The sequence below is a fragment of the Kribbella sp. NPDC031520 genome (assembly GCF_055580825.1).
Genome location: NZ_JBVIKS010000001.1, coordinates 1,210,497 through 1,323,327, shown reverse-complemented (window position 1 = coordinate 1,323,327; position 112,831 = coordinate 1,210,497). Strand labels below are relative to the sequence as shown.

Here is a 112,831-nt window from a genome sequence, read left to right as displayed (position 1 = left end):
GCCCCGAACACGACGCCTTCCTGAACTTCTGCAAGGCCGGCGTCGAGGTCGTGGACGGCTCCGGCGCCGAGGGCAGCCGGGCGCTCCGCGTCGCGGCCCGCGCGCGGCTCGTGGTGAAGACCGCGAAGACAGCCGCGAACGTGGTCCGCCTGCTGAGCGGCGACCCGTTCACCTTCTCCAGCGGCGCCGAGGAGGCCGCCGCGTGCAAGAAGGCGGGCATCGGGTTCAACGTCGTCCCGGGGGTCAGCGAGGTGAGCGCGGTTCCGACGTACGCCGGGATCCCGCTGACCATGAAGGGCGACCGTGAGGTCACAGTCATCGACCTCGCGGAGAACAAGCTCGACCTGACCCGCCTGCAGCCGAAGCAGACCCTGGTCCTGCTGAACGCGTCCGACGTGTTGAAGGAGACCGTCGCCGGGCTGATCGAGGCCGGCTTCGACGCCGCCACTCCGGTCGCCGTCACCGTCGGCGGTACGACCACCTCGCAGACCAGCGTCGTCGGCACGCTCGAGACGATCGTCGCCGACCTGCGTACCGCGAAGGTCACCGGCGAGGCCGTGGTCGTCGTCGGTGCCGTGGTCGAGCAGCGTGAGTCGCTGTCCTGGTTCGAGACCAAGCCGCTGTTCGGCTGGCGGATCCTGGTCCCGCGGACCAAGGACCAGGCCGGCCCGTTGATGGACCGGCTGCGCCGGTACGGCGCGATGCCGGAAGAGGTACCGACGATCTCCGTCGAGCCTCCGCGGAACCCGCAGCAGATGGACAAGGCGATCCGCGGTCTGGTCGAGGGCCGCTACGAATGGGTCGCGTTCACCTCGGTCAACGCGGTGAAGGCGGTCCGGGAGAAGTTCGACGAGTACGGGCTGGACGCGCGGGCGTTCTCCGGGCTGAAGATCGCCGCCGTCGGCGACAAGACCGCCGAGGCGATCGGTGCCTGGGGCATCCGTCCGGACCTGGTCCCGTCCGGTGAGCAGTCCGCCGCCGGACTGGTCGAGGACTGGCCGCCGTACGACGCGCTGCTGGACCCGATCAACCGGGTCTTCCTGCCGCGCGCCGACATCGCCACCGAGACCCTGGTCGCGGGCCTCACCGATCTGGGCTGGGAGGTCGACGACGTGACCGCGTACCGGACCGTCCGGGCCGCCCCGCCGCCCGCGCCGACCCGCGAGGCGATCAAGTCCGGCAAGTTCGACGCGGTCGTGTTCACCTCGTCGTCCACGGTCCGGAACCTGGTCGGCATCGCCGGCAAGCCGCACGCGTCGACGGTGATCGCGGTGATCGGCCCGGCCACGCTGAAGACCGCCGAGGAGCACGGCCTGCGGGTCGACGCGATGGCCGAGTCGCCGTCGGTCGAGGAGCTCGCCGACGCCCTGGCCCGGTTCGGTGCAGACCGTCGTGACACCATGGTGGAGGCCGGTGAGCCGGTCACCCGTCCGTCCGAGCGTCGCTCGGGATCTCGTCGGAAGAGCTGAGTTTCATGCCTGGTGGTTTCCCGGAGGTCAGGCCGCGGCGGCTTCGGTCGTCGGCGGCGGTACGCCGGCTGGTCGCGGAGACGACCATCGAGCCGCGGCAGCTGATCCTGCCGATGTTCGTCCGGGAGGACGCCCGGGAGCCGATCCCGATCCGGTCGATGCCGGGCGTCGTCCAGCACACCCGGGACACCGCGCGGAAGGCGGTCGCGGAGGCCGCTCAGCTCGGCCTCGGCGGCGTGATGCTGTTCGGCGTCCCCTCGTCCAAGGACGAGGTCGGGTCCGGTGCGCTGGATCCTGAGGGCATTCTCAACGTGGCGATCCGGGACGCGAGGTCCGAGGTCGGGGACTCGCTGCTGGTGATGTCGGACCTGTGCCTGGACGAGTTCACCTCGCACGGGCACTGCGGCGTACTCGACTCTTCTGGCCGCGTGGACAACGACGCCACGCTTGCGATCTACGCCGAGATGGGCGTTGCGCAGGCCACTGCCGGCGCCCATGTCGTCGGCCCGTCCGGGATGATGGACGGCCAGGTCGGTGTCGTACGAGCCGCGCTGGACAAGGCCGGGTTCGTCGACACGGTGATCCTGGCGTACGCCGTGAAGTACGCCTCCGCCTTCTTCGGCCCGTTCCGCGAGGCCGTCGACTCGTCGCTGACCGGCGACCGGAAGACGTACCAGCAGGACAACGCGAACTCCCGCGACGCGATCCGCGAGGTCGACCTCGACATCGCCGAGGGCGCCGACATCGTGATGGTGAAGCCGGCCCTCGCGTACCTCGACATCATCCGCCAGGTCCGCGACCACGTGAACGTCCCGGTCGCGGCGTACAACATCTCCGGCGAGTACGCGATGGTCGAAGCCGCCGCCGCGAACGGCTGGATCAACCGCGACGCCGCCATCCTCGAAACCCTCACCGCCATCCGCCGAGCCGGCGCCGACACGATCCTCACCTACTGGGCGAGCGAAGCAGTCCACCTGCTGAACCACCGCTGAGTGCCGCAGTAGTTCATCGCCCGGACGACTGAAGTACATCTGGCGAGGCCCGTGGACTGCCCCGGCGGGAATTAGTCTGACGCGAGTTCAGTCGCCGGAGAGGAACCGAACCGTGCCGGATCAGCCGTCGAACGATGCCCTGGAACTGCCGGACGAACTCGCGCCGGACCCGGACCTGCGGGCCGCGCGGCACGAGATCCGTGCCGTCGCCGCCGGGCTGCGCGCGGCACTGGCCGACGACGACCACGCAGCCGCTGCCACCGAGGATCTGCCGGTGACGGAGGACGGTCGATGAGCGAGGGGAACCGGGCCGCGGAGCTGGCCGACCAGGTCCTCAACGCGGTGGCCTCGGTCCGCACCAGACTGGGTCGCGCAGTCGGGGCCGCCGAACAACTCGACGCTCATCTGTGGGAGCTCGAGAAGGTGTTCGGCGAACGGCCGGAGTTGCCGAGCGATGAGCCCACCGCGGACGCCCGGCCCAACGAGGCTTCGATCCTGGCTGCGGCGACCAACTATTCGATTGGTGTCGGTCAGCACGCGAGACCCGCGCAGACGCAGGTAGCGAAAGTACGCGATGAACTCGCCGCCGCCGCGAACTCGCTCGCACAGGCCCACGAGTTCCTCGACCAACTCGAGGCGCTGCCCGCCACCTCCGACCAGCAGTCCGGCGAGCGCGGCGCGACGGCCGACGCCCTCGACAAGCAGTCCGGTGAGCGCGGTACGACGGTCGACGCCGGGCAAGCGGCGACGCCGGCGGACCTGCGGGCGCGGTTGACGCGCTTGGAGTCGGCGATCGCGACCGCCGCGTCCGGGGCCGAGCGCACGGCGCAGCGACTCGGCACCGCGCTGCGGAGCGCAGGGCGCATGCAGAAGACGTACGGCGAGCTGGACAGCCGGACTGTCCCGGGAGTCCACGATGCCGCGCAAGTCGTCAACCAGGCCCTCCCGGGGCTCCAGGCCGGCCTCGGCACAACCTCGGCCGCCCATGGACAGGCCGAGCAGGCCGCGACGCTTGCCGGCGACCTGGCGGCCACGATGCGCGCCGCGTCCAACCCGACACCCGCATGCGACCGGCAGGCACCCGCGACCTCCTCCGAGCAGGACCACCGCGACCGAGGCGGAAAAACCCCACGAGACCAGCAACTGAATCGCTAGCGCCGGAGAATTGGCTGGCTGGCTCTGCACCGGCGGCACCAACTTCACCGCGACGGGCCGCGTACCCGGGTAATCACGTGAACGCTGTTGCGGCGTCGCAGCGCGTGATTCGGGCACGATCGTGAGTGCGAGCTGGTTGGTCAAGCCGGTACGTCGTCTCCCCACTGGTCGGCTGGAACCAGCGGCGGACTGGTGCGCGCTGCGGGTACGTCGGCATCACCCCACGGGTCGAGCGGAACCAATGAGCGCGGGTTTGTGCTCGGAACGGGCGCCGCATCCTCGCCCCACGGGTCGAGTGGGACCAGCGACGGGCTGGTGCGAGGTGTGGGCAGGTCGGCGTCACCCCACGGGTCGGGTGAGGTCGGTGGTGGGCTGGTGCAGGGTGTGGGCGCGTCTTCGTCGCCCCCGACGTTGCGCGGGGCTGGTGGCGCGGGGCCTGCGTTCGGGGTGGACGCGTCCTCACCCCAGGGGTCGACCGAGGGGATGAGTGGCTTGTGGACGATGTCTGCGGCTGAGGGTTTGTATCTGCCGGGCGGGATGGACGTGGGGTTCATCCAATTGGGGCGGGTCACCTGGACGACGCCGTCGATGATGCGGATCCGCCAGTGGCCGTGGTGGAGGTCGACATGGTCGCGCTTGCAGAGCAGCGCGAGGTTGGTGATGGCCGTGGGGCCACCGTCGGCCCAGTGGATGATGTGATGGGCTTCCGTTTGGGCGGGTGGGGCTCCGCAGATCACGCAGCCCTTGTCTCGGGCGTTGAGGACGCGGCGCATATGGCGGGTGACGAGGCGTTGGGTGGTGCCGACGTCGAGGGGCTGTGATTTCGAGCCGAGGACGATGGGGAGTACTTCGGCGTCGCAGGCGAGGCGGCGTACGGTCGCGGCGGACAGGCCGTCACCGAAGACCAGCGCGCCGATTCCGTGGCTGTTCGCGTTGGTGGTCGCGGCGACGAGGTCGTCGTAGTCGATGGTGATGCTGATGTGCGGTTTCGGGCCGTGACCGGGAACGCGATCGGTCCCCGCGGGCCTGCGAGCATTCGCGCCGTCGCCTGCAGGCGAGTCGAGGCCGATGCGCGCCGGGGTCTCGGGTGCGCCGTCCTGGGCTGTGCGGTCCGACGGAAAAGGCAGGACGTCGCCATACCCGGAGGCGGGTGGAACGCCGCCGCCGACCGCGGCTTCAGTCCCGGCTTCGGTCTCGACTTCGGTTGGGGCTCGGCCTGCGGAGTTGGGTTGGTCTGTGGAGTTGAGGATGGTGCTGAGGGCGTCGGCTTGGCGTTTGCTCAGGGGGCGAGGGTCGAGTTCGCCGTCAACGGTCTTGCGCGGGCGGGCGAGTGCGTGGATCTGGGTGCGGAGGAGTTCGGCGTTCTCGTTGGCGAGGTATCCCTTGAAGGTGACGCCGTTGGCGGCGGTTTTCAGGGTGAGGGACTCGCGGTCGTAGGCCGCCTTCTCGTCGGGTTCGGGGCCGTCCGGGTCGAGGAGGTTGCGGATCGTGCGGCCTGCGCGGCGCAGTTGTTCCGGGGTGTGGGTGGCGGCCAGGCCGATCAGTTCGCGCTCCGCGACGGCGACGTCTTCTGCCGGGACGGTGTTCGGGACTTGGTCCAGGACCGAGACGATCGCGGCTGCCTGGGCAGGATTCACTCGCCAGCCGCCATCCGCACCGCTCCCGGCGGCAGCACCATCCGCTGCGGGCGCGCCGTCAGCCGCGTTGTCCATGTCGGCAGTTTGCGCAGTAGGAGTGGCCGCGGTAGGAGCGTCCGGCGCCGCGGCGGAAGCGTCGTCCGGTGTGGCGTGGACCGGGTTCTGGAACGGGATGGCCGGGTCCGGCAGGGCCGCGCTGGTGGCGGCGTAGGTCGCGAGGCGGTTGGCTAGATGGACGTCTCGGCGGGCGTCCTTCAGGTCTTGGCGGTAGCGCTCCGACAGCAGGCGGGCGGTGTCGCGGGCACCTAGGTCCTTGGCGTATCCGGATGCGTCCAGCCGTGCGGTCAGCTGCCACTTCAGGGTCTTGAGCCTGGCGCCCTCGGCGACGACCGCGTCGAGAGCCCACAGCGCCTCGCTGTCGCTCATCGACCAGACGGATCGTTCGCCGAGAATCTCCATGCCCACAACTCTAGACACGCCCTCCGACAGTTTCCAACGCCAGAACCCCTTATTTCCAAGGAGATCCAGAAGCGCCGGTTGTCCACAGGTCGCCAGGTCGGTGTGGCCGCACCGATTAGTTGCTCGCAGCAATAAATCTTCTACGCGACTGGTGGGGAGGACCGCAGAGCTGCTTGACTACCGGCATGACGAATTCTCTGGATGCGATCGATGCTCTTCGGGCGGCCGGTGAGGTGGGTGATGCGGAGGCGGTCGGGGCGGTGCTCGCGGACGACGTCGAGTTCCATTCACCGCTCACCGACCGGCTCACGTTCCGGGGCCGGGACGAGGTGGTCGCGTTGCATCGGGATATCTTCGCCGTACTCGAGGACGTCCGCACCGGCGAACCGCTGACGCACGGCGACACCCAGGCGTTCTCGTTCCGGGCGCGGGTCCGGGGCGTCGAGCTCGAGGCAATCAACCAGGTCCGCTGTAACGACCAGGGCAAGATCGCCGAGCTGACCGTCTTCATCCGCCCACTGCCCGCCGTCGCGACCCTGTTCGCAACCCTTCCGCCGCGCGTCTCGGCCCGCCGCCGCGGCCCACTGGTCGGCGCCCTGGTAGCCGGCCTGGCCACACCCCTTGCCCTCGCCTACCGAACCGCAGACCGCCTCGCCCCGCGCTTCCTTTAGAACCCTGGAGGCGAGTCGGAGGGTCGTCAGAGGCGTGACAGGCCGGAGGCTACGAATATGCGGTCTTGGCCTGTGCAGGGGACGGCGTGCGACGTCGACGAAGCCTCCTCCTACGGAGATCTCGTCGCCGACGTGGATCGATGCCGGCTCACTCGGTGCGTAGTTGCAGGAGTTGGCGGCCGGGGGTGCGGCCGGTCAGGTAGACCCGGAGGCCTTCGGGGGTGAGGTTGCCGCCCAGGTAGGTGTACTGCTCGCCCGGGTCCATGGGGACTCGGGTCGCGCCGTTGCCCGGGCCGAAGACGATGCGGTCGTTGCCGACGGTGTAGGTGCCGGTCCCGGACGCGAGCTGGTAGTTGCCTGAGGCATCCAACGACTCGACGCCGGTCAGCGTTCCGCCGGGGCGGAAGCAGAGTTCGACGGCGTACCGGGTTTCGTCGCCGGTGAACGCGAAGGAGACGTCGAAGCCGTTCGGCACTTCCTCGACCCGTACGCCGGTGCGCAGCGCGCGGTACTGCCGCGGTCGGTTCTCGAAGTCCATCGACGAGTAGAACCGCCCGTCCGGCGACAGGGGGTAGTTCCCGGCTGGTTGGCGGTGTTGCGGCGGCAGCGGGAGGTGGTACGGCGCCCGTACCTCCTGCTGGAGTTCGAACGTACTCGGGCCGGTGCGATGCAGTCCGTCGGCGCGGAAGTGGCCGGTGCCGAAGAACTGTGGCGACAACCGCACCGAGTCGAGGATCGCCGCGCCGTTGCGGAGCTTGAAGAAGGTCGGGTTGGTGGACAGTCCCGACGCGACCAGCGGTACGTCGTGGTAGTCCGTTCCGCCGAACACCGTCGCCGTCCGAGTCCCACGCCGTACCCGCGCCGACCCCTGCGACGCGAAGTGCCGCACGAAGTCGTCCGGTGCCGGCACAGCGGCAGGAAGTACCGCAGCCAGCTCAGGCCGCTCGAGGACCTCGGCCAGAAAGTCGCCGAGCCCGCCGGTACCGCGGGCTTCGATGTCCTTGGCCGCAGTCGTGAAGCGGCCGTCGCCCGTATGTACTGCGAGTTCGCGGAACTGCAGCAGATACCACCATGCGTCCCGCACGCCCTTCTGGTCCTGGCGGCGTGAGGCTGTTGTGTCGACCTCGCCGTTCGGCTCGAGCAGGTACAGCGTCGCGTCGAGGTTGCGTCGTACGTACTCGAGCAGCTCCGGCTCCCCGCGCACCCACGCGAGTGTCGACAAGCACGGGTTGGTGACTTCGGCGGCGTAGGTCGAGCTCCGCTCGCTGTATATCCCGTCCGGCGACGCGTCGATGCCCTCGGCCAGCCAGTCGTCGATCCGGGCCGCGTACCGCGGATCCGGAAACAGGTGATGCGCCCGAGTCAGCGCCGCGCACACCTCCCACCGGTGGTTCGGCGTGTGCACCCCACCCGACGCCAGCGCCGGCCCGGCCTTCGTCACCACCGCTGCGAGCGCGGCACGAAAACCAGCCGTTTCCGGCTGAGCATCCGCGGTGAGCAGCGCGTACGAGGTGCACACGTCCTGGATCACGAACGCGGTGTCCGGCGGCGAGTGCAGGTTGCCGATGTCGAACAGCCCGTCGTCGTGCTGCCGTACGGCTAGCTGCTCGACCAGTCTGCCCATCGGCCCGAGGAGCTCGGCGGCGTGCTGGTACGCCGACCGCTCGCAGACCCACCCGGAAACCAGCCGGCGGATGTTCCGCGCCACGCCCCGGGCAGTTTCGGAAACGTTCTGGGAGTTGCCGAGCAGTTTCGGAATCTGTTTCTGGTTGGCGGCGGCCAGCAGGTTCAGGAAGTCCTCGTCCACGGCCACCAGTCCACCACATCGCGTCCGCATCCGGACACCCGGGCCCGCCTGCGAACCCTTGCGTAAACCGGTTTCTCGGGCTAGTTTGCTCGGCCAAGGCAAGCGTTTTCCGAGGAGGTGGCCATGAGTGCGCTAGGCGAGCTGGGCAGTCTCCGGGGCAAGAAAGGCTTGGGCAGCAAGAAGGACAACCTGGCCGGATACCTCTTCCTGGCCCCCTGGCTGCTCGGTCTTTTCCTGATCACGATCGGCCCGATGCTGGCCTCGTTGTACCTGTCGTTCACGGACTACAACCTGATCCAGGCGCCGAAGTGGATCGGCCTCGAGAACTTCACCCGGATGCTCTCCGACCAGCGGCTGCACAACTCGCTGCGGGTGACGTTCACCTATGTGTTCGTCTCGGTACCGCTGCAGCTGGCGATCGCGCTGCTGCTGGCCGTCGTCCTGGACCGCGGCGTCCGCGGGATGGCGTTCTACCGGTCCATCTTCTACCTCCCGTCGCTGCTCGGCTCGAGTGTCGCGATCGCGATCCTCTGGCGGCAGGTGTTCGGTACCACCGGCCTGTTGAACCAGGTGCTAGAGGTTTTCGGAATTCACGGAAAAGGCTGGATCTCGGACCCGAGTACGGCGCTCGGCACGCTGGTCGTGCTGAACGTCTGGACGTTCGGCTCGCCGATGGTGATCTTCCTGGCCGGACTGAGACAGATCCCCGCGATGTACTACGAGGCTGCGGCGGTCGACGGCGCCGGGACGCTGCGCAGGTTCTTCAGCATCACGCTGCCGCTGCTCACACCGATCGTGTTCTTCAACCTGGTGCTGCAGATCATCCACGCGTTCCAGTCGTTCACCCAGGCGTTCGTCGTCTCGGGCGGTACCGGCGGACCGTCGGACTCGACGATGTTCTTCACGCTGTACCTCTACGACAAGGGCTTCGGGAACTTCGACATGGGCTACGCCTCCGCGATGGCGTGGTTCCTGCTCGTGGTCATCGGGGTCTTCACCGCGGCGAACTTCTTCGCCTCGAAGTACTGGGTGTTCTATGACGACTGAAACGCTCTCCCGTACCGTCGCCACCCGCCGCACCCCGGCGCTCACCTGGGCCCGGGTCCGGCCGCTGGTGATCCACGTACTGCTGGCCGGCTCCGCGCTGGTGATGCTGTACCCGGTGATCTGGATGGTGGTCAGCTCGCTGCGCCCCGGCAACGAGATCTTCCGCGACCCCGGGATCCTGGTGAAGGACCTGCGGATCGACAACTACCGGGTCGGCTGGAACGCGCTGACCGAGCCGTTCACCCGCTACCTGCTGAACTCGGCGATGGTCGTGCTCGGCTCGATCCTCGGCAACCTGGTGTCCTGCTCGATGGCCGCGTACGCGTTCGCCCGGCTGGAGTTCAGCGGCAAGAAGTTCTGGTTCGCGATCATGCTGCTGAGCATCATGCTGCCGATCCACGTGGTGATCGTGCCGCAGTACATCCTGTTCTCGCACCTGGGCTGGATCAACACCGTGCTGCCGCTGATCGTGCCGAAGCTGCTCGCCACCGACGCGTTCTTCGTCTTCCTGATGGTGCAGTTCATCCGCGGCATCCCGCGCGAACTGGACGAGGCCGCCCGGATCGACGGCTGCGGCAAGGCGTCGATCTTCCTCCGGATCATCCTGCCGCTGATGGTCCCGGCACTGGCCACCACGACGATCTTCACGTTCATCTGGACCTGGAACGACTTCTTCAGCCAGTTGATCTACCTGACCGATCCGCACAAGTACACCGTCCCGCTGGCGCTGCGGTCGTTCGTCGACGCGACCTCCAGCTCGTCCTGGGGCTCGATGTTCGCGATGTCGGTCGTGTCCCTCGTCCCGGTCTTCCTCGCCTTCCTGCTCGGCCAGCGGTTCCTGATCAAGGGCATCGCCACCACCGGCATCAAGTAACTCCCTGAAAGGTTCACCCACATGAGGCACATCCCACGCGCCCTGACGGCGCTGGCGCTGGCCACCACGTTGCTGGCGGCAAGCGCCTGCGGCGGCGACTCCGGTGGTGCGGCGTCGTCGTCGGATGGCGGCAAGGTCACGCTCCGATTCACCTGGTGGGGGTCGGACACCCGGACCAAGCTCACCCAGCAGGTGATCGACGCGTACCAGAAAGACCATCCGAACGTCACGATCAAAGGCGAGTTCGGCGACTGGTCCGGCTACTGGGACAAGCTCGCCACCACGGTCGCGGCGAACGACGCGCCGGACATCATTCAGATGGACGAGAAGTACCTGCGCGAGTACGCCGACCGCGGCGCGCTGCTCGACCTGAAGAAGGCGCAGGGCCTGGACACCGGCAAGTTCGAGCCGGACACTCTCGGCGCGGGCGAGTTCGACGGCGGCCTGTACGGGTTGAACGCCGGCATCAACTCGTTCGCGGTTGTCGTGAACCCGACCGCGTTCAAGACGGCCGGCGTACCGGTCCCGGACGACAAGACCTGGACCTGGGACGACTTCGCCACGACGGCCGCCGAGATCACCACCAAGACCGGCGGCAAGGTCACCGGCGCCGGACCCCTCGGCACGAACGAGGCCGGCCTCAACCTGTGGGCCCGGCAGCACGGCGAGTCGCTCTGGACGAAGGACGGCAAGCTGGGCGTCTCGCCGGAGACGACCACGGACTTCTTCAAGTACATCCTGAAGCTGCGCGACCAGAAGGCGATCCCGTCGGCCGAGGCCGTCTCGCAGGACATCAACGCGTCGCTCGACCAGTCCGCGTTCGCGACCGGCAAGCTCGCGATGACCTTCATCTGGAGCAACCAGCTGGTGGCCTTCAGCAAGGCGACCGGCCAGCAGTTGAAGCTGCTGCGGATCCCGAGCGCCGACGGCAAGGCCGCCGACAACGGCTCGTACTACAAGGGCTCGATGTTCTGGTCGATCTCGTCGCGGTCGAAGCACCAGAAGGAGGCCGCGGAGTTCGTCAACTACCTGGCGAACAACACGGCCGCCGGGAACATCCTGCTCGCCGAGCGGGGCGTGCCGCCGAACACGGACATCCGCGCCGAGGTGACACCGAAGCTGAAGCCGGCCGACGCCGCGACCGCGAAGTTCATCCAGGACATCAAGCCGGACCTCGGCGACCCCTCGCCGGCGCCGCCGGTCGGTGGTGGACAGGTGGAGAAGATCATCCAGCGGTACACGACCGACGTACTCTTCGGAAGGCAGGCGCCGGACGCGGCTGCCAAGGCGTTCCTGGACGAGGTCAAGGGTGGGCTCAAATAGTGTTGCTGATGGCAACTGATTGCCGATGACGGGAGTCCGCGTGGCCGTGGTGGGAATCCACGGCCACGGCGCCTCCCACGTTCGCAACGTCATCCGTTTGGACAACGCCGAGCTGGTCGCCGTCGCCGATCCACTCGGCGGCGGGGACCTGCCGGCGAGTGTCCGGGTCTTCGCCGGCCTGGAGGACCTGCTGGGCGCTACAGAGGTCGACGTGGTGGTGATCTGTACGCCGATCCAGACCCACGTCCCGCTGGCGGAGCTGGCGATGCGCGCGGGTGCCGACGTACTGCTGGAGAAACCGCCGACGGCGTCGCTGGCCGAGTTCGAGCAGCTGTCCGCGGTGGTGAAGGAAACCGGCCGCGCGCTCCAGGTCGGCTTCCAGGCGCAGGCGTCCGAGGCCACGCTGAAGCTGCGGTCGATGATCGCCGACGGCGAGCTCGGCGAGATCCACGGCATCAGCGCGACCGGCAAATGGGTGCGGACGGCGCGGTACTTCCAGCGCGCCCGCTGGTCCGGCCGCCGCCACCTCGACGGGGTCGACGTCGTCGACGGCGCGGTGACGAACCCGCTCGCGCACGCGACCGCCGCCGCCCTGTTGCTGGACGGGTCGACCGGCGTGGACGACGTACGGTCGATCGAGACCGAGCTGTACCGCGCGAACCCGATCGAGTCCGACGACACCTCGTCGGTCCGGATCACGACCACCCGCGGTACGCCGATCCTGATCGCGGTCACGCTCTGCGCGACCGAACACCTCGACGCCTCGGTCATCGTCCACGGCTCGAAGCGCCGCGCGGTACTGAGCTACCAGTCCGACCTGATCGACAACACGAAGTACGGCCGCGCCGACCTGCTCGAGAACCTCCTGGCGCACCGCGCCGACCCGGCCGTACCGCTCTACGTCCCACTGCAGGCGACAGGCGGCTTCACCCGCGTCGTCGAGGCGGTCCGCACCGCACCGGACCCGACCGAAATCAACCCCGATCTGATCGACTGGGAAGACGAAGGCCTGGACCGCCGGCCGATCGTCCGAGACGTCGAGGAATGGATCGACCGCGCCTCGGACGAGCTAGCGCTCTTCAGCGAGATCGGCGCTCCCTGGACGACCGATTGACATTTTCTGTGACCTTCCGGGGAATCCATTCGTTTGAACTGTGAGGTTAGAAGTGCGGTAAGACTGGGGACGTTCGAGACGTTTCCGGATTCGCCTCCCCTTTCGGGGCCGGGAACCGGTAGCCTCGTGCAGCGCGCTATGGGGGCCGCCGTACCACCCACCCGACGAACTGCCGGAGAGCCCAAACCGGTCAGGAGAGCACGTCTTGCAGGAGAACACCAGCACAACCAGTACTGGCGAACTGGTCAACGTACCCCTCACCGGTGCGGACAAAGTCGCCTACGCTTTCTACGCGACCGCGGCAGCCGCGGCGCTGGTCGGCCAAGTCTGGGCCGGCGTGACCCACATCCCCTGGCCGAGCGACGGCTTCTCGCCGTTGCTCAAGATCATCCTGGTCACCCCGGCGGTCGCGGTCCTCGAGCTCGGTGGCGTCGCCACCGCGGCGCTCGCCGACCTGCGCCGCCGCAAGGGTGAGCAGGCCTACGCGTACCGCGCGATGTCGTTCTTCGCGGCGCTCGTCGCGGTCGTCTTCAACGTGGTCGGGCACTGGCGTCCCGAGGAACGGTTCCTGGCCTTCGGCTTCGGTGGCCTGTCCGCGTTCGCCTACGTGCTCTGGCTGATCCACAGCTCGGCCCGCCGTCGTGATGCCTTGCGCCGTGCCGGGCAGATGCGCGAGACCGGTCCGGTCTACGGCCTCGTGCAGTGGGCCCGCGAACCGCGGGTCACCTGGCTCGCGCGGTCGCTCGCGATCGAGCACGGCTACGGCCTGTACGAGAGCCTGCGTGCGGCCCAGCACCAGATCCGCAACCGGAGTCGTCGCGAGGCGATCGCCGGCACCGTCGCGGAGTACATCCGTTCCGAGCACCAGGACGAGCGGCTGGCGAAGATCGCCGAGACGACGTACGACCCGGACCGGTTGGCCGGGATGCTCGAGGAGCGGATCAACTACGAGGTCATCACCAACAAGCTGACCAAGGCGATCTCGCCGCCGCCGGAGCCCGAGGAGCGTCCCGCCGTACCGGCCGCGGTCTGGGTGCTCGAAGGCGGTCAGCCGCGGCGGGCGGACGGCACCGGGGTAGGACTGCGGGACGACGACGCGTGGACCGGCGAGCTGATGGCGATCGTCGACCAGGACCCGGCCGACAGCGGGAACGTGTCCGAGGCGGTCGTCGTCGAGGACGAGAGCGAGCCGCAGCACGTCGTGAACGGTACGCCGAGCAGCCTGAAGCCGTTCGCCCCGCAGCCGAAGGCCGAGCCGCTGGTGGAGAAGCCGAAGCCGCCGTCGCCGTTCGCCGCACCCGCCGACCCGCAACCGCCGGCGCTGATCACCACCCCGAAGGTCGAGCCGGTGCTGCCCGACCCCGTCGTCGTACCGGCCGAGCCGGAGGAGGACAAGCCGGAGCCGACCGACCTGGAGAAGAGGCGCATGCGCGCTTGGAACATGCTGGCCGATTGGCCGGAGGGCCACGAGCGCACCGCCAAGAACCTGGCCATCGCCATCAACTGCAGTGAGCCGATGGCGACCCGGTTCATCGAGCAGTACGAAGCAGAGCACGGTCTGGTGTTCACGTCGCAGAACTGATTCACCCGGCTGCCGGTGGACCTCCAAGGTTCACCGGCAGTTCTGCGAGACCGCTGACCAGCACGGGACGCCATTCGAGTTCTTCGGCCGGCTTCGCGAGGCTCATCCGCGGGAACCGCCGGACCAACGCCAGCAGCGATTCCTGCAGTTCGATCCGCGCCAGTTGTGCCCCGAGGCAGAAGTGCGGTCCGAAACCGAAGGACAGGTGCTTGTTGTCCTTCCGGTCGATCCGCAGCTCGTCCGGTGCGTCGTACGCCCGCGGGTCCCGGTTCGCCGAGTTGAGCGCCGCCATCACCCCCTCACCGGCCTTGATCCGGACGCCGTGCAACTCGACGTCCTCGAGCGCGACCCGCAATTGGCCGACCTCGCTGAACCGGTTGAACCGCAGCAGCTCCTCGATCGCGGACGGGATCAGGTCCGGCTCGTCCACCAGCCGTGCCCAGTTGGCGGGCCAGCGCAAAAGGGTCGCGACGCAGCTGGAGATCTGGTTCGCCGACGTCTCGTGACCCGCGACCAGCAGGTTGACGCCGAAGGCAATCAACTCCTCCTGGCTGAGCCGGTCACCCTCCTCGCGGGCCCGGACCAGCTCGTCGAGCAGGTCCTCGGGCGGCGCCGCGGTGTTGGCGAGTTTGCGCGTGACCAGCTCCTCGATGTACGCGGTCAGGTTGGTCATCGCGTCCTCGACCAGATCCTTCTCGGCCATCTTCATGCTGTACCCGAGCTCGGTCCACTCCCGGAACTGCGCGCGGTCCGCGTACGGTACGCCGAGCAGCTGGCAGATCACCTGGATCGGCAACGGCAGCGCGACCAGCTGCCGGATGTCGGCGCCGTCGCCCGCTCGCGCGACGTCCTCGGCGAGCTGCGCGGACAGCTCCGCGACCCACGGCCGGGTGCGCTCGATCCTCCGGTGCGCGAACGTTGGTACGACCAACCGTCGCAGCCGGGTGTGCTCCGGCGGGTCGGTCGTGGTCAGGCTGTTCGGCATCGGCTTGGCCAGCGCCACCCGCGGCGCGCCCTGCTTGACCACCGCGGCCCGCGAGAACCTCGGGTCGGCCAGCACCAGCTTCACGTCGTCGTACCGCGTCACCAGCCAGACCTCGGCCCCCGCCAGAGTTCGAACCCGGGCGACCGGGCAGCCCTCCCTGAGCTCCGCGAACGTCGGCGACGGATCGAACCGAAACGCGTCCTCGAACGGAATCTCCAGCACCATGGCCCCAACCCTAGGCAGGTTAGGTGACCCTTGCTTGCGAGTCCGGCGCGTCGGGGGCGGACCGCCAGGCCATCACAATCGCGGCCGCGCGGCCGCGCCAGGCGGGGCCGGGCATCGGCGGAGCGATTGTGATGGCCTGGGCGTCCGGGCTACTTGGCGCCGAACGAGTAGATCGTGGTGCTCTGGTACGTCTCGCCGGGGCGGAGGACGGTGGACGGGAAGGTGTCGTGGTTCGGGGAGTCGGGGAAGTGCTGGGTCTCGAACGCGAACGCGTCGCCCTGGCGGTAGGCCTTCTTGCCGATGCCGAGGAACGTGCCGTCGAGGAAGTTGCCGCTGTAGAACTGCACGCCCGGCTGGTCGGTGTGTACCTCGATGGTGCGGCCGTGCTCGGGTTCCCAGAACCGGCCCGCAAGTCGCATGCCGTTGCTGTCCGGGTGCCCGCCGATGACGAAGTTGTGGTCGTACCCGCGGCCGAAGACCAACTGCTGGTGGTCGCCACGCAGCCGCAGGCCGATCGCGGTCGGCTTGCTGAAGTCGAACGGCGTACCGGCGACCGGGACGATCTCGCCGGTCGGGATCAGCTCCGCGTCGACCGGCGTGTACTTCGGCGTGTTCAGCTCGAGCACGTGGTCGTAGATCGTGCCGTTGCCCTCGCCGAGCAGGTTGAAGTACACGTGGTTGGTCAGGTTGACGATCGTCGCCTTGCCGGCCACGGTCGCGTGGTAGTCGATCCGCAGGTTGTCGTGCCGGTCCAGCGTGTACGTGACGGTGCTGGTGAGCTCACCGGGGAAGCCCATCTCGCCGTCCGGGCTGACGTAGGTGAACGCGACGCCGACCGACGTGTCGTCGTGTACGACCTTCGCCTTCCAGACCTTCTTGTCGAAGCCGATCGTGCCGCCGTGCAACGCGTTCTCGCCGTTGTTGACCGGGATCTGGTACGTCACCCCGTCGAGGGTGAACTTGCCCTTGGCGATCCGGTTGCCGTACCGGCCGATGGTGGCGCCGAAGTACGGGCTGAGCTTCGCGTAGTCCGGCAGGTTGTCGAAGCCGAGGCTGATGTTCTCGATGTGGCCGCGGCGGTCCGGCGTCTCGACCCGCTGGATCGTCGCGCCCCAGGTGAGCATCGAGATCGTCATCCGTCCGTTGGTGAACGTGTACACGTCCACCGCCTGGCCGTCCGGGGTGGTGCCGAACGGGTCCTTGCGGATCTCGAGCTTGCCGTGATGTGCGCCCATACCGTGCAACTTATCCGGCGCACCACTGCCGGTGCCGGATCGGGCGGCGGTTCGGGTGGCCGCTTCCGCGGTGCTGCTGAGAGCGCCCGCGGCGGCAGCACCGAGGCCCAGGGCGCCGGCGGTCCGGAGGACCTCGCGGCGGGGCAGGTGATCGGGCATCGCAATCCCCTCAATCGTTGTACAAGCCTGACCTCGGCACGATAAGCGCGCCATACCGGTGTTTGGAACAGTTCGGAACAGTGTGAATTCGTCCGATCTCTTGCCGGAATGTCGAGGCGTGACCAGATCGGTCCGCTCGCAGCCCCGATCGAGCCTTCAGCGGTACGGTCGTCCGCACGCAGGATGGAGGCATGAGCCGAACCGCACTGATCGTGATCGACGTCCAGGAATCGTTCCGGGTCCGCCCGAACTGGCAGCTGGTGAACCACCCGGACATCGCCTCGCGCGTGGACCGGCTGGTCCGCGCGGCCCGGGACATGGGCGACCTCGTCGTCTGGGTGCTGCACACCGAACCGGGTACCGGCGGTGCGTTCGATCCGGCCGAGGGACACGTCCGGCTGATCGACGGACTCGAACCGTTGCCGACGGAAACCGTCATCACGAAAACGTCGCACAACGCCTTCACCACAACGAATCTGCAGCAGTGTCTGACCCAGCACGGCGTGTCCGAAATCGTCGTCTGCGGTATCCGGACCGAGCAGTGCTGCGAGACCACCGCCCGCGTCGGATCCGACCTCGGGTACGACGTCGTGTTCGTCACCGAGGCGACCGCGACGATGGCGCTGGCGCACTGGTCGATCCGGGAGCAGGCGAGCGTCGAGGAGATCCTCGCCGACCCGCGGACGCTGACCGCCGACCAGGTCGCCGAGCGGACCGAGTACGTGCTCGCCGGCCGGTTCGCCACGATCCGTACCCTCGACGAGCTCACCGCCGTACCCGTGGCATCCTGACCGAATGCGCCCTACTCGCGTCGTCTTCGTACTGGTGCCCCGGCTCCACTTACTGGATCTGGCCGGGCCGGCGCAGGTGTTCAGTACGGCGAAGGACTTCGGGTACGGATACGACGTCTCGTACGTGGCCGAATCCGACGAGGTCGCGACGGCTCAGGGCGTGCCGTTGCGGGCGCAGTCGGTGTGGCCGGAGCTCGGTCCGGGCGACCTGATCGTCGTACCGGGCTGGCGGTCGCCGCGGTTGTCGCCGGAGCCGCCGATCGGTCCGGAGTTCCGGCAGCGGCTCCATGCGCATCACACCCGCGGCGGGACGGTGGCCAGCGTCTGCTCGGGCGCCGACGCGCTCGGCTGGGCCGGCCTGCTCGACGGGCGGCGGTTCACCACCCACCACGACCTGACCGACGAGCTGGCCGCCCGCTACCCGCGGGCGACCATGGTCCGGGACGTGCTGTACGTCGAGGACGACCGGGTGATCACCTCCGCCGGTATCGCGAGCGGGATCGACCTCGCGCTGCACCTGGTCGCGGCCGGTCGCGGCGCCGAGGCGGCCGCCCGGGTCGCGCGCGAGATGGTCGTCTACGCCCGGCGCAACGGCGACGAGCTGCAGGAGTCCGCGATGCTCCGGTACCGCGACCACCTGAGCGACCTGGCCCATCGGGTGCAGGACGTGATCGATGCCCGGTACGCCGACAAGCTGCCGCTCGGCGATCTCGCCGGCGAGGTCGGCGTCAGCGAACGTACCCTGACCCGCATCTTCAGCACCGCCACCGGGCTGACCCCGCTGAAGTACCAGCAACTGCTGCGCGTCGAACGCGCCGAGCACCTGATCGGCCACGGCAGCACCGTCGAGGCGGCCGCCCGGACCGTCGGGTTCGAGGACCCCCGGATGCTCCGCCGGCTGCGTTCCCGAACGGCTGTCTAGACCAGAGCAACTCTTCCGGCCGTTACTTTACGATCCGTGCTCTCCTGCCGGTAAGGACTGGACAGGTGACCGGTGGGTAGATGACTGTGGGTCGCGACCGCTCGGGGTGGGGGAGAGGACATCGGATGAAGCTTCGCTATGTGTTCAGTTCGGTGATGTTGGTGGTTCCGTTGGCTGTGGTGGCGGTGGTGCAGCCCGCCACCGCCGCGTCGCCGCCGGATATGGCTGGGAAGGTGCCGTCGTTGCTGCGGCAGGCGGCGAAGGTCGCTGGAGAGCAGCAGGCTCGATCGTTGGGTGTGCAGGGCAACGGTCGGCTAGGGGTGCAGGTTTATGCCGCGGCGCCGGTGGACGCTCAGCAGCAGAGCGAGCTCAGCGCACTTGGCGTGTCGGTGGAGTCGAACTCCGCGGACTTCAAGAGTGTGCCGGGCGTCGACCTGCCCAGTACCGGGCTTGTGTTGGCACAGGTGCCGTACGACAAGCTCGACGCCGTGGCGGCATTGCCCTGGGTGACCGCGTTGCGGCCGACGATCCGGCCGGCTGTGGATGTCGGGCCGGTGACGGCCGAAGGTGTGCAGCTGCACAAGGCGGACCAGGCTCAGGCTCGTGGCCTGACCGGGCGCGGCCAGAAGGTCGGCGCGATCTCCGGCGACGTGGACCATATCGCCGACGCGATCGCCGCCGGTGAGCTCCCGGCGGATGTGCAGGTTCTCCAGCAGGCCGCGTCGTACACCGACGACGAGGGCACCGCGATGCTGGAGATCATCCACGACATGGCGCCGGGCGCGAAGCTCGCGTTCGCCAGCGCGCAGGACACCACCGCGCAGTACGTCGAAGCGTTCCACACGCTCGCCAACGCCGGCGTGTCGATGATCGCCGAGGACATCGCGATCGACGACGAGCCGGCCTTCCAGCAGGGCATCACCGCCGCGACCGCGGAGGCGCTGGCCAAGCACGGGATCTTCATCAGCTCGTCGGCCGGCAACCTCGGTGCCCGGCACGCGCCGCGGGTGACGGCGATCGGTACCGGCAAGGGCGCCGACGGTGCGACCGGGCCGTACACGAATTGCCCGACGAATCCCGACAACGTCGTGAAGCTCCGCGGCGACGACACGTCGTACGACCTGAACCTGCTGCCCGGCGCGCGGATCATGCCGACGCTGCAGTGGAGCGAGCCGCGGGCGATCTACCCGACCGCGGGCCAGGGCGGTTTCACCGACCTGAACCTGTACCTGATGGACGAGACCGGCACCAAGTGCCTCGCGGTCAGCAACAACGTCCAGGCGAACGGCGTCGGCGACACTATCGAGCAGTTCGACTACACCAACAAGACGTCTGCGCCGCAGAAGGCGAAGCTCGTCGTCGACGTCCAGGGCACCTCGTCCGCTGTCCGGCCGCCGGTCCTGGACCTGCGCTGGCGGGCGCTGGCGGCGGGTGTGCAGACGCTCGACCCGCCGGACCGGGCCGGTTCGCTGAACCCGGACTCCAACTACACGTACTTCGCCACCAGCGCCGGCGCGGTGAACTCGAGCGTCTCGACCGACCCGGCAACCACCCCGGTGGAGACGTACAGCGCCGCCGGGCCGGTGCAGTTCCTGACCACGACCCGCTGCCCGGGCAACACGCCCGGCCCGTGCCGCGGCATCTCCGGCGGAGGCGGCCTGAGCTTCCCGGCACCGAACTGGCTCGCCGCGGACGGTGAATCGGTCAGCGGCGCCGGCGGCTTCGGCTCCGGTACCTGCCCGACCACGACCCAGGGCGCCTGCCGCTTCTTCGGTACGTCGGCCTCCGCGCCGACCGCGGCCGGTGTCGCCGCCTTGACCCGGCAGGAGTTCGGTGGCCACCTCGCCCCGATCGGGTTGACCACGATCCTCTCGGCCCGCGCCGTAGCGCGCACCGGCCCCGAAACCGGAGCGGGAGTCCTCAGTACCCAATGAATTAAGAAGTCGTAGTGGTCCGATTGAGAACGAATTCAGTACTCGGATTCATGGACCGATGCCGCCATCTGTCGAAAGGATGGCGGCATGACTTCACGTTTCGGGGTATTCGTACCGCAGGGCTGGAAGATGGATCTGGCCGGGATCGCCGATCCGATCGAGCAGTGGGAGGCGATGACGGACGTCGCCAAGAGGGCCGACGAGCAGTCCTGGGACTCGATCTGGCTGTTCGACCACTTCCACACGGTGCCGGAGCCGAGTGACAACACCACGTTCGAGTGCTGGAGCGCGACCGCCGCGCTGGCCCGCGACACTAAGCGGGTGAACATCGGCCAGATGGTCGGCTGCAACGGGTACCGCAACCCGGCGCTGTACGCGAAGATCGCGTCCACCGTCGACGTCGCCAGCCACGGCCGCCTGTACGCCGGGATCGGCGCGGGCTGGTACGAGCACGAGTGGAAGGCGTACGGCTACGAGTGGACCGACGTACCGGAGCGGATGGCGGCGTTCCGCGAGGCGACCGAGATCATCTACAAGATGTGGACCGAGGACAAGCCGGTCTACGACGGCAAGTACTACTCGATCGACGCGCCGATCAACGAGCCGAAGGGTGTCCGCAAGCCGCACCCGAGCTTCTGGATCGGCGGCGGCGGCCCGAAGGTGACGCTGAAGCTGGTCGCGCAGTACGCCGACGCGGCGAACATCGGCGGCGGCAACCCCGAGGTGATCAAGGAGAAGTGCGACATCCTCCGCGAGCACTGCCGCAAGATCGGTCGCGACTACGACGAGATCATCAAGTCGACTGGGCTGAACGTCTTCCCGATCGACAAGGGCGACGACCCGCAGAAGGCGACCGAGAAGGCGCTCGGCCCGATGAACCGGGAGAAGTTCGACCGGGACAACTTCATCGCCACCGAGGACGAGATCGCCGACAAGGTCGACGCGGCCCTCGAGGCGGGCGCCGACTACGTGATCTTCTACGTGCCGGGCGTCGCGTACGACCTGGACCTGCTGGAGCGGGTCGAGAACGTCGCGAAGCGCTTTGACTGACCCCGTCTGACCCAGCCTGACCAGAACCGGTCATGGCGGATGTAGGTCAGTGAGAGTGGTGGACTGGGGCCCAGGGCAACTGTGAGGCTCCTGCCGATGGCCTCGCGTGGGTCGAGGCATCGGGAGGTGCCTCGTGCCGCACGCAAAAGTAGCCGCCCGATTGTCCCGAGCCGCGACGGGTCTGTTCGCCGCGGTGGTCGCCAGTTCCCTGCTGCTGCCGGCCACCGCGGCGAACACGGTTCCACCCACCCAGCTCGCACCGGGCGTCCAGGCGACGCCCGGTGCGAGCACCAAACGCATCACCCTGGTCACCGGCGACGTCGCCGAGCTGACCACCAGCGCCAACGGCCAGTCCTCGGCCCGCCTGCTCGGCGACGAGCCGTACTACTTCGGTGCCTTCGACGGCGACCTGACCGTTGTCCCCGCTGACGCGTACGCGCTCCTGTCCGCAGGCCGCCTCGACAAGCGCCTGTTCAACCTGACGGAGCTCGCCGCCCAGGGATACGACGACGCGAGCAGCAGCCAGCTGCCCTTGCTCATCACGGGCTCCACGACGTTGCACAGCAGCGCCGCGACGCTCCGCCGTACCCTTCCCAGCGTCGGAAGCACCGCGGTGACCGTGAAGAAGGCAGATGCGAAGACCTTCTGGGCCGGCATCAGCGGACCGACCACGTTCAAGTCGAGCGAGGTCAGCAAGATCTGGCTCGACGGCCGCACCCACACCACCGACGAGCAGTCACTGCAGCAGATCGGCGCTCCGGCGGCCTGGAAGCAGGGGTACGACGGCCACGGTGTGAAGGTCGCCGTACTCGACACCGGCTACGACGCCGGGCACCCCGACCTGGCCAAGCAGGTCGTCGCGTCGCAGAGCTTCGTACCGGACGAGGCGGTGCAGGACCTGCACGGCCACGGTACGCACACCGCATCCATCGTCGCGGGCCTCGGTACGGCGTCCGACGGCAAACGGAAGGGTGTGGCGCCCGGGGCCGAACTGCTGATCGGCAAGGTGCTCGAGAACAGCGGCGGCGGGTACGACTCCGAGGCGATCGCCGGGATGGAGTGGGCCGTCCAGCAGGGCGCGAAGGTGATCAGTATGAGCCTCGGCGGGCTGCCGTCCGACGGTACCGACCCGATGAGCGAGGCCGTCGACCGGCTGGCGAAGTCGAGTGGCGCGCTGTTCGTGATCGCGGCCGGCAACTCGGGCGCCGAGGAGACCGTCGGCTCCCCAGGCGCCGCGTCCGAGGCGCTGACCGTCGGCGCCGTCGACCAGAACGACAACCTGGCGAACTTCTCCAGCCGCGGCCCGCGCCTCGGCGACGGCGCGCTGAAGCCCGAGGTGACCGCCCCTGGCGTGGAGATCGCCGCCGCCCGGGCGGCCGGTACCGAGCAGGGCCACGTCCTCGGCCAGTACTACACGGCGATGAGCGGTACCTCGATGGCGACGCCGCATGTTGCCGGTGCTGCCGCGATCCTCGCGCAACGCCACCCCGACTGGACCGGCCCGCAACTGAAGGCAGCGCTCGCGTCGACCGCCGTACCGTCGGCCGGCGCCCGGACCGACCAGCAAGGCCTCGGCCTGATCGACATCCCGGCCGCGCTCGACCCGAAGATCCTCCCGGACACCGCCAACCTGTTCTTCGGCGACCTGTCCTGGACCGGTCCGACCGCGCCCGCGCCGGTCAGCCGTACCGTTGCCTACCGCAACAACACGGACCGCCCGCAGACGCTCACGCTGTCGGTCGGTGCACAATCGCCGGCGGGGGTGCAGGCCGGGCTGACGGTGAGCCCAGCCCGGCTGACCATCCCCGCCGGTAGTACGGCGTCCGCGACCGTCACGCTCGACCTGGCGAAGACCTCGGCCGGGAAGTACGCGGGCGTCGTCACGGCCAAGTCCGGTAGTACGTCGTACCGAACAGGCCTCGGGTTCGCCGCCGGGGGCCGGCTGAACCAGGTGACCGTGAAGGCCATCGGCCGCGACGGCCTGCCCGCGACCACGGCCGCCGGTGCGAGCGGCGTACAGCTGTGGAACCAGGACACCGGCGACGTCAACGCGATCGCGTTCGACCAGAACGGCAGCCGGACCCTCGACGTACCGACCGGCCGCTACAGCGTGATGGCGTACGCGGTCGGTGGTGACGAGGCGAACTGGGCGAACTCGCTGACGCTGCTCGGCGACCCGGACGCGTGGATCGACGGCGACCGGACGTTCACGTTCGACGCCCGGACCGCGCACAAGGTGACGATCAGGACACCGCGGCCGGCCGACGCGCAGAGCATCGGGGTCGCGTGGCATCGCAAGGTCGGCAGCCGGGACGCGGTGTCCGGCTGGGGGTTCAACGGCCGGATCGCTGACGGCGTCTACGTACAGGACTTCGGAAAGGTTGCCAACGGCACCTTCCAGGTCGTGCAGCGCTGGGACCTGGCGCAGCCGCAACTGACGGTGAACCTGCCCGGCGGCGGCAAGCTTCCGACGCCAGGCTCCGGCTCCTTGAGGACCGTGTACGTCGGGAACGAGACGCTCCCGCTCTGCAACGGCGGGGACGGCACGGCCGCCGAGCTGGCCGGGGCAAAGGGCAAGATCGCGCTGATCCGGTGGGGCGGGTTCGACCGGACGAACGCACAGGTGCAGGCCGCGAAGGCGGCCGGAGCCAAGGTCGTGTTCCTCTACAACGAAGAGCCCGGCTATTGGTCCACCGGCACCGAACAAGGCATCCCGGTCTACACGCTGCGCTCGGATCAGGCGAAGCCGTTGCTGAACGGCCCGGCCTCGCTGCGGTTGAGCGGTGTCCGCGACAGCACCTACCGGTACGACGTCGCGATCGGCCCGTCCGTCGTCAAGGGCGGTCTGACGTACGACGTCGCGAGGATGAACCCGGCCGTGGTGACGACCGACTTCCAGCAGAACGACTCGTTCTGGCTGCACAGCGACCAGCGGATCGCGCACCTGCCGGGCATCTCGACCGGTCTGTCGGCGTCGCGGTCCATCGCGGCCGCGGTGAAGCGGACCGACTACCTGGTCACCGACGTCAAGGGCGTCACGTGGGACGAGAAGACGTCCGCGGGGGAGTGGAACGAGACCGGGTTCGAAGCGACGATCCCGCGGTCGTACAGGCCGGGCGAGCACGTCACGCGCGGGTGGTGGCAGTCCCTGACGCGTCCTGCCGTGCCAGGGTTGTCGGCTACGCCAGGCGACGTGGCCCAGGGCTGGCCACCGGCGCGGTTCGAGAACGCGCTGCGGATCGCGATTCCGCAGTACGTCGGCGGCGACCGGAGCGTGTTCGGCTGGGGTGACCGTGGCGACGTGACGAGCCTGAAGCTGAGCAGCAACGGGGTCGAGCTGGGGAGCAAGAACTGGTCGGTCGCGCAGTTCGCCGTACCGGCGAAGGCGGCCTGGTACGACCTGACGCTGGACCAGCGGCGCGGCCCGAACAGCTGGGCGAAGACCTCGACGTCGACGCGGACCCAGTGGCACTTCCTGTCGGTGCCGGCGAAGAGCCGCGCCGTACTGCCGCTGGTCCAGGTCGACTACAAGCACGCAGACGGGTGGCTTGAGCTGACGCCGCGCTACCAGCCCGGGGTACGTGGTGCGGAAGTCTTCCGCACGACGGCAGAGATTTCCTTCGACGGAAAGACGTGGCAGAAGCTCCCGCTGCGCGGTTTCGGAACGTTCCGCACACGTGTTCCGGCGGGTTCCTACCCGAGCCTCCGGGTGACGGCCACCGACCTGATCGGGAACAGCATCACCCAGAGGATCGACCGGGCCTGGGTCAGCTGAACGTTAAAAGGCGACGCCACGAAGCCGGGGGGAGGTGCTCCGTGGCGTCGCCAGGGGCGCGCCAAGGGAGGGGTGGGGGCAGGCGCGCCGGTCTGTGTTGTTGTCTGGGCGGGGTTGTCTGAGCGGGGTCAGCTCCCGAGGACGCCTCCGCCGAGAACGCCCAGCAGCCCGAGCAGGGACAGCAGGTTGCGGATCACCTGGTCGACAGCCGCCGTGCCACCGGTCTGGTAGGCGGTGACGCACTTCTGCAGCTGGTCCTGGGTCGGCTTGGTGATCGTCACCTTCGCCATCTCGGACTGGCAGTACGTCGTCGCGGTCTGCAGTTGCTGCAGCGTGCTGCCGACGGTGCCGACGATCAGGCCGGCCGCGGTCGTCAGCGTCGCCACACCGGGCGTCGTGGGGGTCGTCGTCGGCGTCGTCGGCTTGGTGGTCGGCTTCGTCGTCGTGGGCCGGGTGGTGGTCGGCTCCACCGTCGGCTTGGCGGTGGGCTTGTCCGCGGTCGGGCGCTGGGTCGGCTCGGTGGTCGGCCTGGTCACGCCCCGCTCGTCGGTCAGCGTCGCGGTCGGCCTGGTCGGCGGCGGCGTCGGGAAGCCGGTCGTCTCGGGCAGGTTCTTGTCGGCCGGCGGGTTGACGCCCGGGTCGGTGATCTGGTCGCCGGCCTCGTCCGTGTCGTCGCCCGACGAACCGTTGCCAACCGCGATCCAGCTGCCGCCGGCGTACGCCTTGGCGATGCTGAGCACGAGGTCGACGTACTGCTGCGAGTGGTTGTAGCGCAGCACGGCCGCGTTCAGGTCGCTCGCCTTGGACAGGTCGGTGTTGCCGGAGCACAGGTAGACCGCGGTGGACATCGCCGCGTCGTCGATGTCCTGCGGGTTCCGCACGCCGTCGCCGTCGCCGTCCACTCCCATGGCTCGCCAGGTGCCGGGGATGAACTGCATCGGGCCGACCGCGCGGTCGAACGCCCCGTCGCCGTCGAACGCACCCGCGTCGGTGTCGGCGATCCGGGCCGTGCCGGACCCGCCGTCCAGCCGCGGACCGTAGATACCCGGTACGGCGACACCCTTCGAGTTCAGCGAGTTGCCGCCGAAGCGGCCGTGGTTGGACTCCACCCGGCCGATCGCGGCCACCAGCGTCCACGGCAGGTGACAGCTCGGGTCCGCCTGGGCCAGCACCTGCTGGGCCCGGGAGTACGCCTTCAGCGCGGCGTTCGGGATGCCGTTGCGGGACAGGCCGGACACCACCTGGGTCGGCTGCTCACCCGGGTCGACACCCGGCCCGACCGTGCCCGGAACCGTAACGTTCGCCGGCACGGTGATCGGCTGCTTCGGTACGACGACCGGGTTGTTCCCGGACAGACCGTGGTCCAGCGACGCCGTGGCGATCGCCGGATTGTCCGTGGCGCTGACGGTGAACGCGCTCGCGAACAGCGCCAGCGGGATCAGCGGCGCCACCTGACGCCACCCGCCACCCGTGGCGCGGCGCTTGCCCTTCGCCATCGATGATTCCCCTCCGTGACTCAACGACTCGTCCGGCCCCACGCCGCGGACAGTCTTTGCGTCTTTGCCGGTTTACCGTCGTGATAGGTCTAACGTCCGCCCCGTTGCGTGGGTTACGCGCCGGACCCAGACCGTGCACAACCGGTCACCGGGTATCCATACTGGCGCGTAACAAAGCCCGTGTGAACCCCTCGGGAACGATCGGGACCCGAAATGTCTCCTGCCCCTGCCTTCGGGGCGTCCGGCCGGCAGGGGACAATGGCGGTCGTGCCCGACACCACAGAACAGTCCGCCAAGCTCTTCCAGAGGGCCTCCACTGTCACCCCGGGCGGGGTCAACTCTCCCGTACGGGCCTTCCGCGCCGTCGGCGGCGTACCGCGCTTCATGGCCTCCGGTGACGGATGTCACATGACCGACGTCGACGGCAACCGCTATCTCGACCTGGTCAGTTCCTGGGGCCCGCTGCTGCTCGGCCACGCGCACCCGGAGGTGATCGCCGCCGTCCAGGCCGCGGTCGCCCGCGGTACGTCGTACGGGACGCCGACCGAGACCGAGGTGCTGCTCGGCGAGGAGATCGTCGCCCGGACGCCGGTGGACAAGGTCCGGCTGGTTTCGTCCGGGACCGAGGCGACGATGTCCGCGCTCCGGCTGGCCCGCGGGTTCACCGGCCGGAACAAGATCATCAAGTTCGCCGGCTGCTACCACGGCCACGTGGACGCCCTGCTCGCGCAGGCCGGTTCCGGCGTACTGACGCTGGGCATCCCGGGGACGCCGGGTGTCACCGAGGCGACCACCGCGGACACGATCGTGCTGCCGTACAACGACCAGGCCGCCGTCTCGGCCGCCTTCGCGGAGTACGGCGACCAGATCGCGGCTCTGATCACGGAAGCGTCGCCGGGCAACATGGGCGTCGTACCGCCGCGGGACAACTTCAACGCGTTCCTTGCCCGTGTGTGCAAGGAGAACGGCGCACTGTTCATCTCCGACGAGGTGATGACCGGGTTCCGGATCACCAGGTCCGGTTGGTACGGCGTCGACGGCGTCCGGCCGGACCTGATGACGTTCGGCAAGGTGATGGGCGGCGGCTTCCCGGCCGCGGCGTTCGGCGGTCGCGCCGACGTGATGGCGCACCTCGCGCCGGAGGGCTCGGTCTACCAGGCCGGCACGCTGTCCGGGAACCCGATCGCGACCACCGCCGGGCTGACCACGCTCCGGCTGGCCACCGACGAGGTGTACGCCAAGCTCGACGAGACCTCGCTCACCATCCAGCGGCTGGTGTCGACCGCACTGGACAAGGAAGGTGTGCCGCACGTCATCTCCGCGGCCGGGAACCTCTTCAGCGTCTTCTTCGTGGAGTCCTCGGAGGGACCTGCCGAGATCCGGGACTTCACCCAGGCGAACGCCCAGGTGCTGCCCCGGTTCACGGCGTTCTTCCATGCCATGCTGGACGCCGGCGTCTACCTGCCGCCGAGCGCGTTCGAGGCCTGGTTCGTGAGTGCGGCGATCGACGACGACGCGCTCGCTTCGTTGGAGTCGGCCCTCGTACCGGCGGCCCGCGCGGCCGCCTCGGTGCAGCCCGGGACAGAACTGAAGGGACAGCGGTGACCGAAACGACGGTCGTACACCTGATGCGTCACGGCGAGGTGTACAACCCGGCCGGTGTGCTCTACGGCCGGATCCCGGACTACCACCTGTCCGAGCTCGGCCGGCAGATGGCCGACCGGGTCGCCGAGCACGTCAAGGGCCGCGACATCGTGCACCTGGTCAGCTCGCCGCTGGAGCGGGCCCAGGAGACGATGGAGCCGATCGCCAAGGTGTTCGGGCTGACGCCGGACATCGACGAGCGGGTGATCGAGGCCGCGAACCTGTTCGAGGGCAAGAAGTTCGGCGTCGGTGACGGCGCGCTGAAGAACCCGAGCGCCTGGTGGCTGCTGCGGAACCCGTTCAAGCCGTCCTGGGGCGAGCCGTACCAGCAACTCGTCCGCCGGATGCGGGACGCGATCGAGACCGCCCGGCAGAAGGCCGCCGGGCACGAGGCGCTGATCGTCTCGCACCAGCTGCCGATCTGGATCGTCCGGTCCGCGATCGAGGGCCGCCGGCTGGCGCACGACCCGCGCAAACGCCAGTGCAGCCTCGCGAGCCTGACGTCGTTCACCTTCCACGGCGACCAGATCGTCTCGGTCGGATACTCCGAGCCAGCGAAGGACCTGCTGCCGGTGAAGAACCCGAAGAAGTTCGTGGGCGGCGCGTGATGATGCGCCGTACGGCGGTCCTGGCAGCCGGAGTGTTCCTCGTCGCGGGGTGCAGCTCCGGTCAGCAGGCGGCGCAGAGCCGGCAGGGGCAGGCCGGTTTCGTCAGCGGCAACGGCAACGTGTCGGTGTTCGCGGCCGCTGACCGCAAGGCGGCGCCCGCGCTTACCGGCAAGACGCTCGACGGCAAGACCTGGACCTTGGCGGACCAGAAGGGCAAGGTCGTCGTACTGAACGTCTGGGGCTCCTGGTGCCCGCCTTGCCGTAAGGAAGCGCCTGACCTGGTTGCCGCCGCCAAGGAACTCGGGCCGTCGGTGCAGTTCGTCGGGCTGAACACCCGCGACCTCGACCCGGCCCCGGCGAAGAAGTTCGTCCAGGAGTTCGACGTACCGTATCCGAACCTCTACGACCCGGCCGGCAAGGCGCTGCTGCGGTTCCGCGGGCAGATCTCGCCGGCGGCGATCCCGACCACACTCGTGATCGACAAGACCGGCAAGGTCGCCGGGCGCGTTGTCGGCGAAGTGACCAAGCAGACCCTGCTGGGCATGGTGAAGGACGCCGGTTGAGCTGATGGGACAGTGGTTCGCCTCGTCGATGACGGGCTCGATGCTGGTCGCGCTGCCGATCGCGGTGCTGGCCGGCGCCATCTCGTTCTTCTCGCCGTGCGTCGTACCGCTGCTGCCCGGCTACCTGTCGTACGTCACCGGCCTGTCCGCGGCCGAGCTCGGCTCCGAGAAGCGCGGCCGGATGCTGGCCGGTACGGCGTTGTTCGTCGCCGGGTTCTCCACGGTGTTCATCCTCACCGGCGTGCTGTTCGGCAAGGCCGGTGACCTGCTGATCGACCACCAGACCGCGATCACCCGGGTACTCGGCGGGCTCACCGTCCTGCTCGGCGTGGTGTTCCTCGGCGGGTTCGGTTTCATGCAGCGGGACCTGCGCATGCACCGGGTGCCCGCGGTCGGGATCGCGGCCGCGCCACTGCTCGGCGTACTGTTCGGATTCGGGTGGACGCCCTGTATCGGGCCGACGCTCGGGACCGTGATGACGCTGGCCACCACCGAGGGCAGTACGGCGCGCGGCGCCACGCTGGCGCTGGTGTTCAGCCTCGGGCTGGGCATTCCGTTCATCGTCGCGGCGCTGGCGTTCCGGCGGATGCTGGGCGCGGTGGCGTGGGTCCGCAAGCACCAGCTGCTGGTGATCCGGATCGGCGGCGTACTGATGATCGCGGTGGGACTGCTGCTGCTGACGGGAGTGTGGGACTCGATGACCGCGGACCTTCGGCAGTGGGTCGCCAACTTCGGATCGGCGGTCTGAGGTGACTGATATCGATCACGGCGTCAAGGACCACATCACCGCACCGACCGGCAACTCCGGGAACGAGCCGCCGCCGGCGCTCGGCCTGGTCGGCTGGCTGCGCTGGACCTGGCGGCAGCTGACGTCGATGAAGACCGCGCTGGTGCTGCTGTTCCTGCTCGCGCTCGGCGCGGTGCCCGGATCGCTCGTCCCGCAGACGTCGATCGACCCGATCAAGGTGTCGGAGTTCCTCACCGCGCACCCGAAGCTCGGCCCGCTGTACGACAAGCTCGGGCTGTTCGACGTCTACAAGTCGGCGTGGTTCTCGGCGATCTACCTGCTGCTGTTCATCTCGCTGATCGGTTGCGTCGTCCCCAGGCTTTCCGTCTACTTCAAGGCGTTGCGGGCCCGTCCGCCGAAGCCGCCGCGGAACCTGAACCGGCTGCCCGGTTACCAGAGCTTCGAGGTCGACTCCCCGGGTGACGTGCTGGCGGTGGCGACGCGGGAGCTGAAGCGCCGCCGGTTCCGGGTCGAGTCGTACGACGGAGCGGTCGCGGCGGAGCGTGGTTACCTGCGCGAGGCCGGCAACCTGCTCTTCCACTTCTCGCTGATCCTCGCGCTGATCGGCGTCGCGTGGGGCTCGCTCTTCGGGTACCGCGGCACGGTGTTGGTTGTCGTCGGCAACAGTTTCTCGAACACGGTCGCGCAGTACGACGACTTCACGCCGGGCCGCGCGTTCAGCGGCGACGACGACCTGCCGCCGTTCTCGCTGACGGTCAAGGACTTCCAGGTGAAGTTCCAGCAGGACGGCCCGCAGAAGGGCGCGGCCCGCGAGTTCAAGGCGCAGCTGTCCTACCAGGAGACCCCGGACGCGCCGGAGCAGCCGTACCTGCTGCAGGTCAACCACCCGCTGAAGCTGGACGGCAGCAGCGTCTACCTGATCGGCCACGGGTACGCGCCGCGGGTGACGGTCCGCGACGGGCAGGGGAACGTGGCGTTCTCCGGGCCGGCGCCGTTCCTGCCGCAGGACAGCAACTTCTCGTCGTTCGGCGTGATCAAGGCACCGGACGCGCGGCCGCGGACGCTCGGTTTCGAAGGGTTCTTCCTGCCGACCGCGGTGATCGGCCAGCAGGGTCCGGTGTCGGTGTTCCCCGACGACCTGAACCCCGCGCTGGTGATGACCGGGTACTACGGCCGTCCGCAGGCGGAGACAGGCAAGCCCGAGTCCGTGTACCAGCTGGACAAGACCAAGCTGACGCAGTTCACCAAGGACGGCGACAAGTGGCGGTTCCAGCTCGCGCCGGGCCAGAGCGTCGCGCTGCCGGACAAGGCCGGGTCGATCACTTTCGACGGATACAGCCGCTGGGTGAAGCTCCAGGTCAGCCACACGCCCGGTACGGACCTCGCGCTGGCCGGCGTCCTGCTGGCGATCCTCGGGCTGATGGGTTCGCTGTTCGTGCATCCGCGGCGTACCTGGGTACGAGTCCGCGAGCAGGACGGGCGTACCGTTGTCGAGGTCGCCGGTCTGGACCGCGGCCCCGAGCGCGGCCTCGGTGACGAGATCCAGGCGATCACGAAGCATTTGAAACCTGCCGGCTCGAGCAACCAGGAGCAGCCATGAGCCCGGAGACCTACGCACACGTCTCCAACCTGCTGATCCCCACCGCCACGATCATCTATGCGCTGGCGATGGTTTCGCACGCGATGGAGTGGGCGCTCGGGCGCACGGCGGTCGTGAAGAAGGTCGCGGTCAGGGAACAAGTGCTGGTCGGTTCGGCCGGGGCTGTCTCCGAGACCGTTGAGACTGCTCAGACTGTTCAGGCTTCCGAGGAGCCCGCGTCGACCGAGCGGCTGGACGCGGCGAGCCGGATCGGGTTGCTGCTGACCTGGATGGGCTTCGTGTTCCACCTCGGCGGCGTGGTCACCCGCGGTCTCGCGGCGGGCCGGGTGCCGTGGGGCAACATGTACGAGTTCTCGATCACGGCGTCGCTCGCGGTCGCGATCGTGTACCTGATCTTCGTCCAGCGGTACAAGCTGCAGTGGCTCGGCCTCGGCGTGACGCTGGTGATCGCGAGCGTCCTGGGCCTCGCCTCGCTGGCGCTCTACACGCCGGCCGGCCCGCTCGTACCGGCCCTGCACTCGTACTGGCTGGTCCTGCACGTCTCCGCGGCCGCGACGTCCGGTGGTGGGTTCACTGTCGGCGGGCTGATCTCGGTGCTGTACCTGTTGAAAGCCCGCGCCGAGCGGAAGGTCCTCGAAGGCGGCACGATGTCCCCGGCGCTGCGCCGGCTGCCGAGCGCCGAGGCGATGGACGGTACGGCGTACAAGGTGCTGGCGTTCTCGTTCCCGCTGTGGACGTTCGCCGTACTGGTCGCCGGGCCGATCTGGGCCGAGTACGCCTGGGGCCGGTACTGGGGCTGGGACCCCAAGGAGGTCTGGTCGCTGGTGACGTGGGTGGTGTACGCCGCCTACCTGCACGCGCGGGCGACCGCGGGCTGGCGGGGCCGCCGGGCCGCGACGATCGCGATCGTGGGCTGGTTCGTCTTCCTGTTCAACTTCGTCGGCGTGAACCTGTTGGTCTCCGGCATGCACTCCTACGCTGGGGTGTGAAATGAAGGAGTTCGGGATCTACACCGGCCTGCGGGCCGCGCTGTTCGCGGTCTGCCTCGGCGTGCTGTGGGTCGTCCTGCACACCTGGCTGTCGATCTGGCCGATCGCGCTGCTGGCGCTGATCGTGTCCTCGATCCTGTCGATCTTCGTACTGCGGGCCGCCCGCGACCGGCTGGCCGGCAAGATCGACACCCGGGCCGCGAAGATCTCCTCGCGCCTCGAGCAGGCCCGCTCCGCCGAGGACGACGACTAGCGGGCAGTCCCGCCTGAAACCGCCGTACCAGTGGACGACTGGTACGGAGAGTGACCTATGCCACTCGTGAACTCCGGGCAAAATCATTTGTGCATTCCTTCACACGAGTCGTAACGTGGTGGATGAAACGAAACGGTTTCGTTCCATCGTGATGATGTAGCTACGCAGGGTGATGGGTGTGGAGACAGTACGGCAGCGGCCCCGGGTCGAAGGCGGGCGTGAGGAGGAGATCCTCGACGCGACCGTCGCGGTGGTGGCCGAGCTCGGCTACGACCGGTTGACGATGGACGCGGTGGCGACCGCGGCGAAGGCCAGCAAGGCCACGCTGTACCGGCGCTGGTCCACCAAGGCCGAGCTGGTCGTGGACGCGATCAGCAGGGCCAAGGGCTGCCCGATGCCGGAGGACGTCGACACCGGCAGCCTGCGCGGCGACCTGATCTCGATGTCCTGCGGCGAGGGTGGCTTCACCGACGAGCTGCCGATGTCGGTGGTGGCCGGCCTGCTGACCGCGCTGCACCGTGACGACGAACTGCAGACGGCCTTCCGGGAGCGCTTCCTGGCGCCGCGGCTGGACCTGACCAACAAGGTGTACGAGCGGGCCGTCGAGCGCGGCGAGATCGCGCCGGGCGTCGACATCGAGCTGCTGTCGGTGACGCTGCCCGCGGTGATCATCCACCACGCCTACATCCTCGGCGTCGAGCCGACCGACGAACTCATCCTCCGCGTGATCGACAACGTGATCCTGCCTGCGGCGCGGGGGTCGCAGGCGAGCTGACCGGTGAGGGGCCGGTTCGCAACCAAGACAGTCTGCCAAGAGGGGAATCTTGCTATGTCCGAAGAAGTCATCAACGCCGATCCGCCGGAAGGGCGGCCGGTCGACGCGGTGGGTGAGCCGGCCGCGCACGGCCATCGCAACCTGGGGATCGCGCTAGCACTGATCTGCATGGCGCAGCTGATGGTCGTGCTGGACGGGACGATCGTGAACATCGCGCTGCCGCACATCAAGGACGCGCTCAAGTTCACCGACGCCTCGCTGCCGTGGGTGGTGAACGCGTACGCGCTGGCGTTCGGTGGTCTGCTGTTGCTCGGCGGCCGGATCGGGGACATCCTCGGTCGCCGCAAGGTGTTCGTCGTCGGCGTCGTACTGTTCGGCCTGGCGTCGTTCGTCGGTGGTATCGCGCAGAGTGAAGGCGTGCTGCTGACCAGCCGCATCCTGCAGGGGCTCGCGGCCGCGATGGCCTCGCCGAACGCGCTGGCACTGATCACCACCACGTTCCCGGCCGGCAAGGAGCGCAACCGCGCGATGGGCGTGTACGCGGCGATGTCCGGGGCCGGTGCGGCCGTCGGACTGATCCTCGGTGGCGCACTGACCGAGGCGTCCTGGCGCTGGACGTTCTTCATCAACACGCCGATCGGCCTGCTGGTCGCCGTACTGGCCTTCCGCTTCCTGGGTGAGTCGGAGCGGCAGAGCGGCAAGTTCGACCTGCCGGGTGCGATCACCGGTACGGCGGGTCTCACCTCGCTGGTGTACGGCCTGACGCACGCGGCCACGAACGGCTGGGGCGACACCTGGACGCTGATCTTCATCGTCGGCGGCCTGGCGCTGATCGGGATCTTCCTCGGCATCGAGGCCCGGTCGCGGCACGCGCTGATGCCGTTCCGGATCCTGGCCAACCGAACCCGCGGTGTGAGCTTCTTCGTGATGCTGATCGTCGGCGCCGCGATGTTCTCGATGTTCTACTTCCTGGGCATCTTCGTGCAGTCGATCATGGGCTACAGCGCGCTGAAGACCGGTGTCTCGTTCCTGCCGTTCAGCGTCGGCATCGTGGTCGCGGCGCAGGTCGCCTCGACGCTGGTGGCGCGGATCGACCCGCGCTGGATCGCCGGTGCGGGTGGTGTGTTCGTCGCGGGCGGCATGTTCGGGTTCAGCCGGCTCCAGGTGGATTCGACGTACTTCACGCACCTGCTGCCGTACATCCTGGTGCTGTCGTTCGGGATGGGCCTGATCTTCGTACCGCTCACGCTGACCGCGGTCAGTGGGGTCGCGGCGGAGGACTCCGGCGTCGGTTCCGCCGTACTGAACACCGTGCAGCAGATCGGTGGTGCGATCGGCCTGGCGCTGCTCGGCACGATCTCCACCAACGCGATCAAGGACAAGTTCGCCGAGCTGGCCCCGGGCCTGCAGAAGGCGGCCGAGTCCGGGCAGTCGCCCGATCAGATCAAGCAGCTGCAGGGCCAGTTCACCGCGCTCGCCACGACGCACGGCTTCACCCGTGCGTTCGTGTGGTCGGCCTTCCTGGCCCTGGGCGCCGCCCTGATCACGCTGATCGGCCTGTCGATCAAGCACAAGGACCTGGCCAACGACGGCGAGACCGCAGTCCACATCGGCTGATCCGTTGTCTCGAAGGGCTCGCTTCCGGGAGGGGGAGGCGAGCCCTTCGTCTTTGTCTACAGGGCTTTGCGCATCACGAGTTCGCGGCGGATGCCGTCGGCCATCAGGTCGCCGGGTTCGTCGGTGTCGACGTACCCGTGCCGGAGGTACAGGTCGTGCGCCGGATCGTTGCCGGGGACAACGGAGAGCTCGAGGCTGGTGGCGCCGACGGACCGGGCCCAGTCCTCGATCGCCTGCATCAGCGCGTTGCCGACACCCTTGCCGCGGCCCTCCGGTGCGACCCACATCGAGACCAGCTCGGCGGTCCGGTCCTCGCTCGGGAACCCGCCGGCCATCCCGGCCGGCGTACCGTCGAGGCTCGCGATCACCTGATAGGCGCCGGGTTCGGAGAGTCGCTGCCGCCAGCTTTCCTCGGGCGCGTCGGCCCAGTCGGCGTACTGCGAGCCGAACGCGAACGCGGCCTCCTGCAGGGCGGCCAGGCGCAGCTCGCGCCAGGCCTTCCAGTCGTCCGGGCCGATTGCTTGGAGCTCGATCATGTCTTGATCCGTTGGGTCAGGGGCGGCAGCCAGTAGTACGGGATGAGCAGCGAGAACGCGACGATGCCGAGGATCGGGACGATCGCACCGAGAGCGGTGCCGATGCCGTACAGCAACGGCCCGAGGAGGAACCGCCGGCTCATCTTACGAGCCTCCTCCGGGCTGATCGTGTCGCCCAGGAGCCGATGACCGCGGCGCGCGTACTCCCAGATCGCGTTGAACGGCAGGCCGCCGGCGACGAGCACAGCGCCGTACAGGACGACGGCGGTCCGTTCGCCCTCGTGGTTGCGGAGTGCGGACGCCAGGACGCCGGCCGTGAACGGGATGAGGGCGACGAGCATCAGCAGGATCGTATTCAGGAAGAGCAGCACCCGGTCCGCGCTGGCGATGTGGTCGAACATCGCGTGATGGTTCGCCCACACCAGTCCGATCACCAGGAAGCTGATGACGTAGCCGAGGTACGACGGCCACAGGTGACCCAACTGGTCCAGCAGGTGCGCGGTGTCCTCGGGAACCTTGATCTCGATCACCAGCAGGGTGATCGCGATCGCGAAGACACCGTCGCTGAACGCCTCCAGGCGTGCGGTCTTCAGTACCTGTCCCGTCACCGCGGTGGGAACTTGGAGGAGACCCAGTCGCGGACGCCGCCGAGGCCGTCCCCGAGGTCGCGGAGCAGTTTGGCCAGCGGGTCCTGGGACCGGCTGAACGCGTCGGAGTACGACTTGGCGGCGTTCTTCGCCTCCTGGGAGATCGACGCGTCGCCGTCGTCCTGGCGCTTCGGGTACTCGCCGGAGACGATCGCGGTGTACTCGCCCTCGTCCACCCAGCGGCGCAGCTCGTGCGCGCGGATCACGGACAGCGGGTGCGACTGCGCCTCGAGCAGCAGCAGCTTCAGCACACTGTCGCGCAGGTCGCCGGCGCTCTCGTACTCCGTGCCCTGGGCAAGGAACGCGGTGGTGTCGAGCTCGTTCAGCTGACCGCCGCTGGCGAGCTTCATCTGCACCCGCAGCGCGACCGCGGGGTCCTGGGTGGCGAGCAGACCGGCCCGGTCGCCGGACAGCTCCGCCTTGCGGGACCACTCGTGCAGCGCGGCGATGATGGCCCGCAGTCCGAGCGCGCCGATCGGCATCCAGTTGAACGCGCCGGTCAGCCGCATCAGCCACATCAGCAGCGACTGGTACAGCGCGTGACCGCTCTGCGCGTGCCCGAGCTCGTGGCCGAGGACGAACCGCAGCTCCTCCTCGTCCAGCCCGGTCAGCAGGGAGCTGTTCACCACGATGAACGGCTTGTCCATGCCGATCGTGATCGCGTTCCAGAACGGGCTGTTGGTGACGAACAGCTCCGGCAGTTCACGGACGTCGAGCGTGCTCGCCGCCTCCGTGTACAGCCGGTGCACGGTCGGGAACTGCCGCTCGTCGACCCGGATCGCGCCGCCCAGGAACTGCAGCCGGAAGGCACGCTCGTTGATCAGGCCGGACATCTTCCGCAGTACGTAGTCGAACCCCTTCAGCTGCCGCAGCGCCACCAGCGCACCGCGGTCCGCCGGGTGCTCCCACGCCCGCGAACTGATATCCGTCAACGTCACCCGCTGCCTCGTCGGCCGATCACTGTTCTCGCTCATCGCTCCCCCTGCCCGGTCGTCATGAGTTCCGACACTAGCTCGCCCCCGGGTCGAGCGTGATACCTGCGCCGTCGGCAACCCACCGTTGTAAAGTGACCCGCCCGCCACAGATGGGAGTTGGAGAGTTGCCGATAGACCCCGAGCGCTTCGTGGCACACAACCGCGCTCTGCTCGAACTCGAGTTGAGACTCCGAGTGGCGAGGCAACTGGATCGGATACAGCGCCTGTGTCTGGTGTTCCTGCCGGTGGCGGTAGGTATTGTCTATGTCGCCGAGAACACCCCGGAATTCGGTGTCCAGAAGAAGGTCTTCGTCGCCCCTCTGGTCGCGATCGGAATTGCGTCCGCGATCTTCCTGGCGGTGTTCGCAATTTTGAAGCATGATTATCCGGACAAATATCGGTCTGGATTGATCGAGCTCGAGCTGGTTGTCGGCCGGCAGTCGAAAGCGATACTCGTCGCCGAGTCCGCGGAGTTGCCGCTCGCCGTGCGCCGCAACAACTATCGGGAGTCGATCGGGTCCGATCTGGGAACGCTCCGCTCGGGCGCCACCTATTACCGGCGGGTCAACAACGCTTTGCAGGCAGTGGTGATCGTCGGATCGCTGGCCGCGACCGCCGTCACGAGCCTGGCACTGACGGCAGTGGCGCTCCGGTGGATCAGTGTGGTCGTGACGTTCCTGGTCGGGCTTGCGGCCGGGTTCATGGGTTACTTCAAGTTCAAGGAGCGAAGCTTCTACCTGCAACAGACCGCGGATGCCATCGAGTCGGAATGGAACAACTACGATCTCGGTATCGGTCGATATCGCGGGAAGAACAAGGATGCCGCTCTGGCCGAGTTGGTTGAAGAGGTCGAGCGGCTCAGTGCCGAACAGAAGAAACGCGAGCAGAATCTCGATCAGCCGCCGGAGCGTTCGGACGGGTAATCATCGGCCACCGGCGTCCGGGGATTCAGGATCGCGGCGGCGACGAGCGTCGGCAGCCACCCCACCGGCACTGCCCACCAGCCGAGGCCCCTGCTGGTCGCGAAAGCGGTTGTGGCGAGGCTGATCGACGTACCCGTGAACCAGTACCAGAGTGCGTTCCAGCCGGGATGGTCGGTCGCACGGCGGTGGCCGACCCAGGCGAGGGTGAGGGTTGCCGGCAGGGCGAGCGCGGTCGCGCCCAGCGTGAGTACGGCCAGGATCAGGGCCACGTCCGCCGGGGAGAACTCGATCGGTCCGAGGGGGATCATGCCTGCGATGCTCCCGGCCGGAGGCCCGGTCACCGAGCGTAGGAATACTCAAATCGGGTTCTACGTCTTAGCCTGGCCCGCATGAGTGAGGTAGACGGGGTGTGCCGCGAGGTCGATCGGCGCGACGACAAGGACCGGGCCTGGGTGTCCGAGGCGATCCGGATCGTGGACGCCGACGCGAACCGGAGCGCGGACACGCACCTGCACGTGTTCCCGATGCCGGAAGGTACCGGTGTGGACCTGTACCTGAAGGATGAGTCCGTACACCCGACCGGCTCGCTCAAGCACCGGCTGGCCCGGTCGCTGTTCCTGTACGCGCTCTGCAACGGCTGGATCCACGAGGGCACCACCGTGATCGAGGCGTCCAGCGGCTCGACCGCGGTCAGCGAGGCGTACTTCGCCCGCCTACTCGGTCTCCCGTTCGTCGCCGTGATGCCGCGCTCGACCAGCCCCGAGAAGGTCGAGCTGATCGAGTTCTACGGCGGCCGCTGCCACTTCGTTGAACGCTCCGGCCAGATCTACGGCGAGGCCAAGCGCCTCGCCGAGGAGACCGGCGGGCACTACATGGACCAGTTCACGTACGCCGAACGCGCCACCGACTGGCGCGGCAACAACAACATCGCCGAGTCGATCTTCGGGCAACTGTCGCTGGAGCAGCACCCGATCCCGACCTGGATCGTGGTCGGCGCCGGCACCGGCGGTACGTCGGCCACCATCGGGCGGTACGTCCGCTACCAGCGCCACGAGACGTCGGTCGCCGTCGTCGACCCGGAGAACTCCGCGTTCTTCCCCGCCTTCGAAGCCGGCGACCACGACTTCTCCACCGGCCGCCCCTCCCGCATCGAAGGCATCGGCCGCCCCCGCGTCGAACCGTCGTTCGTCCTCGGCGTCGTCGACCGGATGATCTCCGTCCCCGACGCCGCCTCGATCGCCGCCATGCGCTTCTGCTCCCGCGTCACCGGCCGCCTCGTCGGCGGCTCCACCGGCACCAACCTCTGGGGCTCACTCCGCCTGGCCGCCGAAATGCGCCGCACCGGAGCCCGCGGCAGCATCGTCACCCTCCTCTGCGACAGCGGCGAACGCTACGGCAACACCTACTACGACGACACCTGGCTACGCACCGCCGGCATCGACATCACCCCCTACACCACCACCCTAGAAACCTTCGCCACCACCGGCCACTGGACCGAACCGGCATAGCCGTAGTCACGCGGTGCATGTGGTCCACCCCCGCGTGCTACACAGCCGCTAACTTCGTCGCCACGCTCCTCACCGCGCCTGCTCCGCCGGCGCACTGCGAGCTGCCACTCGCGGGTGAGAACTTGGCGCGAGTTCGTGGGCGAAGTCGGAGGTGGTGACCGGCTGCTTGTGATCGTCCGTCGTGGGCTCCACATCCACCTCCGCAAAGTGCGGACCGCCAGGCCATCACAATCGCAACCCGTGCAGCGGCCCACGCGGCAGGTCGTCCGCAACGCGCACATTGTGATGGCCTGGACGTCCGCACCCTGTCACAAACGACCAGAAGCAGTGCACGTGTGTACGCCGACCCAGTGGGCGCGTATGGGATCGTGGAGTGGTGGAAGGCCTTCGGTCGGTGGAGCTTCGGCTGCCTTCGCCTGTGCACGAGGTGCACGACGACCGTCTGGAGGCGGCCGGGGTTCGGGTTCTGCTGAAGCGGGATGATCTGATTCATCCCGAGTTCCCCGGCAACAAATGGCGCAAGTTGAAGTACAACCTCGCCGCGGCGCACGAGCTCGGCCTCAGGACCCTGCTGACGTTCGGCGGCGCGTACTCGAACCACATCCGCGCGACCGCCGCCGCGGGCCACTACGGCGGCTTCGAGACGATCGGCGTCATCCGAGGCGAGGAACATCTGCCGCTCAACCCGTCGCTCGCCTACGCAATCGACCGCGGCATGCGCCTCACCTATCTCGACCGGCCTTCCTACCGTGCGAAGACGTCGGACGCGGTGATCAGCCGTCTGAGCCGTGAGTTCGGCGAGTTCTACCTCCTGCCTGAAGGCGGCAGCAACAAAGAGGCCGTTCTGGGATGCGCAGAGCTTCCCGACGAACTGACCGAACCCTTCGACGTGATGTTCTGCGCGGTTGGCACGGGCGGAACCCTCGCGGGCGTTGCCGCGGGATTGGCCCCGGAGCAGGCGGCTGTCGGCGTACCCGTCCTGAAGGGTGGCGCGTACTTGGAGCAGGAGGTGGTCGATCTCCAGACCTCGGCGTACGGCAAGCGAACGGGCACCTGGCACCTCGAGTGCGACTACCACTTCGGCGGCTATGCGAAGCGATCGCAGGAACTGGACACCTTCATCCGCGACTTCGAGACCAGACACGGCCTTCTACTCGACTGGGTCTACGAAGCAAAGATGATGTACGCCCTGTTCGACCAGGTACACAGCGGAGCCTTCGGATCAGGCACAACAATCGTCGCATTGATCTGCGGCTCCAGTGAGGTCCCCGGCGGGTGACCTCACGCGCTCGCCCAGTCGAGGCGCCAGTCTCCGCTGTTGACGGTGAACTGCTTGCCGAAACCGAGCCAGCGGCCTGTCATGGAGTGTCCGTGGGGTCCGACGACGAGTTGGATGGCCCCGTGATAGACCGCACCTCGGTAGTAGCCGGCGGGTGACGTTCGTTCGGTCCAGGTTCCGGTCGCGATCGCTCCTCTGAGCGACAGATCGAGGGATAGCCTCGATTCCTGGTCGTCGCGCTCACTGGTTCCGACGATCCGTCCGCCGACGTGGCGCAGGCGGACCATGTGCTTGCCTTCGAGTTCTTCGCGGCGGCTTGACGAGTAGTACGTGTACGAGGAGCGCCATAGTCCGGTCAGGCTTCCTCCGGCCGTTTGGGCGGAGTCCATCTCGCGGAAGTCGGAGAGATCGACGACAAGGTCGGCAACCGAGCATTGGTACAGCTGAGCCATTCTGGACAGGACACCCAACGACGGTGCATATCCGCTCGCCGCCGGCCATTGCTCCCAGTACGAGAAGTTCTTGAAGGTCTTCGGATCGTCCGGCCACTGCCGGTTCCACTGTTCCGCAGCCTCGCGCTGACTCCAGCCGTGTGCCAGCCGGAACGCGACGCGCGGGTTCACGCCGTACCCGTCCGCGAACGTCGCAGCGATCTCGACCCAGGTCGAGCCCTGTGAGCGCAGGTCAGCCGACCACTTCTTTCGCGCCTGTCGCAGGCTCGGTCCATTGCTCGACCTGGGACCAACCCGAACACTCACAGTACTCATCATGCCACGAAACGTCCCCGCTGAACGGGGAACAGTGACGCCGATGATCACCGGTCGGCTCGGTGGTTCGGATGGATGGTCGGCGACAGGGTTGGAGTAGGTCAGGGCGGCGGGTGAGCCCCGAGAAGGTAGGCGGTACGTCGCTCTCCTGCCCTGTCGCCCTGACCGTTCCAATGACCTCTGCACGACGGGGATCGTGAATGACCGACCAGAACGTACTTGCCGACGTACGCCGGGTTCTCGACGAGGGGCGACCGGCCGAGCAGACCATCCGTGCGATCCGGCAATTGCTGGAGCCGTCCCGTGAGCCGACGCCGATCGAGCGCACCGAGCGTGGATGGCCGGTGCTGCGTCCGGCCGGTGTGCCGATGGTCGAGGCAATGGCCGATGCCCTTCAAGGAAAGGACGATTGACTCCGTGACTGACTGGACCGACGCCGCTCGCAAGCTTGCCGACGAAGTGGCGGCAGCTGCACCGGAGTGGCACGACTCGGTCAGCTTGACACCTCGGCATCAGTTGGTGCCGAGGTGGTGGGAGCCGATCCCCGACAGCTATCCGTTCGTCTGGGGGCTCCGCATGCCGCAGCCCGACCAGCCGTGGGCGGAGGTGTACGCCGACGAGACCCTCGTTACCCGCGTGGGGGCGCTGCACGCGGACCAGGCCGAGCTCGACGTCCGGCCAACTGGTCTCCCGACTTCGTCCTCGACCTTGCCTGGGTTGATCGTGCGCATGCTGCATCTGCTCGACGCGCACGAGCACGACCGGGTGCTGGACGTCGGCACTGGCTCCGGGTACTCCGCTGCGCTTCTGGCACATCGCCTCGGCGATCAGCAGGTGACCAGCATCGACGTAGATCCCTACCTCGTCGACGTTGCCCGCGAACGCCTCGCCGGCTTCGGCCGAGCACCGCGCCTCGAGGTCGCCGATGCTACCGGCTCGCTGCCGGACTCCGAGTACGACCGGATCATCGCGACCGTCTCCGTCCGTCCTGTCCCGCCGGCCTGGCTCAAGGCTCTCCGCCCTGGCGGGAAAATCGTCACTACCATCATCGGCACCTCGCTTCTGATCAAAGCCGAGAAAGATCCCGACGGAGTCGTTCGCGGTCGCGTCCAACCAGATCCGGCCAGCTTCATGCGCACCCGAGGCGAGAAGGACTACCCGGCCAGGCTCGATGATGTGTACGCCGCCGCGCGCGACCAGCCAGGCGCGGAGAGCCGCCAACTGACAGGCCCCATGCCTGATCTCTGGGAGGACTGGGAGCTGCGTTGCCTGTACGAGCTCGCGACCCCGGACGTCGAGAACCGTTCGGCAACATGCGAGGACGGCAGCCAACTTCTGTGGCTGCTGGCAACGGATGGTTCCTGGGCGCGCGCTGACAGCGCAACCATGACTGTTCACCAAAGTGGTCCACGACGACTCTGGGATGACCTGGAGTGCGTCCGTGAGCGATGGACGACGGCCGGCCAGTTCCCGCTCCACAGCATGACGGTCGAATTCACGGCCGATAGGAACACCCTCACGAGCCCCAACGACGACTGGACGCTTGCGCTCTGACCACCCGTCGTTGAGTGGACTGTCCGCGTCACCCGCTCGAAGGTGACGCCGAAGTCGAGTTGCCGACTAAGGGTGCGTGACGCTGAATGGACCGTATGGGGATCGGGAAGTCGGGTGTTCTCGGCAACGCTGTGCTTGGGCTTGTGGTTATGGGGCTGATGTTGGGGTTGCTTTGTTTGCTTACGGTTGTGGATCCGGTTGCTCGGTCGCGTCAAGGGTTGGGCGGGAAGATCGCGGGTGCTTGGTGTTCGTTCGCGCCGCTTGGTCTCGCGCGAGGTGCCATCGTCGGGGATCCGCTGGCGTTGTCCGCGTGGGCGGGTGCCGGTGTTTATCTGCTGGCGATTGTCGGGTCGTGGGGGCGGCCGTTGCTGATCGCGTGTGAGTTGGTGGAGCGGGAGCATGGGTATCAGGTGCTCAGCAACGGCGAGTACCGTCGAGCGCGGGTTGGTCAGGGTGTCCTGATCGTGGGTGTCGTGGGGATGGCCACACTTTCCGTGTGGTGACGGGTGGCCAGGAGCCAGGGGATCGTTGCTGTCGGCACTTGTTTGCTGGCAACGGGTCTTGTGATAACCGGCCTGGTTGTCAGTTGACGTTCGGGCGGGTTCGAGCAGGTGCGCGAGTTTGTGCGTCCGGTGCAGCGTCACACGGTGCGGTTCGAACTTACTAGCACGGCCGGGCGGTCTGAGTCGCTCCAGTTTCAGCTTGATCGCCTGCAGACAGGCGAGTTCTGGGAGGACATCTACTGCTGACCTGATCAGGGGAGTAGAGCCAGTTTTCCTGTTGTGGCTCGGGATTCTAGTTCGGTGAGGGCTTTGGGGCCGTCGGCAAGGTCGTAGGTGGTCGGTTCGGTTGGGGGTAGGACTCCGGTGGCTATGAGGGTGAAGAGTTCGCGCATTACTTCGCCGAAGGTTTCGGGGGCGTGTTGGATCAGGGCGCCGAGGTTCAGGCCTATGAGATGGAGTTGGTGTTTGTAGACGAGGTCCCAGTTGGTGATCGACGCGTTGCCGGCGGGGAGGCCGTAGACGACCACTCGGCCGGTCACTCGTTTGCTGACCGCGAGGCTGGTTTCGAGGGTGGGGCCGCCGACGGACTCCAGGACCAGGTCGACGCCTTTGGTGAGGGCCAGGATCTCGGCTGCCAGGTTGGGGTTGCGGGAGTTGAGGACGTGGTCGGCGCCCAGGCCGCGTACCGTCTCGTGCTTCTCGGGGGAGGCCGTCGCGATGACGGTGGCGCCGTAGAGCTTGGCCATCCGTACTGCCGCTTGCCCGGTCCCGCCTGCTGCGGCGTGGATCAGTACGGTCTGGCCAGCTGCGACCTCGCCGAGTCGTAGGGCGGCCTGGGCGGTTGGCCAGCTGACGGCCAGGCCCAGGGCTTGTTCGTCGTCCCAGCCGGGTGGGATCGGGATCGCCGCGGCTGCCGGCAGTACGCAGTACTCGGCGAAGGCTCCGCCGCCGATGGTCGCGCCGACGACATGCGTGCCGAGCGGGAGGTCGACGCCCTCGCCGACGGTGACCACCTCGCCGGCGGCTTCGATTCCGGCGGTGTACGGCGGCTGCGGGCCGCCTGCGAACGTGCCGTACGACTGCGAGATGTCGACGTAGTTGACGCCCGCCGCGGTCACGCGGAGAAGGACCTCACCAGGGCCGGGGCGGGGGATCGGTACGTCGGTCAGCTTCAGGTCCGGTGGTCCGTCGAGCGTCGTCTGCCGCAGTGCGCGCATGCCGTGCCTCATTTCTTGGTCGATCGACCAACAAAGGGTCCCACCGGCATCCGGAGGCCGTCAAGGTTAAACTTGGTCGATCGACCAACAAAGTGCGGAGGACCGGATGGCGACTCGCGGCAGGCCGCGGACGTTCGACCCGGACGTCGCGTTGCGGCAGGCGCTCGACGTGTTCTGGGAACGCGGGTACGAGGGCACGTCCCTCAGCGACCTTGCCGAGGCGATGGGGATCCGGTCCGCGAGCATCTACGCGTACTTCGGCAGCAAGGAAAACCTGTTCCGCCAGGTCATGGCGCTGTACGGCGCAACTGCCGGCGAACCGCCTCGCCGCGCCCTCCGCGAAGCGCCGACCGCCCGCGAGGCGATCCACGCGATGCTCCGGGCGACCGCGGACCAGATCACCCATCCCGAACACCCGCACTACTGCATGCTGATCCTGGCCGCCCCGACCGGCGCCGTGGAGAACCACGCCGTACGCCAGTTCCTCGCCGACGGCCGCCACGGCATGTACCTGGAGATCAGGGACCGCCTGGCCAAGGAGATCCCGCCCGCCGACCTCGACGCGATGGCCCGCTACTACACCACCGTCGTCCAAGGCCTCTCCATCCAAGCCCGCGACGGCGCCACCCGCCCCGAACTCGAAACCGTCATCACCTGCGCCATGGCCGCCTGGGAAACCCTCACGTCATGACCCGCATCCTGATCACCGGCATGTCCGGCACCGGCAAGACCACTGTGCTGGACGAGTTGGCCCGCCGAGGCCACCACACCGTCGACACGGATTACGACGGCTGGACCGAGGACGGCCTCTGGAACGAACCTCGCATGGCCGACCTGCTGACCCAACCCGACGTCATCGTCTCCGGCACCGTGGAGAACCAAGGAAGGTTCTACAACCGCTTCCACGACATCGTCCTACTGACGGCCCCACTGGACGTCCTCATCGACCGTGTAGTCCGCCGTACCAACAACCCGTACGGGAAAACCGCAACGGAACAAGCCGAGATCGCTCAGTACGTCCGAAGCGTCGAGCCCCTGCTCCGGCAAGGCGCCACCCTCGAACTCGACAGCCGCCAACCCGTGCCGGAGCTCGCCGACGCGATCGAGGACCTGGTCGCCCGGGCCCGCTAGCCCCCGAGGGCCAGGCCGATTGCGAGGCCGAGGGCGTAGAGGAGTTCGGTGAGGCCGGTGTTCTTCAGGACGGGGATCAGGGCGGGGCCTACTGCGTCGCTGAGGACTACTCGGGTGGACTTGATGGCCAGGGGGACGGCGATGAAGGCCAGGAGAGTCCATGGGGTTGCGATCGCGGAAACGGCGGCCAGGACGAACGCGAGGGCTACCAGGGCCGCGTACAGGCGGCGCGACCGGGAAGCGCCGAGGACAACGGCGAGGGTGCGCTTGCCGGTGACCGAGTCCGTGGGGATGTCGCGGAGGTTGTTCGCGACCAGCAGGGCGCAGGCGATCGAGCCGACCGAGACCGCGCCCGCGACGGCGGTCCAGTGCAGCGTCTCGGCCTGGACGTACGTCGTACCGAGGACGGCGACCAGTCCGAAAAAGAGGAAAACGCTGACCTCGCCGAGCGCGCGGTACCCGTACGGCTTCTTTCCGCCGGTGTAGAACCACGCGCCGAGAAGCGACGCCGCGCCGGCGACCAGCAGCCACCAGGTGGTCGTCGCGCACAGCACGATGCCCAGCGCGGCGCCGACGCCGAAGCAGGTGAAGGCGGCCGTCCTGACGGCGCCAGGTGTCGCGACCTTCGAACCGACCAGGCGGAGCGGGCCGACGCGGTTCTCGTCGGTACCGCGGATGCCGTCGCTGTAGTCGTTGGCGTAGTTGACGCCGATCTGCAGGGCGAGCGCGACGCCGAGGGCGAGCAGCGCCTTCCACCAGACGAAGCCGTCGAGGTACGCGGCCGCGCCGGTTCCGACGAGTACGGGGGAGATCGCGGCGGGCAACGTGCGGGGGCGGGCGCCTTCGATCCACTGGGCAGGGGTAGCCATGAATGTCGATTCTGTCAGCCCGGCGGGTGACCGGCAGAGGCGGGCCGGGGTGTGGCGTGGCTCTCGCCGGGGGTGACGCCGACCGCGGTGCGCGGGCCGTACGCTCGACTGTGACATGTCTACCTTGCGGCTGATCCCTGGTACGCCCGATGCGGTGCTGTCTGCGTTGAGCGGCGTACTCGACGGGAGCGGTACGCCGTTCGCGCCGGTGCCGGCGGATGCGGTCGGGGCCGCGCGGGTCCGCCAGGCGGCCGCGCCGGACGAGCCGGTCGAGGACGACTGCGCCGTCGTACTGACCACGTCGGGGTCGTCGGGTGAGCCGAAGGGCGTGCTGCTGTCGCGGGAGGCGCTGATCGCGTCGGCGACCGCCACCCACGACCGTCTCGGCGGCCCGGGGCAGTGGCTGCTACCGATGAAGCCGTACTTCGTGGGCGGTCTGCAGATCCTCACCCGTTCGCTCGTCGCCGGTACGACGCCGGTGCTGCTGAACGACAGCTTCACCAACGCGACCCAGCAACTGACCGGCGTACGGCGCTACACGGCGATGGTCCCGACGCAGCTGGCGCGCTACCTCGACACGGACCTGGAGGCGCTCCGGTCGTTCGACGCGATCATCATCGGCGGGGCGCCGACGCCGGAGCCACTCAAACAGCGCGCCCGGGAGGCCGGCGTCAACGCGATCCCGTCGTACGGGATGACCGAGACCGGAAGTGGCTGCGTGTACGGCGGCGTGCCGCTGGACGGTACGTCGATCGACCTGGACGAGGGCCGCATCCTGATCAAGGGGAACACGCTGTTCTCCGGGTACCGGCTGCGGCCCGAGCTCACCGCGGAGGTGCTGCGCGACGGCTGGTTCCGGACGCAGGACCGGGGCGAGCTCGTCGACGGCCGGCTGCGGGTCGTAGGCCGGGTGGACGACGTGGTGATCTCCGGTGGTGTGAACGTCACGCTGACGACGGTGCAGGCGCGGCTGCTGGAGCACCCGAAGCTCGAAGACGCTGTAGTACTGGGCGTTCCGGACGCCGAGTGGGGGACGCGGGTGGTCGCGTTCGTCGTGGGTGAGCCGTCGCGGGACGAGCTGCGCGACTGGGTCGGTGAGACGCTGCCGCGGACGTGGGCCCCGCAGGATGTCGTACGGCTGGAGGCGTTGCCGATGCTTGCCTCGGGCAAGGTTGATCGGCAGCGGTTGCTGGAGGGCGTGCGGTGATCACGTACTCGATCAGCCTCAAGAACAAGTTCCGCGGGATCACAGTGCGCGAGGGCATGCTGTACGAAGGCCCTGCGGGCTGGGCTGAGTGGAGTCCGTTCTTGGACTACGACGACGCCACCTGTGTCTCCTGGTTACGTGCGGCGCGTGAGGCGGCCGAGGACGGGTGGCCGGCACCAGTACGCGACCAGGTGCCCGTCAACTGCACTGTGCCCGCGGTGGGCCCTGAGAAGGCGGCGGAGATCGTCAGAGCGTCAGGGTGCAGTACGGCAAAGGTGAAGGTGGCCGAGCCGGGTCAGACACTTGCTGATGACCTGGAACGTGTTGAAGCAGTACGGGACGCCATCGGCAGCGGCAACGTCCGCATCGACGCTAACGGGCTGTGGTCTGTCGACCAGGCAGTGCAGAACCTCAAGCAGTTGCAGCGGTTCGACCTGGAGTACGTCGAGCAGCCTTGTGCGACTGTGGAGGAGTTGGCCGACGTCAGGCGACGTACGGACGTGCCTGTTGCGGCTGACGAGTCCATCCGCCGGGCGGAGGACCCGCTGCGGGTGAAGAAGCTCGACGCGGCTGACATCGCCGTACTGAAGGTGCAGCCGATCGGCGGCGTCCGTGCGTGCATGGAGATCGCAGAGCAGATCGGACTGCCCGTAGTGGTGTCCTCGGCGCTGGAGACCTCAGTAGGAATCGCTGCAGGTATAGCACTCGCCGCAGCCCTTCCGGAGCTCCCGTACGCGTGCGGCCTGGCCACGGTGTCGATGTTCACCCAGGAGGTCGTCGCAGAACCCCTCCTCCCCACCTACGGCTTTCTGCCGGTCAAACGCGTCGTACCGGATCCCCAGCTGCTGCAGGCCGCGCGCGCCGACGCAGAACGGACCAGGGTGTGGGAAGAGCGCCTCTCCCGAGTAAGGAGTGCCGGATGAACCCGTCCACAGCGTTTGCGACTGTGGTGGTCGACGAGCTGATCCGCAACGGTGTACGCGAGGCTGTGCTCTCACCTGGTTCTCGAAGCGCGCCCCTGGCGCTGGCACTCGCGGCGGCTGATCGTGAGGGGCGGCTGCGCCTGCATGTTCGTATCGACGAACGTACGGCGGGCTTCCTTGCTGTTGGGCTGATGCGCGGCAACGGGCTGCCTGTGCCTGTGGTTACTACCTCTGGCACTGCAGTGGCCAACCTGCATCCCGCAGTGTTGGAGGCCTCGCACAGTGGGCTGCCGTTGATCGTGCTGAGTGCTGACAGGCCGCCTGCGCTCAGAGGTAGCGGTGCGAACCAGACGACCGATCAGCTGAAGGTGTTCGGGTCCGCGGTGCGGTTGTTCCATGAGATGGGTACGCCGGTTCGTGAGGTCGGGCAGGTCGCGTACTGGCGGTCTCAGGTCGCTCGAGCCGTTGCGATCGCTACGGGGACACGGTCTGCTGATCCGGGGCCGGTGCAGCTCAACTGCCCGTTCAGTGAGCCGTTGGTGCCTACCGAGGGTCCTGAGTGGCCGGAGCCTCTGACAGGGCGCAGTACGGGGCCTTGGACTGCTGTGCATGCTGCGAACGGGCAACCTGCGGCGGTGTCGCCGGGTCCCAGAACTGTTGTAGTTGCTGGGGATGGGGCTTCTCAGGCGGCGCGGCTGATCGCAGAGGCGGGGCGGTGGCCGTTGTTCGCGGAGCCGTCGAGCCGGGCGCGGACGGGGCCGTCCACCATCACCCTGTACAGGTTGTTGCTGCAGGCAAGCAAGTTGGCCGGTGAGATCGAGCGGGTGCTGGTGTTCGGGCACCCGACGCTGTCGCGCCCGATCTCCAAGCTGCTGGCACGACCTGACGTCGAGGTGATCGTGGTGGCGCCGACCGGGCACTGGCCCGATCCGGCCCGCCGGGCAAAGTCTGTCGTCACCGGACTGACCGTCACCGCGGCCGACCCGACCGGCTGGCTGGAGCAGTGGCAGGACGCCGATCAGGCCGCCCGGCCGGCCGTCGACAAGGTACTCGCGGACGGGCTCAGCGGCCCACGTATCGCGGCACTCGTCGGTGCGGCGGCCGGTGCCGACGGCATGCTCGTCGTCGCCTCCTCGAACCCGGTCCGCGACCTCGACCTCGCCCCGGTCGTCCCGATCCGGACCATCGCCAACCGCGGCCTGGCCGGTATCGACGGCACGATCTCGACCGCCGTCGGCGCCGCGCTCGCGAACGCGGGCCCGACGTACGCGCTGATCGGCGACCTGGCGTTCCTGCACGACAGCAACGGCCTGATCATCGGGCCGGACGAGCCCCGCCCGGACCTGCGGATCGTGGTCGTCAACGACAACGGCGGCGGCATCTTCTCCACACTCGAGCAGGGCGACCCGAACCACGCCACGCATTTCGAGCGCGTCTTCGGTACGCCGCACAACGTCGACCTGTCCGCACTGTGCGCGGCCAGCGGTACGCCGTACACGCTGGTGCGGACCGTGGACGAACTACAAGCTGCCCTCAAGCCGACCGTGGCAGGGCTGGACGTGGTGGAGGTACAGGTCTCCCGTGACGACCACCGGCCGTTGAGCCAGTCGCTGGTGGACGCGATCAAGCAGCTGTAACAGGTACCTTCCGCGCCGGCTGCAACGTGCGGAGATGGTTGAGCAGCGGCAGGGCGATCGCGATGACCAGAGCGGTCGTCGTGAGGATCGGGATGGTCGCACCGCGCAGCGAGGAGTTGAGCGGTGCGGCGATCGTGAAGATCAGGCTGACCGCGGTGATGATCGTGGTCAGCCGCCGGCCGGGACGTGCGACAGCGAGGAACGGTAGGCACCATAAGAAGTACCAGTCGTGCGCGCTTGGACCTAGGACGACAACCGCGAGCAGTGCGACCCCTACAGCACGCGCCGCGTAGTGGATGGACGACCTGAGGCTCAGCCACGCGATCAGACCGAGCGCTGCGATCATGCCGATCAGCCGGACGATCTGCAACGCCTGCGCCGCCGCACTGTCCTCACCGAGCCAGCCGAGTACGCCGGACGCTGCCATGCCGATCAGGTTGGCGATGGAGAACGGCGAACGTACCAGCCCGGGTACGTCGAGTGCACCGAGCCAACCGGAGCCGACACCGGTCAGAGCGCCGACGGTGACCAGGGTCAGTACCGAGACGGCTCCTGCGATCAGGAGGCTTGCGAAACGGTGGAGGCGCCCTGCTGGCGGGCTCATCACCGCGGCGATCGCTATTGCGACAAGACCGCCCGGGAGCTTCACTGCGGCGGCAGTGCCGGCCACTACGGCCGCCGTACCCCAGTGGCCTGTCAGGGCGAGAGCGAACGCGCTACAGGCGAGTCCGAGCATCAGCATGTCGTTGTGGGCGGCGCCGATGCCGTGGGTGATCAGCATGGGGTTCAGTACGACCAGCCAGGTGGCGAAAGCCGGGTCCACGCGACAGGCGATCGCGAGGCGCGGTACGGCCCACGCTATGAGCACTACGCCCAGTACTGCGAGGAGGCGGTGCGCCAGCATCAGCAGGTACGGGTTCATGGTGAGGTGGGCGACCAGACCGCCGTACGCGAGCGGCAACGGGCCGTACGGGGCTGGGGTCTGCATCCACATCGGATCCACGGCCTCGACGATGTGGCCGGACAGTACGCCAGGACCCACCTCGTACGGGTTGTAGCCTTTCGCCACCAACGCGCCCTGCGCCGCGTAGCTCCAGGCGTCGCGGCTGAACAAGGGCGGAGCCAGCAGGAGCGGGATGCTCCAGTACACCGTCATCCGGAGCAGCGGAAGCTTCTCGCCGGCCATGACCCGTCGGCCCACGGTGAGCCAGGCCCAGGCCATCAAACCGAGCCCGGCCACCATGAACGTCAAGCCGACCATCCGGCCGGCGAGGGAGTCGCGCAGCGGGAACGAGGCGACCCAGGACGACTGGGGTACCACCGACGTCACCAGGCTGGCGACCGCGACTACGACTGAGCCGACGACCCCACGGACCATCGGCGAGCGCATGGCGGCACCGTAGCCCCGCCATGCAACACGTCGATGAACATCAAGCAGATTCCTTACGGAAGGTACGTGCGCCGACAGCCAGTCCGACGACGGTCAGCAGAACGACCCAGAACAGGCCCCACAGCGAGGCGGAGCTGCTGATGTCGCCGCGGAACAGGGCGCGGACGCCGTTCACCACGTGCTTCAGCGGGCTGATGTCGGACAACCGCTGCAGCCACGTCGGACCGATCTGCATCGGCAGGAGGATGCCGGACAGCAGCAGGAGCGGCATGGCGATGCCGTTCAGCAGCGGGGCCAGCGCGTCCTCGCTCTTGGTGATCAGGGCGACCGAGTACGACAGCGACGCGAAGGTGGCGCCAAGGAGCGCGACGATCACCAGCGACAGCAGCACGCCGTCCCACGGCGCCCGCAGACCCAGGGGGAGTGCGGCGAGCAGCAGGAGTACGGACTGTACGACGAGCACCACGACGTCCCGCAGGACCCGCCCGGCCATCAGCGCGATCCGGGAGGCCGGCGTGACCCGGTCGGCCTCGATGACGCCGGCCCGGTACTCCGCGATCAGGCCGAAGCCGACGAACATCGCGCCGAACATCCCGAGCTGCACGATCAGGCCCGGGATGAACACCTGGTAGGCGTTGGTGGCGTGGCCCTCGCTGATCTGCGCGGTGATCGGCTTCAGCAGCGGGCCGAACAGGAACAGGTACATCAGCGGCTGGCTCAGCATCAGGATCGACCACATCGGGTTCCGCAGCGACAGCCGCATCGCCCGGTGGAACACGATCCACGTCTCGCGAAGGACGGTCATGCTGCAGGCTCCTTCTCCTCGTCGGCGGCGGCAGGTGTGGTGTGCTCGTCGCGGAGGGAACGGCCGGTCATGGTGAGGAAGACGTCGTCGAGGGTCGGCCGGTGCACCTCGACCCCGTGCAACTCGATGCCCTGGGCATCGATCGAGCGGAGCAGCCCGGGCAGCACCGAACCACCACGCGGGATCCGGAACCCGACCACGTCGTCCTCGGTCTCGACCTCGACGGCGCCGTCGAGTTCGCGGACGATCTTCATCACCGCCGGCGCCTGCGCGGTGTCCGCGATGCTCAGCCGGACCGCGTCGCCGGAGACCTGCTGCTTGAGGTTGTCCGGGGTACCGGAGGCGACGATCCGGCCGTGGTCGATGACCAGGATCCGGTCGCAGAGCGCGTCCGCCTCGTCCAGGTAGTGCGTGGTCAGGAAGATCGTCGCGCCGCGGTCCCGGAGGCCGCGGATGTGCTCCCACAGGTTGGCCCGCGCCTGCGGGTCGAGGCCGGTGGTCGGCTCGTCCAGGAAGATCAGCTTCGGGTCGTGGATCAGGCCCATCACGATGTCCAGCCGCCGGCGCTGCCCGCCGGACAGCGTCTTGCACTGCCGGCGCCACAGCCCGGGCAGGTCGAGCTCCTCGAACAGCCGCTGCCCGTCCGCAGCCGCCTTCGCCTTCGGTACGCCGTACAGCCGGGCGTGGTCGACGACCTCGTCGCCGGCAACCGCCTCGGGCAGCGTGGAGCCGCTCTGCGGTACGTACCCGATCCCGCGGCGCACGCCGACGGGATCCTTCGCCAGGTCGCACCCGGCGACCGTCGCGGTCCCGCTGGTCGGCTTGATCAGCGTGGCGAGCATCCGCATCGTCGTGGTCTTGCCGGCCCCGTTGGGCCCGAGAAATCCGACGATCTCCCCGTCGGCCACATCCAGGTCAACTCCTTGGACGGCCTGGACCGCCCCTCGCTTGGTCTTGAACGTCCGCACCAGCCCGCGCGCTTCGATCATCATGCGAGCCAGTGTGGGTGATCAACATTGACTAGTCAATCTTGATTATGAGGGTGGAGAGCGAGATCAGGGGGTTCTCGGGGGCGGGTCAGGGATCTCGCCCCAGTGCGTGACCATGCCCGGGTACGGCGCCCAGTCGGCGGGCTCGCCGGCGAAGGCGTAGGCGCCGTCGCGGATCCGGTCCAGGAACTCCCGGGTCCACTGCAGCTCGCCGTTGTCGCGGGCAGTGGTGATCCGGAACATCTCGACCACGTGGTTCGGCGTGCCCGGGTCTTCGAGGATCTGGCGTTCGGAGAACGGCTCCGACTTGAGCCAGGACTCGAGCTGGCTGATCCGCGCCTCCAACGCCGCGACCACCTCGTCGCGGCGCAGCGACCACATGAAGCTGATCGTGGCCTGCATCTTGTCCGGGTGGAACCCGTCGACGGTCCAGAGCATGCCGCGCAGGAGCGAGAAGTACTCCGTCTCACCGTCCGCGGTCAGCTTGTACGACGTCCGCGCGGGGCGGTGCGCGCCGTCCTGCTCGAGCTCCTGCAGGTACCCGTGCTTGGCCAGCGTCCGCAGGCCGGTGTAGATCGAGCCGGGGTTGATGTTCGCCCAGTCCTGCACGTTCCAGGTCAGCAGCTCGCGGCGCAGCTGGTACCCGTACGCCGGCTGGAAGATCCGTACGACGCCGAGCAGCAACAACCGCGTGGTGGACATAGCCGCAGTGTAAATCCGGGCGACCGTCCGGGGTGGGCAGGCGTACGCTCCGGTGCATGGATGTCCGGGTGACGAGCGATCCGCAGGCGTTCGAGCAGACGGTTTTCCCTTTCCTGCAACAGGATCCGGTACTGCACACGATCATCATGAGCAACGTCCACGAACGGGCCGGCGGTACGGTGCCCGCCGAGGGCGAGCCGTCGTACTTCGTGTCCGTACACGACCCGGACGTCCTCGGCGTCGCGATGCGGACGCCCGGGCGCGGCGTGTACGTCGGCGCGCTGCGGGAGGATCTCGCGGAGCCGATCGCCGACGCGTATGCCGACGTACTGCCCGAGCTGAAAGGTGTCGCGGGTGACCGGCCGGCAGCGTTCCGCTTCGCCCGGCGCTGGTGCGAACTGCGTGGTGGTACGGCGACCGAGACGCGCGGCACCCGCCTGCACAAGCTCATCGAGCTCACCCCGCTGTCGGCGGAGGGTGGTCCGCGCCCGATGCGGGCCGACGACGTCGACCTGGTTGCCGCCTGGGGCGACGGCTTCGCCGCCGAAATCGCCGACGAGGTCGCGGCCGACAACCACGAGTGGGCCGAGCGGCGGCTCGAGGAGCAGACGCTGTGGATCTGGGAGGCCGACGGCGAACCGGTCAGCATGGTCGGCTACCACCTGCCGTTGTACGGCGTCTGCCGCGTCGGCCCGGTCTACACACCACCGGACCACCGCCGCCACGGCTACGCCGGTGCCCTCACCAGCCACGTCACCGCCAACATCCTTGCCACCGGCAACCAGGCCTGCCTCTACACCGACCTCGCCAACCCCACCTCCAACAAGATTTACCACCAGGCCGGCTACCGCCCAGTCGCCGACTTCATCGACGTGGAGTTCAGCTGAGCTCGGTGGACTGGCCCGGGGTCAGGCCGAGGTAGGGGCGGCCGCCGGTTTCGTTGAGCCAGCGTTGCATCATGCCGAGGCCGATGTCGCTGAGGAGGGCGTTGTGGATGCCTACGGTCTGCTCCGCCTTCACCGTGCGCACGTACTCGACGGCTGACGGCAGCGCGAACCACGGGCCGGAGATCGGTACCAGGTTGGTGTGCACCGCGCGGTCCGGCTGCGTGAACGAGTCGCCGGGGTGGTACACCGCGTCGTCGACCAGGTAGCCGATGTTCTCGCACGGTACGCCGAGCTCGGGCAGGATCACCGCGTGGTCCTTGCCGTAGGCACTGACCGAGAAGCCGGCCGCGTCGAACGACTGCCCGCCCTCGACCACGTGCACCCGGTCGCCCAGCGCGGCCAGCTGTGCCGCGACACCCGCGTTCGTGTAGACCGGTACGTCGAGCGCGGTGACCCGTTCGAGGTCGAGGTGGTCCGGGTGCTCGTGCGTGACCAGGATCGCGTCCGCCTTCTCGAAGGCCGCGCTCTCGCTGAACATGCCCGGGTCGATCAGCAGCACCCGCCCGTCCTTCTCCAGCCGGACACACGCATGGGCGAACTTCGTCAGCTTCATCAATCTCCTAGAGCGTCTCGCATCGGTACCAGCTTGGCGTTCGTCTCGGCCAGTTCGGCGTCCGGGTTGGAGCCCGCGACGATGCCGGCGCCGGCGAACAGCCGCATCCGGCGGGCGTCGTCGGGGTCGGCCTGGCCGCAGCGCAGCGCGATGCACCACTCGCCGTCGCCGGCCGCGTCCATCCAGCCGACCGGTCCGCTAAACCGGCCGCGCTGCATGCCCTCGATCTCACCGATCAGGTCCCGCGCGACCGGCGTCGGCGTACCGCAGACCGCGGCCGACGGATGCAGCGCGGCGGCCAGCCCGAGCGCGGAGGCGCCGTTGTTCGCGACGCCGGCGACGTCGGTGGCCAGATGCATCACGTTCGGCAGGTGCAGTACGAACGGGGTCTCCGGGACGTTCATCGACGAGCAGTGCGGCTCGAGTGCGTCGGCGACCGAGCGGACCGCGAACTCGTGCTCCTCGAGGTCCTTCGAGGACCGCGCCAGCGACGCGGCCAAGGCCAGGTCGTGCGCGTCGTCGCCGGTACGGCGGATCGTCCCGGCGAGCACCCGGGACGTGATCAGGCCCTTCTCCCGGCGGACGAGCAGCTCCGGCGTGGCACCGATCAGCCCGTCGACGGAGAACGTCCAGCAGTTCGGGTACGCCGTGGCGAGCCGGTGCAGCGGCCAGCGCAGGTCGATCGGCTGCTCGGCGATCGCGATCAGGTCGCGGGCCAGCACCACCTTGTCGAGGTCGCCCGCAGTGATCCGGCGGACCGCGTCGGCGACGATGCTCGACCAGTCCGTCCCGGTCCGGGCGCCGTCGGCGAACGTCACGTCGTACACCGGTGACGGCTCGTGCACCAGCAGCTCCGGCGGCGCGGCCAGCGAACTCGCCGGGGAGATCGTGGTCACCCAGGTGGTCCCGGCGCGGCGGCCGACGATCACCTCGGGTACGACCAGCTCACTCGGATCGGAGTCGGTGAAGCCGAACGATCCGAAGCAGACCAGGCCCGAGCCGGGTACGCCGATCTCGTCGCGGACCACGGCGGCCCCGACGAGCTCCTGCCACCAGCGCGCGGCCTTCTCGAACCGGTTGCTCCCGGCAACCTCCAGCCGGGCGGCGACGCCCCAGCCGACGTGACCGTCGCCACGCCGTACCCACGCGAGTCCGCCTTCGTCCGGCAGATGGTCGAGCAGGTGCGCCGACACGCCGTCCACCGGTTGACTGCGAACCACCAACTGCGGTGCGGGGCCTCGGGTCGCAAGGGCCGCACGGCTACCTGGAGATGCACTCACGAGATGCAAGCGTATGCCTCCCGTCCGTCCTGCCTGAGCCCGCGTGATGAACTAGACAAGTGACCCGCGCAGATCTGAGCAAACAACCGCACGACGTGGCGGCCATGTTCGACAACGTCGCCGAGGGCTACGACCGGACCAACGCGGTCGCGACGATGGGGCTGGAGAAGCTGTACTGGCGGCCCGCCACGCTGGCCGAGATCGCGCCGCGGAAGGGCCTGAAGATCCTCGACCTGGCCGCCGGAACCGGCGCGTCCAGCATCAAGCTCCGCGAGGCCGGCGCCGAGGTGGTGTCCTGCGACTTCTCGGTCGGCATGCTGACGGTCGGCAAGCGCCGGCACCCCGAGCTGGACCTGATCGCCGGCGACGCGCTCCGGCTGCCGTTCGCGGACGGCACGTTCGACGTGGTGACGATCTCCTGGGCGCTGCGGAACGTGAACGACGTACCGCTCGCGCTGCGCGAGATGCTCCGGGTCACCCGGCCGGGCGGCCGGCTCGTCGTACTCGAGCAGTCGCACCCGACCTGGAAACCGTTCCGGGTGGTGTACCTGGAGTACATGATGCGCGCCGTGCCGGCGGTGGCGAAGGTGGTGTCGACCAACCCGGAGGCCTACGAGTACCTGGCCGAGTCGACCCGCGCGTGGCTGCCGCAGGAACCGCTGGCCCGGGCGATCGAGGACGCCGGGTGGACGCGCGTGCAGTGGCGCAACCTGACTGGCGGTCTGGTCGCGATCCACCGGGCAGTCAAGCCCTCGGGCACGTCTCCCGCACCCTGTTAATTACGCAACGGAAATTATGCGTAATTGGCTTGTCTGCAAGGGGGTTGGGGCGAGTTTCGTGTCCGAGTCAGGCAGTCCTAGACTGTCGAGTGAAGAGGGCTCGTGAAGTCGTTCACGAGCGCACACGCCCCCCAAGAACATCCAGGCCGGAGAGATGAGCCAGAGCGTGCCGAGCGGGCAGCAGGCGGAGACCGCCGATGTGATCGTCGTCGGTGCCGGACCTGCCGGATCGGCGGCCGCGTACCACCTGGCGAACGCCGGTCTCGACGTGCTGCTGCTGGAGAAGACCGCGTTCCCGCGGGAGAAGGTGTGCGGTGACGGGCTGACCCCGCGCGGCACGAAGCAGCTGATCAACATGGGCATCGACATCTCCGAAGAGGCCGGCTGGATCCGCAACTACGGCCTCCGGATCCAGGGCGCCGGGCACCAGTTGCAGCTCGACTGGCCGGATCTGGCCAGCCACCCGAACTACGGCCTGACCCGGAACCGGATGGACTTCGACGACATGCTCGCCCGGCAGGCCGTGAAGGCCGGGGCGCGGCTGCGCGAACGGACCAACGTCAGCGGCCCGATCCTGGACGACCGCGGCCACATCGTCGGCGTCACCGCGAAACCGGTCGACGACAACGGCCGCCGGGCCGGCGACGACGTCGAGTTCCGGGCGCCACTGGTGATGGCGGCCGACGGCAACTCGTCCCGGCTGAGCATCGCGATGGGGCTGCACAAGCGCGACGACCGGCCGATGGGCGTCGCCGTACGGACGTACTTCACCAGCCCGCGGACCGACGACGACTACCTCGAGTCCTGGCTGGAGCTGTGGGCCGACGACCCGAAGCAGCCGGGCGGGAAGGTGCTGCTGCCCGGGTACGGCTGGATCTTCGGGATGGGCGACGGCACCGTCAACGTCGGCCTCGGCATCCTGAACACCTCCGAGGCGTTCGGCAAGGTCGACTACGCCGATCTGCTGAAGGCCTGGCTGAAGAACACCCCGGAGGAGTGGCAGTTCCGGGACGAGTTCCAGACCATTCCGATCCGCGGGGCCGCGCTGCCGATGGGCTTCAACCGGCAGCCGCACTACACCCGCGGGCTGATGCTGCTCGGCGACGCCGGTGGCATGGTCAACCCGTTCAACGGCGAGGGCATCCCGTACGCGATGGAGTCCGGGGCGTTCGCCGCCGAGGTCGCTGCCCAGGCGCTGCGCCGGCAGCCGAACCAGCGCGAGCGCGCGCTGTCGGCGTACCCGAAGGCGCTGAAGCAGGAGTACGGCGGCTACTACACGCTCGGCCGGATCTTCGTGAAGCTGATCGGAAATCCGGAGGTGATGCGGCTGTGCACCAAGTACGGTCTGCCGCGCACCACGTTGATGAAGTTCACCTTGAAGTTGCTGGCCAACCTCACCGACCCGCGCGACGGCGACGTGATGGACAAGATCATCAACGGGCTCACGAAGCTGGCTCCGGCGGCCTGACCGGCGGGGCGGGTGAGCCGAGCCACAGCGGTACTGATAACAACAGACAAGAACAGACACAGACAGACCACCGGCTGAAGGAGGGAGCACGCAGCGATGCACCCCTACACACCGATTCTTGCTCTTGGTGTGCTCGCGCTGCTCTTCGTGGCGGGCAGCATCACCGTGAGTGCGCTGGTCGGCCCGAAGCGGTACAACCGGGCCAGGCTGGACTCGTACGAGTGCGGCATCGAACCGACCCCGCAGCCGGTCGGCGGCGGCCGCTTCCCGGTGAAGTACTACATCACCGCGATGCTGTTCATCGTGTTCGACATCGAGATCATCTTCCTCTACCCCTGGGCGGTGGCCTTCGACCAGATGGCGCTGTTCGGGCTGGTCGAGATGGTCATCTTCATCGTCACCGTCTTCGTCGCGTACGCCTACGTGTGGCGCCGCGGCGGACTGGAGTGGGACTGACATGGGTCTTGAGGAACAGCTTCCGGCCGGCGTACTGCTGAGCACCGTCGAAGGACTGCTCGGCTACATGCGCAAGGCCTCGTTGTGGCCGGCAACCTTCGGGCTGGCCTGCTGCGCCATCGAGATGATGACCACCGGCGCGCCGCGGTACGACGCCGCGCGGTTCGGTATGGAGGTCTTCCGGGCCTCGCCGCGGCAGGCCGACCTGATGATCGTGGCCGGCCGGGTGAGCCAGAAGATGGCTCCGGTACTGCGCCAGATCTACGACCAGATGCCGGGCCCGAAGTGGGTGCTGGCGATGGGCGTCTGCGCGTCGTCGGGTGGCATGTTCAACAACTACGCGATCGTGCAGGGCGTGGACCACGTGGTCCCGGTCGACATGTACCTGCCGGGCTGCCCGCCGCGGCCGGAGATGCTGCTGGACGCGTTCCTGAAGATCCACGACCAGATCCAGCACATGAAGCTCGGCGCGCACAAGAAGGCGCTGCAGACCGAGCAGGAGGCCGCGGCGCTGGTGGCCGCGCCGACGATCGAGATGAAGGGGCTGCTGCGATGACCGAGCGCAGCGAGGGAACAAACAACACAGCGACCCCGTCGCGCAGCGACCACCGAGCGCAGCGAGGTGTTCGATGAGTGACTCCCAACCCGAGAACCTTCCGGCGACCTCTGCCGCCAGTGACGCGCAGACTCCGCAGGCCGAGGTCGTCGACCAGCGCGAGGGCATGTTCGGTGTTCGCGGTACCGGTGACACCTCCGGCTTCGGCGGCCTGCGCCGTCAGGTCGCGCTGCCCGGTGCGACCCCGCGGCCGTACGGCTCCTGGTTCGACGCCGCGGTGGACAAGCTGGAAGGCCTGACCGCCGACGGCTCGGTCGAGAAGGTCGTCGTCGACCGCGGCGAGCTGACCCTGCACATCAAGCGCGAGAATCTGGTCGAGGTGTGCAAGCACCTGCGTGACGACGAGGCGCTGCGGTTCGAGTTCTGCTCCGGGGTCAGCGGGGTCAACTACCCGCACGAGACCGGCCGCGAACTGCACGCGGTGTACCACTTCCTGTCGATCACCCACAACCGCCGGATCCGGCTGGAGGTGTCGGCGCCCGACGCCGACCCGCACATCCCGTCGATCGTCTCGGTCTACCCGGCCAACGACTGGCACGAGCGGGAGACCTGGGACATGTTCGGCATCGTCTTCGACGGTCACCCGGCGCTGACCCGGGTGCTGATGCCGGACGACTGGCCGGGCCACCCGCAGCGCAAGGACTACCCGCTCGGCGGCATCGACGTCGAGTACAAGGGCGCCGTCATCCCGCCGCCCGACACGCGGAGGTCGTACAACTGATGACCCAAACCAATTCCACGCCGTCAGACCCGTACGCGGCCACTCGGGACACGACCGAAGGTCGCGTCTTCACCGTCACCGGCCAGGACTGGGACTCGGTCGTCTCCGGTCTCGGCGACGAGCCGGAGGAGCGCGTCGTCGTCAACATGGGCCCGCAGCACCCGTCCACGCACGGCGTGCTCCGGCTCATCCTCGAGCTCGACGGTGAGAACGTGACCGAGGCCCGCTGCGGCATCGGCTACCTGCACACCGGCATCGAGAAGAACATGGAGTTCCGCTCCTGGGTGCAGGGCGTCACGTTCGTCACCCGGATGGACTACCTGTCGCCGTTCTACAACGAGGCGGCGTACTGCCTGTCGGTCGAGCGGCTGCTCGGGATCGAGGACCAGATCCCGGAGAAGGCCAACGTCATGCGGGTGCTCCTGATGGAGCTCAACCGGATCAGCAGCCACCTGGTCTGTATCGCCACCGGCGGTATGGAGATCGGCGCGCTGACCGTGATGACGATCGGCTTCCGCGAGCGGGAGAAGACCCTCGACCTGTTCGAGCTGATCACCGGGCTGCGGATGAACCACGCGTTCATCCGGCCGGGCGGCGTCGCGCAGGACCTGCCGCCGGGTGCGCTGGACAAGATCCGCGAGTACATCACCTGGATGAACCGGCACCTCAAGGAGTACGCCGAGCTCTGCAACGCCAACCCGATCTTCAAGGCCCGGCTGCAGAACGTCGGCTACCTGGATCTGGCCGGCTGCATGGCGCTCGGGATCTCCGGCCCGACGGTGCGCTCCACCGGGTACGCGCTGGACCTGCGCAAGACCCAGCCGTACTGCGGTTACGAGACGTACGACTTCGACGTGCCGACCTGGGACTCCTCCGACGCCTACGGACGCTTCCGGGTCCGGCTGCAGGAGATGCACGAGTCGCTGAAGATCGTCGAGCAGTGCGCGGACCGGCTGGAGAAGATGGACGGTCAGCCGGTGATGGTCGCCGACAAGAAGATCGGCTGGCCGAGCCAGCTGGCGGTCGGCGCCGACGGGATGGGCAACTCGCTCGACCACATCAAGCACATCATGGGCGAGTCGATGGAAGCCCTGATCCATCACTTCAAGCTGGTCACCGAGGGCTTCCGGGTCCCGGCCGGCCAGGCCTACGTGGCGATCGAGTCGCCGCGTGGCGAGATGGGTGCGCACGTCGTCTCCGACGGTGGCACCAAGCCGTTCCGGGTGCACTTCCGTGACCCGTCCTTCGCAAACCTGCAGGCGATGCCGATCATGTGCGAGGGCGGCCAGGTCGCCGACGTGATCGTCGCCGTCGCCAGCCTTGACCCGGTGATGGGTGGAGTGGACCGCTAAATGGCCGAGAACCACACGACTGCTACCGACAAGACGGTGCCGTACAGCACCGGCGACTCGAAGATCACCGAGACCACGATCGCGGAGATGCGCGAGCTCGCGGCCCGGTACCCCGAGGGCCGGTCCGCGCTGCTGCCGATGCTGCACCTGGTGCAGTCGGTCGAGGGCCGGGTCACCCCGGAGGGCATCGAGGCCTGCGCCGAGGTGCTCGGGCTGACCGGCGCCGAGGTGTCGGCGGTGGCCACCTTTTACACGATGTACAAGCGCCGCCCCGTCGGTGACTACCACGTCGGCGTCTGCACCAACACGCTGTGCGCGGTGATGGGCGGCGACCTGATCTTCGACCGGCTCAAGCAGCACCTCGACGTCGGCAACGACGAGACCACCGAGGACGGCAAGATCACCCTCGAGCACCTCGAGTGCAACGCGGCCTGCGACTACGCGCCGGTGATGATGGTCAACTGGGAGTTCTTCGACGACATGACGCCGGAGTCCGCGACCCAGCTGGTCGACGACCTGCGCGAGGGCAACGAGGTGAAGTCGCCGCGCGGCGCCACCATCTGCACCTGGCGTGAGGCCGAGCGCGTCCTCGCCGGGTACCCGGACGGCCGCGCCGACGAGGGCCCGACCGGTGGCAAGGCCACGCTGGCCGGCCTGCGGCTGGCCCGCGAGCGCAACTGGTCCGCCCCGAACGGCTCCGACACCCCGAAGGAGGCCTGACCATGACCGACGTGCTGACCCCGGTGCTCTCCGACAACTGGGACCAGATCAACGCCTGGCAGCTGGCCTCGTACCAGCGCACCGGTGGGTACGACGCCCTCCGCAAGGCGCTCGCGATGCAGCCGGCCGACGTGGTTGCCACGGTCAAGGACTCCGGTCTGCGCGGCCGTGGCGGCGCGGGCTTCCCGACCGGGATGAAGTGGTCCTTCATCCCGCAGGACAACCCGAAGCCCAAGTACCTGGTCGTCAACGCGGACGAGTCCGAGCCGGGCACCTGCAAGGACATCCCGCTGATGATGGCCTCGCCGCACACGCTCGTCGAGGGCGTCGTCATCGCGTCGTACGCGATCCGCGCGTCGGTCGCCTTCATCTACGTACGCGGTGAAGTGCTGCACGTGGTCCGCCGGCTGCAGCAGGCGGTCCAGGAGGCCAAGGACGCCGGCTACATCGGCACGAACATCCTCGGCAGCGGCTACGACCTGGACGTCGTCGTGCACGCCGGCGCCGGCGCCTACATCTGCGGCGAGGAGACGGCGCTGCTCGACTCGCTGGAAGGACGTCGCGGTCAACCTCGGCTGCGTCCTCCGTTCCCGGCCGTGGCCGGTCTGTACGGCTGCCCCACTGTCATCAACAACGTCGAGTCGATCGCTTCCGTTCCCGTGATCATCAAGAACGGTGCGGACTGGTTCTCCTCGATGGGCACCGAGAAGTCCAAGGGCATGACGCTGTACTCGCTGTCCGGGCACGTCACCCGCCCAGGTCAGTACGAGGCCCCGCTGGGCATCACGCTGCGCCAGCTGCTCGACCTGGCCGGCGGGGTCCGCGAGGGACACGAGCTGAAGTTCTGGACGCCGGGTGGTTCCTCGACGCCGCTGCTGACGGCCGAGCACCTCGACGTACCGCTCGACTACGAGGGCGTCGGCTCGGTCGGTTCGATGCTCGGTACCAAGGCGCTGCAGATCTTCGACGACTCCGTGTGTGTCGTCCGCGCCGTACTGCGCTGGACCGAGTTCTACAAGCACGAGTCCTGCGGCAAGTGCACCCCGTGCCGGGAAGGCACGTGGTGGCTGGTGCAGATCCTCGAGCGGCTGGAGAAGGGCCAGGGGTCGGAGGAGGATCTGGAGGTCCTGCTCGACCTGTCCGAGAACATCCTCGGCCGGTCGTTCTGTGCGCTCGGTGACGGTGCCACGGCGCCGATCACCAGCTCGATCGCGCACTTCAAGGACGAGTACCTGGCGCACTTCGAGAACGGCGGCTGCCCGTTCGACCCGATGGCAAGCACTGTCTTCGCGACTGCTGGAGCTAGCGCATGACGATCCAAGCGAACCCGCCCGCCGGGTCGGAGGTGGAGCGCACCGATCTGGTGACCGTGACCATCGACGACATCGAGGTCAAGGTTCCGAAGAACACGATGCTGATCCGGGCCGCGGAGCAGATCGGGGTCCAGATCCCGCGGTTCTGCGACCATCCGCTGCTGGACCCGGTCGGTGCCTGCCGGCAGTGCCTGGTCGAGATCACCGATGCCGGGAACGGCCGGGGTATGCCCAAGCCGCAGGCATCCTGCACGATCGCCGTCGCCGATGGCATGGTGGTCCGGACCCAGGTCTCCTCGCCCGTTGCCGACAAGGCGCAGCACGGGCAGATGGAGTTCCTGCTGATCAACCACCCGCTCGACTGCCCGGTCTGCGACAAGGGCGGCGAGTGCCCGCTGCAGAACCAGGCGATGAGCAACGGCGCCGGCGAGTCCCGCTTCCACACCAGCCACGGGGTGAAGCGGACGTACCCGAAGCCGATCAACATCTCCGCCGAGGTGCTGCTGGACCGCGAGCGCTGCATCCTGTGCGCGCGCTGCACCCGGTTCTCCGAGCAGATCGCCGGTGACCCGTTCATCGCGCTGATCGAGCGCGGCGCGCTGCAGCAGGTCGGCATCTACGAGAAGGAGCCCTTCGAGAGCTACTTCTCCGGCAACACGATCCAGATCTGCCCGGTCGGTGCGCTGACCAGTGCGGCGTACCGCTTCCGCTCCCGGCCGTTCGACCTGGTCTCGGTGCCGTCCGTGGCCGAGCACGACTCGTCCGGTGCGGCGATCCGGGTCGACTACCGGCGCGGCAAGGTGATGCGCAGGCTGTCCGGCGACGACCCGCAGGTCAACGAGGAGTGGATCTCCGACAAGGACCGGTTCGCGTTCCAGTACGCGACCACCGGCGACCGGCTGACCCACCCGCTGATCCGCGAGGACGGCGAGCTGCGCCCGGCGTCCTGGCCGGAGGCGCTGACCTTCGCGGCCGGGAAGCTGAACGCGGCGCGCGGCAACGCGGCGGTGCTGACCGGCGGCCGGCTGACCCTCGAGGACGCCTACGCGTACTCGAAGTTCGCCCGGGTCGCGCTGGGCAGCAACGACATCGACTTCCGGGCCCGGCCGCACTCCGCCGAGGAGGCCGACTTCCTGGCCGCCGCGGTGGCCGGCACCGGTCTCGGTACGACGTTCGCGGACCTGGAGAAGGCCGGCTCGGTGCTGTTCGTCGGGTTCGAGCCGGAAGAGGAAGCACCGTCGGTCTTCCTGCGCGTCCGCAAGGGCGTGAAGACGCACGGCACCAAGGTGTTCACGGTCGCGGCGTACGCGTCCCGTGGGATCGAGAAGCTCGACGGCGTCGTCGTACCGGCAGCGCCCGGCACCGAGTCCGCCGTACTGGCCGACCTCGGGAACGCCGGCGAGGCCGGGGCGGCTGCCCGGGCCGCGCTCGGTGCAGGCTCGATCATCGTCGTCGGCGAGCGGCTCGCTTCAGTACCGGGCGGGTACTCCGCGGCACTGCGGCTGGCGCTCGACACCGGTGCGGACCTGGCCTGGATCCCGCGTCGCGCGGGTGACCGGGCCGCGCTCGAGGCCGGCTGTCTGCCGGGCCTGCTGCCGGGTGGCCGGCTGGTCAGCGACCCGCAGGCGCGGGTCGACCTTCAGGCCGCCTGGGGTGTGGAGAACCTCCCGGGCGAGACCGGCAAGGACCTGACCGAGATCATCGCCGGCGCGGGCTCGCTGCAGGCCTTGGTCGTCGCGGGTGTCGAGATCGACGACCTGCCGGACCCGGCCGCGGCGCTGGCCGCACTCGAGGCGGCGCCGTTCGTGGTCAGCTTCGAGGTCCGCAACTCGCAGGTCACCGAGTACGCCGACGTCGTGTTCCCGGTCGTACCGCCGGTGGAGAAGTCCGGCACCTTCGTGAACTGGGAAGGCCGCGAGCGGCCGTTCCCGGTCGTACTGAAGGTACCGACCGCGATGCCGGACACCCGGGCGCTGGCCGCGCTGACGCAGGAGATGGGGCACTCGCTCGGCTTCAGCACGCCGGAGGGCGCGAAGCAGGAGTTCGACGAGCTCGGCCGCTGGGACGGCGGCCGCGCGCAGGAGCCGACGTACCAGGCCGGCCCGGCGCTCGGCGCGTTCGACTCGACCCGGCTGGCGACCTGGCGGATGCTGATCGACGACAGCCGGGCCTGCGACGGTGAGCCGCACCTGACCGCGACCGCGCGCCGGCCGGTCGCCCGGATCTCGGTCACCACCGCGCGCCGGATCGGGGTCGCCGACGGGGACGAGCTGGCGGTGAGCACCGACGCCGGGAGCATCCGGCTGCCGGTCGTGATCACGCCGATGACCGACAACGTGGTCTGGCTGCCGACCAACTCGGCCGACTCCCACGTGCGCCGTTCGTTGCACGCAGACCATGGCTCGATCGTGACGATCGCCGGAGGGAACGCATGAACATCCCGCTCGCGGTACCTGACGCGGGGGTCGGGCACGACCCGTGGTGGGTCATCCTGATCAAGGTCCTCTTCATCTTCGTCTTCCTCGTCGTGCTGACGCTGTTCAACATCTGGTGGGAGCGCCGGGTCGTTGCGCGGATGCAGCACCGGATCGGCCCGAACGTGCACGGCCCGCAGGGTCTGCTGCAGTCGCTGGCCGACGGCGTGAAGCTGATGCTGAAGGAAGACCTGATGCCCAAGGGCGTCGACAAGGTCGTCTTCGTGCTGGCGCCCGCGATCGTCGCCATCCCGGCCTTCCTCACCTTCGCGGTGATCCCGTTCGGGCCGACGGTGCGGATCCCCTGGACCGACACCTACACCCGGCTGCAGCTCACCGACCTGCCGGTCTCGGTGCTGTACGTGATGGCGATCGCCTCGATCGGCATCTACGGCATCGTGCTCGGCGGCTGGTCGTCGAACTCGACGTACTCGCTGCTCGGTGGTCTGCGCTCCAGCGCCCAGATGATCTCGTACGAGGTCGCGATGGGCCTCGCGCTGGTCACGGTGTTCCTGTTCGCCGGCTCGCTGTCCACCTCGGAGATCGTGGCCGCGCAGGGGCACCAGACCGTGCACTGGTTCGGGGCGTCGATCCCACTGCCCGGGTGGTACGGGTTCCTGCTGTTCCCGTCGTTCGTGATCTACGTGATCTCGATGATCGGCGAGACGAACCGGGCGCCGTTCGACCTCCCGGAGGCCGAGGGCGAGCTGGTCGCGGGCTTCCTGACCGAGTACTCCTCGATCAAGTACGCGATGTTCTTCCTGGCCGAGTACATCAACATGGCGACCGTGTCGGCGCTGGCCACCACGCTGTTCCTGGGCGGCTGGCGGGCGCCGTGGCCGATCTCGATCTGGGACGGCGCGAACTCCGGCTACTGGCCGGTGCTGTGGTTCATGGGCAAGCTGATGTGCTTCATCTTCTTCTACATCTGGCTGCGCGGAACGCTGCCGCGACTGCGCTACGACCAGTTCATGAAGCTCGGCTGGAAGGTCCTGATCCCGGTCTCGCTGGTCTGGATCCTGCTGGTCGCCACCGTCCGCGCGGTCGGCCGGGAGACGAACTTCAGCCGGACCACCCTGCTGGTCGCCGCGGCCGTGGTCCTGGTGATCGCGATCATCAGCATGTTCGTCCCGGCCAAGCCCAAGCCGGAAGAGCCCGAGGTTGCCGACGGCAAGGACTTCGACGCGTTCGCCGGCGGCTTCCCGGTGCCACCACCAATGGCCGTCAACACTCCGAGCCAAAGCAAGGAAGGCAGCCGTGGCTAGTGTCAAAGAGTCCCTCTGGGACCCGGTAGCCGGGTTCGGCGTCACCTTCCGGACGATGTTCCGCAAGGTGTTCACCGAGCAGTACCCGTTCGAGAAGAAGCCGACCGCCCCACGGTTCCACGGCCGGCACCAGCTGAACCGCTGGCCGGACGGGCTGGAGAAGTGCATCGGCTGTGAGCTGTGCGCGTGGGCCTGCCCCGCGGACGCGATCTACGTCGAGGGCGCCTCCAACACCGAGGGCGACCGGTTCTCGCCGGGCGAGCGGTACGGCCGGGTGTACCAGATCAACTACCTGCGCTGCATCCTCTGCGGTCTGTGCATCGAGGCCTGCCCGACCCGGGCGCTCACCATGACCAACGAGTACGAGCTGGCCGACACCACCCGCGAGTCCCTCATCTACGAGAAGAAGGACCTGCTGGCGCCGCTGCTCCCGGGCATGCAGGAGCCGCCGCACGAGATGCAGCTGGGCACGACCGAGAAGGACTACTACCTCGGTCTGACCGGTGCTGCCGCGCGCCCCGAGGGGAGTGAGACGAAGTGATCGGTCTCGTCACCGGCTCGCAGGTCGCGTTCTGGCTGCTGGCCCCAGTCATGATCCTGGCCGCGATCTGCATGGTGCTGGTCCGCAAGGCGGTGCACTCGGCGCTGCTGCTGGCGACGGTGATGATCTGCCTCGCGGTGCAGTACGCGGCGCAGGACGCGCCGTTCCTGTTCGCGGTCCAGATCATCGTCTACACCGGCGCGATCCTGATGCTGTTCCTGTTCGTCCTGATGCTGGTCGGCGTCGACGCCTCGGACTCGCTGGTCGAGACCATCCGCGGCCAGCGGCTGCTGGCCGGGCTGGCGTTCCTCGGCTTCGGCATCTTGCTGATCGCCGCGGTCGGCAACGCGATCTACGGGCACCCGACCGGACTCGCCGACGCGCAGCCGGACGGCAACCCGAAGGGCATCGCGCAGCTGCTGTTCGGTAAGTACGTGTTCGCGTTCGAGGTCACCTCGGCGCTGCTGATCACCGCGGCGATGGGCGCGATGATGCTGGCGCACCGCGAGCGGCTGACCAAGAAGAAGACGCAGCGCGACCACGCCGAGGAGCGGATCCGCAAGTACGCCGAGCAGGGCATCCACCCGGGCCCGCTGCCGACGCCCGGTGTGCTCGCGCGGCACAACGCCGTCGACACGCCGGCGCTGCTGCCGGACGGGTCGATCGCACCGACCTCGGTTTCGCGTGTGCTGCAGGCACGTGGCACCGTGTTCCCCGAAGCCGAGGAGCGCGCGGACGTCGAAGAGGTCCGCGAACTCGACCTCGGCGAGGCGTACCCGCGTGAGGCGGAGAGCACCGACACGACCGGCTTCGTCGGACAGGAGGAGGGCAAGTGAACACCGAGCCGTACATCGTGCTCGCCGCGATCCTGTTCAGCATCGGTGCGCTCGGCGTGCTGGTCCGCCGGAACGCGATCGTCGTCTTCATGTGCGTCGAGCTGATGCTGAACGCGACCAACCTCGCGTTCGTGAGCTTCGCCCGCCAGCACGGCAACCTCGACGGTCAGATCGCCGCCTTCTTCGTGATGGTGGTGGCCGCGGCCGAGGTCGTGATCGGGCTGGCGATCATCATGGCCATCTTCCGCACCCGTCGTTCGGCCTCGGTCGACGACGCCAACCTGCTCAAGTACTGAGGTAGCAACCGATGAGTCATGAGCTGACGTGGCTGCTGGTCGCCGTACCGGCCTTGTCCGCGGCGATCCTGCTGCTCGGTGGCAAGGCCACCAACGCGTGGGGTCACCTGCTGGGCACGCTGGCGCCGGTGATCTCGTTCGCCTTCGGCGTCGTGCTGTTCTTCCAGATGCAGGGCAAGTCGGGCGACGACCGGTCCACGACGGTCCGGCTGTTCGAGTGGTTCTCGGTCGGCCACATCAAGGTCGACTTCACGCTGCTGATCGACCCGCTGTCGATCCTGTTCGTGCTGCTGATCACTGGTGTCGGTTCGCTGATCCACATCTACTCGATCGGCTACATGGAGCACGACCCACGGCGGCGCCGGTTCTTCGGGTACCTGAACCTCTTCATCGCGTCGATGCTGCTGCTGGTGCTGGCCGCCGACTACCTGCTGGTCTTCGTCGGCTGGGAAGGCGTCGGTCTGGCGTCGTACCTGCTGATCGGCTTCTGGCAGCACAAGGACTCGGCCGCGGTCGCCGCGAAGAAGGCGTTCGTGGTGAACCGGGTCGGTGACATCGGTCTCTCGCTCGCGGTGATGAGCATGTGGGCGCTGTTCGGCTCGTCGGCCTTCTCCACGGTGGACGCCGGTGCCGGGCACCTGTCCAAGACGTGGGCCACGCTGCTCGGCCTGATGCTGCTGCTGGCCGCCTGCGGCAAGTCCGCACAGGTGCCGCTGCAGTCCTGGCTGCTGGACGCGATGGAGGGCCCGACCCCGGTGTCGGCGCTGATCCACGCGGCGACGATGGTCACCGCGGGCGTCTACCTGGTGGTCCGCTCGCACGCGATCTACGCGGTCACCGACGCGGCCTCGACCGCGGTGGTGATCGTCGGTACGGTCACCGCGCTTGCTGGTGCGATCATCGGTTGCGCCAAGGACGACATCAAGAAGGCGCTCGCCGGTTCGACGATGAGCCAGATCGGCTACATGATGCTCGCCGCGGGCCTCGGCCCGGTCGGGTACGTGTTCGCGATCTTCCACCTGCTCACCCACGGTTTCTTCAAGGCGAACATGTTCCTCGGCGCCGGATCCGTGATGCACGGTATGGACGACGACGTGAACATGCGCCACTACGGTGCCCTGCGGACGCCGATGAAGATCACCTTCGTCACGTTCGCGTTCGGTTACCTGGCGATCCTCGGCATCCCGCCGTTCGCGGGCTTCTTCAGCAAGGACAAGATCATCGAGGCCGCGTTCGCGGACAACACGGTGATCGGTCTGTGCGCGCTGCTCGGCGCCGGTATCACCGCGTTCTACATGTCGCGGGTGATGCTGATGACGTTCTTCGGCAAGAAGCGCTGGGCCGAGGAGGTGCACCCGCACGAGTCGCCCAAGGTGATGACGTGGCCGCTGATCATCCTCGCCGCGCTCTCGCTCGGCGGTGGTGCGCTGTACTTCGCCGGCCACTGGATCGTGAAGTGGCTCGAGCCGATCGTCGGGCACGAGGAGGCGCACGCGCCGCTGAACGCCACGGTGATGACGATCATCACGCTCGCGGTGGTCGCGGTGGGTATCGCGATCGCGGTGCTGATGTACCGCCGGGACATCCCGCGCGAGGCACCCGTCGGCTCCCCGATCACCCGGTTCGCCCGGCGTGACCTGTACGGCGACGCGCTCAACGAGGCGCTCTTCATGCGTCCCGGGCAGTACCTGACCCGGACGCTGGTCTGGCTCGACAACCGGGGCGTCGACGGCCTGGTCAACGGCCTGGCCGCACTCTTCGGCGGACTGTCCGGCCGGCTCCGCCGGTTCCAGACGGGCTTCGTCCGTTCGTACGCACTCAGCATGGTCTTCGGCGCCGCATTCGTGGTCGTCGCCCTCCTCGCGGTGAGGTTGTCGTGAACATCGGTTGGCTGACCCTGTTACTGCTCCTGCCGTTCGTCGGGGCGATCGCGACGATGCTGGTGCCGAAGGCGAAGGCGCTGACGGCCAAGCAGGTCGCGCTCGGGTTCTCGCTCGTGACGCTGGTCCTGACCGTGATCGTCGCGATCGGGTACCACCGCAACGGCGCCGCGGACTACGCCGAGACGCACACCTGGATCAAGGCGTTCGGCGCGCACTACGCGCTCGGCCTGGACGGTCTCGGCATCGTCATGGTGGTGCTGACCGCGCTGCTGTCGCCGATCGTGATCATCGCGTCCTGGAACGACGCCGCGCACGGACGCTGGTCGGAGAAGTCCTTCTTCGCCTGGATCCTCGGCCTGGAGGCGCTCTCGATCGGCGTCTTCTCCGCGACCGACGTGTTCCTGTTCTACGTGCTGTTCGAGGCCACGCTGATCCCGATGTACTTCCTGATCGGTGGCTTCGGCGGCCCGCAGCGTTCGTACGCCGCGGTGAAGTTCCTGCTCTACTCGCTGCTCGGCGGTCTGCTGATGCTGGCCTCGGTCGTCGGCCTGTACGTCGTCTCGGCCAAGCACGGCGCCCCGTCGTACCTGCTGTCCGACATGGTCAAGCTGGACATCAGCCAGAACACCGAGCGCTGGCTCTTCCTCGGGTTCTTCTTCGCGTTCGCGGTGAAGGCGCCGATGGTGCCGTTCCACACCTGGCTGCCGGACGCGGCCGGTGAGGCGACGCCGGGGACGTCGGTGCTGCTGGTCGGCATCCTGGACAAGATCGGCACCTTCGGGATGATCCGGTTCTGCCTGGGCCTGTTCCCGAACGCGTCCCAGTGGGCCACCCCGGTGATCCTGGTGCTGGCGCTGATCTCGGTGCTGTACGGCGCGCTGCTGGCGATCGGGCAGACCGACATCAAGCGGCTGATCGCGTACACGTCGATCTCGCACTTCGGCTTCATCGTGATGGGCATCTTCGCGCTGACGTCGCAGGGCCTGACCGGGTCGACGCTGTACATGTTCAACCACGGTCTCTCCACCGCGGCACTGTTCCTGGTCGCCGGGTACCTGATCTCCCGGCGCGGGTCCGCGCGGATCGCCGACTACGGCGGGGTCGAGAAGGTGGCGCCGGTTCTCGCCGGAACGTTCCTGTTCGCCGGCCTGTCCAGCCTGGCGCTGCCCGGCCTGTCGCCGTTCATCTCCGAGTTCATGGTGCTGGCCGGGACGTTCAGCCGGCACAAGGTGATCGCGGTGATCGCGGTCCTCGGGATCGTGCTGGCCGCGCTGTACATCCTGCTGATGTACCAACGCACGATGACCGGCCCGGTCCGCGAGGGGATCGAGAAGCTGAAGGACCTGAACCCGCGTGAGGTGCTGGCGATCGCACCGCTCGTGATCCTGATCATCGGCCTGGGCATCTTCCCGAAGCCGATCGTCGACATCATCAAACCCGCGGTCGACTCGACCATGCAGCGGGTGGGCGTGACCGACAAGGCACCGCAGATCCCCGTGACGGAGGGACAGAAGTGACCGCGATGTTGCTGCCGCTGGCGGACTTCACGAAGCCCAGCATCGAGTACGGCGAACTGCTTCCGCTGTTCATCGTCTTCGGTGCCGCGGCCGTGGGAGTCCTGGTCGAGGCGTTCGTGCCCCGGCCGCTGCGGCACCTGGTGCAGCTGACGATCACGGTGGTCGCCGTGATCGCGGCCGGCGTGCGGACCGGCATGCTGATGCACGGCAAGAAGGAGATCATCGCCGCCCAGGGTGCGATCTCGGTCGACGGCCCGGCGCTGTTCACCTGGATCATCCTGCTGGCGCTGACGCTGATCAGCGTGCTGCTGTTCGCCGAGCGCTCGATCGACGGCGGCCTGTCCGCGTTCGCCGGCCAGGCGGCCGCGGTGCCGGGCTCGGAGGCCGAGCGGGAGGGTACGGCGGCCCGCGTCGAGCACACCGAGATCTTCCCGCTGACGCTGTTCGCGGTCGGCGGCATGATGCTGTTCGCGGCGTCGAACGACCTGCTGATCCTGTTCGTCGCGCTCGAGGTCTTCTCGCTGCCGCTGTACCTGCTCTGTGGCCTGGCCCGCCGTCGCCGGCTGATCTCGCAGGAAGCCGCGATGAAGTACTTCCTGCTCGGGGCGTTCTCGTCGGCGTTCCTGCTGTTCGGCATCGCGCTGCTGTACGGGTACGCCGGCACCATGTCGCTCGGCGGCATCGCCGACGCGCTCGGTACGCAGACCGGTGGCGACACGATCCTGCTGGCCGGTACCGGTCTGCTCGGGGTCGGCATGCTGTTCAAGGTCGGCGCCGTACCGTTCCACTCCTGGACGCCGGACGTCTACCAGGGCGCCCCGACGCCGGTCACCGGCTTCATGGCGGCCTGCACCAAGATCGCGGCGTTCGTCGGCCTGATGCGGGTCTTCTACGTCGCGCTCGGCGGAACCCGCTGGGACTGGGCGCCGATGATGTGGATCATCGCGATCCTCACCATGGTGGTCGGTTCGATCGTCGCGATCACCCAGACCGACGTGAAGCGGATGCTGGCGTACTCGTCGATCGCGCACGCGGGCTTCCTGCTGACCGCGTTCGTCGGCCTCGCGCAGGCGGGCAACGGCGTCCACAACGGGATCACCTCGACCCAGGCGGTGCTGTTCTACCTGGTCTCGTACGGCTTCCCGACGATCGGCGCGTTCGCGGTCGTCACGCTGGTCCGGGACGCGGGCGGCGAGGCGACGCACCTGTCCCGCTGGGCGGGCCTGGGCAAGAAGTCGCCGCTGCTGGCCGGCATCTTCGCGTTCTTCCTGCTGTCCTTCGCCGGGATCCCGCTGACCGCGGGCTTCACCGGCAAGTGGGCGGTCTTCAGCGCGGCGTGGAGCGGCGGCGCCTGGCCGCTCGTAGTTGTCGCTGTCCTGTCGAGCCTCGTGGCCGCGTTCTTCTACGTTCGCGTGATCGTGCTGATGTTCTTCTCCGACCTGCCGGCCGACGCGCCGGACGTGGCGCTGCCGGGCTGGCAGACCACGTCGGCGGTCGCACTGGGTCTCGCCGCCACGGTGGTGCTCGGTCTGGTTCCCGGACCGGTGCTCGACCTGGCGGCCCGAGCTGGTGAGTTCATCCGTTGAGTCCGACCCCGCTGCCGGCCGAGAGCCTGGGATTCGAGTTCGCCGACGCGGCGCTCGAGTCCCGGGTTCGTGCTGGGCTCGAGCGTGTGGAGCAGGCGCTGCTCGACGCGACCGAGTCCGAGGCGCCGTTCGTCACCGCCGCCGCCCGGCACGTCATGGTTGCCGGTGGCAAGCGGTTCCGGCCGCTGCTGGTACTGCTGGGGGCAGAGTTCGGCGCTGACGCCGGATCCGATGACGTGGTGAAGTCTGCGGTCGTCGTCGAGTTGACGCATGTCGCGACGCTGCACCACGACGACGTGATGGACGAGGCCGCGCTGCGCCGCGGCTCGTCCACCGCGAACGCGCGCTGGGACAACTCGGTCGCGATCCTGTCCGGCGACTGGCTGTTCGCCCGCGCGTCGGACCTGGTCGCGGACCTCGGGCCGGAGGCGGTCCGGATCCAGGCGCGTACCTTCGGCCGGCTGGTCGAGGGGCAGATCCGCGAGACGATGGGCGTCGGCGAAGGCCAGGACCCGTTGAAGCACTACCTGTCGGTGGTCGCCGACAAGACCGGCTCGCTGATCGCGACGTCCGCCGTCTTCGGCGCTCGGTACGCCGGAGCCTCCGAGGAGATCCAGGAGGCGCTGCGCGCGTTCGGTGAGGAGATCGGCGTCGCGTTCCAGCTCGCCGACGACATCCTCGACATCGCCTCGGAGTCGGGTCAGTCGGGCAAGACGCCCGGTACGGACCTGCGCGAGGGTGTGCCGACGCTGCCGGTACTGATCTTCCGCGCCCAGGCCGATCCGACCGATCCGACGGACGCGCGGCTGCTCGAGCTGCTGGACTCGGACCTGTCCGACGACGCCCGCCTCTCCGAGGCTCTGGACCTGCTCCGCTCCCACCCGGCGTTCCACCAGGCCGAGGAGGACGTACGCCGCCGCGCGGCCGACGCCCGCAAACTCCTCGCCACCCTCCCCGACGGTCCCGGCCGCCAGGCCCTCGACACCCTCTGCGACCTGGTAGCAACCCGCTCGGTCTGAGGTCTGTGCCGTTCGGCGACGGTGTGCGATGCTGTGCCGACTATGGGTAGCGCTGTTGATCGGGCCGGGCTGACCGTGGAGTCGCTGGCGCAGAGTGTGCTGGGCAATCTGCCGGAGTTGACGGACGTCCTGGTGGCGACGATCTACGAGCAGAATCCGGTGTACGAGGAGCTGGATGCCGTGCCCCGGCAGGACTTGTGGCGGTCCTGTCATGACAACGTTGCCCGGGTTGTGCAGATGATTGCCGACAGCGACGACCACTTCGATGCGGCGCAGGCGACCGGGCGGCGGCGGGCGGAGCAGCGGATGCCGTTGGACGACGTACTGAAGTCGTTCCGGCTAGGCGGCCGGGTCGTCTGGGAGGCGTTGATCGACGAGGCGCGGGCGCAGGGGATGGCCGAGTCCGAGGTGTTGCTGGACGTCGCCGGCAAGGTCTGGGAGGTCGTTGACCGGACGTCGTCACAGGTCGCGACCGCGTACCACGCCGCCGAGCGCTACCTGGTCCGCGCCGACGAACAGCGCAGGTCGACGCTGTGGGAGGGGCTCCTGCAGGGCCGGGCGAATCGCGCCTTCGTCCAGGAAGCGGCCACCGTCCTGGACATCCCGGTGAACGGCCCGTACGTGGTGGTCGCGATCGACAACCTGATCGACGACGACTGTACGACGACCTCGTTCGCCCGGCGGTTGGCCGGCGTACGGGTCGCGTCCGCCTGGCAGGTGCGGCCGCAGACCGTCGTCGGATTGCTTGCCCTCGGCACCGAGTCCGCAGATACGGTACTCCGGCTGCTGCGCCGATTCGTAGACGCGCCTGCCGGACTCTCCGGGGTGGTCGCAGGTCTGGCCGAGGTGGACGTCGCGTACCGGCAGGCGATGCTGGCCCGCCGGACCCTGCCGCCCGGCCGGATCGAGGTCGCCGCGTTACCCGAACACCTTCCGGAGGCGTTGTTGCTCAGCGCACCCGAGCTGGCCGACCAGCTGATCCAGGCCTGGCTGATGCCGCTGACAACCACCTCGGCCCCGGAACGCGAGCTGTTACTGGACACCTTGGACAAGTGGGTCCTGGCCGCCGGATCGGTCCGCCGTACGGCGGAACTCGCGCACTGTCACCGGAACACGGTCATCAACCGCCTGCACCGGGTCGAGCAGATCACTGGCCGTGACATCACCGAGGACGGCGTCCAGTTGGAGCTCGGCCTTGCCCTGAAGGCTTTCCGGCTCTTCCCTGCGTGACCGAACGCCTGCCTGTGCGTTGTGCACAGTGAAACCGTTGGAAACCTAGGCATTGCGGCTATCCCGCAGCGACTCCGGCGGTGCCAGACTGCGTTCCCAGCATTGCTAGAGCTCGGAGGTCCCCAATGGTCGAACGCAGCGCCGGACACCGTCGATCGTTGGCGCCACCAAGCGACGAGAAGCCAGGTTTGCTCGGCCGGCGGCGCGTCCTCGGCTACCTGATCGCCGCCCCGACGCTGGCGGTCGGGGTGAGCTGGCTCGTCAACGATTCCGACCCGCGTCCGGCCGACGCCGCGGTCCCGTCGCTGCCGCAGCCGGTGGACGTCTTCGACCTCGGCGACCTGCAGAACCTCGCCGCGTCGCCGACGTCCGGCCTGATCACGGTCCAGCTGCGCACCGACGGTATGGCGTACTTCGCCGTACCGCGGGCCGAGGTCGGGCAGGGGATCACGACCGCGTTCGCGATGATCGTCGCCGAGGAGCTGGACCTGCCGATCGACAAGGTCGAGATCGGCCTCGCGGACGCCCGTCCCGAGCTGCTGATGAACCAGCTGACCGGCGGATCGAACTCGATGCGCAGCATGTACACCCCGGTCCGTACCGCCGCCGCGATCACCCGTCAGCGCCTGGTCGAGGTGGCTGCTCTGCAATGGGGTGTCGCGGTCGACAAGGTCACCGCGGCCGCCGGCGTGCTGAGCGGACCGAACGGTCTGACGGCGACGTACGGGTCATTGGCGACCGCGGCCGCTGTCACCAAGACTCTGGAGGTGACGGCGCAGCTCAAGCCCTCGTCGGAGTTCACGGTTCTCGGCAAGCCGCAGAACCGGGTCGACGCGTACGACATCGTCACCGGCCGCAAGCAGTTCGCGATGGACATGCACGTACCGGGTGCGAAGCCGACGATGGTGGCCCGGCCGCCGACGATCAACGGGACGTTGCGCCGGATCAACAACCTCTCGGCGATCCGGGCGATGCCGGGCGTCACCGATGTCGTTGGTATCGCCCACGGTGTGGCGATCCGCGCGGAGACCTTCGGTCAGTGCATCGACGCGATCCAGAAGGTCGACGCGACCTGGGGTCCGGGCACGGTCGACGAGGAGTCCGACGCGACCGTGCTGGCGAAACTGCGTGCGGCCCAGCTGCCGATGACGGTGCCGCCGCTGCTGACCCAGACGCTCGACGCGGAGTTCGTGTTCGCGTTCGCCAGCAACAGCCCGCTGGAGCCGGACTGCGCGATCGCGGACGTCGGCCCGGACAGCGCGGAGATCTGGGCCAGCCTCAAGGTGCCGATCGTGGCGCAGGAGGACATCGCGAAGCACCTCGGCCTGCCGATCGACGCGGTCAAGGTACACGTGGTGCAGGGCGGCGGCTCGTTCGGCCGGCACCTGTTCCACGACGTCGCGGCCGAGGCGGCGGAGATCTCGCAGAAGATGGGCAAGGCGGTCAAGCTGTCCTGGTCGCGGACCGACAACTTCCGCCAGGGCCGTACGCACCCGATGAGCACGTCGCGGGTCCGGGTGAACTACGCGGCCGGCAACGTGCTCAGCTACGAGCAACGGCATACCAGCGTCCAGACGGACTTCGGCCACGGTCTCGGCGAGATGCTCACCTCGTACGCGGCCCACCTGCCGATCGGGGGCAACCTGTCGTTCGCCGAGTCGATCTTCGAGCTCACCCAGTCCTCGCCGTACAACTTCGGCGTGACGACGCAGCTGCTGAACGAGATCCCGCTCGAGTTCAACACCGGCAGCATGCGCAACATCTACTCGCCGAACGTGGTCTGCGCCGAGGAACTGATGGTCGACCAGCTCGCCGCGAAGCTGGGCCAGGACCCGGTCCACTTCCGCCGGAGCTTCCTCAAGGACCAGCGGCTGCTCGCCGTCCTGAACAAGGCGGCCGAGGTCGGCAACTGGGGTAAGGCGATGCCGAAGGGTACGGCGCAGGGCATCGGCGTGCACTCCGAGTACCGGGCCGCGGTGGCGACGCTGGTCGAGATCGACTGCCGCCCCGGGACGGTGGACCGGCCGTTGCCCGTCGAGGGGGTGACGGGGCCGCGGGTCACCAAGGCGTTGATCGTCGTCGACCCGGGGTTCTGCATCAACCCACGCGGTCTGGAGGCGCAGATGTTCGGCGGCCTGCAGGACGCGATCGCGCTGGCGCTGACGTCCAGCCTGCACATCAAGGACGGCATCCCGCTCGAGGGCAGCTGGGACAACTACTTCTACACCCGGGAGTGGAACACGCCGCTGGACGTGCAGGTGGTGATCATGCCGAACACCAGCGACAGCCCCGGCGGTGCCGGTGAGCTCGCGGTGGCTCCTTCCTTCGCGGCGGTCGCGTGTGCGTACGCACGTGCGACCGGCACGCTGCCGAAGTACTTCCCGATCAACCACGGCACGCTCGGGTTCGAGCCGTTGCCGGTGCAGCCGTCCACCCCGCAGTCGCCGACCGACGGCCTCGACCACACGTTCTGAGGGATCATGCCTACGCACACTTTCAAGCTCAACGGCAAGCAGGTCAGCGTCGACGTCGAGGACAACGTGCGGCTGCTGTGGGTGCTGCGCGACCTGCTCGGCATCACCGGCCCGAAGTACGGGTGCGCGCTGAACGTCTGCAAGTCGTGCACCTCGCACATCAACGGCAAGGCGTTCAACCCGTGCTCGGTGCAGGTGAAGGACATCGAGCCGACCGACGAGGTGACCACGATCGAGGGGTTGCCGGCGACGGTCGGCAAGGACCTGCACCCGATGCAGGAGGCCTGGCTGAAGTACGACGTCGCCCAGTGCGGGTACTGCCAGCCCGGGCAGATCATGGCCGCCACCGCGCTCGTCCGGCAGGCGCACGAGGAGGGCCGGACGATCACCGACGCGGACCTCGACGAGCTGCGGAACATCTGCCGCTGCGGGACGTACTCGCGGATCCGCGAAGCGGTCAAGGCCGGCGCGGAGAACATGGGTGCGTGAGGTACTCGCGCACGTCCGGGACTGGTACGAGGCCGGCGAGCGGTTCGCGATTGCGACCGTGATCGACACGTTCCGTTCGGCGCCGCGGCAGCCGGGCGCGACGATGGCGGTGTCGTCCGCCGGTGTGGTGGTCGGGAGCGTGTCGGGCGGGTGCGTCGAGGCCGACGTGTACGCGGTGGCCGAGGAGGTCATCCGGACCGGGGTTCCGGTGGTACGGCGGTACGGGATCTCCGACGACGACGTGATCGCGATCGGGCTGACCTGCGGCGGCGTGCTCGACGTACTGGTCGAGCCGGTCGATCCGGCGTCGTACGTGGAGTTCGGCGCGGTCGCGGACGCGATCGAATCAGGCCGGCCGATGGCGGTGGCGACCGTGGTCACGGCGGGCGAGCGCCTCGGCCGGCGCCTCGTCATCGGCCCATCAATCAGCGGCAGCCTGGGCGATGCCGGGCTGGACAGTGCGGTGGTCGACGACGCGCTGGGGATGCTCGCCGGCGGCTCGACCGGGATCCGCTCGTACGGCGTCCATGGGGAATGTGAGCGCTCCGATGTGGCCGTGTTCGTGCAGGCGTTGACGCCGCCGCCGCGGATGTTCGTGTTCGGGGCGATCGACTTCGCGGCGGCCGTGGCGCGGGTCGGCAAGTTCCTCGGGTACCACGTCACGGTGTGCGACGCGCGTGCCGTCTTCGCCACCCGGGCGCGGTTCCCCGAGGCGGACGAGGTGGTGGTCGACTGGCCGCACCGGTTCCTCGCGGGCGTACTCGACACCTTCGACAGCCGGACGGCGTTGTGTGTGCTGACCCATGACCCGAAGTTCGACGTACCGCTGCTTCAGCTGGCGTTGCGGACCGATGCCGGCTACATCGGCGCGATGGGATCACGCCGTACCCACGAGGACCGGCTGATCCGCCTGCGCGCCGCGGGGCTCACCGAGGCAGAGCTAGCCCGGATGTCGTCGCCGACCGGCCTGGACCTCGGCGCGCGGACGCCCGAGGAGACGGCGATCTCGATCGCGGCCGAGATCATCGCCACCCGGACGGCGGCCAGTACCCGTCCGCTCTCCACGACCACGGGCCGTATCCACACGAATGGCGCGCTCGTTTAGACCAGACAGGACCTAGTCAGAAGGTGTTGTGGCGACGGGCCGCGTGTGGGCGGCCGTCCGGATCGTAGAGGTGGTGGGCGAGCCAGCCGGCCCAGACCGACTGGAACTGGCTGACGGCCTGCGGGCGGTGCGACCGGATCAGTCCGCGAGGTCGTGGCCCTCGGCAACCATCGGCGTACCACCGGTCGAGGGCGCCGGCCGTCGACCGCCACTGTTCGAAGCCGCTGACCGGCTCCAGCTCGGGCTCGGCCGTGCCGAGGTGTTCGGACCACAGCTCCGAGCGGAGCGACCGGGCGAACTCGGGCGAGTCGATCGCGCAGGTGAGCTCGCTGTCGCTGGTCCACGACCTGAGGTTGAAGTTGTCCGATCCGCAGGTCGTCCAGCGGTCGTCGACGATGCAGACCTTCGCGTGGACGTAGATCGGTACGCCGTCCACGTTCTCGAGGTCGTAGACGGCGACCCGGTCGGAGTCCAGGTGCCGCAACGCGTCCAGCTGCGCCCGTCGGGTCGGCGGTCCGCTGATCCGGCCGTCGTGGTCCGGGAACCGCGGTACCACCGCGATGATCCGCAGCGCCGGCGACCGGGCCAGCGCGTCCCGGAGAGCTTCGGCGACCGGGTCCGACCAGAGGTACTGGTCCTCCACGTAGATCAGGGACTCCGCCCGGGCGAACGCCTTCAGGTACGCCCGGGCGATGCTGTACTCACCGTGCGGCGCGAAGGGGAAGCCTGGATGCCTGTGCCCGTACGTCCGTAGCACCTGCACGGCGTGCGGACCGGCAGGCGGCGGATCCGGGAAGGCCTCCGGGAGTTGCTCGGGGTGGCGTGGCATCCGGGCCAGCCGCTGAACGACCATCCGGTACGGCGTCCGCCGGTCCAGCGGATGGCCGTCGTCCCACCGTTCGGCGAAGCAGCGCAACAGGTCGCCGACCGCCGGCCCGCGGACCTCGAGCGTCACGTCGTGCCACGGCGGCCGTGGTCCGTACCGCGGATCCATCGGCGCGGCCTGCGGATCGCCCTGGTGCCGGAGGTCGTCGCGCCGCCCGTGGCACAGGTCGATGCCGCCGACGAAGGCGACGTCGTGCGCTTCCGCGTCCCGGTGCCGGATGACGAACAGCTTCTGGTGGTGCGAGGCCAGCCGACGGACCCGCTGGTCCAGCAGGACCTCGCCGCCGGCCTCGTTCAGCTCGGTGCCGAAGTGCTGGTTCTCCTGCGAGCTGAAGGTCAGGTGGTCGGAATGCGAGCGCCAGAGCAGGGCGCGGACCTGCACCCCGGATCGGGCCAGGTCGCAGAGCGCCTCGCCGATCGACGGGCCTTCGTCGTCGAGCATTTCGTCCGGATCGCCGCGCCAGTCGGTGAAGTACACCTGGTCGCCAGGTCGCAGTACGCGCAGTTCGTCGTACAACCGCCGGAAGTACGTCGCACCGTGCACCAGCGGCCGGACCAGGTTGCCCTCGGTCCACGCACCGCCGGAATCGATACCGGTCGCCGGGTTACCCCGCTCGGCCGCTGTCAGGAACCAGTCGTGTGTCACCGACCCCCTGTGCCCCGGATCGCCCCAGCTCACGACTCGGCCGGTGCACCTCGACGTACCCGCCGTCCGGGCGCCGGAAGATCCGGCCGGTCTCGATGCCGTGTTCCGCGACCTCTGCCTCGCTCTGCTGCAGACCCAGGCAGATACGCCGCGTGACGAACAGCGCGGCGGGCGGGCCGAGGATCAGCAGCACCTGGAAGACGTGCAGGAGCGCGTTCATCGACAGGTGGAACTGGACGGCCATCGTGTCGGCACCGGCCGCGGCCCACAACACGGCGTAGAAGGTCATCCCGGCCACACCGATGCCGGTACGGGTCGGGTTGTCGCGCGGGCGCTCCAGGAGGTCGTGATCCTTCCGGTCACCGGTCAGCCGCTCCTCGATGAACGGGTAGCCGGCGACGAGCCCGAGGAACAGCGTGCAGGCCGCAACCGGTACGAGGACCGCGAAGCTGATCGTCTTGCCCCACCAGACCACCTCCCACCCCGGCGCCAGCCGCAGCGACCCGTCCAGGAACGCCAGGTACCAGGCCGGGCCGACCCCTGCCGAGGTGTCCGCCGGATCGGCAGGCCCGTACAGCCACACCGGGTTGATCGTCGCCGTCGCGCCCATCACCACCGACACCCCGGCCACGAAGGCGAACAGCCCGGCACCTTTCGCGACTGCGACCTTCGCCGACTTCGTACGCCCATTGGCGAACCGGGCGGGCTTCTGCCTCAGCCCGAGCACCGCCCAGGCGGCGAAGAGTACGAGCAGTACGACGGGCAGCACGATCACGTGCAACGGGTAGAACCGCGAGATCACATCCCCCGGGAACTCCCCGCCGAACAACACGTACGACAAGGCGGACCCGACGAACGGCGTCGCCTGCAGAACCCCGTCGAGTACGGCGAGACTCGTGCCCGACGCCATGTCGTCCGGCAGCGACGTACCGGTGAGGGCCGCTCCGAGCGTGACCACCAGCAGCCCGAACACCACGATCCACGCCAACCGCCGCGGCCGCCGGAACCCGGCCGTGAAGAACAACCGCAACAGGTGCAGGGTGATCGCGGCCACCATCAGCAAGGTCGACCAGTGATGGATCTGCCGCACCAGCAGCCCACCCCGTACCTCGAACGTGATCCGCAACGTGGAGTCCAACGCCCGCGACATCGGCAACCCACGGAGCGGCCCGTACGGCCCGTCGTACACGACGTGACCAACAGAAGGCTCGTAGTACACGGTGAGGACCACGCCACTCACCACGAGCATGACGAAGCTGTAGAAGGCGATCTGCCCGAACAACAACGACCAATCGTCCGGAAACACCCGCCCACGAAGATTGCCCCAGGGACCCCTCATACCCATACGACCCCACGGCCCCCACGATTGTGACGTCCCGTGTCGCAGCTCACGTGTGGCAGGTTGCGGTTGGCTGACGGACTGTGTCTGCAAGCCGACGGTGAGTGGCACCGAGGGCGGCTAAGGTCTCCGGGTGAACGAACGCAGCTTGGCCGGTGGCCGGTACGTCCTGGGCGAGCAGCCGCTCGGCGCGGGTGGTATGGGGACCGTTTGGAAGGCGTTCGACACGGTGCTTCATCGCGAGGTCGCGGTGAAGGAGCTCCGCATTCCTGACGGGTTGAATGCGCAGGAGCAGGACAAGCTGCGGCTGCGGGCGCTGCGTGAGGCGCGGGCGGCCGCGGGGCTGGATCATCCGGCGATCGTGACGATCCACGACGTCGTGGACGAGGGCGGCCGGCCGTGGATCGTGATGCAGTTGCTGCCCGGGCGTTCGCTGGACCAGGCGGTGCGTGCGAACGGTCCGCTCAGCCCACGCCGGGCGGCCGAGCTCGGCGTCCGGCTGCTCGATGCGTTGAGCGCGGCGCACGCGAACGGCGTACTGCACCGGGACGTGAAGCCGCAGAACGTCATGCTCGGCGGCGACGACCGCTGGATGCTCACCGATTTCGGAATCGCCTCGGTCGCGGGTGCGACGCGGACGCTGACGGGCACCGGGATCGTCACCGGGACCCTCGGGTACGTCGCCCCGGAACGGCTCGCGGGCGCCGAACCCGGAGCGCCGGCCGACCTGTGGGCCCTCGGCGCGACGCTGTACTTCGCTGTCGAAGGACGGAACGCGTACGACCACGACGACCTCCCGGCGATGATCGCCGCCGTCCTCACCCGCGAACCCGAGCCGATGCGCCTGGCCGGACCACTCGCGCCCGTCATCACCGCGCTGATGCAACGCGACCCGGCTCACCGGCCCGACGCGGCTGCGGCGCGCGAGCAGCTGATGGCCGTCGCGGGCGGCTATCCCACGTTCGAGAACCCGGTCGTCGACCCGGATCGTCGTACGGAGAAGATCGGCAGCGGTACGAAGGTGCTCCAGCCCGAGGCACCTGCACGGGTGATCGCGGCGCTGACGAGTCAGCTCGTCGTCATGACCGGCGCGGTCGCCGCGTTCTTCGGTCTGATGGCCTTCTCGTTGGTGGGCGGCATGCCGTACTGGATCGCTGTCGTGATGGTGGTCGCGATCGCGGGCGGCTTCGCGATCGGCGCCGTCCTGGCGCGACTTCTCGGAAGGTTGTTGGGGCTACCAACAGCATTGGCCGGAAGTGCCTTGCTGCTTGGGGAATCGTCGCTTGCCGGGGGCCTCGTGCTGGACACGAGCAGCCCGGTTCCGGCAGCCGTTCTGTGTGCGATCGCGTTGGTGTCCTTCACCGTCTGGCTCCGGCTGGCTTCGGCGTTCCGGCGACATATCGTGCCCGAGCCCGAGTACGCCCGAGCGGCCAAGGTCTATCGGCGCAACGGTGTCATCGCGGCCGTCGTGGGGTGTCCGCTCGCGGTCGCGTTCGTCGAGATCGTCCACGGGGCCGGGCTCCAGGCCGCCGTTCTGAACCTCGTCCTCATCGTCATCGGCGGCATCGTGACGCTCACCGTGTTGCTCACGTTGCCCGCGCTCCGCAAAGCACCCGTGCCGCGGGCGCCGCGGGCCGGCCTGGTCGTCACGGTGGTCGTGCTCCTGATCATCCCGCTCCTCGCCGGCATCCGCTCGACCGTGTACTACGTGCAGGGTCTGGACGACTTCACGTCCGTCCCCGACATCTGTACGTCGTCCGCGCTGTCGCAGCAGGCCGTCGCGGCGCTCATTCCGGATCCGCCGGAGGTGGACGCGTTCTCGGATCGCGACTATGTGCGTTGTACCTGGGAGCGGACCGGTGACGACCGTGCCAGGCTCGAGATCACCGCCTTCCAGTACAGCAACTCCCGCAACGCCGGTCGCGGGATGCGTTCGGAGCGGAAGTCGGCGGAAAGCGACGGCGACACGATCACCGAGTTCCAGGCCGGCGACGACGCGTTCCTGCACACCTTCGACAGCTACCTCAGCTCCGAGGACACCCTCGGCGTCGGCACCGAGATCCGGATCGACAACGTGGTGCTCGAAACCGAATTCGAACAGGCCGACGACAAGGGCACGCCGAGCGCATCCGCGGTACAGGCATTGGCCTCCGGCCTCGCACGCGAACTGGAAAGCCAAAAGCCCGCACGCTGACTCCAGCCTGAAGGCGCCACCGCCGGCGCTCGCACCAGCGGGTTGGCCGGTCGCCGGAGGTGGTCAGGCCACGGCTCCGCCGCCGGTCCGCGCAGCGTTGCGGGAATGATGGGGTCAGACTGTTGCGAACGTTGGTGGGCCGGTGCTCGGCTCCGTGGTCTCGCCCCACACTGCGAACCGTGCGGCGTCCGCGAGCTTCGCGCCATCGGCCTTCCAGCGACCAGAACGTGCCCTGGTCGCGCCGGCGGCGGGCAGACCTGTCCCACTCCACGGGTCGACAGGTGCTGGAGCCAGACGTGCCAGTTCCTCACCTGGTGGTACGGGTGACACGCGTGTGCCGTCGTACGGTCTGTGGAGTCGCAGCGGTGGTGGATCCGCCCATGACGGGCGGGCTACATGGACTTTGCCGTTGGTGATGGTGATGTGCCAGCGTTCGTGGTGGATGTCTACGTGGTCGCGACGGCAGACGAGGGCCAGGTTGCTGATGGCGGTCGCACCGCCGTCGATCCAGCTGACTACATGATGTGCGTCGCACATTACGGGCGGAGCTCCGCAGACTACGCAGCCGCGGTCGCGGGCGTTCAGGGCCTGTCGCATGGCTTTGGTGACGAGGCGTTCCCGGCGCCCGACGTCCAGGGGTTCGGAGTTGGAGCCGAGGACGAGAGGGATCACAGTCGCGTCGCAGGCCAGGCGGCGGATGGTGGCGGCGGAGAGGTTGTCGCTGTAGACGGTTTGGCCGACCGCCTTGGCGGTGGCGGCCTTGAGGTCTTCGAAGTCGATCGTCACCGTGATGTTCGCCTTCGCTCCGTGCCCCGGCACCCGGCGGCCACAGTCGCGGGCTGCCGTACCGCCAGATCCGGTCCCTGACCTGTCGCCATGTCCAGCGCCGGGTCCGTCGCCAGGTTCCGCCGTCGAATCCGGCGCTGAATCGCGAGCTGAGGTCGGGGTGTTGCCGTCCCAGGTGTTGGCGGCGAGGGTGAGAGCGGTGGTGAGGGCATCGGCTTGGCGTTTGTCGCGGGGGCGGGGGTCGTGTTCGCCGTCGGTGGTTTTGTGTGGACGGGCCCCGGCGTGGACGACGGAGCGGAGGAGTTCGGCGTTCTCGTTGGCGAGGAAGCCCTTGAACTTCACGCCGTTCTCGGCGGTGGTGAGGGTGAGAGTTTCGCGCTCGTAGGCCTTTTGCTCCGCGGGTTCGAGTCCGTCGGTGTCGAGGAGGTTGCAGATGTCTTTGGCGGCTGCGCGGAGTTCCTTCGGTGCGAGGTAGGCGGCCAGGTTGACCAGTTGTTCCTCGGCGACGTCCAGGTCTTCCACCGGGACGCGTGCGCGGACGCGTTCGAGTTCGGAGACGATCGCGGCTGCGTGGGCGGTACGCATCGGCCGCACCGCCCCGTCCGCCGACTGGTCGGGGAGCTCGATGCCGTTGGTGAGGGCGTTGCCGACAGCGGCGTACTTCGGCAAGGCTCGGGCGAGGCGCACGTCTCGCCAGGCTTCGGCGCGGTCCCGGCGGTGGCGGAAGGACAGCAGATCCACGGCGTCGCGGGCGCCGACCTCCTCGGCGTGGCCGGATTCCTCGACGCGGGCGACCAGTTGGAGGCGGATCCCTTCCAGGCGGTTGATCTCGGCGTCGACGTCGTCGAGGGCGGGCAGCAGTTCGTGGTTGCCCAACGCCACCACCGCCCGCCCGCTGAGAACGTCCATGCCTGCAACACTACAGACCGCCACCGACAGTTTTCAAAGCCAGAAACCCTTTATTTGAAGGGATTCTGTGTCAGCGGTCCTGCCAAGTAGGGCTCTCGACGTAGTGGTTGTCATAGAGGTCGCTGGTGGCGGCGACCTCTGCCCAGTCCGTTTCGCCTCGGTAGGCGCCTTCCAGTAGGCGGTAGTAGCCGAAGCGGGGCTTTGCTTGGGTGAGTACGAAGAGCACCTCGGCCGGCTCGTCACCCGCTGCCTCGAAGGCGTGGGGCGTGTTCGGTGGGACGTGCAGGAAGTCGCCCTGCTCGAGGGTGACGAGGTCTTCGCCGGTCAGTACTCGCAGGGAACCCTTGAGGACGAAGAACAGCTCGGCGGCTTCGCGGTGCAGGTGTGGTGGTGCGCCTTCCTTGCCTGGCTGGAAGATCGAGCGGTGGCTGGTGAGGTGTCCGTTGGTATCGGTCATGTCTGCGAGCAGCGTGACCCCACTCGCGGACAGCGTCTCGGCCTCGTCGGCGCGGATCAAGATGGTCATGAGTTTCTCCTTTTAGTTGCTGAGGGCAAGGGCTGGAGCGCGGCGGCCGGTGAGTGCCACTGCGGCGGTGAGGAGGACGCCTGCCGCGCTGACGAGGATGGTCAGGCGGAGGTCGGTGTTGTCGGCCACGGCTACCAGGACCGCCAGTCCGACGGCGTTGCCGATCTGCTGGCCGGTGGACGCGGTGCCGGAGCCGACGCCTTGGTGTTCGGCAGCGACGCCCGTGGAGACGGTGGCGTACATCGTGGTGAAGGCGCTGCCCTGGCCGAGGCCGAGGATCAGCAGTGCGGGGACGATCGCGGCGTACGACGCGTCGGCCGAGATCGTCAGGCCCAGCCAGGCGACTCCGGCGGCGGCAACGGCAAGCGCACCTGGTACGTCGAACCGCCGGCCGCTGAGCGCCGACCCGTCTGCCGGCAGCAGCACGTACGCGGCAACCACCCCGACCGCCGCGAGCGGTACGTTCACGAAGAAGATCGCGGGCCAGCCGAACGCCTGGGTCAGTACGCCCCCGAGCAGCGAACCGAGCGCCATCCCGCTGCCACCGAACCCCTGTACCGCGCGGGCAGCGGCGAGCAGCCCGGGGCTCGTCGCCAACCCGCCGGCCAGCGACGAGGCGCCGTACAGGAAGAGGCCGAGGATGAACATCCGGCGGCGCCCGAGCAGGTCGGACATCCGGCCGCCGAGCAGCAGGAATCCGCCGAACATCACGGCGTACCCGCTGACCACCCACTGCAGGTTGTGCGCCGCGAACCCGAGCTCGCGGCCGATGTCCGGTACGGCGACGAACACGATCGTGTAGTCGATCGCGATGATCAGCTGCGCGAACGCGAGCAGCGCGAGGATCATCGGCTTATTCAGGATATTCGACATCCAGAATTACCCCCAAAAAGAACGGCCGTCAGGCCTTCAGGTTTGCGAAATGGTTGCGGGTGTTCGCCGGCGCGTCCGGCGCCTGCTCGACCACCTGCGCGGCGATGTCCGCGATGCTCTGCCCGGCCAGCTCGCGCCGGTACGACAGCTCCGCCGACCGCATCGCCTGTGAGATCAAGCAGGCCTTCGTGTAGTCGACCTTCGCGTCCGCGCCCGGCCCGGCGCGAAGGATCTCGGTACACCGGAACGCCTCGTCCGGTCCGTCGATCGCGACCACGATGTCGAGCAGTGAGATGTTGCGCGGATCCCGGGCCAGTTGGAAGCCGCCCTTGGGTCCCGAGACCGACGTGAGGATCCCGGCCCGCGCCAGCGCCTGGAGCTGCTTGTTCAGGTACGCCGTCGGCAGGTCGTAGAAGGCCGCGAGCCGCTTGGCGGTAACCGCCGCGCCGGGCATCCAGCTGAGGTTCACGCAGCTGTGCATCGCCCACTCGACGCCCTCGTTCATCTTCATAATCTGGATACTAAATATCCAAGATAACGAAGGTCAAGCGGTCGCTGTGAGCGCGGCGCGTTCGAGGGCCATCGCGCGGCGGCGGGAGTGCATGCTGTCGAAGGTGAACAGGGCCAGGGCTACCCAGACCAGGCTGAACCCGAGCCAGCGCATGAGGGTCATTCGTTCGTGGAAGATCACCAGGCCGCAGATGAACTGCATGATCGGGGCGATGTAGTTCAGCAGCCCGAGGGTCGTCATCGAGACGCGGGTCGCGGCGGCACCGAAGAGCAACAGTGGTACGGCGGTGATCGGGCCGGTCAGCATCACCAGGATCAGGTAGGCCGTGCCGTGGTGCGTGACCGTGCTGTGGCCCTGCAGCCCGAGGACGACGATCGCGGCGACCGCCAGCGGTACGACGGTGCCCGACTCGACCGCCATGCCCTCGATAGCACCGGCGCCGGCCTGCTTCTTCGCCAGCCCGTAGCACCCGAACGAGAACGTCAGGATGATCGCGACCCACGGCGGCCGCCCGTTCTCGACGGTCAGGCCGACGACCGCGACGAACGCGATCCCGAGCGCGGTCCACTGCACCGGGCGGAGTTTCTCCTTCAGTACGAAGACGCCGAGCAGGACGGTGAACAGCGGGGTGATGAAGTACCCGAGCGAGGTCTCGACGACGTGGCCGTTGCCGACGCCCCAGATGTACGTACCCCAGTTCGCCGAGATCAGGAACGCCGCCGCGATCAACGGCCAGCGCCGGCGGGGCTCCGCCAGGAGTGCTTTCACCGCGCCGAACTTCCGCAGTACGGCGACCAGGATCACGATCGTGACCAGCGACCAGAGCACCCGGTGGGCCAGCAGTTCGATCGCGCCGGAGGAGTCGAGAAGCTTCCAGTACAGCGGGAACAGGCCCCAGATCAGGTAGGCGCTGAACCCGTAGGTGAACCCTTTTCGCTGTTCCGGCACGACGCTCAGCGTAAGCCCGCCCGACAGCCGCATCCAAACACTTTGCTCATGACGTGAGACGGTACGGCCCCTTGCCTGGTTACCGTGCAACTCCACACCTCAGGAGGTATCGAATGGCGCAGTCCCGCAGCGAACTGCTCGACCAACTGGCCGGCCAGGTCACCCACGACACCAAGGGGCTCGGTGCCGAGGAGCGGGTGCTCGCCAGGGAGCAGGTGGTGCAGGCGGCCCAACAGGCGCACCGTGACGTGATCGCGCTGGCGTACGGCGACAGTCGAGGAGCCGAGGCGGACCGGTTCTTCGACTACGTGAACAACTCCTACCGGGAGCAGCGGGACCGCGACCTGGCGCAACCGGACGCCGACCGGTCGCCGGCGCGCAAGCTGGGGGCCGAGATCGTCGCGTCCGACGACCGGCTGAACCGATCCATGGGCGAGCTGCAGAGGCGGGCCGAGTACTACATCGCCCACCAGGTCACGGCCGCCGCGGAGCGGGTGAGCCAGCGCCCCAAGGCGGCTGCCGCCGCTCCGGCGGTCGGCGTTGCGGTCGCCGGCGTGGTCAAGGGGACGCAGGCGGTCAACGAAGCACGTCTGCACGGCCGCGCAGGGCAGCCGCAGGGCAGGCCGGGTCAGAGCGGATCGTCCATCGGGTGACTTGCGGCGTGTGTCTGTTGGTGTGATGGGGTTGGATGGACGGGTGGACACCAGGAGGCGCGCGTGGGTGTGAGGACCGGTCTGGTCTCGGTGACGTTTCGCGAGTTGGCCGTCGACCAGGTGGTCGAGGTGGCGGCCGGGGCGGGGCTTATGGCGGTCGAGTGGGGTGGGGACATCCATGTCCCGCTCGGCAATCTCGTGAACGCGAAGCGGGTCCGGAACCTCACCGAGGTCCACGGCCTGCAGGTCGCGGCGTACGGCTCGTACCTGCGGGCGGGCAGCGTCGACCGGGAGGAGATGCGGTCGGCGATCGCCACCGCGGAGGCCCTCGGCGCGCCGCGGATCCGGGTCTGGGCAGGCAACGTCGGTACGGCGGACGCGGGCGTCGGTGACCGGATGGCGGTCACCCGGGGCCTCGGTGAACTCGCCGACATGGCCGCCGGCGCGGGCCTCGAGATCGCGCTGGAGTACCACCGGAACACGCTCACCGACGAGGTGGACTCGACGATCACGCTGCTGCTCGACGTCGGCGCTCCGAACCTCACGACGTACTGGCAGCCACCTGTCGACCTGGACGACGCCGAATGCCTGCGGCAGCTCGAGTCGCTGATGCCCTGGCTGAGTACGGTGCACGTGTTCTCGTGGTGGCCGTCGAACAACCGGCTCCCGCTGGCCGCGCGTGAGTCTCTGTGGCGCCCGGTCCTCGACCGCCTGGCCGCGGAGCCCCGGGAGATCAACGCACTGCTCGAGTTCGTCGCCGACGACTCCACCGAACAGTTCACCAAGGACGCCGCCGACCTGCACAGCTGGGTCTAGGCCACCGGTTCGTACAGCGCCACGATCAGCGTGCCCTTGGTCGGGATCCCGTTCGAGACGGTGAGCGTGGCGCGGCCGGCCGCTCCGGCGGCATGCGGATAGGTGCTGAGGCCAAGGGCTCCGGTGGTGTTCGGTCCGACGCTGAGCGTGCGCTCGATGTTGCCGAACCAGAGGCTGCCGGTGACCTCGCCCGGTACGCCGAGCGGTGAGCTGCCGTAGGCGATCACGTACGGGCGCCCGCCGGGTGTGCCGATGGCCAGCTTCTTGCCCGGGCCGGGCGCCGTCCGGACGTCGGCGAGGCGGTAGTCGTACCCGCCGGTCTCGATCCGCTCCGGGAGGTCGACCCCGTCGATCGTCCGCTGCTCGCCCTGGAAGTAGACGCCCAGCCCGAACCGGGTGTCCGGTGGTACCGGCGGCCCGTTCGGTTTCGCCGGTACGACCTCGGCGACGACGTCCACGCGCTGTCCGGCCGGGACCGGCGCCGGGAGGGTCACACTGTCGCCGGCACCCGCGTCCGTCGAGTTGCCGACGCAGGTCGAGATGTTCGGCTGTCCGGCGCCGACGCGGACGGAGACCGAGTACGGCCGTTCTTCGCTGTCGGAACCCGCGTTCGCCGTACAGAACTGGTGCAGGACCAAAGGCCTGCCCGTCGAGGTGAAGCTGAAGTGCACCTGGTTGCGGCCGGGGTCCACGACCTGGGCGCCGGCCAGGGTGTCGCCGCCGATGCGTTTCCGGTAGACCACGCCGTCCTTGGTGTAGTCGTCCGGTCCGGGCGGCACGGTCCGCGCCGGTGCGCCGTTGACCGCCGCCGACGGGTCGTACGGCGTCGAGTAGATGCCGAGCGAGATCCTGGCGTGCGGAGTGACCACGCGGCGGGTCGCGAGGTCGATCACGTCCGCGGTGACCTGGGCCGGTCTGCCGACCGGGGACACCAGCCAGAACGGCGAGTCCGGCCGCAGCGACACGCTGCTGCCCATCGCCCAGGCCTTGGGTCCGGTGAGGCAGCCGGCGTCGCCGACGTACCAACCGTTGATCCGGAACCGGATGCCGTACAGGCCGCCGTCCGCGTCGCAGTTGGCGTGGACGGTGATCGAGTCCGTGCTCGGGGTCCAGGAGAACGACAGCTTGTCCTGGCCGCGGTCGCCGATCCATGCCTTGAGCAACTTGTCGCTGCCGACCGTGCCCGGGACCGTCACGCCGTCGCGGGTGTAGTCCTCGGGCGGCCGGTCGGCCGGCGGCGTCGCCGAGTGCGTCCCGGGGAGGAATCCGGCGGCGACGGCCGCCAGTACGGCGAGCGTTCCGGCGGCGGTGAGGGTGCGGCGCTGCTTGGTGCGGCGGATCTTGTGGTGTACGCCGGCCAGCAGGTCGTTCTGGTGCTGGTCGGCCTCGGTGGCGCGGGTGCTGAGCTCGTCGCGGAGGTCTTGGAGGTTCATCGCGGGATCTCCTGATCTGCCGGAGTGGTCAGCGCGGGGTCGAGCCGGAGTTTCGTCAAGGCCTTGGCGGTCTGGCTCTTGACGGTGCCGACGCTCGTGCCCATCAGGCGCGCGGTCTCGGCCTCGCTGAGGTCTTCGTAGAAACGCAGTACGACGACTGCGCGTTGGCGGCGGGGGAGCCGGCCGATCGCGTTCCACAGGTCGAGGCGGTCCTCGCCGGGCGACTCCGGGGTCTCGGGGAGTTCCTCGGTCGGGATCTCGCCGGTCCACCGGCGCCGCCACCAGGACGCGTACGTCGTGACGAGGATCCGGCGGACGTACGGCTCGGGGTTGTCCTCGCGGATCCGGTTCCAGTGGAACCAGGCTTTCGCCAGCGCGGTCTGGACGAGATCCTCGGCCAGCGCGTGGTCGCGGGTCAGCAGGTAGGCGGTCCGGACCAGGGCCTGCGAGCGGGCCGCGACGAAGGCGTCGAAGCTCGCCGTACCGTCGGTCGGCACCGCTCTCACCCCCGTCACCACGCCGTCGTCGATGCTCACATCCTGCTGGACCGCCTGGGTCGCGCGGATGGTTGCCCCACCGGTTGTCCGATGACTCAGGCGGTGCGTTCGCCGGCGCCTCGCCCGGCGGGGGTGGCGACCCGGGGGCCGGTGGTGAGGCGCTCCGGCAGCGGGAGGTTTACGACGCGGTTCAGGTAGCCCATGTCGCGCAGGATCGTGTGCGCCGCCGCGGCCGCTGCCTCGCCGGGTTTGTACCCGACCGCGAAGCCGACCGCCTCGAACATGTCCACGTCGTTGCTGCCGTCCCCGACCGCGATCGTACGTTCCCGCGGGATGTTGAGCTTCTCGTTCCAGCCGCGGATCGCGGTCGCCTTCCCGGGACCGTCGATCAGGCCGCTGACGTTGCCGGTGAGTACGCCGTTCTCGATCTCGAGGTGCCCCGCGGCGTACAGTTCGACGCCGAGCCGCTTCGCGAGCGGTCCGACGATCGCGTCGAAGCCACCGCTGGCGATCGCGACCTTGTGACCGGCGGCCTTCAGGTCGCGGATCAGTTGCTCGGCGCCCTCGCTCAGCTGGAGGTTCTGCGCGACGGCCTCGACGAGGGTCGCCTCGACCCCGGCCAGCTGGTTGACCTTGGCACGGATCGACGTCTCGTAGTCGGGAGCGTGGACCGCGTTGATCTGGTCCAGCAGTCCGGCCCGGTCGGCGAGATCGTTCAGGGTGTCGTTCTGGCTCAGCGTCTGGTCGACGTCGAAGACGAAGAGGTGCTGCTGCATCGGCACGATCGGCTGGTGCGTACCCTCGACCGCCTGCAGAGTCATGGGGGTCATCGCGTGGTCCATCGTCGAGGCCACCTCGCTGCGGACCGACGGCCGCCACTGCCCGCGCGCCGGGTCCCAGACCCCGTTGGCCGGATCCGCGGCGCCGTCCAGGAAAGCGCCGATCGTCTCGGTCATCGTGTTGAAGTCCGGGTAGTCCTGGAGCTGCTCGAGGCCCTCGCGGTTCCGCAACTGCCGGAAACCCTGTTCCCACAGGATTTCCGTCTCGTGGTCCGGCGCCGGCTGCTGGCCGTAGAAACGGTACGGCTGCGGCGGCCCGGAACGGCCGGCCTCGCGCCAGTGCCAGTTTTCAGCCAACGCTTTCCGCAGCTTGTCACCGTCCACCGAGCAGGTCCGCGCGATGTAGTACAGGTCGGCGATGTCCTTGAAGCGGGGAGCCGCGATGCCGTCGCCGACGCCGGGCTGCAGGGCGAGCGCGGCCATCTTGTCGGCGGCCAGGTCCGCCACCGGCCGCAGCAGCGGCGTGATCGGCTTCAGGCCGTCGAGTTGTACGCCGACCACCGACCGGCGGGCCCGCTCCGACTCGCTGGACCGCTGGATCATCGCCGGCAGCTTGACGTCGATCTCGATCGAGAACCTGTCCCCGGCCGCGCGCAGACCGAGCGGCCCGCGGCTGTCGTCGACCGGCTGTACGTCGACCGTGAAGACGGCGTGCCCGCTGCCGGCGACCTTGACGCTCCGGGTCGAGTAGCGGACCAGCCCGCCGAGGCCCGGGGCGCCGTCGAGCGGGTTCTGCCGGATCGGCGCGACCTTCAGGAGGTCCGCGCGGACCCGGTCCACGTACTCCTCGGCCGTCAGGTGGCCGAGCGCGCCGTTGTAGATGTCCAGGTCGTTCGCGGTCCGGGCCATCTCGTAGACCGGGTCGATGCTGGACTCCGACGGACGGCTCCAGGCCTCGGCGTACGCACCGAGTGGGTCCGAGCCGGTCTTCTCGTAGTCGTCGCCGCCCTGGTTCAGCTGGCTGATCAGGTCGCCGCCGATCAGCTGCCGCTTCGCGCGATCGGCCGAGAACCGCGGCGTGCTGCTCTCCTCCAGCCGCCCCATCAGCCGGCTCCAGAGCGGGAACGCGCCGCGGAAGACCTTCAGATCGAGGTGGCCCGTGTACATGTCAGCCCTTCGCAGCGGCGTCGAGCGCGGACCGGAGCCAGACCGGACCGTCGTACGACGGCTCGCGGCCGGCGAACTGCTCCGTCAGCTCGGGACCGAGCTCGTCGGCGGTCGTCCAGCCCTGGGCGATCAACGAGCGGGCCAGCCGGCCGAGGTCGGACAGGTCGAAGCCCTGACCGTCGGCGAGGTCGGCCAGCGTACGCGCCGGACCGGTGACCGGCAGGCCCTCGATCACCGTGCACTGATCTTCCTGGACCGAGCGCGGATGCACTTCGACGTGGTCGGGCAGGGCGCTACGGGCGCGGCCGGAGAACTCGATCCGCGCCGCGCTCATGGTGCCGGCGCCGTACAGCTCGGCGGCCGACCGGTGCGAGACGACCAGGGTGTTGAGGGTACGTTCCCACGCCGGCGCGGCCTCGGCGAGCAGCCAGGTCGCGTACAGCGTCGGGTGCGGGTGGCTCGCGCCGGCGCGGACCCGGAGTACGCCGTCGATGACCGGCTCGACGATCTCCGCGTCCTGCAGCTGGGTCAGGACCTGGTCGGTCACCTCGCCGCGCAGCTGGGCGATCGCGACCAGACCGTGCTGGCCGTCGGCCAGCGTGCAGATCCGGACGAACGCGTCCAGCAGGTTCGGGCGCGAGAAGCCCTTCATCATCGACCCCACAACCGGTTGTCGGACAGTACCGCGAACATCATCCAGGGCCCGAGGTTCGGGAAGGTTAACAACTGGTTGTCGAAACGTTTTCTAGATCAGCTGGCTGGCGGTGTGGATCAGAAGGCCGACGAGGGCGCCCACCACGGTGCCGTTGATGCGGATGAACTGGAGGTCGCGGCCGACGTGGAGTTCGATCCGGGCGGCGGCCTCGCGGCCGTCCCAGCGTTCGATCGTGTCGGAAATTACCGAAACGATCTCCGTGCCGTACGTGCGGACGACGTAGCCGACGGCCTCCGCCGCGCGGGTGTCGACCTTGGTACGGAGGGTCTCGTCGTGCTGGAGGCGGTCGCCGAGGTCGTGCAGGACCTTGACGCCGCGGACGCGGAGCGTGCTGTCCGGGTCGTTGATCGAGTCGATCAGCGCGGTCCGCATCGCGTCCCAGACCGCGGTCAGGCTGTTGCCCATGTCCGGGTGCGTCAGCATCCGCGCCTTCCACGTCTCGAACCGTTCCATCGTCTCCGGGTCGTGCTGCAGGTCGTCGGCCAGCTGTGCGAGCAGCCGGTCGACGGCCCGGCGGGCGGCGTGCGTCTGGTTGTCCCGTACGTCGGCCAGCCAGGCCAGCGCCTCGCGGTGGATCCGGTCGATCACCAGCCGGTCCACCCACTGCGGTGACCACCGCGGCGCGCGCGGACCGACCACGTCGGCGAGCAGGTCGCGGTTGCTCGCCAGCCAGTCGTACGCCTCCACCATCAGCAGGTCGAACAGCGCGTGGTGCGCGCCGTCCTCGACCACCGACTGGACGAAGTGCCCGGCGATCGGGCTCAACGGCTCCTTCACGAACCGTGGCAGCAACGATCCGCGGACGAACGCCGCCACGTCGTCGTCGCCCAGCTTCGGCAGCGCCGCGCCGACCGTGCGGGCGCCCTCGGCGACGATCCGATCGGCATGGTTGCCGTCGGCAAGCCACTCACCGACCCGGCGGCTGATCTCCGCGGTCCGCATCTTCTCCGCAACGACTTCCTCGGAGAGGAAGTTCTCCGTCACGAACTGCTCGAGACTCTCCGCCAGGCTGTCCTTGCGGGTCGGCACGATCGCGGTGTGCGGGATCGGCAGCCCGAGCGGCCGCCGGAACAGCGCGGTCACCGCGAACCAGTCCGCCAGCGCACCCACCATCGCCGCCTCGGACGCCGCGTTCAGGTACGCCCATCCGCCGCCGCGGTGCAGGGTCGCCACGTAGATCACCGCGGCCAGCACCAGCAGCGACAACGCCACCGACCGCATCCGCCGCAGCCCACGCCGCCGTACCAGATCGGCGGCGCCCAACGTCAAGGTCGCCATACCTCCGATCTAACCAAGTCGGCGGTGAGGAAACCCTCAGGCAGGTACCTGATTCGACCCTCGACGTTCCATCAGGCCGGAGACCGCGGCCAGGATCAGGCCGGCCACGGCGAGGGCGGCGCCGAGGCGGCTGGGCCATTCGTAGCCGTAGCCGGCGGCCAGGACGACGCCGCCGAGCCAAGCGCCAAGGGCGTTCGCGATGTTCAGCGTGGAGTGGTTCAGCGAGGCGGCCAGCGACTGGCCCTCGTGGGCGACGTCCATGAGGCGGGTCTGCAGCGCCGGCACCAGGATGCTTGCGGAGCAGCCCATCGCGAACACCGCGACCAGCGCGCCGGGCCGGGTCTGCGCGAGCCACCCGAACGTTCCGAGGACGACGGCGACCGCGACCAGTCCGCCGTACACGCTGCCCATCAGCGAGCGGTCCGCCAGCCGCCCGCCGAGGACGGTGCCCACCGTCATGCCCACGCCGTACACGCCGAGCACGATCGTCACCGCGGACTCGGAGAAACCGGCCAGTTCGGTCATCGTCGGCGTGATGTAGGAGTACGTCGCGAACATCCCGCCGAAACCGACCATCCCGACCAGCAGCGCCATCCACACCTGCGGCCGGGCCAGCGCGCTCAGCTCGCTGCGGACGTTCACGTCGCTCCCGACCGGCTGCGGCGGGACCCAGAACCAGACCGCGACCAGCGTGAGCAGGCCCAGTACGCCGACCGCGAGGAACGGCACCTGCCACCCGAGCCGCTGCCCGAGCAGGGTGGTCAGCGGTACACCGATGATGTTCGCGACCGGAAGTCCCACCATCGTCATCGACACCGCCCGCGCCCGCCGCTCGGCCGGCACCATCGACGCGCCGGTCACCGCACCGATCCCGAAGAACGCACCGTGCGGCAGCCCGGACAGGAACCTGGCCGCCATCAGGAACTCGTAGCTCGAGGCAATCGACGACAGCACGTTGCCGACCACGAAGACCGCCATCAGGCCGAGCAGCAGGCGTTTTCTTCCGGTCCGTGCACCGAGCGCCGCGATCACCGGAGCGCCGACCACGACGCCCAGCGCGTACGCCGAGACCACATGGCCGGCGGCCGGGATCGAGATGCGTACGCCGTCCGCGATCTGCGGGAGCAGCCCCATCGTGACGAACTCGGTGGTCCCGATCGCGAAACCGCCGGTCGCCAGCGCGAACAATGCCAGACTGACGTGCCGCGAGGTCGTGTCAGGAGCGACTGAACTTGTCACACCTGATTGTCGCAGAGATCAGCAGGACCACCGCGAGCAGGGCGAAGACGCCGTTCCCGATCAGGTCGACCGCCATCGAGGCCCCGAACGTCGGGCTCTCCGGGAACGCGTGCCACGCGTAGGTGAGCATCGCGCCACCCGCCGCGGCCAGTGTGTGCATCCGGGTCCAGCTGGTCCGGCGGGACCAGGTGACGAACAGGACGATCGCGAGTACGTCGATCAGCAGCGACACCCCGGCGCACAGCCAGCCGTTCTTGATCTGATCGTTCACGAGCATCCAGCCGCTGCTGATCACCAGTCCGACGACGCCGACGATCCACGGCGACGGGACGTTCCCGGCGGTACTGCGAGGCGCACGGCGGCCGACCCGGACCGCGAGGGCGACCAGTACGACGACTGCGACGGCAACGCCGAGGTCCTGACCGACGGAGGCGCGGAACGGGTCCTGGGCGTACCCGAACAGGGTGGTCGCGACGACCCCGACGACGAAGAGGGCGGCGTACAGGCTGAAGCCGAGCTTGCCGAGCCACGGTTCGCGCGGGCGGCTGGACAGCGACTCCATCACCACGATCGGGACCGTGATGCTCCACAGCGTATGCAGGCCGAGCACCATCACGGTCCACGGTGCGCCCATACCGAGGAACGAGATGTGGCCGGGGTCGAGCAGTCGCAAATGTGCGTAGTTCGGGTTGAACAGCGACTGGGTGGTGACGCCTTCCTCGATCACGCCGTACGCCAGGGCCAGGATCAGGATGCTCGGGTAGCGCCAGCCGCGGCGGCGGGCCAGCTCGCGGATCAGGACGGCGCCGCCGCCGTACAGCGGGGCCAGCCCGAACAGGGCGAACAGGCCGCTGATCGGGATGTTCCCGAGCAGGAACTCGGCGACCATCGGGGACAGGAAGAACAGGCCGAGAGCCGGCAGGCCGCGCCGCACGCCGCTTCGCCGGGGAGTGGTCACCACGTTCGTGTTCGTCATGCTCCTCACTCTGGCCGCGCCGGGCCGCTGGTGCGGATGCGATCCGTCCGGATCCTGTGCTGACGGACGTCGGGCCCGGTACCTGACGGATGTCATGGCGTTGTGGGAGCATCCGGCATGGCCAACTTCGGGGACTACCAGTTGCAGATCTACCTGCAGGGGATGTTGCAGGGGACGACGCCGGAGATCACCACCGACCTGGCCCGGCTGGAGTCGCAGGCGGCCGGGAAGCTGCCGGTCGAGGCGATGGGGTACATCGTGCCGAGCGCGGGCAGCGGGTCGACCGCCCGCGCGAACCAGGCGGCGTTCGACCGCTGGCGTCTGGCGCCGCGGATGCTCCGCGGCAGCACCGACCGTGACCTGTCCTGCACGATCCTCGGTACGGCGATGCCGGCGCCGGTGCTGGTCGCGCCGATGGGCGTCCAGACCCTCGCGCACCCGGACGGCGAACTCGCGACCGCCCGGGCCGCCGACGCCCTCGGGCTGACGTACACGCACTCGACCCAGGCCAGCCACGCGATCGAGCAGATCGAGGCCGCGAACAAGTGGTTCCAGCTGTACTACCCGACCGACCGCGACGTCTGCCTGAGCTTCCTGCAGCGCGCGAAGGCCGCTGGGTACGCCGTACTCGTGGTCACGCTCGACACCGGGACGATCGGCTGGCGGCCGGCCGACCTGGACCGCGGGTTCCTGCCGTTCCTGAAGGGCGAGGGGCTGGCGAACTACTTCAGCGACCCCGCGTTCCAGGCGAAGCTGGCCAAACCGATCGCCGACGACCCGGGCGCGGCCGTGATGCAGTGGGCGCAGCTGTTCCCGAACGTCGGCCTGTCCTGGGACGACCTGTCGTTCCTGCGCGACAACTGGGACGGCCCGATCGTGCTCAAGGGCATCACCCACGTCGAGGACGCCAAGCTCGCGGCCGAGAACGGCGTCGACGGCATCGTGGTCTCGAACCACGGCGGCCGTCAGGTCGACGGCGCGGTCGCCGCACTCGACACCCTGCCGGCGATCGCGGACGCGGTCGGGGAGCAGCTCACGATTCTGTTCGATTCCGGCGTACGTACGGGTTCCGACGCCGCGAAGGCCCTTGCCCTGGGCGCCAAAGCGGTCCTGCTCGGACGGCCCTTGCTCTACGGACTCGCGCTGGCAGGACAGGCCGGGGTCGAGCACGTACTGCGGTGTTTCCTCGCAGAGCTCGACCTGACGCTGGCACTGTCCGGCTACGCGAACCACCGGGAGCTCAACCGCGACTCGGTCGTGCGCGCGTGAAGGCGGTCGTGTTCGACCTCGACAACACGCTGTTCGACCACACCGGGTCCGCTCAGCGCGCCCTTCGGGAGTGGGTCGCGGGGCTGGGGATCGAGCCGACCGACGAGCTGGTCGCGGAGTGGTTCGAGATCGAGGACCGGGTGTACGACGCGTACCTCCGGCGTGAGTTCACGCATCAAGGGCAGCGGCGGGCGCGGCTCCGCGAGTTCCTGCCGGTGCTCGGGCGGGAGGTGCCGCAGACGGATGCCGAGTTGGACGAGACGTTCGAGGGGTATCTGACGCTGTACCGCCGCGAGTGGGTGGCGTACCCGGACGCGCGCCCGGCGTTGGAAGTTGCCCGGGGCAACGGGTGGCGGATCGGGGTGCTGACCAACGGAAGCACCCTGCAGCAGAACGCGAAACTGGAGGCGATCGGGCTCGCGGGGTCCGTGGATGTGGTGTGCACGTCCGAATCACTCGGAGTCAGCAAACCCGATCCGTTGGTCTACCAACGTGTTTGTGAAGAGCTCGGCGTGGAGCCGGCCGATGCGCTGATGGTCGGGGACAACCTGGAGCTCGACGTGCTCGCGGCACGGCGGGCAGGGATGACCGCGCGGCACCTGGACCGCGCGGCCGGACGAACCCTGCTGGACCTGCTCTAGTTGATCGTCCAGGTGTCGGCGCCGGTGACGAGGGACTGGAGGTCGCCGGTGCCCTGGGTTTCCTGGGCGGTCTTGATCTGCTGGCGGACGAGGTCGTCGTACGCGGGACGGTCGACGTTGCGGAACACGCCGACCGGGGCGCGGTGCAGGACGCCGGCGTCGGTGAGGCGGGACAGGGCGAAGGCGTACGCCGGGTCCTCGATCTGGGCGTCGTGGACGACCAGGTCGGCCTCGCCGCCGGGCAGGTCGGCGACCTCCCGGACCGCGAGCGACGCGAACCCGTCCCGGACCACACCGAGACGCCCGTCCTTGCCGAACCGGATCGGCTCGCCGTGCACCAGCGGGATGATCGCGTCGTCCCGGGTGTCGGGGTCCTTGAACGCCTCGAACGCGTTGTCGTTGAAGATCGGGCAGTTCTGGTAGATCTCCACGAACGCCGTACCACGGTGCGCGGCGGCGGCCCGCAGTACCGAGGTCAGGTGCTTACGGTCGGAGTCGATGGTCCGGGCCACGAACGTCGCCTCCGCGCCGAGCGCCAGCGAGACCGGGTTGAACGGGTTGTCCACCGACCCCATCGGCGTCGACTTCGTCACCTTGCCCGGCTCCGACGTCGGCGAGTACTGCCCCTTGGTCAGGCCGTAGATCCGGTTGTTGAACAGCAGGATCTTCAGGTTCACGTTCCGCCGCAGCGTGTGGATCAGGTGGTTGCCGCCGATCGACAGCGCGTCGCCGTCACCGGTCACCACCCACACGCTGAGGTCCGGTCGGGCGGTCGCCAGCCCGGTCGCGATCGCCGGCGCGCGGCCGTGGATCGAGTGCATGCCGTACGTCGACAGGTAGTACGGGAAGCGGGACGAGCAGCCGATCCCGGAGACGATCGCGACGTTCTCGCGCTTGATCCCGAGCTCGGGCAGGAACCCCTGGAAGGCCGCGAGTACGGCGTAGTCACCGCAGCCGGGGCACCACCGGACCTCCTGGTCCGACACGTACTCCTTGCGGTTCTGCGGGTCGGTCGCGAGTGGGACTCCCGCCAGACCATGCTGACCCAGGCCCGGCATGCCGAGCTCGACCGTGCTCATCGTGCGCCCTCCTTGTTCAGGTGCCCGTTCTGGTCGGCGAGTGCTTCACCGTGCTTCAGCGCGGCCGCGGCCTCGCCGAGATGGCGGGCGTCGTCGTCGATGCCCTCGGTCTCCTCGACCAGGTTGCCGATCACCTCGGCCAGCTCCGCGGCGCCGAGCGGCATCCCGCGGACCTGCGCGTACGAGACCACGTCGACGAGGTACTTCGAGCGGAGCAGCATCGCCAGCTGGCCGAGGTTCATCTCCGGGACCAGGACCTTGTCGTAGCTGCGCAGCACATCCCCGAGGTTCGACGGGAACGGGTTCAGGTGCCGCAGGTGCGCCTGCGCGATCTTGCCGCCGACCGTGCGGACCCGGCGGACCGCGGCGCCGATCGGGCCGTACGTCGAACCCCACCCGAGCACCAGGACCTTCGCCGTACCGTCCGGGTCGTCGACCTGGATCGGCGGGATGCTCCGCGCGACCGCGTCCACCTTCGCCTGCCGGGTGCGGATCATCAGGTCGTGGTTGGCCGGGTCGTAGGAGATGTTCCCGGTCTTGTCCTCCTTCTCGAGGCCACCGATGCGGTGGTCGAGACCCGCCGTACCCGGGACGGCCCAGGCGCGGGCCAGCGTCTCCGGGTCACGCTCGTACGGGAGGTAGACCGGCTGACCCTTGTCATCGACCCCGTTCGGGGCCGTGGTGAAGTTCGGGTCGACGGTCGGCAGGTCCTCGACGACCGGGATCTGCCACGGCTCGGAGCCGTTCGCCAGGTAGCCGTCGGACAGCACGATCACCGGCGTGCGGTAGGTGACCGCGATCCGGGCCGCCTCGATCGCGATCGCGAAGCAGTCCGCGGGGGACTGGGCCGCGATCACCGGCAGCGGGGCCTCGCCGTTGCGGCCGAACATCACCTGCAGCAGGTCGGCCTGCTCGGTCTTGGTCGGCATCCCGGTCGAGGGACCGGCGCGCTGGATGTCGCAGACCACCAGCGGCAGCTCGAGCATCACGCCGAGGCCGATCGTCTCCGACTTCAGGCTGATGCCGGGGCCGGACGACGTGGTGACGCCGAGCGCGCCGCCGAACGACGCACCGAGCGCCGCGCCGACGCCGGCGATCTCGTCCTCGGCCTGGATCGTGGTGACGTTGAACCGCTTCAGCTTGGACAGCTCGTGCAGTACGTCGGACGCCGGGGTGATCGGGTACGCACCGAGGACCAGCGGCAGCCCGGCCCGCTGCGCGCCCACCACCAGGCCGTACGCCAGCGCGAGGTTGCCGGAGATGTTCCGGTACGTCCCGGAGGCCATCCGGGCCGGCTTCACCTCGTACCGGACCGAGAACTCCTCGGCGGTCTCGCCGAAGTTGTAACCGGCCCGGAAGGCGGCGATGTTGGCGTCCCGGATGTCCGGCTTCGACGCGAACTTGGTCTGCAGGAACTTGATCGTCGACTCGACCGGCCGCTGGAACAGCCAGGACACCAGGCCGAGCGCGTACATGTTCTTCGCCCGGGACGCGTCCTTGCGGGACAGGCCGAACTCCTTGACCGATTCCACCGTCATGCCGGTCAGGTTCAGCGGTACGACGTGGTAGCCGTCGAGCTCGCCGGTCTCCAGCGGGTTCTCGTCGTACCCGATCCGCTTCAGGTTGCGCGCGGTGAAGTCGGCGGTGTCGACGATCAGGGTCCGGCCGCGGGGCACGTCCTTGAGATTCGCCTTCAGGGCCGCCGGGTTCATAGCGATCAGCACATCGGGCGCATCACCCGGCGTGAGGATGTCGTGGTCGGCGAAGTGGAGCTGGAAGGAGCTGACTCCCGGCAGGGTCCCGGCTGGTGCCCGGATCTCGGCTGGGAAGTTGGGCAAGGTCGACAGATCATTGCCGAACGATGCCGTTTCCGCTGTGAACCTGTCCCCCGTGAGCTGCATCCCGTCGCCGGAGTCGCCGGCGAAGCGGATCACCACGCGGTCGAGCTGCTTGACCTCGATGGTCACTGTTCTGTTCATCTCCAAGTCGAAGCTTGGGTCGGTCTGCCGCTTCGTGGACGACAGGTCGATCCCCCCATCAGGGCGATAACCCCAATATTAGTTCGCCCTTAGAACGGAACCATGCGGAAGCCCCGGTGGTCCACAGCCTGGGACGTGGTGTTAGAAGGCGGACCGGTCAGGTAATGGAGGACCTGTCACCGTCCGCGAGCGCTCGCTTGCGATCCGCAGCGAGAACCGGCAGGGTGGCGGGCAACTGATTGCGACTTCAGGGAGTTGTGCGATGCGCCGACTGCTAGGGCACGTCCCCCAATCCCACGCCTACTGCGGGGCACTCGGCACGGCACCTCGCCGCACGGGTGCAAAGGCCACGATGCTCCGCATCGAGACCTTCGCCCCCGCACGCCGATGCACCGCACCGAGCACCTCCTCGCGACGGCGTGGGATTGGGGGACGTGCCCTGGCGGGACTGCTGATGCTGCTGATCCTCGGCTGCGCGGTCCCGAGCGCGTCCGCGGTCCCGTCGCCGGTGCGTACCGTGACGATCTCCAGCATCCGTACGACGGACGCGACCAAGGGGGTGATCACGGTCGTCGGCACGCTGACGCCGGCGCCCGCGAACGGGACCCGGATCCCGTTGCACCAGTGGATCCCGTCGCTGAAGCGCTGGCAGGAGATCGCCCACGGGTACTCGAACGGCACCAGCGTGACGATCACCACGGTCCAGCCCGGGTCGATCCGGACGTACCGGATCGCGGTCGGTGCGCAGGCGCCGTACGCTGCTGGGCTCTCGCCGATGATCAGCTTCAAGCACTACGTGTGGCGGGGCATGTTCAAGAAGGGCGTGGTCGCCGCGGGCGGGGCGGGTCAGCCGCAGTTCAACGTCGTACCGCCGAACGAAGGACCGAAACGAGCCGAGGCGGATCTGCTCGCGAACCAGGGCGGGTACGTGTGGGGCGAGGTCGACTCGACCGGCTGCCGGTACTCGCGCAACTGGCTCGGCAACCTGACCGACGGGCTGGCCCGGGTGTCGCTGCACAACCAGACGACGGCGATCACGTCGGTCCGGATGCAGCAGGAGACCGAGACCTGGCTGAACTACGACATCACCGGCGTGACGCGGCTGCGGCTGCAGGTCGCGGACGTCCGCTCCGGGTACGGCCCGTACGTCTCCGTCTACTCGCTACTACTCTGCACGAACTAGAGTATTGCCCGTGTCGGACAGCTATGGCGTCGTCGCCGCGGTGGTCGCGCTCGGCCTGGTCGGGCTGATCGGCGCGTTCGCGCTGAACAAGGCGCTGACCGTCACGTACCCGACCGAGGGCAAGCTCAAGACGTACGAGTCGGGCGTCGACCCGGTCGGCGAAGGCTGGGCCCAGGTCCACATCCGGTACTACCTGTTCGCCTACCTGTACGTGATCTTCGCCGTGGACGCGATCTACCTCTTCCCGTGGGCCACCATCTTCAACACCCTCGGCTTCGCCACCCTGATCGAGATGTTCGTCTTCCTCGCGTTCGTTGCAGTGGGCTTGCTGTACGCCTACCGCAAGGGCGTCTTGCGCTGGACCTGAGCCAACGCCGCGGCGATGGCCCAGTCCTGGCAGCCGATGCCTACTGATTTGAAGACGGTGCGACCGGTTGGGGCTGGTGGGTTCGAGAGGGCTGGGCCCAGCTCGACGAGGTCGGCTTTGGCGAGGGTGCCTGAGGTGACGGCGTCGATGATTTCGCCGGATTCTTCCAGGGCGGCTGCTCGTTGGTCGACGAGGACCGTGCTGTTGGTGAAGAGGTTGCGGGGGAGTTCGCGCATGGTGGGGCGGAAGGCGCCGATGGCGTTGACGTGGACTGTTTCGGGGAGTGTGTCCGCGTCGAAGAGTGGTGTGCTCGAGGACGTTGCGCAGCAGATGATGTCCGGGGTGGCGATCGCGGCTTCGACGGCTGTTGTCGGGGTGAAGCGGACCTCGGAGAACTCGGCGGCCAGGTTCTGAGCCAGGGTCGTCGCGCGGTCCGCGGAGCGGCCGGCGATGGTGACGTCGGTGATCGGGCGGACGGCGAGGACTGCGCGGACCTGGTCGGGGGCCTGGGCGCCGGTGCCGATGACCGTCAGGCGGGTGGAGCCGGCGGGCGCGAGCAGGTCGGTCGCGACGCCGACGACCGCGCCGGTCCGCAGCGTGGTGATCGAGGTGCCGTCGGCGACGAGTTGTTCGCCGCCGCCGGTCCAGATCACGGTCGCGCGGATCGCCGGGACCTGGTCGAGCGCGATGCCGATCTTCTTCACCACCGCGGTCCCGGTCGGGGAGTGGTACGCCGACATCACCAGCACCGCGCCGTCGCCGAAGATCTGCCGCGGCGGCAGTACGAAGTTCCCGGCGGCGAGTTCGACGAACGCGTCCCGGACGGCAGCGATCGCCGTACTCATCGGAACGGCTGCGCGGACGTCATCGGCGGAGAGCACCAACATCTGCCCGAGCATATGCGGCCGGTCGACGGTCGCGCAGCGTATCTGTTCGGTGCCGGTCGGCTTACGCCCCGGAGTAACTGAAAGTCTCTGCAATTTCCGTTGCCCTGGTCACCGTTTGTGCTTGCGCGGAGCAACAAACGGGAGTTTCAAGCGCTGTTCTTAACGGATTGCGTACAGCTGATCGCCAAGCGCTGACTTCGGGGTTATGGTGATTACTCGGGGGAACGGGGCGAGCACGTGGTGGTGAGGCTATGTCGTGGCACCTGTGGGTATTGATCACCCTCGCTGCGGCCGGGTTGGTGCTGTTGGCCGCGGCGCGGATGCGGCACGCCCGCAAGGTCTTCGACGACATCACCGAACTGAACCGCCCGGCTGAACGCCGCCGCTCGCCCGAGCCCGAGTCCGAGCAGGACGAACTGGCCCGCGCCCGAGCCCGCCACCTGGAAGCCGAACCCAAACGCGGCCACGGCTGACGGCGCCAGCCGCACGCTCTCGTCCGTCGGCGCCATCCCGCGGGCTCTTGTCCGCCGGCAGCACCCGGACGTCGGGCGCGCTCTAGGCCTCGTCCAGCAAGCCGTCGCGGCGGGCGACGGCGGCGGCTTCTGTCCGCGAGCGGACGCCGAGCTTCGCGAGGATGTTCGACACGTGCACGCTGACGGTCTTCTCGCTGATGTACAGCTCGCGCGCCAACTGCCGGTTCGTACGACCCTCGGCGAGCAACCGCAGTACCTCGGTCTCCCGTGACGTCAGCGCGCTCGCACCGTGCGCGTCCCCGCCACCCGCCTCCTCCAGCAACGGCCGCGCGCCCAGCTCACGCCCGACCTCGGCCGCCAGCGCGGTCTGCTCGTTCGCCTCGCCGACCCGGCCGGCCGCACGCAGCGCGTCCGACAACCGGACCCGCGACCACGCCTGCTCGAATATGTACCCGTACCCGAAGGCGTCGGTGGTCCGCTGCCACGACGCGACGTGGTCCTCAGGGGTCGGCGCGTCGACCCCGGTCAGCCAGCGCAACCGATCCCACTCCGACTCCAATCGCGCCAGCCAGGCGAGCCCTTCGACACCCATCAACCGCCCCGGCGGCAGGCCCTTCTCGGCCGTCCCCTGACCGATCGAGAGCAGTTCCGCCCCGCGCGCGACCAGATCCGCGGCGGCCGACGGCTCGCCGACCGCCCGGTGGCACAACACCTGCAACCCGAGCGTCACGAACCGGATCCGCCCGAGGAACCACTCGGTCTGGAACACGTCCGCGCACAGCGTGCTCACGTCGGAGATCAGCTTCTCCGCCTCGGCCGGCTTGTCGAGCGCCCGGTACGCGTCCACGGCCGGCTGCAGCCCGATGATCGGCAGCATGATGTCCAGGTCCCACCACTTGCGGGACATCTCGAACTCCTCCGCGACCGCGGTGTCACCACGCGCGCTGCGGACCGAGAACTCCACCGCCCGCAGCGCGGCCCCCGCAGCGGCCGGCGTCATCGAATCCGTCCGCGCGGTCGCCGACGCCTCGTCCCACTCGCCGAGCATGAACTGCGTCAGCGCCAGCATCCGCCGCGCGTCGAACCCGTACGCCGCCCACTGCCGCCCGAGCTCCCCGGCCCGCTTGGTCGCGAACGACAGCGCCGCCTTCGCGTTCAGCAGGTCGCCCTGCTCGTACCGCGTGGAGCCGAGCAGGAACCGGCTGCGCACCTCGGCGGCCGGGTCCCCGGTGAGCTGCGCCCGTACGGCGGCCTCCTCGAGCTGCTTCACCGCCGTCTCCGGATCGCCCGCGCGACGGCGGAGCTGGGCGAGCGTGATCCCGGCGTCGCTGGCCGCGGACTCCTGACCGGCCTCGCGGGCGATCTCGAGCGCCTTGTGCGCCCAGCGCTCCGCCTCCATCGGGCGGCCGAGCGCGTCCGAGACGCGTGCGTACAGCGACGCGACCTGCGCCTTGAACACGCTGGCCGGCTCGTCGTTGACCAGCTTCAGCGCCTGCGAAACGGCCTCGTTGGACTCCTGGTCCTGGTCGATCACCAGCGCGATGTCGGCCAGCGGCAGCAGCAGCCGCGCGCGCTCCAGCTTCGGGGCGTCCGCCGGGAGGTCGGCCAGCGCCTTGCGGAGGATCTTCACCGCCCGCAGGTGCTGCGACGACAGGGTCGCGGCGGTCGCGGTCTGGACGATCAGCCAGGTCTTGTCGATCGCGTGGTCGGGCGCCCGGTTCGGATACAGCTCCAGCGCCAGCTCGTAGTGCTTCAGCGCGTCCTGCGGGGCGGCGACCGAGATCGCCTCTTCGCCCGCGCGGACCCGCGCCTCGAACGCGACCGGCAGGTTGTGCGACCGCGTGGCATGCCCCGCGAGCTCGGCCGCCGTACCCGCGACGGTCTGGTCCTTGAGGGCCTTCACGTACGCCGCGTGCAGCCGGACGCGCTCACCCGGCAGCAGGTCGTCGTACACGGCCTCGGCCAGCAGGGCGTGGCGGAAGTAGTACCGATCGGTGGTCGGGATGTCGATGATGTGGGCGTCGATCAGCTCGCGCAGTGCCTCGTCGAGCTCACGGTCCGGAAGGTCGGCGACCGCGGTGAGCAGCGTGTGCGGGACGCGGTGACCGGCGACCGCGATCACCCGGGCCACCTGGCGGGCGTCGTCGGACAGTGGGTCGAGACGGACCAGCAGGAGATCGGCGAGGTCGGGCGGTACGCCGTCGTTGTCGCCCATCGACGCCGCGGCCGCGAGCTCCTCGGTGAAGAACGCGTTGCCGCCGGCCCGCTCGAGGATCCGGCGCTCCTCGACCGCGGGCAGCGGAGCGGGCAGCAGCGAATGCAGCAGCGTGCGCGCCTCCTCGGCGTCGAGCGGGAGCAGGTTCACCCGGCGGACCCGCGGGTTGCGGGACCACTCGGCGATCGGCCGGCGCAGCGGGTGCCGGCGGTGCAGGTCGTCGCTGCGGTACGACACCACGAGCGCGAGGCGCTGCGAGGTCAGGCGGGTGATCAGGAAACCGATCAGGTCCCGGGTCGAGTCGTCGGCCCAGTGCGCGTCCTCGATGATCACCAGTTGCGGCTCGCTGGTCGCGAGCGCGGTGAACGCGCCGAGGACCGCGTCGAACAGCGCGGCCCGGTCGAGCTGCGCCTCCTGCGGCACCGGCTGCGCGCCGAGCAGCCGGTGCGCCGGCAGCAGGCGGGCGATCGCCGGGAAGTTCGTCAGCACGCCCTCGACCAGGTCGGGGCGGTCACCGGCCAGCCGGCCGAAGATCTCCGAGAACGGCTGGTACGGCAGGCCGGCGTCGCCGAAGTCGGTGCAGTGCCCGACCAGTACTCCGAAACCGCGCTCGTGTGCACCGGTCGCGATCTCGTCGAGCATCCGGGTCTTGCCGACGCCGGCGTCGCCGGACAGCAGCACGGCGCCGGCGCGCCGGGTTCTGGCGTCGTCCACGGCGCTGAGCAGGGCGGCCATCTCGGACGAGCGGCCGACGAGAGGTGTCGAGTTCCAGGGCACGTCGTCCATCTTCGCCCCTGGAGCCGACACAAATCGACGGCATCCCGTTCCGTGGGTTCTCCCAGCCGCAGAACCGGCCGCTGAACCAGTCGCTGAACCGGCCGCTGGGCGGGTGACCGGACCGGGTGCAGAAACGCCGTCCCGGATCGGTGTTTCCCGATCGGGGACGGCGGTCCTGGCGGTCATGCGGCGGGGCGGGGTCGGAGGGCGTGGCGCGCCTCGGGCTGCCCGGGCTGCTCGCTCTGCGAGCCCTTCGCGGTCCGCTTGCGGCGGTTGGCGGCCCGGAAGTCACGCTTGGCGCGCTCCAGCCGGTACGCCGTCTCGGCCCGGACCGAGTCCGGTGTCAGTGGCAAGTAGGTCATGGTTTCCCTCCCTTCAGGCTTTCCGGCCGAACAGGTGGCTGATGGTCCGGCGGCTCCGGGTCTCCCGGTGCTGCCGGAAGTCGCGGCTGAGGCGCTCCCTGCGGTAGTCGACCTCTGCCTTGACCGATGCGTTGCTGAACATGTGTTCCTCCGTCGTTCTGTGCCGGCTCCCTGCCGACAACCACTAATCTGCACGTCTGAGGTGGGCCCCCACATCGGAACTCCTCCCTATCCCTGGCGGCGGTGACCACCTAGGCGCTCTTAGGGGGTCCTAGGGGCCGCCCTGTGCGCCTGTTCTTGCCCTGGAAAAGACGGTGGCGGGGGGGGGGGGGGGGGGGGGGGGGGGGGGGGGGGGGGGGGGGGGGGGGGGGGGGGGGGGGGGGGGGGGGGGGGGGGGGGGGGGAGAGGGGGGAGGGGGGGGGGGGGGGGGGGGGGGGGGCGGTGGGGGT

General features: G+C 68.7%; 103 protein-coding genes (1 of these 103 running past the window's edge). 65 read left to right on the top strand and 38 right to left on the bottom strand.

Features of this window, described 5'->3' with window-relative positions:
* From ACZ5BU_RS06615 to ACZ5BU_RS06600, 4 genes are all read left to right on the top strand, one after another.
* On the top strand, positions 1–1,469 hold the 3' portion of the coding sequence (locus ACZ5BU_RS06615) for a bifunctional uroporphyrinogen-III C-methyltransferase/uroporphyrinogen-III synthase (protein ID WP_465696068.1). 271 nt of this gene lie to the left of the window's left edge; the window shows 1,469 of its 1,740 coding nt (coding positions 272–1,740); its start codon lies off the left edge, out of view; the stop codon is at positions 1,467–1,469.
* A 5-nt stretch (positions 1,470–1,474) separates the two neighbouring features.
* Positions 1,475–2,461: a porphobilinogen synthase gene (gene hemB / locus ACZ5BU_RS06610; protein WP_465696067.1), complete on the top strand. Its 987-nt coding sequence runs from the start codon at positions 1,475–1,477 to the stop codon at positions 2,459–2,461.
* 112 nt (positions 2,462–2,573) lie between these two features.
* Positions 2,574–2,756 carry a hypothetical protein gene (locus tag ACZ5BU_RS06605; protein WP_465696065.1) on the top strand — a complete coding sequence of 61 codons (183 nt, stop codon included), beginning with the start codon at positions 2,574–2,576 and terminating at the stop codon, positions 2,754–2,756.
* Positions 2,753–3,616, top strand: a complete 864-nt coding sequence (locus ACZ5BU_RS06600; RefSeq protein ID WP_465696064.1) for a hypothetical protein — start codon at positions 2,753–2,755, stop codon at positions 3,614–3,616. The genes ACZ5BU_RS06605 and ACZ5BU_RS06600 overlap by 4 nt, the downstream gene beginning before the upstream one ends.
* Positions 3,617–3,756: 140 nt before the next feature.
* Here the strand turns inward: ACZ5BU_RS06600 and ACZ5BU_RS06595 are convergent, their stop codons facing one another.
* Positions 3,757–5,712: an HNH endonuclease signature motif containing protein gene (locus ACZ5BU_RS06595; protein ID WP_465696062.1), complete on the bottom strand. Its 1,956-nt coding sequence runs from the start codon at positions 5,710–5,712 to the stop codon at positions 3,757–3,759.
* A 185-nt stretch (positions 5,713–5,897) separates the two neighbouring features.
* Between ACZ5BU_RS06595 and ACZ5BU_RS06590 the strand changes: the two genes are divergently transcribed.
* Positions 5,898–6,383, top strand: a complete 486-nt coding sequence (locus ACZ5BU_RS06590; protein WP_465696060.1) for a nuclear transport factor 2 family protein — start codon at positions 5,898–5,900, stop codon at positions 6,381–6,383.
* 148 nt (positions 6,384–6,531) lie between these two features.
* Here the strand turns inward: ACZ5BU_RS06590 and ACZ5BU_RS06585 are convergent, their stop codons facing one another.
* Positions 6,532–8,196 (bottom strand): hypothetical protein, encoded by a 1,665-nt coding sequence (locus ACZ5BU_RS06585; protein ID WP_465696058.1) that lies wholly within the window; start codon positions 8,194–8,196, stop codon positions 6,532–6,534.
* A 117-nt stretch (positions 8,197–8,313) separates the two neighbouring features.
* Here ACZ5BU_RS06585 and ACZ5BU_RS06580 point away from each other — a divergent pair, with 117 nt between their 5' ends.
* From ACZ5BU_RS06580 to ACZ5BU_RS06560, 5 genes are all read left to right on the top strand, one after another.
* Complete coding sequence (locus ACZ5BU_RS06580; RefSeq protein WP_465696056.1) at positions 8,314–9,237, top strand: carbohydrate ABC transporter permease; 924 nt, start codon at positions 8,314–8,316, stop codon at positions 9,235–9,237.
* Positions 9,227–10,111, top strand: coding sequence for a carbohydrate ABC transporter permease (locus ACZ5BU_RS06575; protein WP_465696054.1), 885 nt, complete (start codon positions 9,227–9,229; stop codon positions 10,109–10,111). The genes ACZ5BU_RS06580 and ACZ5BU_RS06575 overlap by 11 nt, the downstream gene beginning before the upstream one ends.
* A 21-nt stretch (positions 10,112–10,132) precedes the next feature.
* Positions 10,133–11,434, top strand: coding sequence for an ABC transporter substrate-binding protein (locus tag ACZ5BU_RS06570; RefSeq protein WP_465696053.1), 1,302 nt, complete (start codon positions 10,133–10,135; stop codon positions 11,432–11,434).
* 40 nt (positions 11,435–11,474) lie between these two features.
* Positions 11,475–12,548 (top strand): Gfo/Idh/MocA family protein, encoded by a 1,074-nt coding sequence (locus ACZ5BU_RS06565; protein ID WP_465696051.1) that lies wholly within the window; start codon positions 11,475–11,477, stop codon positions 12,546–12,548.
* Between the two features lie 205 nt (positions 12,549–12,753).
* Positions 12,754–14,130, top strand: a complete 1,377-nt coding sequence (locus ACZ5BU_RS06560; protein ID WP_465696050.1) for a hypothetical protein — start codon at positions 12,754–12,756, stop codon at positions 14,128–14,130.
* Between the two features lies 1 nt (position 14,131).
* Here the strand turns inward: ACZ5BU_RS06560 and ACZ5BU_RS06555 are convergent, their stop codons facing one another.
* Positions 14,132–15,340 (bottom strand): cytochrome P450, encoded by a 1,209-nt coding sequence (locus tag ACZ5BU_RS06555; RefSeq protein ID WP_465696048.1) that lies wholly within the window; start codon positions 15,338–15,340, stop codon positions 14,132–14,134.
* A 149-nt stretch (positions 15,341–15,489) separates the two neighbouring features.
* Positions 15,490–16,734, bottom strand: coding sequence for an aldose epimerase family protein (locus ACZ5BU_RS06550; protein ID WP_465696047.1), 1,245 nt, complete (start codon positions 16,732–16,734; stop codon positions 15,490–15,492).
* A 191-nt stretch (positions 16,735–16,925) separates the two neighbouring features.
* Here ACZ5BU_RS06550 and ACZ5BU_RS06545 point away from each other — a divergent pair, with 191 nt between their 5' ends.
* From ACZ5BU_RS06545 to ACZ5BU_RS06525, 5 genes are all read left to right on the top strand, one after another.
* Positions 16,926–17,525, top strand: a complete 600-nt coding sequence (locus tag ACZ5BU_RS06545) for an isochorismatase family protein (protein ID WP_465696046.1) — start codon at positions 16,926–16,928, stop codon at positions 17,523–17,525.
* A gap of 4 nt (positions 17,526–17,529) precedes the next feature.
* Entirely contained in the window at positions 17,530–18,447 is a 918-nt protein-coding gene (locus ACZ5BU_RS06540; RefSeq protein WP_465696044.1) for a GlxA family transcriptional regulator, read from the top strand.
* A 125-nt stretch (positions 18,448–18,572) separates the two neighbouring features.
* The gene (locus ACZ5BU_RS06535; protein WP_465696042.1) at positions 18,573–20,381 is read left to right on the top strand and encodes a S8/S53 family peptidase; all 1,809 of its coding nucleotides are present in this window, start codon (positions 18,573–18,575) and stop codon (positions 20,379–20,381) included.
* Positions 20,382–20,468: 87 nt separating this feature from the next.
* On the top strand, positions 20,469–21,431 hold the full coding sequence (locus ACZ5BU_RS06530; RefSeq protein WP_465696041.1) for an LLM class F420-dependent oxidoreductase: 963 nt from the start codon (positions 20,469–20,471) through the stop codon (positions 21,429–21,431).
* A gap of 133 nt (positions 21,432–21,564) precedes the next feature.
* Complete coding sequence (locus tag ACZ5BU_RS06525; RefSeq protein ID WP_465696039.1) at positions 21,565–25,206, top strand: S8 family peptidase; 3,642 nt, start codon at positions 21,565–21,567, stop codon at positions 25,204–25,206.
* Between the two features lie 128 nt (positions 25,207–25,334).
* On the opposite strand, the gene ACZ5BU_RS06520 is transcribed toward ACZ5BU_RS06525, so the two are convergent.
* Positions 25,335–26,702 (bottom strand): lytic transglycosylase domain-containing protein, encoded by a 1,368-nt coding sequence (locus ACZ5BU_RS06520; protein ID WP_465696037.1) that lies wholly within the window; start codon positions 26,700–26,702, stop codon positions 25,335–25,337.
* 258 nt (positions 26,703–26,960) lie between these two features.
* Between ACZ5BU_RS06520 and hemL the strand changes: the two genes are divergently transcribed.
* The 9 genes from hemL (at position 26,961) to ACZ5BU_RS06475 (ending at position 35,499) form a co-directional block, all read left to right on the top strand.
* Complete coding sequence (gene hemL, locus ACZ5BU_RS06515; protein ID WP_465696035.1) at positions 26,961–28,307, top strand: glutamate-1-semialdehyde 2,1-aminomutase; 1,347 nt, start codon at positions 26,961–26,963, stop codon at positions 28,305–28,307.
* Positions 28,304–28,954 (top strand): histidine phosphatase family protein, encoded by a 651-nt coding sequence (locus ACZ5BU_RS06510; RefSeq protein WP_465696033.1) that lies wholly within the window; start codon positions 28,304–28,306, stop codon positions 28,952–28,954. The genes hemL and ACZ5BU_RS06510 overlap by 4 nt, the downstream gene beginning before the upstream one ends.
* Entirely contained in the window at positions 28,954–29,517 is a 564-nt protein-coding gene (locus tag ACZ5BU_RS06505) for a TlpA family protein disulfide reductase (RefSeq protein ID WP_465696031.1), read from the top strand. Before ACZ5BU_RS06510 ends, ACZ5BU_RS06505 begins: the two co-directional genes overlap by 1 nt.
* 4 nt (positions 29,518–29,521) lie before the next feature.
* Positions 29,522–30,265: a cytochrome c biogenesis CcdA family protein gene (locus ACZ5BU_RS06500; protein WP_465696030.1), complete on the top strand. Its 744-nt coding sequence runs from the start codon at positions 29,522–29,524 to the stop codon at positions 30,263–30,265.
* Between the two features lies 1 nt (position 30,266).
* Positions 30,267–31,865, top strand: a complete 1,599-nt coding sequence (gene resB / locus ACZ5BU_RS06495) for a cytochrome c biogenesis protein ResB (RefSeq protein ID WP_465696028.1) — start codon at positions 30,267–30,269, stop codon at positions 31,863–31,865.
* Positions 31,862–32,854 (top strand): c-type cytochrome biogenesis protein CcsB, encoded by a 993-nt coding sequence (gene ccsB, locus ACZ5BU_RS06490; RefSeq protein ID WP_465696026.1) that lies wholly within the window; start codon positions 31,862–31,864, stop codon positions 32,852–32,854. Before resB ends, ccsB begins: the two co-directional genes overlap by 4 nt.
* Position 32,855: 1 nt before the next feature.
* Complete coding sequence (locus ACZ5BU_RS06485) at positions 32,856–33,107, top strand: DUF4229 domain-containing protein (RefSeq protein WP_465696024.1); 252 nt, start codon at positions 32,856–32,858, stop codon at positions 33,105–33,107.
* A gap of 172 nt (positions 33,108–33,279) precedes the next feature.
* The gene (locus ACZ5BU_RS06480; RefSeq protein ID WP_465696023.1) at positions 33,280–33,882 is read left to right on the top strand and encodes a TetR-like C-terminal domain-containing protein; all 603 of its coding nucleotides are present in this window, start codon (positions 33,280–33,282) and stop codon (positions 33,880–33,882) included.
* Positions 33,883–33,936: 54 nt separating this feature from the next.
* On the top strand, positions 33,937–35,499 hold the full coding sequence (locus ACZ5BU_RS06475) for an MFS transporter (protein ID WP_465696020.1): 1,563 nt from the start codon (positions 33,937–33,939) through the stop codon (positions 35,497–35,499).
* 56 nt (positions 35,500–35,555) lie between these two features.
* Here the strand turns inward: ACZ5BU_RS06475 and ACZ5BU_RS06470 are convergent, their stop codons facing one another.
* From ACZ5BU_RS06470 to ACZ5BU_RS06460, 3 genes are read right to left on the bottom strand one after another with little or no spacing between them, the layout of a single operon-like run.
* On the bottom strand, positions 35,556–36,035 hold the full coding sequence (locus ACZ5BU_RS06470; protein WP_465696015.1) for a GNAT family N-acetyltransferase: 480 nt from the start codon (positions 36,033–36,035) through the stop codon (positions 35,556–35,558).
* Complete coding sequence (locus ACZ5BU_RS06465; RefSeq protein ID WP_465696014.1) at positions 36,032–36,643, bottom strand: TMEM175 family protein; 612 nt, start codon at positions 36,641–36,643, stop codon at positions 36,032–36,034. The genes ACZ5BU_RS06470 and ACZ5BU_RS06465 overlap by 4 nt, the downstream gene beginning before the upstream one ends.
* Entirely contained in the window at positions 36,640–37,656 is a 1,017-nt protein-coding gene (locus ACZ5BU_RS06460; protein WP_465696012.1) for a M48 family metallopeptidase, read from the bottom strand. Before ACZ5BU_RS06460 ends, ACZ5BU_RS06465 begins: the two co-directional genes overlap by 4 nt.
* Positions 37,657–37,748: 92 nt before the next feature.
* Between ACZ5BU_RS06460 and ACZ5BU_RS06455 the strand changes: the two genes are divergently transcribed.
* Positions 37,749–38,579, top strand: a complete 831-nt coding sequence (locus ACZ5BU_RS06455; protein WP_465696010.1) for an SLATT domain-containing protein — start codon at positions 37,749–37,751, stop codon at positions 38,577–38,579.
* On the opposite strand, the gene ACZ5BU_RS06450 is transcribed toward ACZ5BU_RS06455, so the two are convergent.
* On the bottom strand, positions 38,552–38,887 hold the full coding sequence (locus ACZ5BU_RS06450; protein ID WP_465696009.1) for a hypothetical protein: 336 nt from the start codon (positions 38,885–38,887) through the stop codon (positions 38,552–38,554). The genes ACZ5BU_RS06455 and ACZ5BU_RS06450 overlap by 28 nt on opposite strands.
* A gap of 81 nt (positions 38,888–38,968) precedes the next feature.
* Here ACZ5BU_RS06450 and cds1 point away from each other — a divergent pair, with 81 nt between their 5' ends.
* Positions 38,969–40,087, top strand: coding sequence for an L-cysteine desulfhydrase Cds1 (gene cds1, locus ACZ5BU_RS06445; RefSeq protein ID WP_465696007.1), 1,119 nt, complete (start codon positions 38,969–38,971; stop codon positions 40,085–40,087).
* A 394-nt stretch (positions 40,088–40,481) separates the two neighbouring features.
* Positions 40,482–41,366, top strand: coding sequence for a 1-aminocyclopropane-1-carboxylate deaminase/D-cysteine desulfhydrase (locus ACZ5BU_RS06440; RefSeq protein ID WP_465696005.1), 885 nt, complete (start codon positions 40,482–40,484; stop codon positions 41,364–41,366).
* A gap of 2 nt (positions 41,367–41,368) precedes the next feature.
* Here ACZ5BU_RS06440 and ACZ5BU_RS06435 read toward each other — a convergent pair whose 3' ends face one another.
* Positions 41,369–42,184, bottom strand: a complete 816-nt coding sequence (locus ACZ5BU_RS06435; protein WP_465696004.1) for a hypothetical protein — start codon at positions 42,182–42,184, stop codon at positions 41,369–41,371.
* Between the two features lie 149 nt (positions 42,185–42,333).
* Between ACZ5BU_RS06435 and ACZ5BU_RS06430 the strand changes: the two genes are divergently transcribed.
* The 3 genes from ACZ5BU_RS06430 (at position 42,334) to ACZ5BU_RS06420 (ending at position 44,190) form a co-directional block, all read left to right on the top strand.
* The gene (locus ACZ5BU_RS06430) at positions 42,334–42,546 is read left to right on the top strand and encodes a hypothetical protein (protein ID WP_465696003.1); all 213 of its coding nucleotides are present in this window, start codon (positions 42,334–42,336) and stop codon (positions 42,544–42,546) included.
* 4 nt (positions 42,547–42,550) lie between these two features.
* On the top strand, positions 42,551–43,687 hold the full coding sequence (locus tag ACZ5BU_RS06425) for a methyltransferase domain-containing protein (RefSeq protein ID WP_465696001.1): 1,137 nt from the start codon (positions 42,551–42,553) through the stop codon (positions 43,685–43,687).
* A gap of 95 nt (positions 43,688–43,782) precedes the next feature.
* A complete protein-coding gene (locus ACZ5BU_RS06420) occupies positions 43,783–44,190 on the top strand; it encodes a hypothetical protein (RefSeq protein WP_465696000.1) in 408 nt (135 codons plus the stop codon).
* A 251-nt stretch (positions 44,191–44,441) separates the two neighbouring features.
* On the opposite strand, the gene ACZ5BU_RS06415 is transcribed toward ACZ5BU_RS06420, so the two are convergent.
* On the bottom strand, positions 44,442–45,407 hold the full coding sequence (locus ACZ5BU_RS06415; protein WP_465695999.1) for an NADPH:quinone oxidoreductase family protein: 966 nt from the start codon (positions 45,405–45,407) through the stop codon (positions 44,442–44,444).
* Between the two features lie 106 nt (positions 45,408–45,513).
* Between ACZ5BU_RS06415 and ACZ5BU_RS06410 the strand changes: the two genes are divergently transcribed.
* A complete protein-coding gene (locus tag ACZ5BU_RS06410) occupies positions 45,514–46,098 on the top strand; it encodes a TetR/AcrR family transcriptional regulator (protein ID WP_465695997.1) in 585 nt (194 codons plus the stop codon).
* The gene (locus ACZ5BU_RS06405; protein ID WP_465695996.1) at positions 46,095–46,538 is read left to right on the top strand and encodes an AAA family ATPase; all 444 of its coding nucleotides are present in this window, start codon (positions 46,095–46,097) and stop codon (positions 46,536–46,538) included. Before ACZ5BU_RS06410 ends, ACZ5BU_RS06405 begins: the two co-directional genes overlap by 4 nt.
* Here ACZ5BU_RS06405 and ACZ5BU_RS06400 read toward each other — a convergent pair.
* Positions 46,535–47,407, bottom strand: a complete 873-nt coding sequence (locus tag ACZ5BU_RS06400; RefSeq protein WP_465695995.1) for a 1,4-dihydroxy-2-naphthoate polyprenyltransferase — start codon at positions 47,405–47,407, stop codon at positions 46,535–46,537. The genes ACZ5BU_RS06405 and ACZ5BU_RS06400 overlap by 4 nt on opposite strands.
* 115 nt (positions 47,408–47,522) lie before the next feature.
* On the opposite strand from ACZ5BU_RS06400, the gene menE reads away from it, so the two are divergent.
* The 3 genes from menE to menD are packed head-to-tail and all read left to right on the top strand — an operon-like array spanning position 47,523 to position 51,174.
* Positions 47,523–48,614, top strand: coding sequence for an o-succinylbenzoate--CoA ligase (menE, locus tag ACZ5BU_RS06395; RefSeq protein WP_465695993.1), 1,092 nt, complete (start codon positions 47,523–47,525; stop codon positions 48,612–48,614).
* A complete protein-coding gene (locus tag ACZ5BU_RS06390) occupies positions 48,611–49,537 on the top strand; it encodes an o-succinylbenzoate synthase (protein ID WP_465695992.1) in 927 nt (308 codons plus the stop codon). The genes menE and ACZ5BU_RS06390 overlap by 4 nt, the downstream gene beginning before the upstream one ends.
* Complete coding sequence (menD, locus tag ACZ5BU_RS06385) at positions 49,534–51,174, top strand: 2-succinyl-5-enolpyruvyl-6-hydroxy-3-cyclohexene-1-carboxylic-acid synthase (protein ID WP_465695991.1); 1,641 nt, start codon at positions 49,534–49,536, stop codon at positions 51,172–51,174. The genes ACZ5BU_RS06390 and menD overlap by 4 nt, the downstream gene beginning before the upstream one ends.
* On the opposite strand, the gene mptB is transcribed toward menD, so the two are convergent.
* The 4 genes from mptB to ACZ5BU_RS06365 form a co-directional block, all read right to left on the bottom strand.
* A complete protein-coding gene (gene mptB / locus ACZ5BU_RS06380) occupies positions 51,161–52,564 on the bottom strand; it encodes a polyprenol phosphomannose-dependent alpha 1,6 mannosyltransferase MptB (protein WP_465695990.1) in 1,404 nt (467 codons plus the stop codon). The genes menD and mptB overlap by 14 nt on opposite strands.
* Positions 52,565–52,604: 40 nt before the next feature.
* The gene (locus ACZ5BU_RS06375; RefSeq protein WP_465695989.1) at positions 52,605–53,369 is read right to left on the bottom strand and encodes an ABC transporter permease; all 765 of its coding nucleotides are present in this window, start codon (positions 53,367–53,369) and stop codon (positions 52,605–52,607) included.
* The gene (locus tag ACZ5BU_RS06370) at positions 53,366–54,361 is read right to left on the bottom strand and encodes an ABC transporter ATP-binding protein (protein WP_465695987.1); all 996 of its coding nucleotides are present in this window, start codon (positions 54,359–54,361) and stop codon (positions 53,366–53,368) included. The genes ACZ5BU_RS06375 and ACZ5BU_RS06370 overlap by 4 nt, the downstream gene beginning before the upstream one ends.
* Positions 54,362–54,424: 63 nt before the next feature.
* Positions 54,425–55,060 (bottom strand): PadR family transcriptional regulator, encoded by a 636-nt coding sequence (locus ACZ5BU_RS06365; protein ID WP_465695986.1) that lies wholly within the window; start codon positions 55,058–55,060, stop codon positions 54,425–54,427.
* A 56-nt stretch (positions 55,061–55,116) separates the two neighbouring features.
* On the opposite strand from ACZ5BU_RS06365, the gene ACZ5BU_RS06360 reads away from it, so the two are divergent.
* The gene (locus ACZ5BU_RS06360) at positions 55,117–55,947 is read left to right on the top strand and encodes a GNAT family N-acetyltransferase (protein WP_465695985.1); all 831 of its coding nucleotides are present in this window, start codon (positions 55,117–55,119) and stop codon (positions 55,945–55,947) included.
* On the opposite strand, the gene ACZ5BU_RS06355 is transcribed toward ACZ5BU_RS06360, so the two are convergent.
* Together ACZ5BU_RS06355 and ACZ5BU_RS06350 are read right to left on the bottom strand one after the other, a co-directional pair.
* Positions 55,940–56,560 (bottom strand): MBL fold metallo-hydrolase, encoded by a 621-nt coding sequence (locus ACZ5BU_RS06355; protein ID WP_465695983.1) that lies wholly within the window; start codon positions 56,558–56,560, stop codon positions 55,940–55,942. The two genes, ACZ5BU_RS06360 and ACZ5BU_RS06355, sit on opposite strands and share 8 nt — an antisense overlap.
* The gene (locus ACZ5BU_RS06350; RefSeq protein ID WP_465695982.1) at positions 56,560–57,840 is read right to left on the bottom strand and encodes an isochorismate synthase; all 1,281 of its coding nucleotides are present in this window, start codon (positions 57,838–57,840) and stop codon (positions 56,560–56,562) included. Before ACZ5BU_RS06350 ends, ACZ5BU_RS06355 begins: the two co-directional genes overlap by 1 nt.
* A 59-nt stretch (positions 57,841–57,899) precedes the next feature.
* Between ACZ5BU_RS06350 and ACZ5BU_RS06345 the strand changes: the two genes are divergently transcribed.
* From ACZ5BU_RS06345 to ACZ5BU_RS06245, 21 genes are all read left to right on the top strand, one after another.
* The gene (locus ACZ5BU_RS06345) at positions 57,900–58,619 is read left to right on the top strand and encodes a demethylmenaquinone methyltransferase (RefSeq protein WP_465695981.1); all 720 of its coding nucleotides are present in this window, start codon (positions 57,900–57,902) and stop codon (positions 58,617–58,619) included.
* A gap of 154 nt (positions 58,620–58,773) precedes the next feature.
* A complete protein-coding gene (locus tag ACZ5BU_RS06340; protein ID WP_465695979.1) occupies positions 58,774–60,087 on the top strand; it encodes a geranylgeranyl reductase family protein in 1,314 nt (437 codons plus the stop codon).
* Positions 60,088–60,183: 96 nt separating this feature from the next.
* Complete coding sequence (locus ACZ5BU_RS06335; RefSeq protein WP_209692643.1) at positions 60,184–60,543, top strand: NADH-quinone oxidoreductase subunit A; 360 nt, start codon at positions 60,184–60,186, stop codon at positions 60,541–60,543.
* Position 60,544: 1 nt separating this feature from the next.
* Positions 60,545–61,099 carry a NuoB/complex I 20 kDa subunit family protein gene (locus ACZ5BU_RS06330; protein WP_344238780.1) on the top strand — a complete coding sequence of 185 codons (555 nt, stop codon included), beginning with the start codon at positions 60,545–60,547 and terminating at the stop codon, positions 61,097–61,099.
* A 73-nt stretch (positions 61,100–61,172) separates the two neighbouring features.
* Positions 61,173–61,880, top strand: a complete 708-nt coding sequence (locus ACZ5BU_RS06325) for an NADH-quinone oxidoreductase subunit C (protein ID WP_465695978.1) — start codon at positions 61,173–61,175, stop codon at positions 61,878–61,880.
* A complete protein-coding gene (locus ACZ5BU_RS06320) occupies positions 61,880–63,232 on the top strand; it encodes an NADH-quinone oxidoreductase subunit D (RefSeq protein WP_465695976.1) in 1,353 nt (450 codons plus the stop codon). Before ACZ5BU_RS06325 ends, ACZ5BU_RS06320 begins: the two co-directional genes overlap by 1 nt.
* A complete protein-coding gene (gene nuoE, locus ACZ5BU_RS06315; RefSeq protein ID WP_465695975.1) occupies positions 63,233–63,952 on the top strand; it encodes an NADH-quinone oxidoreductase subunit NuoE in 720 nt (239 codons plus the stop codon).
* Positions 63,953–63,954: 2 nt separating this feature from the next.
* Positions 63,955–65,265 carry an NADH-quinone oxidoreductase subunit NuoF gene (gene nuoF / locus ACZ5BU_RS06310; RefSeq protein WP_465695973.1) on the top strand — a complete coding sequence of 437 codons (1,311 nt, stop codon included), beginning with the start codon at positions 63,955–63,957 and terminating at the stop codon, positions 65,263–65,265.
* Positions 65,262–67,700, top strand: a complete 2,439-nt coding sequence (locus tag ACZ5BU_RS06305) for an NADH-quinone oxidoreductase subunit G (protein WP_465695972.1) — start codon at positions 65,262–65,264, stop codon at positions 67,698–67,700. The genes nuoF and ACZ5BU_RS06305 overlap by 4 nt, the downstream gene beginning before the upstream one ends.
* Positions 67,697–69,004, top strand: coding sequence for an NADH-quinone oxidoreductase subunit NuoH (nuoH, locus tag ACZ5BU_RS06300; RefSeq protein ID WP_465695971.1), 1,308 nt, complete (start codon positions 67,697–67,699; stop codon positions 69,002–69,004). The genes ACZ5BU_RS06305 and nuoH overlap by 4 nt, the downstream gene beginning before the upstream one ends.
* A complete protein-coding gene (gene nuoI, locus ACZ5BU_RS06295; protein ID WP_465695969.1) occupies positions 68,997–69,545 on the top strand; it encodes an NADH-quinone oxidoreductase subunit NuoI in 549 nt (182 codons plus the stop codon). The genes nuoH and nuoI overlap by 8 nt, the downstream gene beginning before the upstream one ends.
* Positions 69,542–70,381 (top strand): NADH-quinone oxidoreductase subunit J, encoded by an 840-nt coding sequence (locus ACZ5BU_RS06290; RefSeq protein ID WP_465695968.1) that lies wholly within the window; start codon positions 69,542–69,544, stop codon positions 70,379–70,381. Before nuoI ends, ACZ5BU_RS06290 begins: the two co-directional genes overlap by 4 nt.
* Positions 70,378–70,677 (top strand): NADH-quinone oxidoreductase subunit NuoK, encoded by a 300-nt coding sequence (gene nuoK, locus ACZ5BU_RS06285; RefSeq protein WP_465695967.1) that lies wholly within the window; start codon positions 70,378–70,380, stop codon positions 70,675–70,677. Before ACZ5BU_RS06290 ends, nuoK begins: the two co-directional genes overlap by 4 nt.
* Before the next feature lie 11 nt (positions 70,678–70,688).
* Positions 70,689–72,557 (top strand): NADH-quinone oxidoreductase subunit L, encoded by a 1,869-nt coding sequence (gene nuoL, locus ACZ5BU_RS06280; protein ID WP_465695966.1) that lies wholly within the window; start codon positions 70,689–70,691, stop codon positions 72,555–72,557.
* On the top strand, positions 72,554–74,077 hold the full coding sequence (locus ACZ5BU_RS06275) for an NADH-quinone oxidoreductase subunit M (protein ID WP_465695964.1): 1,524 nt from the start codon (positions 72,554–72,556) through the stop codon (positions 74,075–74,077). The genes nuoL and ACZ5BU_RS06275 overlap by 4 nt, the downstream gene beginning before the upstream one ends.
* A gap of 5 nt (positions 74,078–74,082) precedes the next feature.
* Complete coding sequence (gene nuoN / locus ACZ5BU_RS06270; RefSeq protein ID WP_465696720.1) at positions 74,083–75,663, top strand: NADH-quinone oxidoreductase subunit NuoN; 1,581 nt, start codon at positions 74,083–74,085, stop codon at positions 75,661–75,663.
* Positions 75,660–76,682: a polyprenyl synthetase family protein gene (locus ACZ5BU_RS06265; RefSeq protein WP_465695963.1), complete on the top strand. Its 1,023-nt coding sequence runs from the start codon at positions 75,660–75,662 to the stop codon at positions 76,680–76,682. Before nuoN ends, ACZ5BU_RS06265 begins: the two co-directional genes overlap by 4 nt.
* Positions 76,683–76,724: 42 nt before the next feature.
* A complete protein-coding gene (locus tag ACZ5BU_RS06260; protein ID WP_465695962.1) occupies positions 76,725–77,912 on the top strand; it encodes a PucR family transcriptional regulator in 1,188 nt (395 codons plus the stop codon).
* Positions 77,913–78,070: 158 nt separating this feature from the next.
* Positions 78,071–80,386: a molybdopterin cofactor-binding domain-containing protein gene (locus tag ACZ5BU_RS06255; protein WP_465695960.1), complete on the top strand. Its 2,316-nt coding sequence runs from the start codon at positions 78,071–78,073 to the stop codon at positions 80,384–80,386.
* Between the two features lie 6 nt (positions 80,387–80,392).
* On the top strand, positions 80,393–80,875 hold the full coding sequence (locus tag ACZ5BU_RS06250) for a (2Fe-2S)-binding protein (RefSeq protein ID WP_465695959.1): 483 nt from the start codon (positions 80,393–80,395) through the stop codon (positions 80,873–80,875).
* A complete protein-coding gene (locus ACZ5BU_RS06245) occupies positions 80,868–81,980 on the top strand; it encodes an XdhC family protein (RefSeq protein ID WP_465695957.1) in 1,113 nt (370 codons plus the stop codon). Before ACZ5BU_RS06250 ends, ACZ5BU_RS06245 begins: the two co-directional genes overlap by 8 nt.
* Positions 81,981–81,996: 16 nt before the next feature.
* Here ACZ5BU_RS06245 and ACZ5BU_RS06240 read toward each other — a convergent pair whose 3' ends face one another.
* Both ACZ5BU_RS06240 and qcrB read right to left on the bottom strand, forming a co-directional pair.
* A complete protein-coding gene (locus ACZ5BU_RS06240; protein WP_465695956.1) occupies positions 81,997–83,511 on the bottom strand; it encodes a phospholipase D-like domain-containing protein in 1,515 nt (504 codons plus the stop codon).
* Positions 83,471–84,850: a cytochrome bc1 complex cytochrome b subunit gene (qcrB, locus tag ACZ5BU_RS06235; protein WP_465695954.1), complete on the bottom strand. Its 1,380-nt coding sequence runs from the start codon at positions 84,848–84,850 to the stop codon at positions 83,471–83,473. Before qcrB ends, ACZ5BU_RS06240 begins: the two co-directional genes overlap by 41 nt.
* A 133-nt stretch (positions 84,851–84,983) precedes the next feature.
* Between qcrB and ACZ5BU_RS06230 the strand changes: the two genes are divergently transcribed.
* Entirely contained in the window at positions 84,984–87,044 is a 2,061-nt protein-coding gene (locus ACZ5BU_RS06230; protein ID WP_465695953.1) for a serine/threonine-protein kinase, read from the top strand.
* 114 nt (positions 87,045–87,158) lie between these two features.
* Here ACZ5BU_RS06230 and ACZ5BU_RS06225 read toward each other — a convergent pair whose 3' ends face one another.
* The 5 genes from ACZ5BU_RS06225 to rarD all read right to left on the bottom strand — a co-directional run bounded on the left by ACZ5BU_RS06225 (position 87,159) and on the right by rarD (position 91,597).
* On the bottom strand, positions 87,159–88,739 hold the full coding sequence (locus ACZ5BU_RS06225; protein ID WP_465695952.1) for an HNH endonuclease signature motif containing protein: 1,581 nt from the start codon (positions 88,737–88,739) through the stop codon (positions 87,159–87,161).
* A gap of 70 nt (positions 88,740–88,809) precedes the next feature.
* Entirely contained in the window at positions 88,810–89,265 is a 456-nt protein-coding gene (locus tag ACZ5BU_RS06220) for a cupin domain-containing protein (protein ID WP_465695950.1), read from the bottom strand.
* 12 nt (positions 89,266–89,277) lie between these two features.
* Positions 89,278–90,114 (bottom strand): MFS transporter, encoded by an 837-nt coding sequence (locus ACZ5BU_RS06215; RefSeq protein ID WP_465695949.1) that lies wholly within the window; start codon positions 90,112–90,114, stop codon positions 89,278–89,280.
* Between the two features lie 52 nt (positions 90,115–90,166).
* Positions 90,167–90,649, bottom strand: a complete 483-nt coding sequence (locus ACZ5BU_RS06210; protein ID WP_465695948.1) for an RrF2 family transcriptional regulator — start codon at positions 90,647–90,649, stop codon at positions 90,167–90,169.
* 33 nt (positions 90,650–90,682) lie between these two features.
* Positions 90,683–91,597, bottom strand: a complete 915-nt coding sequence (rarD, locus tag ACZ5BU_RS06205; RefSeq protein WP_465695946.1) for an EamA family transporter RarD — start codon at positions 91,595–91,597, stop codon at positions 90,683–90,685.
* 113 nt (positions 91,598–91,710) lie between these two features.
* Here rarD and ACZ5BU_RS06200 point away from each other — a divergent pair, with 113 nt between their 5' ends.
* Together ACZ5BU_RS06200 and ACZ5BU_RS06195 are read left to right on the top strand one after the other, a co-directional pair.
* The gene (locus ACZ5BU_RS06200; protein WP_465695945.1) at positions 91,711–92,250 is read left to right on the top strand and encodes a hypothetical protein; all 540 of its coding nucleotides are present in this window, start codon (positions 91,711–91,713) and stop codon (positions 92,248–92,250) included.
* A 63-nt stretch (positions 92,251–92,313) separates the two neighbouring features.
* Positions 92,314–93,066 carry a sugar phosphate isomerase/epimerase family protein gene (locus ACZ5BU_RS06195; RefSeq protein WP_465695944.1) on the top strand — a complete coding sequence of 251 codons (753 nt, stop codon included), beginning with the start codon at positions 92,314–92,316 and terminating at the stop codon, positions 93,064–93,066.
* Here the strand turns inward: ACZ5BU_RS06195 and ACZ5BU_RS06190 are convergent.
* From ACZ5BU_RS06190 to ACZ5BU_RS06160, 7 genes are all read right to left on the bottom strand, one after another.
* Entirely contained in the window at positions 93,063–94,499 is a 1,437-nt protein-coding gene (locus tag ACZ5BU_RS06190) for a hypothetical protein (RefSeq protein WP_465695942.1), read from the bottom strand. The two genes, ACZ5BU_RS06195 and ACZ5BU_RS06190, sit on opposite strands and share 4 nt — an antisense overlap.
* The gene (locus ACZ5BU_RS06185) at positions 94,496–95,035 is read right to left on the bottom strand and encodes a SigE family RNA polymerase sigma factor (RefSeq protein ID WP_465695941.1); all 540 of its coding nucleotides are present in this window, start codon (positions 95,033–95,035) and stop codon (positions 94,496–94,498) included. Before ACZ5BU_RS06185 ends, ACZ5BU_RS06190 begins: the two co-directional genes overlap by 4 nt.
* A gap of 56 nt (positions 95,036–95,091) precedes the next feature.
* Positions 95,092–96,942 (bottom strand): HAD-IB family phosphatase, encoded by a 1,851-nt coding sequence (locus ACZ5BU_RS06180; RefSeq protein WP_465695940.1) that lies wholly within the window; start codon positions 96,940–96,942, stop codon positions 95,092–95,094.
* 1 nt (position 96,943) lies between these two features.
* Positions 96,944–97,597 carry a hypothetical protein gene (locus ACZ5BU_RS06175; RefSeq protein WP_465695938.1) on the bottom strand — a complete coding sequence of 218 codons (654 nt, stop codon included), beginning with the start codon at positions 97,595–97,597 and terminating at the stop codon, positions 96,944–96,946.
* Between the two features lie 90 nt (positions 97,598–97,687).
* Entirely contained in the window at positions 97,688–98,935 is a 1,248-nt protein-coding gene (locus ACZ5BU_RS06170; protein ID WP_465695936.1) for a DUF445 domain-containing protein, read from the bottom strand.
* Positions 98,936–98,971: 36 nt separating this feature from the next.
* Entirely contained in the window at positions 98,972–100,174 is a 1,203-nt protein-coding gene (locus ACZ5BU_RS06165; protein WP_465695934.1) for an MFS transporter, read from the bottom strand.
* A complete protein-coding gene (locus ACZ5BU_RS06160; protein WP_465695932.1) occupies positions 100,152–101,150 on the bottom strand; it encodes a hypothetical protein in 999 nt (332 codons plus the stop codon). The genes ACZ5BU_RS06165 and ACZ5BU_RS06160 overlap by 23 nt, the downstream gene beginning before the upstream one ends.
* A 117-nt stretch (positions 101,151–101,267) precedes the next feature.
* On the opposite strand from ACZ5BU_RS06160, the gene ACZ5BU_RS06155 reads away from it, so the two are divergent.
* Entirely contained in the window at positions 101,268–102,419 is a 1,152-nt protein-coding gene (locus ACZ5BU_RS06155; protein ID WP_465695930.1) for an alpha-hydroxy-acid oxidizing protein, read from the top strand.
* Positions 102,416–103,060, top strand: coding sequence for an HAD family hydrolase (locus ACZ5BU_RS06150; RefSeq protein WP_465695928.1), 645 nt, complete (start codon positions 102,416–102,418; stop codon positions 103,058–103,060). Before ACZ5BU_RS06155 ends, ACZ5BU_RS06150 begins: the two co-directional genes overlap by 4 nt.
* Here ACZ5BU_RS06150 and ACZ5BU_RS06145 read toward each other — a convergent pair.
* Both ACZ5BU_RS06145 and ACZ5BU_RS06140 read right to left on the bottom strand, forming a co-directional pair.
* Positions 103,057–104,139, bottom strand: coding sequence for a 2-oxoacid:ferredoxin oxidoreductase subunit beta (locus ACZ5BU_RS06145; protein ID WP_465695927.1), 1,083 nt, complete (start codon positions 104,137–104,139; stop codon positions 103,057–103,059). The genes ACZ5BU_RS06150 and ACZ5BU_RS06145 overlap by 4 nt on opposite strands.
* Positions 104,136–106,118: a 2-oxoacid:acceptor oxidoreductase subunit alpha gene (locus tag ACZ5BU_RS06140; RefSeq protein ID WP_465695926.1), complete on the bottom strand. Its 1,983-nt coding sequence runs from the start codon at positions 106,116–106,118 to the stop codon at positions 104,136–104,138. The genes ACZ5BU_RS06145 and ACZ5BU_RS06140 overlap by 4 nt, the downstream gene beginning before the upstream one ends.
* Before the next feature lie 454 nt (positions 106,119–106,572).
* On the opposite strand from ACZ5BU_RS06140, the gene ACZ5BU_RS06135 reads away from it, so the two are divergent.
* Positions 106,573–107,301 carry a hypothetical protein gene (locus ACZ5BU_RS06135; protein ID WP_465695924.1) on the top strand — a complete coding sequence of 243 codons (729 nt, stop codon included), beginning with the start codon at positions 106,573–106,575 and terminating at the stop codon, positions 107,299–107,301.
* A gap of 10 nt (positions 107,302–107,311) precedes the next feature.
* Positions 107,312–107,668, top strand: coding sequence for an NADH-quinone oxidoreductase subunit A (locus ACZ5BU_RS06130; RefSeq protein ID WP_141855095.1), 357 nt, complete (start codon positions 107,312–107,314; stop codon positions 107,666–107,668).
* Here the strand turns inward: ACZ5BU_RS06130 and ACZ5BU_RS06125 are convergent.
* A complete protein-coding gene (locus ACZ5BU_RS06125; protein ID WP_465695921.1) occupies positions 107,638–108,555 on the bottom strand; it encodes an ornithine cyclodeaminase family protein in 918 nt (305 codons plus the stop codon). The genes ACZ5BU_RS06130 and ACZ5BU_RS06125 overlap by 31 nt on opposite strands.
* Positions 108,556–108,806: 251 nt before the next feature.
* Between ACZ5BU_RS06125 and ACZ5BU_RS06120 the strand changes: the two genes are divergently transcribed.
* The gene (locus ACZ5BU_RS06120; RefSeq protein ID WP_465695919.1) at positions 108,807–109,028 is read left to right on the top strand and encodes a hypothetical protein; all 222 of its coding nucleotides are present in this window, start codon (positions 108,807–108,809) and stop codon (positions 109,026–109,028) included.
* 82 nt (positions 109,029–109,110) lie between these two features.
* Here ACZ5BU_RS06120 and ACZ5BU_RS06115 read toward each other — a convergent pair whose 3' ends face one another.
* From ACZ5BU_RS06115 to ACZ5BU_RS06105, 3 genes are all read right to left on the bottom strand, one after another.
* The gene (locus ACZ5BU_RS06115) at positions 109,111–112,029 is read right to left on the bottom strand and encodes a helix-turn-helix transcriptional regulator (protein WP_465695917.1); all 2,919 of its coding nucleotides are present in this window, start codon (positions 112,027–112,029) and stop codon (positions 109,111–109,113) included.
* Between the two features lie 173 nt (positions 112,030–112,202).
* The gene (locus ACZ5BU_RS06110) at positions 112,203–112,382 is read right to left on the bottom strand and encodes a hypothetical protein (RefSeq protein WP_465695915.1); all 180 of its coding nucleotides are present in this window, start codon (positions 112,380–112,382) and stop codon (positions 112,203–112,205) included.
* 13 nt (positions 112,383–112,395) lie between these two features.
* Complete coding sequence (locus ACZ5BU_RS06105) at positions 112,396–112,524, bottom strand: hypothetical protein (RefSeq protein WP_465695913.1); 129 nt, start codon at positions 112,522–112,524, stop codon at positions 112,396–112,398.
* Positions 112,525–112,831 lie beyond the last annotated feature (307 nt).

Bases quoted from the DNA above. Each gene is read 5' to 3' on its own strand.
- ACZ5BU_RS06180 (WP_465695940.1), bottom strand. From the start codon at position 96,942: ATGTACACGGGCCACCTCGATCTGAAGGTCTTCCGCGGCGCGTTCCCG.
- ACZ5BU_RS06155 (WP_465695930.1), top strand. From the start codon at position 101,268: ATGGCCAACTTCGGGGACTACCAGTTGCAGATCTACCTGCAGGGGATG.
- ACZ5BU_RS06540 (WP_465696044.1), top strand. From the start codon at position 17,530: ATGCGCCCTACTCGCGTCGTCTTCGTACTGGTGCCCCGGCTCCACTTA.
- ACZ5BU_RS06600 (WP_465696064.1), top strand. From the start codon at position 2,753: ATGAGCGAGGGGAACCGGGCCGCGGAGCTGGCCGACCAGGTCCTCAAC.
- ACZ5BU_RS06210 (WP_465695948.1), bottom strand. From the start codon at position 90,649: ATGAAGATGAACGAGGGCGTCGAGTGGGCGATGCACAGCTGCGTGAAC.
- ACZ5BU_RS06215 (WP_465695949.1), bottom strand. From the start codon at position 90,114: ATGATCCTCGCGCTGCTCGCGTTCGCGCAGCTGATCATCGCGATCGAC.
- ACZ5BU_RS06570 (WP_465696053.1), top strand. From the start codon at position 10,133: ATGAGGCACATCCCACGCGCCCTGACGGCGCTGGCGCTGGCCACCACG.
- ACZ5BU_RS06480 (WP_465696023.1), top strand. From the start codon at position 33,280: ATGGGTGTGGAGACAGTACGGCAGCGGCCCCGGGTCGAAGGCGGGCGT.
- ACZ5BU_RS06330 (WP_344238780.1), top strand. From the start codon at position 60,545: ATGGGTCTTGAGGAACAGCTTCCGGCCGGCGTACTGCTGAGCACCGTC.
- ACZ5BU_RS06430 (WP_465696003.1), top strand. From the start codon at position 42,334: ATGACCGACCAGAACGTACTTGCCGACGTACGCCGGGTTCTCGACGAG.
- mptB (WP_465695990.1), bottom strand. From the start codon at position 52,564: ATGCGCTCGCCGATGGTCCGTGGGGTCGTCGGCTCAGTCGTAGTCGCG.
- qcrB (WP_465695954.1), bottom strand. From the start codon at position 84,850: ATGAGGGGTCCCTGGGGCAATCTTCGTGGGCGGGTGTTTCCGGACGAT.
- ACZ5BU_RS06415 (WP_465695999.1), bottom strand. From the start codon at position 45,407: ATGCGCGCACTGCGGCAGACGACGCTCGACGGACCACCGGACCTGAAG.
- ACZ5BU_RS06530 (WP_465696041.1), top strand. From the start codon at position 20,469: ATGACTTCACGTTTCGGGGTATTCGTACCGCAGGGCTGGAAGATGGAT.
- ACZ5BU_RS06105 (WP_465695913.1), bottom strand. From the start codon at position 112,524: ATGTTCAGCAACGCATCGGTCAAGGCAGAGGTCGACTACCGCAGGGAG.
- ACZ5BU_RS06575 (WP_465696054.1), top strand. From the start codon at position 9,227: ATGACGACTGAAACGCTCTCCCGTACCGTCGCCACCCGCCGCACCCCG.
- ACZ5BU_RS06475 (WP_465696020.1), top strand. From the start codon at position 33,937: ATGTCCGAAGAAGTCATCAACGCCGATCCGCCGGAAGGGCGGCCGGTC.
- ACZ5BU_RS06260 (WP_465695962.1), top strand. From the start codon at position 76,725: ATGGGTAGCGCTGTTGATCGGGCCGGGCTGACCGTGGAGTCGCTGGCG.
- ACZ5BU_RS06140 (WP_465695926.1), bottom strand. From the start codon at position 106,118: ATGAACAGAACAGTGACCATCGAGGTCAAGCAGCTCGACCGCGTGGTG.
- ACZ5BU_RS06535 (WP_465696042.1), top strand. From the start codon at position 18,573: ATGAAGCTTCGCTATGTGTTCAGTTCGGTGATGTTGGTGGTTCCGTTG.
- nuoF (WP_465695973.1), top strand. From the start codon at position 63,955: ATGACCGACGTGCTGACCCCGGTGCTCTCCGACAACTGGGACCAGATC.
- ACZ5BU_RS06450 (WP_465696009.1), bottom strand. From the start codon at position 38,887: ATGATCCCCCTCGGACCGATCGAGTTCTCCCCGGCGGACGTGGCCCTG.
- ACZ5BU_RS06375 (WP_465695989.1), bottom strand. From the start codon at position 53,369: ATGACCGTCCTTCGCGAGACGTGGATCGTGTTCCACCGGGCGATGCGG.
- ACZ5BU_RS06405 (WP_465695996.1), top strand. From the start codon at position 46,095: ATGACCCGCATCCTGATCACCGGCATGTCCGGCACCGGCAAGACCACT.
- ACZ5BU_RS06595 (WP_465696062.1), bottom strand. From the start codon at position 5,712: ATGGAGATTCTCGGCGAACGATCCGTCTGGTCGATGAGCGACAGCGAG.
- ACZ5BU_RS06460 (WP_465696012.1), bottom strand. From the start codon at position 37,656: ATGAGCGAGAACAGTGATCGGCCGACGAGGCAGCGGGTGACGTTGACG.
- ACZ5BU_RS06125 (WP_465695921.1), bottom strand. From the start codon at position 108,555: ATGTTGGTGCTCTCCGCCGATGACGTCCGCGCAGCCGTTCCGATGAGT.
- hemB (WP_465696067.1), top strand. From the start codon at position 1,475: ATGCCTGGTGGTTTCCCGGAGGTCAGGCCGCGGCGGCTTCGGTCGTCG.
- ACZ5BU_RS06220 (WP_465695950.1), bottom strand. From the start codon at position 89,265: ATGACCATCTTGATCCGCGCCGACGAGGCCGAGACGCTGTCCGCGAGT.
- ACZ5BU_RS06160 (WP_465695932.1), bottom strand. From the start codon at position 101,150: ATGACGAACACGAACGTGGTGACCACTCCCCGGCGAAGCGGCGTGCGG.
- ACZ5BU_RS06200 (WP_465695945.1), top strand. From the start codon at position 91,711: ATGGCGCAGTCCCGCAGCGAACTGCTCGACCAACTGGCCGGCCAGGTC.
- ACZ5BU_RS06170 (WP_465695936.1), bottom strand. From the start codon at position 98,935: ATGGCGACCTTGACGTTGGGCGCCGCCGATCTGGTACGGCGGCGTGGG.
- ACZ5BU_RS06500 (WP_465696030.1), top strand. From the start codon at position 29,522: ATGGGACAGTGGTTCGCCTCGTCGATGACGGGCTCGATGCTGGTCGCG.
- ACZ5BU_RS06120 (WP_465695919.1), top strand. From the start codon at position 108,807: ATGTCGTGGCACCTGTGGGTATTGATCACCCTCGCTGCGGCCGGGTTG.
- menE (WP_465695993.1), top strand. From the start codon at position 47,523: ATGTCTACCTTGCGGCTGATCCCTGGTACGCCCGATGCGGTGCTGTCT.
- ACZ5BU_RS06320 (WP_465695976.1), top strand. From the start codon at position 61,880: ATGACCCAAACCAATTCCACGCCGTCAGACCCGTACGCGGCCACTCGG.
- ACZ5BU_RS06340 (WP_465695979.1), top strand. From the start codon at position 58,774: ATGAGCCAGAGCGTGCCGAGCGGGCAGCAGGCGGAGACCGCCGATGTG.
- nuoL (WP_465695966.1), top strand. From the start codon at position 70,689: ATGAGTCATGAGCTGACGTGGCTGCTGGTCGCCGTACCGGCCTTGTCC.
- ACZ5BU_RS06420 (WP_465696000.1), top strand. From the start codon at position 43,783: ATGGGGATCGGGAAGTCGGGTGTTCTCGGCAACGCTGTGCTTGGGCTT.
- ACZ5BU_RS06590 (WP_465696060.1), top strand. From the start codon at position 5,898: ATGACGAATTCTCTGGATGCGATCGATGCTCTTCGGGCGGCCGGTGAG.
- ACZ5BU_RS06325 (WP_465695978.1), top strand. From the start codon at position 61,173: ATGAGTGACTCCCAACCCGAGAACCTTCCGGCGACCTCTGCCGCCAGT.
- cds1 (WP_465696007.1), top strand. From the start codon at position 38,969: ATGAGTGAGGTAGACGGGGTGTGCCGCGAGGTCGATCGGCGCGACGAC.
- ACZ5BU_RS06335 (WP_209692643.1), top strand. From the start codon at position 60,184: ATGCACCCCTACACACCGATTCTTGCTCTTGGTGTGCTCGCGCTGCTC.
- ACZ5BU_RS06355 (WP_465695983.1), bottom strand. From the start codon at position 56,560: ATGAAGCTGACGAAGTTCGCCCATGCGTGTGTCCGGCTGGAGAAGGAC.
- ACZ5BU_RS06470 (WP_465696015.1), bottom strand. From the start codon at position 36,035: ATGATCGAGCTCCAAGCAATCGGCCCGGACGACTGGAAGGCCTGGCGC.
- ACZ5BU_RS06175 (WP_465695938.1), bottom strand. From the start codon at position 97,597: ATGATGAAGGGCTTCTCGCGCCCGAACCTGCTGGACGCGTTCGTCCGG.
- ACZ5BU_RS06115 (WP_465695917.1), bottom strand. From the start codon at position 112,029: ATGGACGACGTGCCCTGGAACTCGACACCTCTCGTCGGCCGCTCGTCC.
- ccsB (WP_465696026.1), top strand. From the start codon at position 31,862: ATGAGCCCGGAGACCTACGCACACGTCTCCAACCTGCTGATCCCCACC.
- ACZ5BU_RS06135 (WP_465695924.1), top strand. From the start codon at position 106,573: ATGCTGCTGATCCTCGGCTGCGCGGTCCCGAGCGCGTCCGCGGTCCCG.
- ACZ5BU_RS06305 (WP_465695972.1), top strand. From the start codon at position 65,262: ATGACGATCCAAGCGAACCCGCCCGCCGGGTCGGAGGTGGAGCGCACC.
- ACZ5BU_RS06505 (WP_465696031.1), top strand. From the start codon at position 28,954: ATGATGCGCCGTACGGCGGTCCTGGCAGCCGGAGTGTTCCTCGTCGCG.
- ACZ5BU_RS06545 (WP_465696046.1), top strand. From the start codon at position 16,926: ATGAGCCGAACCGCACTGATCGTGATCGACGTCCAGGAATCGTTCCGG.
- ACZ5BU_RS06225 (WP_465695952.1), bottom strand. From the start codon at position 88,739: ATGGACGTTCTCAGCGGGCGGGCGGTGGTGGCGTTGGGCAACCACGAA.
- nuoE (WP_465695975.1), top strand. From the start codon at position 63,233: ATGGCCGAGAACCACACGACTGCTACCGACAAGACGGTGCCGTACAGC.
- nuoH (WP_465695971.1), top strand. From the start codon at position 67,697: ATGAACATCCCGCTCGCGGTACCTGACGCGGGGGTCGGGCACGACCCG.
- ACZ5BU_RS06110 (WP_465695915.1), bottom strand. From the start codon at position 112,382: ATGACCTACTTGCCACTGACACCGGACTCGGTCCGGGCCGAGACGGCG.
- ACZ5BU_RS06550 (WP_465696047.1), bottom strand. From the start codon at position 16,734: ATGCCCGATCACCTGCCCCGCCGCGAGGTCCTCCGGACCGCCGGCGCC.
- hemL (WP_465696035.1), top strand. From the start codon at position 26,961: ATGGCGGTCGTGCCCGACACCACAGAACAGTCCGCCAAGCTCTTCCAG.
- ACZ5BU_RS06555 (WP_465696048.1), bottom strand. From the start codon at position 15,340: ATGGTGCTGGAGATTCCGTTCGAGGACGCGTTTCGGTTCGATCCGTCG.
- ACZ5BU_RS06370 (WP_465695987.1), bottom strand. From the start codon at position 54,361: ATGATGATCGAAGCGCGCGGGCTGGTGCGGACGTTCAAGACCAAGCGA.
- ACZ5BU_RS06520 (WP_465696037.1), bottom strand. From the start codon at position 26,702: ATGGCGAAGGGCAAGCGCCGCGCCACGGGTGGCGGGTGGCGTCAGGTG.
- ACZ5BU_RS06410 (WP_465695997.1), top strand. From the start codon at position 45,514: ATGGCGACTCGCGGCAGGCCGCGGACGTTCGACCCGGACGTCGCGTTG.
- ACZ5BU_RS06365 (WP_465695986.1), bottom strand. From the start codon at position 55,060: ATGTCCACCACGCGGTTGTTGCTGCTCGGCGTCGTACGGATCTTCCAG.
- ACZ5BU_RS06485 (WP_465696024.1), top strand. From the start codon at position 32,856: ATGAAGGAGTTCGGGATCTACACCGGCCTGCGGGCCGCGCTGTTCGCG.
- nuoN (WP_465696720.1), top strand. From the start codon at position 74,083: ATGTTGCTGCCGCTGGCGGACTTCACGAAGCCCAGCATCGAGTACGGC.
- menD (WP_465695991.1), top strand. From the start codon at position 49,534: ATGAACCCGTCCACAGCGTTTGCGACTGTGGTGGTCGACGAGCTGATC.
- ACZ5BU_RS06580 (WP_465696056.1), top strand. From the start codon at position 8,314: ATGAGTGCGCTAGGCGAGCTGGGCAGTCTCCGGGGCAAGAAAGGCTTG.
- ACZ5BU_RS06190 (WP_465695942.1), bottom strand. From the start codon at position 94,499: ATGAACCTCCAAGACCTCCGCGACGAGCTCAGCACCCGCGCCACCGAG.
- ACZ5BU_RS06250 (WP_465695959.1), top strand. From the start codon at position 80,393: ATGCCTACGCACACTTTCAAGCTCAACGGCAAGCAGGTCAGCGTCGAC.
- ACZ5BU_RS06360 (WP_465695985.1), top strand. From the start codon at position 55,117: ATGGATGTCCGGGTGACGAGCGATCCGCAGGCGTTCGAGCAGACGGTT.
- ACZ5BU_RS06400 (WP_465695995.1), bottom strand. From the start codon at position 47,407: ATGGCTACCCCTGCCCAGTGGATCGAAGGCGCCCGCCCCCGCACGTTG.
- ACZ5BU_RS06145 (WP_465695927.1), bottom strand. From the start codon at position 104,139: ATGAGCACGGTCGAGCTCGGCATGCCGGGCCTGGGTCAGCATGGTCTG.